At 57.3% G+C, this 110,179-nt stretch carries 105 protein-coding genes and 2 pseudogenes; 78 read left to right on the top strand and 29 right to left on the bottom strand.

The genetic code is table 11. From position 1 onward, the window contains the following. A pseudogene (locus JIN78_RS04620) lies at positions 1-246 on the top strand (WGR domain-containing protein); the annotation flags it as partial. A 135-nt stretch (positions 247-381) separates the two neighbouring features. Here the strand turns inward: JIN78_RS04620 and JIN78_RS04625 are convergent. After that, entirely contained in the window at positions 382-1,539 is a 1,158-nt protein-coding gene (locus JIN78_RS04625; RefSeq protein ID WP_200390773.1) for a tyrosine-type recombinase/integrase, read from the bottom strand. Positions 1,540-1,937: 398 nt separating this feature from the next. On the opposite strand from JIN78_RS04625, the gene JIN78_RS04630 reads away from it, so the two are divergent. Then, on the top strand, positions 1,938-3,197 hold the full coding sequence (locus JIN78_RS04630) for a Tm-1-like ATP-binding domain-containing protein (RefSeq protein ID WP_200390774.1): 1,260 nt from the start codon (positions 1,938-1,940) through the stop codon (positions 3,195-3,197). Between the two features lie 6 nt (positions 3,198-3,203). Here the strand turns inward: JIN78_RS04630 and JIN78_RS04635 are convergent, their stop codons facing one another. After that, complete coding sequence (locus tag JIN78_RS04635; protein WP_200390775.1) at positions 3,204-3,896, bottom strand: Bax inhibitor-1/YccA family protein; 693 nt, start codon at positions 3,894-3,896, stop codon at positions 3,204-3,206. Positions 3,897-4,082: 186 nt separating this feature from the next. Here JIN78_RS04635 and JIN78_RS04640 point away from each other — a divergent pair, with 186 nt between their 5' ends. Continuing rightward, positions 4,083-4,763, top strand: coding sequence for a zinc metallopeptidase (locus JIN78_RS04640; protein ID WP_345778142.1), 681 nt, complete (start codon positions 4,083-4,085; stop codon positions 4,761-4,763). Positions 4,764-5,092: 329 nt separating this feature from the next. Here JIN78_RS04640 and JIN78_RS04645 read toward each other — a convergent pair whose 3' ends face one another. The 11 genes from JIN78_RS04645 to JIN78_RS04695 all read right to left on the bottom strand — a co-directional run bounded on the left by JIN78_RS04645 (position 5,093) and on the right by JIN78_RS04695 (position 16,182). Then, a complete protein-coding gene (locus tag JIN78_RS04645; RefSeq protein WP_200390777.1) occupies positions 5,093-6,580 on the bottom strand; it encodes an NADH-quinone oxidoreductase subunit N in 1,488 nt (495 codons plus the stop codon). A gap of 23 nt (positions 6,581-6,603) precedes the next feature. Further along, positions 6,604-8,115 carry a complex I subunit 4 family protein gene (locus JIN78_RS04650; protein ID WP_200390778.1) on the bottom strand — a complete coding sequence of 504 codons (1,512 nt, stop codon included), beginning with the start codon at positions 8,113-8,115 and terminating at the stop codon, positions 6,604-6,606. A 34-nt stretch (positions 8,116-8,149) separates the two neighbouring features. After that, the gene (gene nuoL / locus JIN78_RS04655; RefSeq protein WP_200390779.1) at positions 8,150-9,964 is read right to left on the bottom strand and encodes an NADH-quinone oxidoreductase subunit L; all 1,815 of its coding nucleotides are present in this window, start codon (positions 9,962-9,964) and stop codon (positions 8,150-8,152) included. 21 nt (positions 9,965-9,985) lie between these two features. Next, positions 9,986-10,408 carry a GxxExxY protein gene (locus JIN78_RS04660; protein WP_200390780.1) on the bottom strand — a complete coding sequence of 141 codons (423 nt, stop codon included), beginning with the start codon at positions 10,406-10,408 and terminating at the stop codon, positions 9,986-9,988. Between the two features lie 43 nt (positions 10,409-10,451). Further along, a complete protein-coding gene (locus tag JIN78_RS04665; protein ID WP_200390781.1) occupies positions 10,452-10,679 on the bottom strand; it encodes a PLDc N-terminal domain-containing protein in 228 nt (75 codons plus the stop codon). Between the two features lie 66 nt (positions 10,680-10,745). After that, on the bottom strand, positions 10,746-11,075 hold the full coding sequence (gene nuoK / locus JIN78_RS04670) for an NADH-quinone oxidoreductase subunit NuoK (RefSeq protein WP_200390782.1): 330 nt from the start codon (positions 11,073-11,075) through the stop codon (positions 10,746-10,748). 25 nt (positions 11,076-11,100) lie between these two features. Then, a complete protein-coding gene (locus JIN78_RS04675) occupies positions 11,101-11,745 on the bottom strand; it encodes an NADH-quinone oxidoreductase subunit J (RefSeq protein WP_200390783.1) in 645 nt (214 codons plus the stop codon). A 144-nt stretch (positions 11,746-11,889) separates the two neighbouring features. Continuing rightward, on the bottom strand, positions 11,890-12,456 hold the full coding sequence (locus tag JIN78_RS04680; RefSeq protein WP_200390784.1) for a NuoI/complex I 23 kDa subunit family protein: 567 nt from the start codon (positions 12,454-12,456) through the stop codon (positions 11,890-11,892). A gap of 143 nt (positions 12,457-12,599) precedes the next feature. Then, positions 12,600-13,925, bottom strand: a complete 1,326-nt coding sequence (locus tag JIN78_RS04685; protein WP_200390785.1) for a complex I subunit 1/NuoH family protein — start codon at positions 13,923-13,925, stop codon at positions 12,600-12,602. Positions 13,926-14,054: 129 nt separating this feature from the next. Further along, positions 14,055-15,800, bottom strand: coding sequence for an NADH-quinone oxidoreductase subunit G (locus JIN78_RS04690; RefSeq protein WP_200390786.1), 1,746 nt, complete (start codon positions 15,798-15,800; stop codon positions 14,055-14,057). A 106-nt stretch (positions 15,801-15,906) separates the two neighbouring features. Continuing rightward, positions 15,907-16,182, bottom strand: a complete 276-nt coding sequence (locus JIN78_RS04695) for an acylphosphatase (RefSeq protein WP_200390787.1) — start codon at positions 16,180-16,182, stop codon at positions 15,907-15,909. Between the two features lie 159 nt (positions 16,183-16,341). On the opposite strand from JIN78_RS04695, the pseudogene JIN78_RS17940 reads away from it, so the two are divergent. The 4 genes and pseudogenes from JIN78_RS17940 to JIN78_RS04710 form a co-directional block, all read left to right on the top strand. After that, positions 16,342-16,680, top strand: a pseudogene (locus tag JIN78_RS17940) (PAS domain-containing protein); the annotation flags it as partial. A 21-nt stretch (positions 16,681-16,701) separates the two neighbouring features. Next, positions 16,702-18,765 (top strand): hybrid sensor histidine kinase/response regulator, encoded by a 2,064-nt coding sequence (locus JIN78_RS04700; RefSeq protein WP_234037804.1) that lies wholly within the window; start codon positions 16,702-16,704, stop codon positions 18,763-18,765. 226 nt (positions 18,766-18,991) lie between these two features. Continuing rightward, the gene (locus tag JIN78_RS04705) at positions 18,992-21,397 is read left to right on the top strand and encodes an ATP-binding protein (RefSeq protein WP_200390789.1); all 2,406 of its coding nucleotides are present in this window, start codon (positions 18,992-18,994) and stop codon (positions 21,395-21,397) included. A 251-nt stretch (positions 21,398-21,648) separates the two neighbouring features. Then, positions 21,649-23,316 carry a glutamine--tRNA ligase/YqeY domain fusion protein gene (locus JIN78_RS04710; protein ID WP_200390790.1) on the top strand — a complete coding sequence of 556 codons (1,668 nt, stop codon included), beginning with the start codon at positions 21,649-21,651 and terminating at the stop codon, positions 23,314-23,316. A 274-nt stretch (positions 23,317-23,590) separates the two neighbouring features. On the opposite strand, the gene JIN78_RS04715 is transcribed toward JIN78_RS04710, so the two are convergent. The 5 genes from JIN78_RS04715 to JIN78_RS04735 form a co-directional block, all read right to left on the bottom strand. Next, entirely contained in the window at positions 23,591-25,591 is a 2,001-nt protein-coding gene (locus JIN78_RS04715; protein ID WP_200390791.1) for an ATP-binding cassette domain-containing protein, read from the bottom strand. 206 nt (positions 25,592-25,797) lie between these two features. Then, on the bottom strand, positions 25,798-26,001 hold the full coding sequence (locus JIN78_RS04720) for a hypothetical protein (RefSeq protein ID WP_200390792.1): 204 nt from the start codon (positions 25,999-26,001) through the stop codon (positions 25,798-25,800). Between the two features lie 45 nt (positions 26,002-26,046). Then, the gene (tsf, locus tag JIN78_RS04725) at positions 26,047-26,916 is read right to left on the bottom strand and encodes a translation elongation factor Ts (protein ID WP_200390793.1); all 870 of its coding nucleotides are present in this window, start codon (positions 26,914-26,916) and stop codon (positions 26,047-26,049) included. Between the two features lie 41 nt (positions 26,917-26,957). Continuing rightward, on the bottom strand, positions 26,958-27,641 hold the full coding sequence (gene rpsB / locus JIN78_RS04730; protein ID WP_200390794.1) for a 30S ribosomal protein S2: 684 nt from the start codon (positions 27,639-27,641) through the stop codon (positions 26,958-26,960). A gap of 178 nt (positions 27,642-27,819) precedes the next feature. Next, positions 27,820-28,266 (bottom strand): arsenate reductase ArsC, encoded by a 447-nt coding sequence (locus JIN78_RS04735; RefSeq protein ID WP_200390795.1) that lies wholly within the window; start codon positions 28,264-28,266, stop codon positions 27,820-27,822. A 127-nt stretch (positions 28,267-28,393) separates the two neighbouring features. On the opposite strand from JIN78_RS04735, the gene xseA reads away from it, so the two are divergent. Beyond that, the gene (gene xseA, locus JIN78_RS04740) at positions 28,394-29,770 is read left to right on the top strand and encodes an exodeoxyribonuclease VII large subunit (RefSeq protein ID WP_200390796.1); all 1,377 of its coding nucleotides are present in this window, start codon (positions 28,394-28,396) and stop codon (positions 29,768-29,770) included. A gap of 58 nt (positions 29,771-29,828) precedes the next feature. After that, positions 29,829-31,982, top strand: coding sequence for a transglutaminase domain-containing protein (locus tag JIN78_RS04745; RefSeq protein WP_200390797.1), 2,154 nt, complete (start codon positions 29,829-29,831; stop codon positions 31,980-31,982). 1 nt (position 31,983) lies between these two features. Here JIN78_RS04745 and JIN78_RS04750 read toward each other — a convergent pair whose 3' ends face one another. Then, complete coding sequence (locus JIN78_RS04750) at positions 31,984-33,708, bottom strand: ArnT family glycosyltransferase (RefSeq protein WP_200390798.1); 1,725 nt, start codon at positions 33,706-33,708, stop codon at positions 31,984-31,986. Between the two features lie 65 nt (positions 33,709-33,773). Here JIN78_RS04750 and JIN78_RS04755 point away from each other — a divergent pair, with 65 nt between their 5' ends. From JIN78_RS04755 to JIN78_RS04775, 5 genes are all read left to right on the top strand, one after another. Beyond that, positions 33,774-34,319: a hypothetical protein gene (locus JIN78_RS04755; RefSeq protein WP_200390799.1), complete on the top strand. Its 546-nt coding sequence runs from the start codon at positions 33,774-33,776 to the stop codon at positions 34,317-34,319. A 113-nt stretch (positions 34,320-34,432) separates the two neighbouring features. Further along, positions 34,433-35,845: a DUF2868 domain-containing protein gene (locus JIN78_RS04760; RefSeq protein ID WP_200390800.1), complete on the top strand. Its 1,413-nt coding sequence runs from the start codon at positions 34,433-34,435 to the stop codon at positions 35,843-35,845. A 166-nt stretch (positions 35,846-36,011) separates the two neighbouring features. Beyond that, positions 36,012-37,181 carry a pyridoxal phosphate-dependent aminotransferase gene (locus tag JIN78_RS04765; RefSeq protein ID WP_200390801.1) on the top strand — a complete coding sequence of 390 codons (1,170 nt, stop codon included), beginning with the start codon at positions 36,012-36,014 and terminating at the stop codon, positions 37,179-37,181. A gap of 12 nt (positions 37,182-37,193) precedes the next feature. Further along, positions 37,194-37,976, top strand: coding sequence for a 3'(2'),5'-bisphosphate nucleotidase CysQ (gene cysQ / locus JIN78_RS04770; protein WP_200390802.1), 783 nt, complete (start codon positions 37,194-37,196; stop codon positions 37,974-37,976). Positions 37,977-37,995: 19 nt separating this feature from the next. After that, positions 37,996-39,090, top strand: a complete 1,095-nt coding sequence (locus JIN78_RS04775; protein WP_200390803.1) for a glycerate kinase — start codon at positions 37,996-37,998, stop codon at positions 39,088-39,090. Between the two features lie 6 nt (positions 39,091-39,096). Here JIN78_RS04775 and JIN78_RS04780 read toward each other — a convergent pair whose 3' ends face one another. The 3 genes from JIN78_RS04780 to JIN78_RS04790 all read right to left on the bottom strand — a co-directional run bounded on the left by JIN78_RS04780 (position 39,097) and on the right by JIN78_RS04790 (position 41,865). Continuing rightward, positions 39,097-39,939 carry a PEP-CTERM sorting domain-containing protein gene (locus JIN78_RS04780; protein WP_200390804.1) on the bottom strand — a complete coding sequence of 281 codons (843 nt, stop codon included), beginning with the start codon at positions 39,937-39,939 and terminating at the stop codon, positions 39,097-39,099. A gap of 343 nt (positions 39,940-40,282) precedes the next feature. Next, entirely contained in the window at positions 40,283-41,170 is an 888-nt protein-coding gene (locus JIN78_RS04785) for a PEP-CTERM sorting domain-containing protein (RefSeq protein ID WP_200390805.1), read from the bottom strand. 230 nt (positions 41,171-41,400) lie between these two features. Next, a complete protein-coding gene (locus JIN78_RS04790; protein ID WP_200390806.1) occupies positions 41,401-41,865 on the bottom strand; it encodes an EF-hand domain-containing protein in 465 nt (154 codons plus the stop codon). A gap of 261 nt (positions 41,866-42,126) precedes the next feature. On the opposite strand from JIN78_RS04790, the gene JIN78_RS04795 reads away from it, so the two are divergent. The 4 genes from JIN78_RS04795 (at position 42,127) to JIN78_RS04810 (ending at position 46,289) form a co-directional block, all read left to right on the top strand. Beyond that, a complete protein-coding gene (locus tag JIN78_RS04795) occupies positions 42,127-42,957 on the top strand; it encodes a phosphatidate cytidylyltransferase (RefSeq protein ID WP_200390807.1) in 831 nt (276 codons plus the stop codon). Next, complete coding sequence (gene dxr, locus JIN78_RS04800) at positions 42,958-44,121, top strand: 1-deoxy-D-xylulose-5-phosphate reductoisomerase (RefSeq protein ID WP_234037805.1); 1,164 nt, start codon at positions 42,958-42,960, stop codon at positions 44,119-44,121. 236 nt (positions 44,122-44,357) lie between these two features. After that, positions 44,358-44,573, top strand: coding sequence for a hypothetical protein (locus JIN78_RS04805; RefSeq protein ID WP_200390808.1), 216 nt, complete (start codon positions 44,358-44,360; stop codon positions 44,571-44,573). Positions 44,574-44,609: 36 nt separating this feature from the next. Continuing rightward, the gene (locus JIN78_RS04810; RefSeq protein WP_200390809.1) at positions 44,610-46,289 is read left to right on the top strand and encodes a vWA domain-containing protein; all 1,680 of its coding nucleotides are present in this window, start codon (positions 44,610-44,612) and stop codon (positions 46,287-46,289) included. A 64-nt stretch (positions 46,290-46,353) separates the two neighbouring features. On the opposite strand, the gene JIN78_RS04815 is transcribed toward JIN78_RS04810, so the two are convergent. Further along, positions 46,354-47,703: a replication-associated recombination protein A gene (locus JIN78_RS04815; RefSeq protein ID WP_200390810.1), complete on the bottom strand. Its 1,350-nt coding sequence runs from the start codon at positions 47,701-47,703 to the stop codon at positions 46,354-46,356. 88 nt (positions 47,704-47,791) lie between these two features. On the opposite strand from JIN78_RS04815, the gene JIN78_RS04820 reads away from it, so the two are divergent. Beyond that, positions 47,792-48,253 (top strand): acetolactate synthase, encoded by a 462-nt coding sequence (locus JIN78_RS04820; protein WP_200390811.1) that lies wholly within the window; start codon positions 47,792-47,794, stop codon positions 48,251-48,253. 24 nt (positions 48,254-48,277) lie between these two features. Here the strand turns inward: JIN78_RS04820 and JIN78_RS04825 are convergent, their stop codons facing one another. Beyond that, positions 48,278-49,954, bottom strand: coding sequence for an alpha/beta fold hydrolase (locus JIN78_RS04825; RefSeq protein WP_200390812.1), 1,677 nt, complete (start codon positions 49,952-49,954; stop codon positions 48,278-48,280). A gap of 105 nt (positions 49,955-50,059) precedes the next feature. Between JIN78_RS04825 and JIN78_RS04830 the strand changes: the two genes are divergently transcribed. The 8 genes from JIN78_RS04830 (at position 50,060) to JIN78_RS04865 (ending at position 57,332) form a co-directional block, all read left to right on the top strand. Next, positions 50,060-51,199 carry a prepilin peptidase gene (locus tag JIN78_RS04830; RefSeq protein ID WP_200390813.1) on the top strand — a complete coding sequence of 380 codons (1,140 nt, stop codon included), beginning with the start codon at positions 50,060-50,062 and terminating at the stop codon, positions 51,197-51,199. A 103-nt stretch (positions 51,200-51,302) separates the two neighbouring features. Continuing rightward, positions 51,303-52,223, top strand: coding sequence for a calcium/sodium antiporter (locus tag JIN78_RS04835; protein ID WP_200390814.1), 921 nt, complete (start codon positions 51,303-51,305; stop codon positions 52,221-52,223). 47 nt (positions 52,224-52,270) lie between these two features. Next, positions 52,271-53,194 carry a tetratricopeptide repeat protein gene (locus JIN78_RS04840; protein WP_200390815.1) on the top strand — a complete coding sequence of 308 codons (924 nt, stop codon included), beginning with the start codon at positions 52,271-52,273 and terminating at the stop codon, positions 53,192-53,194. A gap of 12 nt (positions 53,195-53,206) precedes the next feature. Beyond that, entirely contained in the window at positions 53,207-53,722 is a 516-nt protein-coding gene (locus JIN78_RS04845) for an LPS assembly lipoprotein LptE (protein ID WP_200390816.1), read from the top strand. A 16-nt stretch (positions 53,723-53,738) separates the two neighbouring features. Further along, positions 53,739-54,410 (top strand): 16S rRNA (cytidine(1402)-2'-O)-methyltransferase, encoded by a 672-nt coding sequence (gene rsmI, locus JIN78_RS04850; protein WP_200390817.1) that lies wholly within the window; start codon positions 53,739-53,741, stop codon positions 54,408-54,410. 6 nt (positions 54,411-54,416) lie between these two features. Then, positions 54,417-55,214 carry a TatD family hydrolase gene (locus tag JIN78_RS04855; RefSeq protein WP_200390818.1) on the top strand — a complete coding sequence of 266 codons (798 nt, stop codon included), beginning with the start codon at positions 54,417-54,419 and terminating at the stop codon, positions 55,212-55,214. 42 nt (positions 55,215-55,256) lie between these two features. Further along, positions 55,257-56,414 (top strand): metabolite traffic protein EboE, encoded by a 1,158-nt coding sequence (gene eboE, locus JIN78_RS04860; protein WP_200390819.1) that lies wholly within the window; start codon positions 55,257-55,259, stop codon positions 56,412-56,414. A gap of 3 nt (positions 56,415-56,417) precedes the next feature. Further along, positions 56,418-57,332, top strand: coding sequence for a UbiA family prenyltransferase (locus tag JIN78_RS04865; protein ID WP_200390820.1), 915 nt, complete (start codon positions 56,418-56,420; stop codon positions 57,330-57,332). Here JIN78_RS04865 and JIN78_RS04870 read toward each other — a convergent pair. Continuing rightward, positions 57,329-57,724, bottom strand: a complete 396-nt coding sequence (locus JIN78_RS04870; RefSeq protein WP_200390821.1) for a lipid-A-disaccharide synthase N-terminal domain-containing protein — start codon at positions 57,722-57,724, stop codon at positions 57,329-57,331. The two genes, JIN78_RS04865 and JIN78_RS04870, sit on opposite strands and share 4 nt — an antisense overlap. A 191-nt stretch (positions 57,725-57,915) precedes the next feature. Between JIN78_RS04870 and cdaA the strand changes: the two genes are divergently transcribed. From cdaA to JIN78_RS04890, 4 genes are all read left to right on the top strand, one after another. Beyond that, the gene (cdaA, locus tag JIN78_RS04875; RefSeq protein WP_200390822.1) at positions 57,916-58,719 is read left to right on the top strand and encodes a diadenylate cyclase CdaA; all 804 of its coding nucleotides are present in this window, start codon (positions 57,916-57,918) and stop codon (positions 58,717-58,719) included. A 1-nt stretch (position 58,720) separates the two neighbouring features. Continuing rightward, positions 58,721-58,909, top strand: a complete 189-nt coding sequence (locus tag JIN78_RS04880) for a hypothetical protein (protein ID WP_200390823.1) — start codon at positions 58,721-58,723, stop codon at positions 58,907-58,909. A gap of 8 nt (positions 58,910-58,917) precedes the next feature. Next, entirely contained in the window at positions 58,918-59,565 is a 648-nt protein-coding gene (gene bioD / locus JIN78_RS04885) for a dethiobiotin synthase (protein ID WP_200390824.1), read from the top strand. A gap of 119 nt (positions 59,566-59,684) precedes the next feature. After that, a complete protein-coding gene (locus JIN78_RS04890; protein WP_200390825.1) occupies positions 59,685-61,106 on the top strand; it encodes a tetratricopeptide repeat protein in 1,422 nt (473 codons plus the stop codon). Positions 61,107-61,240: 134 nt separating this feature from the next. On the opposite strand, the gene hemQ is transcribed toward JIN78_RS04890, so the two are convergent. Continuing rightward, complete coding sequence (gene hemQ / locus JIN78_RS04895) at positions 61,241-62,077, bottom strand: hydrogen peroxide-dependent heme synthase (protein WP_200390826.1); 837 nt, start codon at positions 62,075-62,077, stop codon at positions 61,241-61,243. Further along, entirely contained in the window at positions 62,074-63,210 is a 1,137-nt protein-coding gene (locus JIN78_RS04900) for a hypothetical protein (RefSeq protein ID WP_200390827.1), read from the bottom strand. The genes hemQ and JIN78_RS04900 overlap by 4 nt, the downstream gene beginning before the upstream one ends. 280 nt (positions 63,211-63,490) lie before the next feature. Between JIN78_RS04900 and JIN78_RS04905 the strand changes: the two genes are divergently transcribed. The 45 genes from JIN78_RS04905 to JIN78_RS05125 all read left to right on the top strand — a co-directional run bounded on the left by JIN78_RS04905 (position 63,491) and on the right by JIN78_RS05125 (position 107,175). Then, positions 63,491-63,724 carry a ferredoxin gene (locus JIN78_RS04905; protein ID WP_200390828.1) on the top strand — a complete coding sequence of 78 codons (234 nt, stop codon included), beginning with the start codon at positions 63,491-63,493 and terminating at the stop codon, positions 63,722-63,724. Next, positions 63,721-64,095 carry a DciA family protein gene (locus JIN78_RS04910; protein WP_200390829.1) on the top strand — a complete coding sequence of 125 codons (375 nt, stop codon included), beginning with the start codon at positions 63,721-63,723 and terminating at the stop codon, positions 64,093-64,095. Before JIN78_RS04905 ends, JIN78_RS04910 begins: the two co-directional genes overlap by 4 nt. Before the next feature lie 21 nt (positions 64,096-64,116). After that, the gene (locus JIN78_RS04915) at positions 64,117-65,109 is read left to right on the top strand and encodes a dihydroneopterin aldolase (RefSeq protein ID WP_200390830.1); all 993 of its coding nucleotides are present in this window, start codon (positions 64,117-64,119) and stop codon (positions 65,107-65,109) included. A 132-nt stretch (positions 65,110-65,241) separates the two neighbouring features. After that, a complete protein-coding gene (locus tag JIN78_RS04920) occupies positions 65,242-66,225 on the top strand; it encodes a S1C family serine protease (RefSeq protein WP_200390831.1) in 984 nt (327 codons plus the stop codon). Positions 66,226-66,410: 185 nt separating this feature from the next. Next, positions 66,411-66,620 carry a DNA-directed RNA polymerase subunit omega gene (locus JIN78_RS04925; protein WP_200390832.1) on the top strand — a complete coding sequence of 70 codons (210 nt, stop codon included), beginning with the start codon at positions 66,411-66,413 and terminating at the stop codon, positions 66,618-66,620. 147 nt (positions 66,621-66,767) lie between these two features. Further along, positions 66,768-67,229 carry an SsrA-binding protein SmpB gene (gene smpB / locus JIN78_RS04930; protein WP_200390833.1) on the top strand — a complete coding sequence of 154 codons (462 nt, stop codon included), beginning with the start codon at positions 66,768-66,770 and terminating at the stop codon, positions 67,227-67,229. 73 nt (positions 67,230-67,302) lie between these two features. Continuing rightward, positions 67,303-70,806 (top strand): DNA polymerase III subunit alpha, encoded by a 3,504-nt coding sequence (dnaE, locus tag JIN78_RS04935; protein WP_200390834.1) that lies wholly within the window; start codon positions 67,303-67,305, stop codon positions 70,804-70,806. Positions 70,807-70,852: 46 nt separating this feature from the next. After that, positions 70,853-71,356: a GbsR/MarR family transcriptional regulator gene (locus tag JIN78_RS04940; RefSeq protein WP_200390835.1), complete on the top strand. Its 504-nt coding sequence runs from the start codon at positions 70,853-70,855 to the stop codon at positions 71,354-71,356. Then, a complete protein-coding gene (gene nusG / locus JIN78_RS04945) occupies positions 71,353-71,916 on the top strand; it encodes a transcription termination/antitermination protein NusG (RefSeq protein ID WP_200390836.1) in 564 nt (187 codons plus the stop codon). Before JIN78_RS04940 ends, nusG begins: the two co-directional genes overlap by 4 nt. A gap of 177 nt (positions 71,917-72,093) precedes the next feature. Further along, complete coding sequence (locus JIN78_RS04950; RefSeq protein WP_200390837.1) at positions 72,094-73,086, top strand: NAD-dependent epimerase/dehydratase family protein; 993 nt, start codon at positions 72,094-72,096, stop codon at positions 73,084-73,086. A gap of 37 nt (positions 73,087-73,123) precedes the next feature. Further along, on the top strand, positions 73,124-74,071 hold the full coding sequence (locus JIN78_RS04955) for a GDP-L-fucose synthase family protein (protein WP_345778143.1): 948 nt from the start codon (positions 73,124-73,126) through the stop codon (positions 74,069-74,071). A gap of 9 nt (positions 74,072-74,080) precedes the next feature. Beyond that, positions 74,081-75,196, top strand: coding sequence for a GDP-mannose 4,6-dehydratase (gene gmd, locus JIN78_RS04960; protein WP_200390839.1), 1,116 nt, complete (start codon positions 74,081-74,083; stop codon positions 75,194-75,196). Between the two features lie 12 nt (positions 75,197-75,208). Continuing rightward, the gene (locus tag JIN78_RS04965; protein ID WP_200390840.1) at positions 75,209-75,979 is read left to right on the top strand and encodes a WecB/TagA/CpsF family glycosyltransferase; all 771 of its coding nucleotides are present in this window, start codon (positions 75,209-75,211) and stop codon (positions 75,977-75,979) included. Positions 75,980-75,984: 5 nt separating this feature from the next. Continuing rightward, positions 75,985-76,806 (top strand): WecB/TagA/CpsF family glycosyltransferase, encoded by an 822-nt coding sequence (locus tag JIN78_RS04970; RefSeq protein ID WP_200390841.1) that lies wholly within the window; start codon positions 75,985-75,987, stop codon positions 76,804-76,806. Between the two features lie 34 nt (positions 76,807-76,840). Continuing rightward, positions 76,841-77,836, top strand: a complete 996-nt coding sequence (galE, locus tag JIN78_RS04975) for a UDP-glucose 4-epimerase GalE (protein WP_200390842.1) — start codon at positions 76,841-76,843, stop codon at positions 77,834-77,836. Next, a complete protein-coding gene (gene cysC / locus JIN78_RS04980; RefSeq protein ID WP_200390843.1) occupies positions 77,833-78,426 on the top strand; it encodes an adenylyl-sulfate kinase in 594 nt (197 codons plus the stop codon). Before galE ends, cysC begins: the two co-directional genes overlap by 4 nt. A 24-nt stretch (positions 78,427-78,450) precedes the next feature. Further along, positions 78,451-79,356 (top strand): sulfate adenylyltransferase subunit CysD, encoded by a 906-nt coding sequence (gene cysD, locus JIN78_RS04985; protein ID WP_200390844.1) that lies wholly within the window; start codon positions 78,451-78,453, stop codon positions 79,354-79,356. 44 nt (positions 79,357-79,400) lie between these two features. Beyond that, a complete protein-coding gene (locus tag JIN78_RS04990) occupies positions 79,401-79,751 on the top strand; it encodes a four helix bundle protein (protein WP_200390845.1) in 351 nt (116 codons plus the stop codon). A 24-nt stretch (positions 79,752-79,775) separates the two neighbouring features. Next, positions 79,776-81,020, top strand: coding sequence for a sulfate adenylyltransferase subunit CysN (gene cysN / locus JIN78_RS04995; RefSeq protein WP_200390846.1), 1,245 nt, complete (start codon positions 79,776-79,778; stop codon positions 81,018-81,020). Between the two features lie 40 nt (positions 81,021-81,060). Further along, on the top strand, positions 81,061-82,491 hold the full coding sequence (locus tag JIN78_RS05000) for a polysaccharide biosynthesis protein (RefSeq protein WP_200390847.1): 1,431 nt from the start codon (positions 81,061-81,063) through the stop codon (positions 82,489-82,491). Between the two features lie 30 nt (positions 82,492-82,521). Further along, on the top strand, positions 82,522-83,307 hold the full coding sequence (locus JIN78_RS05005; protein ID WP_200390848.1) for a class I SAM-dependent methyltransferase: 786 nt from the start codon (positions 82,522-82,524) through the stop codon (positions 83,305-83,307). Positions 83,308-83,330: 23 nt separating this feature from the next. Beyond that, positions 83,331-84,449 (top strand): glycosyltransferase family 4 protein, encoded by a 1,119-nt coding sequence (locus tag JIN78_RS05010; protein WP_200390849.1) that lies wholly within the window; start codon positions 83,331-83,333, stop codon positions 84,447-84,449. 19 nt (positions 84,450-84,468) lie between these two features. Beyond that, entirely contained in the window at positions 84,469-85,377 is a 909-nt protein-coding gene (locus tag JIN78_RS05015) for a sulfotransferase family protein (RefSeq protein WP_200390850.1), read from the top strand. A 27-nt stretch (positions 85,378-85,404) separates the two neighbouring features. Continuing rightward, positions 85,405-86,412, top strand: a complete 1,008-nt coding sequence (locus JIN78_RS05020; RefSeq protein ID WP_200390851.1) for a glycosyltransferase family 2 protein — start codon at positions 85,405-85,407, stop codon at positions 86,410-86,412. 33 nt (positions 86,413-86,445) lie between these two features. Beyond that, positions 86,446-87,051 carry an acyltransferase gene (locus tag JIN78_RS05025; RefSeq protein WP_200390852.1) on the top strand — a complete coding sequence of 202 codons (606 nt, stop codon included), beginning with the start codon at positions 86,446-86,448 and terminating at the stop codon, positions 87,049-87,051. After that, complete coding sequence (locus tag JIN78_RS05030; protein WP_200390853.1) at positions 87,048-88,184, top strand: acyltransferase family protein; 1,137 nt, start codon at positions 87,048-87,050, stop codon at positions 88,182-88,184. The genes JIN78_RS05025 and JIN78_RS05030 overlap by 4 nt, the downstream gene beginning before the upstream one ends. 87 nt (positions 88,185-88,271) lie before the next feature. Next, positions 88,272-89,075 carry a glycosyltransferase gene (locus JIN78_RS05035; RefSeq protein WP_307832979.1) on the top strand — a complete coding sequence of 268 codons (804 nt, stop codon included), beginning with the start codon at positions 88,272-88,274 and terminating at the stop codon, positions 89,073-89,075. After that, positions 89,029-89,880, top strand: a complete 852-nt coding sequence (locus tag JIN78_RS05040) for a hypothetical protein (protein WP_200390855.1) — start codon at positions 89,029-89,031, stop codon at positions 89,878-89,880. Before JIN78_RS05035 ends, JIN78_RS05040 begins: the two co-directional genes overlap by 47 nt. A 4-nt stretch (positions 89,881-89,884) precedes the next feature. Beyond that, the gene (locus JIN78_RS05045) at positions 89,885-90,862 is read left to right on the top strand and encodes a glycosyltransferase family 2 protein (protein ID WP_267907015.1); all 978 of its coding nucleotides are present in this window, start codon (positions 89,885-89,887) and stop codon (positions 90,860-90,862) included. Continuing rightward, entirely contained in the window at positions 90,859-92,373 is a 1,515-nt protein-coding gene (locus JIN78_RS05050) for a hypothetical protein (protein WP_200390857.1), read from the top strand. Before JIN78_RS05045 ends, JIN78_RS05050 begins: the two co-directional genes overlap by 4 nt. Beyond that, complete coding sequence (locus tag JIN78_RS05055; RefSeq protein WP_200390858.1) at positions 92,363-93,241, top strand: sulfotransferase domain-containing protein; 879 nt, start codon at positions 92,363-92,365, stop codon at positions 93,239-93,241. Before JIN78_RS05050 ends, JIN78_RS05055 begins: the two co-directional genes overlap by 11 nt. A gap of 25 nt (positions 93,242-93,266) precedes the next feature. Beyond that, positions 93,267-94,439, top strand: coding sequence for an acyltransferase family protein (locus tag JIN78_RS05060; RefSeq protein ID WP_200390859.1), 1,173 nt, complete (start codon positions 93,267-93,269; stop codon positions 94,437-94,439). Positions 94,440-94,442: 3 nt separating this feature from the next. Beyond that, positions 94,443-95,543 carry a glycosyltransferase family 4 protein gene (locus JIN78_RS05065; RefSeq protein WP_200390860.1) on the top strand — a complete coding sequence of 367 codons (1,101 nt, stop codon included), beginning with the start codon at positions 94,443-94,445 and terminating at the stop codon, positions 95,541-95,543. Positions 95,544-95,582: 39 nt separating this feature from the next. Further along, positions 95,583-96,554 carry an NAD-dependent epimerase/dehydratase family protein gene (locus JIN78_RS05070; RefSeq protein ID WP_234037806.1) on the top strand — a complete coding sequence of 324 codons (972 nt, stop codon included), beginning with the start codon at positions 95,583-95,585 and terminating at the stop codon, positions 96,552-96,554. A gap of 32 nt (positions 96,555-96,586) precedes the next feature. After that, positions 96,587-97,717 (top strand): glycosyltransferase family 4 protein, encoded by a 1,131-nt coding sequence (locus JIN78_RS05075; RefSeq protein ID WP_200390862.1) that lies wholly within the window; start codon positions 96,587-96,589, stop codon positions 97,715-97,717. 21 nt (positions 97,718-97,738) lie between these two features. Beyond that, positions 97,739-98,722 carry an exosortase/archaeosortase family protein gene (locus tag JIN78_RS05080; RefSeq protein ID WP_200390863.1) on the top strand — a complete coding sequence of 328 codons (984 nt, stop codon included), beginning with the start codon at positions 97,739-97,741 and terminating at the stop codon, positions 98,720-98,722. Positions 98,723-98,748: 26 nt separating this feature from the next. Continuing rightward, positions 98,749-99,501, top strand: coding sequence for an exosortase-associated EpsI family protein (locus JIN78_RS05085; RefSeq protein WP_200390864.1), 753 nt, complete (start codon positions 98,749-98,751; stop codon positions 99,499-99,501). An 88-nt stretch (positions 99,502-99,589) separates the two neighbouring features. Continuing rightward, on the top strand, positions 99,590-100,411 hold the full coding sequence (locus JIN78_RS05090) for a UbiA prenyltransferase family protein (RefSeq protein WP_200390865.1): 822 nt from the start codon (positions 99,590-99,592) through the stop codon (positions 100,409-100,411). A gap of 237 nt (positions 100,412-100,648) precedes the next feature. Further along, positions 100,649-102,457 carry an O-antigen ligase family protein gene (locus JIN78_RS05095; RefSeq protein WP_200390866.1) on the top strand — a complete coding sequence of 603 codons (1,809 nt, stop codon included), beginning with the start codon at positions 100,649-100,651 and terminating at the stop codon, positions 102,455-102,457. 44 nt (positions 102,458-102,501) lie between these two features. Further along, positions 102,502-103,914 (top strand): sugar transferase, encoded by a 1,413-nt coding sequence (locus JIN78_RS05100; RefSeq protein WP_267907016.1) that lies wholly within the window; start codon positions 102,502-102,504, stop codon positions 103,912-103,914. Positions 103,915-103,981: 67 nt separating this feature from the next. Next, on the top strand, positions 103,982-104,929 hold the full coding sequence (locus tag JIN78_RS05105) for a ribose-phosphate diphosphokinase (RefSeq protein WP_200390868.1): 948 nt from the start codon (positions 103,982-103,984) through the stop codon (positions 104,927-104,929). Between the two features lie 61 nt (positions 104,930-104,990). After that, complete coding sequence (locus JIN78_RS05110) at positions 104,991-105,629, top strand: 50S ribosomal protein L25 (protein WP_200390869.1); 639 nt, start codon at positions 104,991-104,993, stop codon at positions 105,627-105,629. A gap of 104 nt (positions 105,630-105,733) precedes the next feature. Continuing rightward, the gene (gene pth, locus JIN78_RS05115; protein ID WP_200390870.1) at positions 105,734-106,375 is read left to right on the top strand and encodes an aminoacyl-tRNA hydrolase; all 642 of its coding nucleotides are present in this window, start codon (positions 105,734-105,736) and stop codon (positions 106,373-106,375) included. After that, positions 106,341-106,601: a 30S ribosomal protein S6 gene (locus JIN78_RS05120; RefSeq protein WP_307832977.1), complete on the top strand. Its 261-nt coding sequence runs from the start codon at positions 106,341-106,343 to the stop codon at positions 106,599-106,601. The genes pth and JIN78_RS05120 overlap by 35 nt, the downstream gene beginning before the upstream one ends. Positions 106,602-106,674: 73 nt before the next feature. After that, positions 106,675-107,175: a single-stranded DNA-binding protein gene (locus JIN78_RS05125; protein ID WP_200390872.1), complete on the top strand. Its 501-nt coding sequence runs from the start codon at positions 106,675-106,677 to the stop codon at positions 107,173-107,175. Between the two features lie 129 nt (positions 107,176-107,304). On the opposite strand, the gene rlmN is transcribed toward JIN78_RS05125, so the two are convergent. Continuing rightward, positions 107,305-108,390, bottom strand: coding sequence for a dual-specificity RNA methyltransferase RlmN (rlmN, locus tag JIN78_RS05130; RefSeq protein WP_307832978.1), 1,086 nt, complete (start codon positions 108,388-108,390; stop codon positions 107,305-107,307). Positions 108,391-108,505: 115 nt separating this feature from the next. Between rlmN and JIN78_RS05135 the strand changes: the two genes are divergently transcribed. Further along, a complete protein-coding gene (locus tag JIN78_RS05135; RefSeq protein ID WP_200390873.1) occupies positions 108,506-108,799 on the top strand; it encodes a hypothetical protein in 294 nt (97 codons plus the stop codon). A gap of 85 nt (positions 108,800-108,884) precedes the next feature. Here JIN78_RS05135 and aroE read toward each other — a convergent pair whose 3' ends face one another. Then, positions 108,885-109,889, bottom strand: coding sequence for a shikimate dehydrogenase (gene aroE / locus JIN78_RS05140; RefSeq protein WP_200390874.1), 1,005 nt, complete (start codon positions 109,887-109,889; stop codon positions 108,885-108,887). On the opposite strand from aroE, the gene JIN78_RS05145 reads away from it, so the two are divergent. Further along, positions 109,888-110,179: RidA family protein (locus JIN78_RS05145; protein ID WP_200390875.1), on the top strand; the 292-nt coding region annotated here is incomplete at its 3' end. The genes aroE and JIN78_RS05145 overlap by 2 nt on opposite strands.

A 110,179-nucleotide genomic window follows, 5' to 3' on the forward strand; every position in this document is an offset into this window, starting at 1 on the left:
AGCGTGCGCTTGGGACTGCACAACGAGCAGGGAGACCTCCAGTCGACAGGCAATGTCACTGTTCCTACCAACCACGAGGTGCCGAGGGTCGGTTCTCTGGTCGAGGTGCGCTACCTCTACGCCTTCCCGGATAGCCAAGTGATCTATCAGCCGGTCTATCTAGGAGAACGGACGGATATTGCCGTCTCTGACTGCCGGACTAACCAACTGAAGTTCAGACCTCCGAACATTCAAACGCCTCGGTAAAGAAGGAACTATTCAGAAAAGCCCATAGTCTGCTTATCTCTGTGAGAAACAGGGGTAAGCGGACAAGGTTTTTTTTAGCTGTGAAGAGGAGGGAAGCATCGAGAGCTTCCCCTGAAACCCGGTTTCGTGTCGCTTTTAGTCGAGTAGTGAGGGCAGGGACGCAGAGGCTTTCTCCATAGCTTCGTCTCCAAGACGGACGTAGACCCGGTGAACGTCCACAGAGTCGTGTCCAACCCATTCCTGAACTATGGCCGCCGGGATACCCTGAGCATGGAGAAATGAGACTGCTGTAACGCGGAGACTGTGGAATGAGAGTTTGGAGGCCTGTCTGATGTGATCACGACCGCTCTTGGTGGCGCGGTGGCTGACCTTCTCTCGCAGTCCACAGTCAGCAAGAAGCGAGCTGAATTGGTTTGAGAGGGTTGAAGAACCGTGTTTCTCGTAGATGGCTCCTAGGGTGGGATGAACAAATTCAGGGTGTGATCCCTGCTGTTCACGGATATTCGCCATGAGGTCAGGCGAGATCTTAATTCTCACTGCCCGAGAAGTCTTCCGAGTGCGGATACTAAGAGTGGCGCTGGCGATGTCGATACAAGGCCAGCGTAGAGTGGCAAGATCGCCGAGACGCTGTCCCGTGTAGATGCCGAAGAGAACCATGCTCTTCCATTCTCCGTCGATGTTACGCAAGAGAAGCCTCAATTCGTCTTCGGTGAACGCACGCCTTTGATCTGCGTTCTTTGTGGATGCGGCTTTGCGCGAGAGTTTTAGGTTGGAGGTTGGCTCTTCCAAACACAGCCCATCTTTTTGAGCGGCCGTGAAGAAAGCCCTTAAAGCCTTGGTTTTGTTGGTTACTGTCGACTCTGCAACCCGTTCTCTCAGGTGGTTTCTGTAGCGCGCAATGTCGGAGCTGGTGACCTCAGAGAGGTCTTGGTCGGCTTGATCAGCAAGCCAGTCAATGAAGTCAGTGAGAGATTTCTTGTAGGCTCTGTAGGTGCCTTCACTGGTTTCACCGGATTTGCGCTCTAGAAACAAACTAAGATAGCGACGCACTGTCATCGTGGGAATCTCGTCGCCGGTGAGCCGTTGATGAAGGTCGGAAATAACCCTCTTCATTTGCTTTGCTGACCGTCGCATTTTCGAGGCGTCCTCAAATTCTTCGGCAATCCGTTGAGCTTGGCGACGATTCTTCTGTTTCGCTTCCAGTTTGGTTGACCGCTCGCAGCGGGTCCCTGTCTCATCATACCAAGCGGCAATGAAGTATTTGGAATTTGGTTTGGTTCGGAGGAAGGCCATCGGAGGGTGGAGGGGATGCAGGTGACACTAAAAGTGACACTAAAAGAACCCATTCGAGGATGTCCGCACAAGCCCAAATATTGCGGTAACAAGGATATGAACGCGAGTGAACTAGGGCGAACGCAACTTTCTTTTTCGAGGGTTCGAATCCCTCCCGGTCCGCCACCTTTCTTTTTAAGTGACTCAAGAGGGGGGGGGGGAGGTAATGGGATTGGCAGGATTTACCTTTGTCGCTCCGAGGTGGTTTTGCGATAGATTTTCGCCCTTTTTGGCCAAGGGAAGGAGATTGCAGGTTGCGAGCGGTGGGGTGAGAGTGTTTTGGCGAAACCGGTGTGCTAGGTCGGGTGGTGGCCTGTCACATGAGGGCCGCTTTCGCGCGAGGCACTCAGAAGAAGATCATGGCGACGATTGCAGTAGTAGGCACTTTGGATTCGAAGGGAAAAGAACACGCCTTCGTGGCGGAGGAGATCCGGCGCAGCGGGCAGACCCCCTTGCTCATCGATGTGGGGACTCTGGGAGAGCCCCAAGTGCGGCCGGACCGGACTCGCGAGGAGGTTCTCCAAGGGGCTGCTGCCGCTCTCCCCAAGGCTGAAGACCGGGGGGAAAGGGTGACCGCGATGGCGCAAGCCTTGCCCATCTATTTGCAGGCCTTGGTGGAAAAGGGCGAGATCGATGGCGTGATTTCTCTCGGAGGTGGTGGCGGCACTGCCATTGCCACGGCTGGGATGCGTGCTCTTCCTATCGGGTTTCCCAAATTGATGGTGAGCACTTTGGCCAGTGGAAACACCGCTCCCTATGTGGGAACGACCGATATCGTCATGTTTCCCAGTATCGTCGATGTTGCGGGGCTGAATCAAATTTCGCGCAGGCTTTTCTCGCGGGCGGCGGGGGCGATTTGTGGGATGGCGGAAAAAAGGGTGACCGAAGCGGATGGGGGGGAGAACGACAAGCCTCTCATTGTGGCCAGCATGTTTGGGAACTCAACGGATTGTGTCGATGCTGCGCGGGCCTTTTTGGAGGAGGAAGGCTACGAGGTGCTCGTTTTTCATTCCACGGGCACCGGGGGGCGCACCATGGAGTCGCTCATCGAGAGCGGGATGGTGGCCGGGGTTCTGGATGTCACCACCACCGAGTGGGCTGACGAGCTGGTGGGGGGCATTCTTTCTGCCGGTCCCCATCGCCTGGAGGCCGCAGGGAAGGCGGGACTCCCGGCCATCGTGGTGCCGGGTTGCCTCGATATGGTCAATTTCGGTGGCCGGGATTCGGTTCCCGCCCAGTTTGAGGGAAGGACTTTTTACCAGCACAATCCGCAGGTGACTCTGATGCGGACCTCACCTGCCGAGAGTCGCGAGCTGGGAAGGATTCTGGCCGAAAAGGTCAATGCTTACACCGGGCCAGTGTCGGTGCTGCTTCCTCTCGGTGGTCTCAGCCTCATTGGAGTGGCGGGCCAGCCGTTTCATGATCCTGAGGCGGATGCCGCTCTCTTTGCCTCTTTGCGTGAGCACTTGGGACCTCAGGTCGAGCTTTGCGAGGTCGAAGCTCCCCTCAATGATCCCGAGTTTGCTTCTGCCTGTGCGCGTGCCCTCTTGCGTCATCTCACCTCACGGCGCAAGGAGAGTCTGTCGGATGGTGCAGAAGAAGGGCCCGCGCTCGCCTGAGTGGGATTAGTCCCGGCTCATGAAAATCTGCAGAAGGTAGAAGAAGAGCAGGGCCACGCTGGCGAAGAGTCCCAGAGAAGCAGCCACATACTGGTCCGTGCGGTAGTGGTGAATTAGGTTGGAGGTGTTGTAGAGGATGGAACCTGCGGCCAGCCCTACCATCGCGACTGCGAAGACGAGGCCGAGATTGAAGCCGAAGATCATTCCGGCCACGATGAGGCCAATGGCGATGAAGAAGCCAATTTTGAGAATACCGCCGAGAAAGCTGAAGTCCTTGCGGGTGGTGAAGGCCACGAAGGTGAGGGCGAGGAAGAGAGCAAGGGTGGCCAGACCGGCCTGCGCGATGGCATCGGGCGCGTAGAGACTGGCGATGACCATGATGGGGAGGAAGATGAGGGCTTCCGCCACAATGAAGAGCCCCAGGCCGAGGTATTGCTTTTTGAGCGAGGTGGCCGAGTGGGCCCATTTCTCCGCCAGCCAGGAGACGCCGATAAAGGCTCCCATTACCAGGAGCCAGTTCATGCCTTGGGTCATGAGGCCCGCGAGCTGGACCATGGCGGGGAGTTGCAAGAAGGTTGCGAGGAGGATGGCAAAGACCCCCACCGCGCCCGCGACGTGGAAGTAGGTTTTGCGAATGAATTCAGCCCGCTGGTCGACGGGAAGAGAACTGACGGCGTAGGGATTGGCTTGATCAAACATAGCTTGGGTGAACGGGGAAAGGGTAGACCGAATGTGGCGGATGGCGAGGAGAAGAGAAAATTTTTCGAAATTTCGGTCCCGCTTGAGTTGGGGGAAAAAGAGGGTAATTTTCCGCCCATGAATCTATTGTCGTTTATCGATGTGTGGGCGCAAGCTCCCCAAAGTTCCGGGTTTTTTGGCATTCCCATGATGTATTGGATCATCCTCGGGGGCTCGATGCTGGCGAGCTGGCTGGTTGGGCAGCAGTTGCAGAGCAAATTCCGGCAATATTCGCAGGAGCCGACCCGCGAGTCGGGTCGAGAGATTGCCGAGCGCATGTTGCGGGAAAATGGCATCAGCGATGTGCGTGTGATCAGCACGCCGGGCCGTCTGACCGATCATTACAATCCGGCGGATAAAACGGTGAACCTGAGCGAGGCGGTCTATCATGAGCGCAATGTTGCGGCGGCGGCGGTTTCGGCTCACGAATGCGGTCACGCTATTCAGCACGCCAAGTCCTACGCCTTTTTGACCATGCGTTCCAAAATGGTCCCGGTGGTGGGATTGGCTTCGCAATTGATGGGCCCGTTGGCCATGATTTCCATCATGGGGGCGGCCGCGATGGGGATGCCGCAGTTGATGTGGATTTTTGTGGCGGCTCTGGGAGTGACCACGCTCTTTGCTTTTGTCACCTTGCCGGTGGAGTTTGATGCCAGCAAGCGGGCCTTGGCTTGGATTGATGCCAGTGGTTCGACGAATTCGATCGGTCATCAAAAGGCCAAGGACGCGCTCTTCTGGGCGGCCATGACCTATGTGGTGGCGGCTTTGGCTTCGCTGGCGCAGTTGGTTTACCACTTGTCCATGATTCTCGGTCGACGCGAAGAGTAGGTCGTGGCAGTAGGATGTAGGGAGGTCTCGCCGAGACCTCCGCGATTGAGAACGTGGGAGCAAGCCTCTGGCTTGGCTCAGGGTGGTCGCAAGCGTCCCGCTTGGCGATGGGTGAGAGACCTCTGCGAGAGGGGAAAGGCTGTGGAAGGGGGAAAGGGTGAATTCGGCGGATGCCTCGGCGAGGCATCCCTACCGGGAGGCATCCCTACCGGTAGGTTTTTCGACCAGAAGGCTCTGGGCCAAGCGAGACGCTTGGGCTCACGGAAACCCAAACTGGAAGTTTAGGCCACCTCTAGAGGTTCAGGCCACCTCTGAAGGCTTGATCGACCTTAGCTATTCCCCAAGAGAGCGAGAATGGGGGCGGGGTAGACGCCGAGGAAAATGATGAGCGCGGCCGCAGGGAAGACCACAGTTTTTGCCAGGAGGCTCAGGCGGATTTCGGCCCCATCGGTGGCGGGGTTCCAGAACATGGCGCGGATGGCCTTGAAGTAGTAGTAGAATCCGGCGGCGACGCCGATGAAGCCCATCGCGATGGCCCACCAGAGTTGGCCATTGGCCACGGCGGCTTGGAAGACGTAGAGCTTGCCGAAGAAGCCCACCGTGAGCGGAAGTCCGGCAAGGGCGGCGAAGATGATGGTCAGGGCCCAGGCGAGGCCCGGCTGGCTTTTGCCGAGGCCGTGCAGGGCCTTGAGTTGCTCGCTGCCGGTGCTCTGGCTGATCGATTGCAGGGCAAAGAGCGCGGCGACGGTCATGAGAAGGTAGGTGGCGAGGTAGAAGCCCACCACCTGATAGGTAGAGAGGGCGTTGGCGCTTTCCCCCCGCCAAGCGGCAACCGCGAGGAGGAGGAAGCCGGCATTGGCGATGGAGGAGTAAGCGAGGAGACGCTTGAGATTGTTCTGCGCGATGGCGGCCAGATTGCCCACCAGCAAGGTGGCGGCGGCCAGGATGCCGAGGATGAAGATGGTCTTGTCGCGGGTGATTTCGTTGCTCAGGAAGGGCTCCAGGATACGCACCGCGACGATGAAACCCGCCGCCTTGGAACCGACCGAGAGAAAGGTGGTGGTGGGTGTGGGGGCCCCCTGGTAGACGTCGGGAATCCAGATGTGCATGGGCACGGCACCGACCTTGAAGGCAAGGGCGATGAGGATGAGGGAGAGGCCGAAGAGCAGGGCGGTGGTGTTCTGGGCCAGCCCGTTTTCCAAGAGAGCGGTGGGGCTGAGGACGAGGTTGAGGGTCTCCAGATTCATGGTGCCGGTGATTCCGTAAATCCAGGCGATGCCGTAGACGAGGAAGCCGGTGGAGAGGGCACCGAGGATGAGGTATTTCACGCCCGCTTCGAGAGAGCCGACATTGCGGCGCATGAAGGCGACGAGGACGTAGAAGGTGATGGTGGTGAGCTCCAGCGCGACGAAGGCCATGACGAGGTCTTTGGCGGAGGCCATCCACATCAGGCCTGCGCAAGCGAAGAGGGGAAGGGAGTAGAACTCGCCGGTGCCGTCCTCGGACTGGGGATTCTCGGTGAAGCGGGTCAGAACCTTGCGGTAATCAATGCCCATCAGGATGACGAGAGCAGTGATGACGAGGGCGAAGCCCTTGAAGAAAACGGCGCTATTGTCCACCGCGTAGAAGCGCTCCAGTTCGGGGCCGCTCACTTCTTTTTTGGCAAAAATTAGGAGGATGAGGGTGACTACGAGTCCGCAGAAGGAGAGCCAGCCGAGCGGGGCTTTCTTTTTCAGCGGGAAAAAGGCCTCCGCCAGCAGGACGACGAGTCCGAGCGCGACGACGATGACTTCGAGATAGGGTAAAGGAAGGGACATGGCAGTGGTGGGCGGCGGAGAAATTACTGGTTAACAGAGGCGGTGACAGCGGGCTTGCTGGCTTCGACGGGCGTGTTGAAAAGATTGAAGAAGAGATTGGGGTAAAGGCCAATGACGAGGAGGGCAACAGCGAGAAGGAGGGCAGGAATCTGCTCCTCGCGGCTGAGGTCACTGCGGGAGGTGGTGAGCTTGCTCTCGGGACCGTGGAAGATGTTGCGAATGGCGCGCAGCATGTAGATGGCGGAAATGACGACGCCGAAGATGGCGATGATAGTGCCGATTTGAACTGCGCCTAAGGGCTCGCCGGGGGTCCAGTTGCGGAAGCCGGAGAGGAAAACGGCGGCTTCTCCCGCGAAGTTGGCCAGTCCGGGCAGGCCGATGGAAGCCATGCCAGCGAGGCCAAAAAGGAAGGCGAGGACGGGAGCGGACTTGGCGAGGCCGCCGAGCTCTTCCATGCGCAGACTGCCGGTCTTGCTCTCGATGCGGTCCGAGAGGGCAAAGAGGAGGGCGATGGAGACCCCGTGACCGAACATCAGAATGACGGCGGCAGGGAGGGCAATGGCGTTGGCTTCGGTGGAGCCTGCCGCGATGAGGGCTGCGATAGCGAGGAAAACGTAGCCCATGTGCATCACCGAGGAATTGGCCAGCATGTTGTCGAGGCGCTTCTGGTTGATGGTGATGAATCCGACCCAGAGGATGTTACCGAGCAAGAGGACGATGAGGGCAACCAGCCAGTGCTGCATTCCTTCCGAAACGAGGGGGTAGAGGCGGAGGAGGCCGTAGAGACCGAATTTCTTGAGCACTCCGGCATGGAGCATGGAGACCGGGGTGGGGGCGGAGGCGTAGGCGGGGGCGGCCCAGGAGTGGAAGGGAAAGAGGGAAACGAGCACGCCGAAGCCCACCAGCAGGAGGGCGGCGATGCCAATCTGGTCCTGGGGTTCGATGGAACCCGCGAGGATATCGCTGAAGAGGAAACTTTGCGCGTTGGTGGCGGCTACCAGCCAGAGGAGACCGGCGAGGAGGATGATGGAGCCAAAGGCGAGGTAAATGGTGATTTTCCAGGCCGCAGCCTTGCGATCGCCTTTGCCGAGAAGACCAATCATGAGGAAAGTCGGGATGAGGGCGAGCTCGTGGAAGGCGTAGAAAAAGAAGAGGTCGGTGGAAAGGAAGGCCCCGACGGCCCCGAGGGAGATGAGCAGGATGGAGGAGAACCAGAGGCGTTCGCGGCCTGCCGGGCACTTGCCGGCGAGAACGGCGGCGATGGTGACCAGGGTGGAGAGCAGGAGCATCACCACCGTCATGCCATCGGCGAGCCCGAGGGAGAGGGAGATGGCGGGTTTCTCCAGCACCGGCAGGGAGAAGGCGGCCAGCTGGGGGTCGCGGGTCTGGCCCCAGATGATGGAGGCCACCAGGGCGAGACCGAAGTTGCCGATAGCGGCGAGGAGGGCGATGCTACGGGCGGGACCTCCGGCGATGATGGCCACCAAGCCTGCGAGAGGGATGCCGAGGAGAAAGATAAGGGTCTGGTCGATCATGACGGGTGCGGAAAGGTTGGAAGAAGAAAAGGGCTTACTTCACAAAGACAGTGAGGAAAATGACGAGGACCACACCGACGCCCATGAGGAGGGAGTAGGTCTGGAGGGAGCCGGATTGGGCGCGGTTGAAGAGTTGGCCGAGGACGGCGGAGCAGCGCACGAGGCCACCGACGAGAAGTCCGTTGATGAGGAACTCGTCGAGAAACTCAATCACCGCCGCTTTGACATTGATGGCGTATTTGACCACGTAGCCGTAGCCTTCATCGACGTAGAAGCGGTTGGCGAAGAGCTTGGAGACGGGATTGTTGGCCAGGGGATCGCTCTTTTTGTTGAAATAGAAGACAAAGGCGGCAGCGGCACCAAGGAGGAAGGCCGCGACCGAGGCCCCCAGGGGCACGCCGAGCTCAATGAGATGCTTGGGTGCATAGTAAGCGGGCGAGAAGAGCTTGGCGATCTCGGGGTATCCGGCAAAGACGGATGGCACGGCCAGGATGACGAGAGGCACGAACATGAGGGGACCGACTTCCTTGGCCTCCTCGGAATGTTTGTCGCGGGCTTCGCCGAGGAAAACGACGATGAAGAGGCGGCCCATGTAGAAGGTGGTCATCGCCGCCACCGCAGCCACGAGTCCGAAGAGAACTTTGTTCTCGAGCCAGGTCTCGTGGAGAATCTGCTCCTTGGAGAAGAAGCCGGCGGTGAAGGGGAATCCGGCCAAGGCGAGCGTGCCCAGCGCGAAGGTGATGGCGGTGATGGGCATCTTTTTGAAGAGGCCGCCCATTTTCCAGATGTTCTGCTCGTGGTGGCAGGCGTAGATGACGGCGCCGGAGCCGAGGAAGAGGAGGGCCTTGAACCAGGCGTGGGTGTAGAGGTGGAACATCGCTCCCTCGGTGGAGTGACCGTGGGCGATGCCGAGCATGAGCACCATGTAGCCGAGCTGGGAGAGGGTCGAGTAGGCGAGGATTTTCTTAATGTCCGACTGCTGGGTCGCCATCAGGGCGGCGATGAGAGAGGTGAATCCGCCGAGGTAGGCGATGGTGTCGGTGGACCATTGCGGGAAGCCCTCGAAGCCGACCGAGATGAAAACGCGGGCCATCATGTAGACCCCGGCCGCGACCATGGTAGCGGCGTGGATAAGGGCGGAAACCGGGGTGGGGCCTTCCATCGCGTCGGGCAACCAGACGTGGAGAGGGGCTTGCGCGGACTTACCAATGGCCCCGCAGAAGACGCAGAGCAGCGCGGCCCCGAGGATGCCGGCCGAGAGTCCGGTGGGCAGTTCCATTTCCCCAAAGGTCAGGGTGCCGGTGATGCCCCAGAGCATGAGGATGCCGACCATGAAGCCCCAGTCGCCGATGCGGTTGACGCAAAAGGCTTTCTTGGCCGCGTCGGCGGCGGACTCCTTGGTGAACCAGTGGCCGATGAGAAGATAGGAGGAGAGACCCACGAGTTCCCAGAAGATGAACATCATCAGGAAGTTGTCTGCCAGCACGATGCCGGTCATGGAGAACATGAAGAGGGAAAGGCCACAGAAGTAGCGGGCCTTGGACTCATCCTTGGCCATGTAGGCTAGCGAGAAGACATGAACGAGGGTGCCCACTCCGGTGACCACCAGCATCATTTTGGTGGAGAGGGGGTCGAGGAGAAGGCCGATATTGACGTGGAAGTCACCAAAGCTGGCCCAGGCGAAATGGGGGTTGGCTTCTTTACCGAGGAAGAGAAGAGTCAGAATGAGAGTCGCAACAGCTGAACCCGTGGAAACCAGGGAAGAGATGAAGGCATTCTTTTTGAGACCGAGATGAATCGCGGCCGCGCTGAGGAGAGGAAGGAGGAGGAGAAACCAGGCGAGATGCATGTGAGTTGGTTTTGGACAGAATTAACGGAATGAAACAGAATTTTGCTCTGTGGAAGAGGGACGGTATTGGCGAAATTTTTTCTTAAACTGCAAACTTTGCGCTCCGAAATTGAGGAGGAGTCCTTCGTCGAGCTTGGTTGCCGTCAGGTAATTGACGAGTTGGACCTCATGGGCAGCAACGAGGTTCTGGACGGACTTCAATTCTACGATAAGTGTTTCTTCAACCACGATATCGGCTGTGAATTGTCCAGCAAGTTGGCGTTTATAGAAGACATCGAGATGCTTCTGCCGCTCGAACGAAATGCCGGCCATCTCGAGTTCAATGCAAAGAGAGTTTTCATACACGGACTCTAAAAATCCAGAGCCTAGTTCCGAATGAACAGACATGGCCAGACCGATAACCTTGCCTGCAAGGTCATATTGCTGCTCAGCTGGTCTGTTCATAAAAATTCTGTTCAATTCGGTTAATTCTGTCCAAAAAAACAAGCTACCTTCCAATCTCGGCCTTGCGTTGGGGGCGGCGGACGAAGAGATAAATCAGTGAGCCAACCCAGCCGGCGAGGGCGATGACCAGAATCCAGATGAGCTTGTCGTTTCCTTCCGAAGGCTCGTTTTGGGCACAATCGACGAGGCTCCAGACCCACAGTGCGAAGAGAGGGAGCGCAGTGAGTAAGATGAAGATGATGAAGAGTTCTTGGCCTCCGAAACTTAGCATGGCTAGTGGGCTGAATCGGTTTGGGATGGGTCGAGAGGGAGCACGGATAAAAAAAATCTAGGATTTTCAGCCTCGCATGGACTTGAGGTCTTCGACGTTCACTGTCTGGCGGGCGCGGTAGAGAGCCACGATGATGGCGAGCCCGACCGCGACTTCGGCAGCGGCGACGGTGATGATGAAGAAGACGAGCACCTGGCCATCGTAGTCGGGCAGACCGTCGAAGGTGCTCAGGTTGTAGCGGGAAAAGGCAACGAGGGTCAGGTTGGCGGCGGCCAGCATCATTTCCAGACACATGAAAATGACGATGATGTTGCGGCGCACAATCACGCCCGCCAGGCCGATGGCAAAGAGAATGCCGCTGACCATGAGGTATTCGTGGAGAGAAACAGGGTTCACGATGAGAATTGTCCGGTGAGAGTTGTCAGTTGTTGGGGCTGCCTTTCTTGGAAAGAACGACCACGCCAATGGTGGCCACCACGAGGAGCACACCCATGATTTGGAGGGGTAGGTTGTGGCTGGTGCCGTGGCCATGACCGGCGAAGACGGTGCGGCCGATGAGGTGGACATCGGGCAGTTGCTTGGCTTCGAGGTTGGCTTGGATTTTGTTCACCGGCACATCCTCGGGCTTAAGCTCTTCGCCTTCCTTGAGAGTGTCCGCATAGCGGGCGGTGGCGAGTTCCTGTTGCTTGGTCGCAGCGGTGGCGAGGTCGAGTTCCTGATGCTCGGGAAGTTGGGCGGTCTGCAAGACCCCCAAGATCTGAAGGAGAAGAATGGCGGGCACGATGGCTCCGGCTGCCAGGTTGGCGGGCTTCCACACGCGCTTTTCTTCCGATTTGAGGTCGAGAAGCATGATGATGAAGATGAAGAGCACCATGATCGCGCCGGCATAGACCAGGATTTGCATGATGCCGACGAAGTAGGCGTTGAGGCCGATGAAGAGCGCGGCAAGTCCCACGAAAGCACCCACCATGGAGAGGGCGCTGGAGACCGGATTCTTGAAAATCACCATCAGGCAGGCCGAGGCGACGGCGAGGAGGCTGAAGAGGTAGAAGAAAATCTGAGGCATGGGAAAGTTCTTTGAATTGGGACAGAATTTACAAAATGAAACAGAATTGACGGAGAGTGTGCGGACTAGCTGTTGTGGGTTTTATGAGTTCCTTTTCAGGTTTTTAAGTTCTGTGCAATTCTGTGAATTCTGTCGGGAAAGGTTTTATTTCAGCTCGTTCCACTTGTTGACGAGACCGACGCGTTTGCCGCCGATCTCGTAGAGCTTTTCCTTGTCGTGGACCATCTCGTCGCGGGAGAGGCCGGTGATGGCGTAGTCTTTGCGGAGGAAGATGGCTTGCTCGGGGCAGACTTCTTCGCACATGCCGCAGTAGATGCAGCGGATCATGTCGATATCGAACTCCTTGGGGCGTTTCTCGACCTTGGCCCACTCGTCGTCACTGGGGATTTCGCCCGGCACGATTTTGATGGCTTTGGGCGGACAAATAAACTCGCAGAGTTGGCAGGAGACACAGCGCTCGCGGTCCTGCTCGTCGGTGACGAGAGCGGGGGCCCCGCGGTAATACTCGGGCAACTGGTCGTCCCACTTGGTCTCGGGATATTGCATGGTGACCCCCAGTCCAGAGGACTTGAGGGTGTCGGCCCCGCGGGATTTGCCGGTGAGGGACTTCACGGCGTGGCCGAGGGTGACCATGAAGCCCTTGAAGATAGCGGGGAGGGTGAGCTTCTCGCTGGTGCTTAGTTTCGGGCGCTGGAGTTTGACGACGGACATAGGAAGATTATTTGGGAGAAGGACAGAATGGACAAAATTTAACAGAATTGACTAGAGGTGAGTTGCAAGGGATTGATTGGGCTTGGTCAATTGCTGAACGGGACCTTTGAATTCTGTTTCATTGGGTAAATTCTGTCTGAAAATTAAACTTTGGCAGGTTCGCCTTTGGCTGGGGCGAGGCGTTTGCCGGGACCGACCTGGTTGTCGATGGTTTTGGCCAGGTAGAAAACAAAGGCGGAGAACAGGCCGAGAGCCACCAGCGAGCCGAGGAATTGCGGACCGCTCAGGATGGGGCGGGCGAGGAGGAGGGCGGTGAGGACGATGTTGATGAGGGCCAATTCGAAGAAGACCACCCAGCCGAGCTTCATGAGCTGGTCGTAGCGGAAACGGGGGATGGACCAGCGCACGAGGATGAAGAAGAGGATGAAGGCCACCACCTTGGTGAGGAAACAACCCATGTGGATGAGGGAGGAGACCCAGAAGGGGAAGGCGCCATTTTCGCCCTCGGCGAGCAATTTGGCATCGAGGCCGAAGGGCAGGGACCAGCCGCCGAGGAAGAGGGTGACAATGAGGGCGGAGCCGATGACCATGGCCGCGTATTCGCCGAGGAAAAAGAGGGCGAACTTCATGGAAGAATACTCGGTGTGGTAACCGCCGACGAGTTCAGTTTCGCATTCCGCGAGGTCGAAGGGGGTGCGGTTGGTCTCCGCGAAAATGGAGATGGTGAAGATGATGAAGGCCAGCATCATGGGCACCCAGAGGACCCATTGCTGGAGGCCGCCGGCTTCCCAGTAAGCGCCACTCCAGATCATGCCGCCCTCGTTCCAGAGCGGGAGGAGGAGCCAGCCATTGACGGATTGCTCCATCACAATGCGGCCGAGGTTGAGTTCGCCAAAGACGAGGAGCACGGGGATGAGGGAAAGGCCGAGGGCGATTTCGTAGGAAATCATTTGCGCGGAAGCACGGATGCCGCCCATGAAGGGGAACTTGGAGTTGGAGGCCCAACCGGCGATGGTGATTCCGTAGACGGCGAGGGAGGAGATGGCGAAAATGAAGAGGGGGCCGACATTGACATCGGCGATGGCCATGGAGAGGGGCATGTCGCGTCCTTCCACCGCAATCGGGCTGGCAAAGGGGATGACCGCGATGGTGATCAGCGAGGGCACCATGGTCATGCAGGGAGCGAGCCAGAAGAAGCTCTTGCGCACATGACCGGGGGTGAAGTCTTCTTTGAGAATGAACTTGAGTCCATCGGCGATGGGCTGGGTGAGACCGCCGAGGGGGAGCTTGATGTCGTTCTTAAACCCAAGGATGGAAGTGGGAATCATGGTCCGGTTCGGTCCCACGCGGTCCTGAATGATGGCGGAAAAACGGCGTTCGGCGTAGACCGAGTAAGCCACAAAGGTCAGCACGAGGCCAAAGTAGAGCCCCATCTTGATGAGGGTGGTGAGAAGGAAGACGGTGTCCATTTTGTTTGGAAATAAATTGAGAACCGCTGATTAGCGCGGATGAACGCAGATTGCCGGTGCTTGAAGTGGAAAATTCAGAAGGGAAAATTGAAAATCGGCGTTCATCAGCGTTTATCTGCGGTCGGGGCGTCAGCCCACAATTTCGCGGTTTTTGATGCGTTGGCGTTCTTTTTCGAGGAGAGGGATGGTTTCTCCGGTTTCGGTGATGGGGACTCCGAGGTCGCCGATGCTCTGCAGACTGTGATCGGCGAATTCTTTCACTTCGCTGGCGAGCAGGGTGAAGACATCCTGAATCATCTGCGGCTTGGGTGCGCCTCCGTCGAGTTTCTCCAAAAGGCCGGCGAGCAGTTCCCAGTCGGGAGAGGCGTCGCCGGGAGGGAGGATGGCGCGGTTGAGGCGCTGGAGGCGGCCGGTGATGTTGACCATGGAGCCGCGCTTTTCGGCAAAGCTTGCTCCGGGTAGGACGACGTCGGCTTCTCCGGCGGTGGGATTGGAAAGGATGTCGAGGACGACGAGATGCTCGAGTTTGGCGAGATCGGCCGTGGTGAATCCGTGCTCGGTGAGGTCTTCCCCGATGACGAGAGCGGCTTTGATTTTGCCTGACGCGATGTCCTCTTTGACGGCATCGAAATTGGCGAAGAGTTTTTCGCCGAGAATGAGCTGGGCCCCGGTGGTATTGGGGTTGCGGTCCGCGCTGATGAGTTTGCCATCGGATTCGCCCTTGCGCTCGACGAGGGCGAGATTTTCGGTGCCGAGGGCTTCCTTGATTTTTTTGATGAGGAGAAGCTCTTCGTTGGTGGCGCGGGGAGAGGTGATGAGGGCCACTTCCTCGCCAGCGAGTCCCTGGAAGCCAGCGGCAGCTTGCGCGAGGGCGTCGGCCTGGGTGGTGGGCTGGTGTTGGCCGCCGTTCTTGACGAGGGCGGAGGTGAGGCGGCGGTCGGAGTGGATTTCGTGGAAAGCCAAGCGGTGGCTGTCGGGCATCCAAGCGGAATTGACCTCGTTGTTCTCGCGGGGGGTGATGCGGAAAATCTCGTTGCCCCGGGTCCAGATCGTGATGTTGCAGCCGGTGCCGCAGTTTACGTCGATGGAGGGGGTTTCTTTGAGGAACCAGACTCGCATTTGGAAGCGGAAGTCGTTGCTGGTGAGAGCTCCCACTGGGCAGATGTCTACGGTGTTGAGGCCGTAGTTGTTGTCCAGCTTGCGTCCGGGATGGACGGCAAGGGTGGTGTGGGTGCCACGATCGGTGAAGCCGAGAACGGGATCATCAGCGACTTCGTCCATGAAGCGGATGCAGCGGCTGCACATGATGCAACGCTCGTCGTCGAGGCGGATGCGGGGGCCGATGTCGACGTTCTTCGGCTTCTTGACCTTGTTTTCCTGAAAGCGGGAGAGGCCTTTGCCGTGTTCGACGGAGAATTCCTGCAAGGAGCATTCTCCGGCCTGGTCACAGATGGGGCAATCGAGAGGGTGGTTGATGAGGAGAAACTCCATCACGCCCTCGCGGCATTTTTCCACCAGTTCGCCGCCGGTGCGGATGCCCATGTTTTCGGCCACGGTATTGGCGCAGGCGATGACGGGGCGGGGCATCCAGCCGATTTCCTGATAGCCTTCCTCGTTGTATTCCGGGTCCTGGCCGGGGGCTAGGCGAGGGGGCATGCCCATCTGCACTAGGCACATGCGGCAGTTGCCGGGGGAGGAAAGTTTGGGGTGGTAGCAATAGTGCGGGACCTCTTTCTCAGCCTGCTTGCAGGCTTCGATCATGCGGGTTCCCTTCGGGACTTGAATCCAATGCCCGTCGATCTGGACGTTGACCAAGCCTTTCTCGGCGGCGAGGTCCTTGGGCAAAGTTGGGGTGGTCGTGGCAGAATCGCTCATCGAAATACAGCGCGACTATGAGCAACCAGCCTAGGGGGAGCAAGCGGACTTTGTGAAATTTTTCACAAGGGGGGCGAACGGGGGCCGGAGAGCGGGGTTAAAGGGTTTATTTTAGAATGAGAAACCCGATCCGGTTCTCATCGACTTCCACAGGGGTGGTGAGGGAGCCTTTGATGTGGTGGGCAAGCGCGGATTCTTCGCTGAGGTCTTGGAGATATTCGTCAATTTCATGGGCTTCTCCCTGAAGAATCAGCCTCACTGTGCCATCGGGCAGGTTTTCCACGCTGCCGGTGAGGTCGTAGCCTTTGGCCAGTTCCTTGCAAGAGTAGCGGAAGCCGACACCCTGCACCCGTCCTTCAAAAATGGTCTGTCGCGCGATCATGTTTCCCGGGTAGTGTGGGCTCTTGGGCGAGAGAGGGCAATCCCCGGTTGGGGGTCGACGGTAGTTATTTGCTAGTCAATTATCTATATGGTTTTTGTTGTTGCCTGTGCTCACGATGTTGGCTTTCTTAGTTGAGGGAACAAGCCAGCGGAGGTTTCAATGAAAGATGTTAGATTAGTCGAGGGGGGACGGGTGAGGGATTGGCCGGATCTGTTGGAAGACATCCGTTTCTGCCAGTGGGAGTATTCGGTCAAGGAGAGGGTTCTTCGCTGCGGAGAGTTGCAGGGAGAGGTGGCAGCGGCAGAGGAAGAAGGAGGTTGGTTCCAGGCCTTGGTGCATCCTTCGGACCGCAAGCGGGTTTTACGGGTCTTGAGAAAAAGGCGGAAGGGGGGACAGAAATTCGAGGTGATTCTGAGGGTGAAGAGTCGACAACACCGGTGGGTATGGGTGCGGGTGATGGGGCGGACTACAGAGAGGGAGCCGTCCGGGAGGGTGAGCCGGTTTGAAGGTTGTCTTTGCTTGGTTGAGACCCGGCGACGGTCTCCTCGGAGCGAAGAGTCCCTGCGGCAACTCTACCGTGCTGCCTGCGGGATAGGCAAAGCGATTCGGGAGGCGGAGGACTTGCAGGAGGCCTTCCAATTGGCCTGTCGACTGGTGGTGGAAACGGCGGGCATGCGGATGGCCTGGATTAGCGAAATCGACTGGAAATCGGCCTATATTTGCCCGGATGCGTGGGCGGGATACAGTGATGGCTATGCCGAAAATCTGAAGATTTCCATCGGATTCGTCGAGCTGGGGAAAGGCCCGGCGGGCAAGGCTTTTCGCAGCAAGGATATTTCCCTTTGCCGGGATGTCTCCGCCGAGCCGGATTTCACTCCTTGGAGGGAGGCCGCGCTGGAGCGTGGCTACCTCTCGTTGGTGGGAGTGCCCCTGCTCGACAGCCGGAATCAATGCTTGGGCTTGTTTCTGGTTTACTCCGGTCAAATCGATGGCTTTGGAGAAGATGAACTGAGTTTGCTTCGGGCGGTGGCCAATCACCTGATGCTGGCGATGGAAAGCGTTCATCGGGAGCGGTCTTTACAAGAAAGCCGCGATCAATTCGGGGAATTGGTCAATAACATCGGAGAGGGATTTTTTGCCTATTGTCGGCTCACCGACCGCCTCATTTACTCAAGTCCGGAATATTGGGAAGTCCTTGGCTTGGACGAGCAGGAGGTGACTCTCAAGGACTTTCACAATCTCGTTCATCCGGAGGATTCGGGCGGTTTTCTTGAGGTCGTGGAGAAGGCCATGTCGGGTCGGGAAACCGATCTGGAGTTTCGCATCATCCGGCCCAGTGGGGAAGTAGTTTGGATTCATGAGCACACCGCCTCTATCAAAGGAGACGACGGGGAGGTGGTGCGGGTGATTGGGGTCTTGCGTGACATTACTCGACACAAGGAGATGGAGGCCCAGCTCTACCGGACCCAGCGCTTGGAGAGTTTGGGCACGCTGGCGGGTGGCATCGCCCATGATCTCAATAATGTGCTGGCCCCCATCTCTCTCTCCATCGACTTGCTCAATGAGGAAAAAGATGACGAAAGAAGGCGGCAGATCATCGCCATGATTAAATCCAGTGCGTCTCGGGGATCAAATTTGGTGAAGCAGGTTCTCCTCTTTGCTCGGGGCGCGCAAGGTCCGCGGGAGACGCTTTGTCTGATGCCTCTGCTGGAAGAGGTGACTAGGATTGGCGCGGAGACTTTTCCAAAAAGCATCAGGATCGTCAGGGAGTTTGCCCCCGATTTGGGGCCGGTAAATGGAGATTCCACCCATTTGCAGCAGGTCTTCATCAATCTCTGTGTCAATGCCCGGGATTCCATGCCCCGGGGCGGGCGCCTGCTTTTCCGGGCCCGCAATCGGGCTTTCTCTCCAGCGGAAGCAAATGAACTCGGCCTGGGCGCGGCGGGCGAATATGTTGAATTGGAGGTGACTGATGAGGGGGAAGGGATGACAGCGGAGGTGCGGGACCGGATTTTCGAGCCCTTCTTCACCACCAAGGAGCTGGGGCAGGGCACGGGACTGGGCTTGTCCACTTGCCTCGCGATTGTCCGAAGTCATGGGGGACTTCTGCAAGTTGACTCGACTCCGGGCCAAGGGAGCACCTTTCGTGTTCTTCTTCCTCAGACCGAAGGGGTTTGTCCAGTGACCCGGCCGGGACTTCTCCGGGCCAAAACGAAAGGGGAGGGGCGCAGTATTCTTGTCGTGGATGATGAGGAAATGGTGCGGGATATTCTTTGCCGCACTTTGGAAAGTCTCGGCTATCGGGTCTCTGCGCGGAGTGGTGCCCAAGAGGCCATCGAACGGCTCAGAACTGGTTCCCAAGTGGACTTGCTAGTGACCGATATGATGATGCCGGGTATGAACGGACCGGAACTGGTTGCTTGGATCCGGCGCGAAATGCCACAAATCAAGGTGGTCGGAACCAGTGGATTGAGTCGGGAGGAGTTCAAATGGGATGGCGAAGAATTGCAAGTGGATGGCTTCATTGATAAGCCTTTTGGTCGGGAGCAGCTTTCCAAGGTGGTTGCTTCAGTGTTGCCGTAGGCGATAGTTGGGTAGGTGAACTTTGAGATGGCTTTCGGTTTATAAAAATTTCGCAATTTAATAGAAAATATCCGCCAACGTGTTAGTCTACGTGACCGTAATTCCTGGTGAACCCTTCAATGCTCTGGCACTGAGTTGTTGAGGGAATGTCGGGAGAGAGTTGTGTTCCTTGATGAAAGAGAGTCTGAATAGCACCAAAGCACCACAAACCCGTGGATTGGGTAGATTGGCTGCATCGAACCAATTTGGTTCTTGGACGTATTCGCTTCAGTATGATGAGCTGTTTTTGTCTTCCTTCTGGCGGGAAATGGCAGGCTATGAGGAGGGTGAGGGGCCTGTCGGTGAGGGAGGGTTGCTTTTCCAGCAGATTGTTCACCCGGAAGACCAACAGCGTGTGCTGACAGGGGTCAGGACCCGGCTTGAAAGTAGCGAGGCAGGTTTCGAACTGTTTCTTCGTCTCCGGCACAGCAGTGGCGAGTGGGTCTGGTTTTCGATCAAGGGAGAGACTCTGGATTGCGATAGTGAAGGGAGGCCGTTGGCCTTGCGAGGCAGTTATGGCCCGATTCGCACCCGGCAGCGGATGAATGCGGCTGGGGAAGTTCCTCCCGCGCTTTTTGAAGCTGCTTGCGAGGTGGGCCGTGCCATCTGTCGGGCCCGGGGACTGCGCGAGGCTTTTCAAGTCGTTTGCGAGCTATTGGTTGAAAAGGCTGGCTTCCGGATGGCTTGGGGGACGGAACTCAAGCCTGGCGATCGCTTTCTACAGCCTCAGGTCTGGGCCGGGAGCAATGAGGGTTTTGCCGAACGGCTCCAGCTTTCCATTGATGATGTCGCCCTGGGCAAGGGGCCCATCGGGATGAGCTACCGTTCCAAGCAAATCTATGTTTGCCGCGATGTCTGGTCTGAACCTATTTTTCGGCCTTGGCGGGAAATTGCCATGCGGCAGGGCTATGTTTCATGTGCGGCCGTGCCCTTGGTGGCTCGTAGCGACGAGGTGATGGGGGTGCTGGGACTTTACTATCCCGAGCGGGACGGCATCGGGGAGGAGGAGGTGCAACTGTTGCAAGCTGTTTCGGCCAATTTGGCTCTCGCCATCGAGTCTTCCCGCCGGGAGGAAAGCTTGCGGGAGAGCAAGAATCAGTTCACTGAACTGGCTGGCAACATTGGTGAAGGAGTTTTCAGTTATTGCTGTGTCACTCGTAAATTGCTCTATGTCAATCCTGTATACTGGACTCTGCTGGGTCTCCCGGAGTGCGACGTTACCTACGAGGTCTTACTTCAGCGCATTTATCCTCAGGATGTGGGCCTTTACCTGAGGCTCATTGAAAAGCGGTTGGCGGGGGAAGAGACCAACGAAGAATACCGTGTGGTGCACGATGGCGGCGAAGTCGTCTGGATCAATGAGCACACCATTTCGATCACGGATGATGCGGGGCGGGTCATCAAGATCAATGGGGTGTTGCGGGACATTACCAATCACAAGAAAATGGAAGCCCAGCTCTTGCGCACCCAGCGTATGGAAAGTCTGGGAACGATGGCCGGAGGGATTGCACACGATCTGAACAATGTTCTTGCTCCGATTTCGCTCTCCATTGATCTCCTCCGTTACACTGGGGACGAGCAGCGTCGCACGGAGATTTTGGATATGATTAAATCCAGCGCCGAGCGAGGGGCCAATTTGGTCAAGCAGGTTCTCCTTTTTGCCCGGGGGGCGGAAGGGAAACGCGAGCAAGTGTCTTTACTTCCTCTGCTTAAAGAAATCCTCAAGTTTGTGGATGAGACTTTTCCAAAAGACATCAGTGTTTTTTCCCATCTGGAGGAGGGGCTCTGGGAAGTCAATGGGGACCCGACCCACCTGCATCAGGTCCTCATGAATCTTTGCGTCAATGCTCGTGATGCCATGCCGAAGGGAGGCAAGCTCTCGCTCAGAGCTCGCAATGTTTCGCTGGCTCAGGACCAGGCCGACCGGCTGGGGGCTTTGGCGGCGGGAAAATACGTGGAACTCACGGTGAGCGACAACGGCACCGGTATGTCCCGCGAGCTCATTGAGCGCATTTTCGAGCCCTTTTACTCCACCAAGGAAGTGGGCCGAGGCACCGGGCTGGGCCTGTCCACCAGCCTCGCCATCGTGCGCGGTCATGGGGGCGCGATTGAGGTGGAGTCGGAGTTGGGCCGGGGAAGCTCCTTCCGTGTTTTTCTCCCGAGAGTCAAGCTCGCCGAACACCCGGCTCCCGAGCGCGCCCAGCCTGCCCTCCCTGCCGGCCGAGGCGAAACTGTGATGATCGTCGATGACGAGGATATGGTGCGCGATCTTCTGCACAAGACCTTGGAAAGCCGGGGATACCAGGTGGTGGCAGCAGTGGATGGAGTTGATGCCATCGAAAAGCTCAAGTCCCGGACCAAGGTTGATGTTCTCATCACCGATATGATGATGCCCCGCATGGGAGGGCGAGAGCTCATCAATTGGCTCAAACGAGAAAGGCCGGAGCTCAAGGTAATTGCCACCAGCGGGCTCGGGGGGGAAGAGTTGGGAAGGGGCGGAGAGGAGCGGGGGGTAGTTCGCTTTATTTCCAAACCCTACAATCGCACTCAGCTCTTCGAAGTGCTCGATGAGGTGCTTCACCCGGGTGATTGATGGCGAGGAGCCTTTCGCCCTTCTCCTGACACCCAAGAGAATCGGTCTCGCCCGCATTTCCGACCTCGTGGCAGCACTGCCGTAATCTCGTCCGGCTTTGGAGCAGATTCAGGATGCCGACTTCCAGCAAGAGGCGGAGGATTGGCGGTGTGATCGGGAGCGCCGACTGTAAATCAGGAGTGCCGCGATTTTTCCCTCTCCGGTGTTGCAGAAAGCCGCTGCAGGGGCGATGACTGCCGCGCGCAGTTTTCATGAGCAAGAAACGGGATTTTATCAGAGACATTGTCGCGGCCGATTTGGCCTCGGGGAAGCACGAAACCGCGATCACGCGCTTTCCGCCCGAGCCCAATGGCTACCTGCACCTGGGGCACGCCCGGGCCATTTGCCTGAACTTCGGTCTCGCCCAGGAACATCAAGGGGCCCGCTGCCATCTGCGCTTCGACGACACCAATCCCGCCAAGGAGGAAGCCGAATACGTGGAGTCCATCAAGCGCGATGTCGCTTGGCTGGGCTTCGACTGGGGGGATCATCTCTACTTCGCCAGCGACTACTTCGACTTTTTCTACGACTGTGCCGTCCACTTGATTCGGGAAGGCAAGGCCTATGTCGATGAGCAGAGCTTGGAAGAAATGCGCAAAAACCGGGGATCGGTGACCGAGCCTGGCACGCCTTCTCCCTTCCGCGACCGTTCGGTAGAGGACAATCTCGCGCGCTTCGAGGACATGCGGGCGGGCAAATACGCCGATGGGGCGGCTGTTCTGCGGGCGAAGATCGACATGGCCGCGCCGAATATGAACATGCGCGACCCCGTGCTCTACCGCGTGCTCAAAGCTCCCCACCACAACACCGGCGATACGTGGAAAATTTACCCCATGTATGACTTTGCCCACCCCCTGGAGGATGCCAAGGAGCACATCACGCACTCTCTTTGCACGCTGGAGTTTGAAGACCATCGTCCGCTCTACAACTGGGTGGTGGAGAATTGTCCCGTGCCGGCTCAACCCCGTCAGATCGAGTTTTCCCGCCTCAACTTCACCTACACCGTGATGAGCAAGCGCAAGTTGCTGGAGCTGGTCAATGAAGGGGTGGTCGAGGGTTGGGACGACCCCCGCATGCCCACTCTCAGCGGCGCGCGTCGTCGGGGCATTCCTCCGGAAGCCATTCGCGCTGTTTGTGAAGAAACGGGGATCACCAAACAAGTGGGCGTCACCGATGTGGCCTTGTTGGAGTTCGAAACCCGGAAAATTCTCAACAAGGAGGTCAATCGCCGCATGGCGGTGATGAATCCGCTCAAGGTCGTGCTCGTCAATTACGAGGAAGGGGCCAGCGAAACGGTCAAGGTGCCGAACAATCCCGAGGACGCTGGGGCCGGGGAGCGTGAGGTGGCCTTGGGTCGCGAAGTGTGGATCGAGCGCGAGGACTTCGAGCTCGACCCTCCGAAGAAGTATCACCGTCTCAAGCCCGGCGGCGCGGTCCGTTTGCGCGGAGGCTACATCATTCAATATGTGGGCCACGAAGTGGACGAGAACGGCGAAGTCACAGAGGTGCGCTGTGAATACCTCCCTGGCACCATTGGTCAGAATGCGCCCGAGGGCGTGGTTTGCAAGGCGGCGGTCCATTGGGTCAGTGTTGCCCATGCCCACGAAGCCGAGGTCCGGCTCTATGACCGGCTCTTCACGGCGGAAAATCCCGATGCCGCAGAGGGAGGATTCAAGTCGGTGCTCAATCCCGATTCTTTGCAAGTCGTTAGCGGGGTCAAAGTTGAAGCGGCGGCTGCGGAAATGGCTCCCGGCGAGCGTTGCCAGTTCGAGCGCGTGGGTTATTTCGTGGCCGACAGCGAAGAGCATCGTCCCGGTGAGAGGCTTGTCTTCAACCGCACCGTGGCCCTGCGCGATTCCTGGGGCGGCGGCAAGAAATAGGCCCGTCACGGTAGGGATGTGATTCGGTAGGGATGTAATTCGGTAGGGATGTAATTCGGTAGGGATGTAATTCGGTAGGGATGCCTCAGCGAGGCATCCCTACCGAGGCATCCGCAGGAGGGGGGCGGTGCCCGAAAAAGGGAATCGTGGTGTCCAGCAGGAAGACCGTCGTTGTTGGATGCGGTTGCGAGGGGGTGATTCGGCGGATGCCTCAGCGGGGCATCCCTACCGATCAAAGAGAGAAGGAACTCTGTGAAAGGGTCCTGCTGGCGGCTTACTCGGAGGCCAGTTTGGCTTCGAGAGACTCAATCTCGGCGGTGAGGCCGTCCCAGCGAGAATAGGCTTTGTCGAGCTTATCGGTCAAGTTGGCGAGGGCGTGGGAGATTTCCTGGAATTTGTCGCCATCGGCGGCCACTTCCGGTTTGGACAACTCGGCGGAAAGGGTGGCTTGGGCTCCTTCGATTTCCGCGATTTCTCCCTCCAGTTTTTCGAGATCGTTTTTGAGCGGTTTGAGCGCCTGGCGGGCGGCGGCCTCGGCCTTGCGCTGTTCCTTGCGATTGACGCCGGGCTGGGTTTTGGCGGGTTTGGGCTCCTCTTTTTTGGCTGCAGGCTTGGGAGGGAGAGCGGTTTTCTTGGCAGGGGCGGGTTGTGCGCTGGCTTGTTGTTCTTCCGCTGCCACTTTATCGAGATAGTAGCTCAGGTTGCCGTGGAAGAGGCGCGGGTCGTGATTGGGGCGGAATTCAATAGTCTTGGAAATGATGGGATCGAGGAAAGCCCGGTTGTGGGAGACGATGAGGAGGGTGCCTTCGTAGTCGATGAGCGCCTGCTGCAAAATGTCCTGCGAGCGCATGTCGAGGTGGTTGGTGGGCTCATCGAGAATGAGAAAGTTGGCGGGCCGCACCAACATGCGCACGAGAGCCACGCGGGAGCGTTCTCCTCCGGAAAGGACGCCGATTTTTTTGAAAACGTCGTCGCCACGGAATAGGAAACAGCCGAGGATGTCGCGGGCGGAGAGGGCGTTGCCCCGGGCCGCGACTTTTTCCACCGTTTCCAGGATGGTCAGGTTGGGATCGAGCTCGTCGGCGTGGTTTTGGTTGAAAAAGCTGGGCAAAGTTTTCGCCCCCAGCTCGTGTTGACCATTCGAGGGTTCTTCTTCTCCGGTGATGAGGCGGCAGAAAGTGGATTTTCCCGCGCCATTGGGGCCTACGATGGCGATCTTCTCCTTGCGCTCGATTTCGAAGTCGAAGTCTTTGAAAATGATTTGATCGCCGTAAGTTTTGCCCGCGCGCTCCAGCTTGGCCACCGATTGGGTGGTGGGCGGGGGATCGGGGAAGCGGAAGGAAACCTGCGATTCCTCGGCGTCGATCTCGATGCGTTCGATTTTTTCCAGCTGCTTGATGCGGGATTGCACGAGGGAGGCCTTGTTGGCTGAGGCCCGGAAGCGATTGATGAAGCGCTCCATTTGCTCAATCTCGCGATCCTGCGCTTTCTTCTGCTTGAGGCGGATTTCTTGCCGTTCGGCTAGCTGGACCTCGTAATCGGAGTAGTTGCCCTTGAACTCCTCGGCCCGGCCGTGGTGGAAGGCGATGGTGCGGGTAACGAGGGCATCCATCAGGGAGCGGTCGTGGGAAATGAGGGCGATGGCGCCGCGATAGTTGTGCAAGTAGCCCTCCATGAAGTTCTGTGCGGTGATGTCGAGGTGGTTGGTGGGCTCGTCGAGAAGGAGGATTTCGGGCTCGGCGAGGAAGAGCTTGGCCATCGCAATGCGCATCTGCCAGCCGCCGGAGAATTCCCCGCAATCGCGATCGAGGTCTTCGGGCTGGAAGCCGAGCCCGGCGAGAACGGACTGGATCTTCGGCCGGATGCGGGAGGGATCGAAGTGTTCGAGGGCGAGGTCGAGCTCGCCCATGCGCTCGAGAATCTTCGAGTAGGGGTCCGAGCGGGGGTCGTGTTTGTCCAGTTCGCCCTCCAGCTCATTGAGTTCGCGCTGCAATTCCTGCGCTTCGCCAAAGGCGGACTCGGTCTCTTCGTAGACGGTCTTGCCTTTGACGTGAATGCCTTCCTGCGGGAGGTAGCCGATGCGGTGGTGCTTGGGCTTGGTGATTTCGCCCCCGTTGGGAGGGAGAACCCCCGCAATGCACTTCATCAGGGTGGACTTGCCCGCGCCGTTGTGTCCCGCAAAGGCGATGCGCTCGCCGTCATTAATGGAAAAGGAGAGGTCAGCGAAGACCACGCGGGGGCCGAACTCGACGCGAAGGTTTTTGATGGAAAGCACGGGCCGTGCTTAGAGGGGCGCGAGGAGTTTTTCAACGCCGACTTGCGCAATTAGTCACTGATCAACTCACGCAATCGCCGTGTGGGCTCCTCGCGGTCGAGTCGAGAGGCGGCGGAAGAGTTCGTTATTGGCGGCGATGAAGTTTTCGGCGGAAGAGGCTGCCTCGCTGGCTGAAATAGTGCCCTGATTGGTTAAGGTGGGCGCAGCTAAACAATCTGATCGCCCACCTCCAAACCGAGGGCGGCCAAGGTGGCTTCATCAAGAATGACGCCCTTGTGATCTCCGATTTGACGGATTTCTGTGATTATGAGGGGACTATGAGCTTGCTGCGGGATCTTGTCAATTTCACTTGCGTTGCGGTGGAGTGGGAGCAGGACGATGAGGCGAGGGAGGGGCACGAAAAAAGGCATCCCGCATAGGATGCCTTTAGGGGAAAACCTTAAATTAAGGAGTCTTCAGCTACCGACCGCGAAGCGGGTGAAGCGGTTGATGGTGAGGGTGTCGCCGAGTTCCTTGCCCTTCTGCTCGAGGAGAGCGGAAATACTGATGTCGGGATCCTTCACGAAGCCTTGGTCCACGAGGCACTGCTCGCTGTAGAACTTGCCAAGCTTGCCTTCGATGATCTTTTCGAGGATTTCGGCGGGCTTGCCGCTGTTTTCCATCTGCTTGCGGAAGACTTCCTTCTCGGCTTCCACGAGTTCAGCAGGGATGTCGCTGCGGTTGAGACCGGCGGGAGCGGCGGCGGCGATGTGCAGGGTGATGTCCTTGACGAGGTCCTTGAAGGCTTCCTGGGAAGGAGTTTCCTCTTTCTCACAGCTCACTTCGAGAAGGACGCCGACCTTGCCACCCATGTGGATGTAGGAGGCGATGGCACCAGCGCCAGCCACGTCGAAACGCTCGAAGCGGGAGAACTGGAGGTTCTCGCCGAGTTCGATGACCTTGGCCTTCACGGCTCCACCCACGGTGTCTTCACCCATGGGCACATTGAGTGCGGACTCCAGATCCTGGGCGTCGGTGGCGGCCACGGTTTCGGCAATCTCGGTGACGAAAGCGCCGAAGTTGTCGTTCTTGGCCACGAAGTCGGTTTCGCAGTTGATCTCCACCAGCACGCCGGACTTGCCGTCGGCGGAAAGCTGGGCGGAGACGAGGCCTTCCTTGGCTTCGCGGTCCGCTTTTTTGGCAGCCTTCAAGCCGCTGCGCTCGCGCAGGATCTTGATGGCTGCTTCCATGTCGCCATTGGTTTCGGTGAGGGCTTTCTTGCACTCCATCATCGCTACGTTGGTGCGTTCGCGGAGTTCTTTGACTTGGGATGCGGTGATTGCCATGTCGTTAAATCGGTTGTTTGCTTAGGTTTCGGGTGAGTCGTTTACTGCTTGCCAGCCGCGAGGTAGGAGTCGACGAGGTTCTGCAGGATCAGGCGGATGGAGCGCATGGAGTCGTCGTTGGCCGGGATGGGGTAGTCGACCACGGAGGGGTCGGCATTGGTGTCCACGATGCCGATGATGGGCACCTTGAGGCGGCGGGCTTCGGCGACCGCGATGGACTCACGGGCGGTGTCGACCACCACGATGGCGTCGGGCTTTTTCTCCATGTTGCGGATCCCGTGCAGGTTGCGCTGGAGTTTTTCCTTCTCCCGGTTCAAAGCCGCCAATTCCTTCTTGGACATGTTCTTATACTCCGGCTGCTTCTCGATGTTCTCGAGGTAGCGCAGGCGTTCCACGGACTGGCGGATGGTGGTGAGGTTGGTCATCATGCCACCGAGCCAGCGGTGGTTGACGTAGAACTGCTCGGTGGCTTCGGCGGCCTCTTGCACCGCCTTCTGGGCCTGGTGCTTGCAGCCGACGAAGAGCACTTTCTTATTCTTGCCTGCCAGTTCGGCGAGGAAGTCGGAAGCTTTGTCGAGCTGACGGACGGTTTCCTCGAGGTTGATGATGAAGATGCCGCCTTTGTCCTTCATGAGGTAGGGCTTCATCTTGGGGTTCCACTTACGGGTCTGGTGTCCGTAGTGAACGCCAGCCTCTACCATCTCTTTCAATAGGTCATTTACCATAATTTCGGGTCCCGTGTTAAAGCACAGCGGGCGCTTGTGGATGTCCGGCCGCCTTTGCCCTTCGGGGAGTCATCCATTGTTGATAAAGCGGCACCAAATAGCCGAAGGGGCGGCGGTGTTACGGGGGAAAGGATGATTTGTCAATGAGAGGGTGAAAAATCTTCCCCCGCAGTGGGGATTAGAGCGATTCCTTGAGGCCCTCGGCGTAGGCGGAGAAGACCAGTTCCACTTGGTCGCGCACGTTGCGGAAGACGGCGAGCACTTCCTCCTCGGTGCCTTTAGCGTGGGCGGGATCGAGGAAGCCCCAGTGGTGGCGATGGACTTGACCGGGAAAGAGGGGGCAGGCCTCGGCGGCATCTCCGCAGACCGTGATCACGGTGTCGACGCCATTCTCGAGGAATTCATCCCATTTTTTGGATTGGTGTTGGGAGATGTCGACCCCGGCTTCTTTCATCACTTGGATGGCCAGGGGGTGGACGTAGCCGGAGGGGTGGGAGCCCGCGCTGGAGACTTTGGCCAGATCACCCAGTTCGCGCCGGAGAAAGCCTTCGGCCATATGGCTGCGGCAGGAGTTGCCGGTGCAGAGGATGAGGATGTGGCGGCGGTGTTTTTCGGGAAGGTTCATGGATGTGGTCAGCCCGACGGGCTCGGGGAGCTTAGGGGGAAGCGGCGGAAATTGACCAGTGACGAAATTGTCACCGCAGGACGAAAAAACAGTTTTGCCTCGCGGGTGGCCATGCCAGCGTTGGGGCGTGAACCTTTTCACCGACTTTCCCTCCGATCGCGAAGAGAAGCGTGAGGCCTTGCCCGTCTCCCGTCTCTTGCGCCGCATGCGTAATTTGTTGGAGATCGAGATTGGTGAGGTCTGGGTGGAGGGTGAGGTCTCCAATCTCCGGAAGCAAAAGAGTGGGCACTGGTATTTCACGCTCAAGGACGATCAGGGGCAGATTGCCTGCGCCATGTTCGGGGCCCGCCGTCGCAATGGGAATGAGGTTTTGGAAGACGGGGCCAAGGTGCGCGTCTTTGGTGAAGTGACCATTTACGAAGCCCGTGGCACCGCACAATTGGTGGTGAAAGAGGCGGAGGCCGTGGGGGAAGGCGGGCTGCAAGCGCGCTTTGAGGCATTGAAGCGCAAACTCGACGCGGAAGGACTCTTTGCCGCCGGGAGGAAAAAGCCTTTGCCCAAGCATCCCACCCGTCTGGCGTTGGTGACTTCCGGCTCGGGGGCGGCCCTGCAGGACATGCTCAATGTCCTCTCGCGGCGGGCTCCTTGGGTGACGGTTTACCTTGCCGATGTGCAGGTGCAGGGGAAGGGGGCGGAACAGGGAATTGCCCGGGCCATCGAGCGATTGGGCAACTGGCAGGCGGAGGGGTGGCCGGAGTGCGAGGTGATCATTGTGGCCCGGGGGGGAGGTTCGCTGGAGGATTTGTGGAATTTCAATGAAGAGGTGGTGGCGCGGGCGATTGCGGCTTGCCCCCTCCCGGTGGTCAGTGCGGTGGGCCACGAGATCGACTTCACTATCGCGGACTTTGTGGCTGATCTGCGGGCTCCCACTCCCAGTGCGGCAGCTGAGCTGGTGGTGCCGGATCAGAAGGAGCTGGCTACCCAGTTGGAGGCCTTGCAGGGGCGCTTGCGGCGGCGCTTGCGGGAGGAGCTGCAGCGGCGGCAGGAAACCCTGCGTCACCTTCGTCGCACGGGCGTGGCCGTGTCGCCTGAAAAAATACTACGCGAGCCCGTCCGGCGCCTGGATGAGGCGGCGGCGGGCTTGGAGCGAGCGGCGGAGGGAAGCTTGCGTCGTCGTCGGGATCTGTTGCATCATCTGCGGCGTCGCTGGCAGGTGCACCACCCGCGACTCGTCATGGCTCGTCGCCGCGAGCGTCTGGAGCGCTTGCAACGTCGCCTGGACTTGCTCGGGCCGGGGGAGATTCAGCGCCGTCGGGATTTTCTTACCCGTTTGGAGTCGGTTCTTCGTGCTCTTGGACCGGATTCTGCATTCGAGCGCGGTTTTTCCATCACCCGCACGCAGGAAGGAAAGATTCTCCATCATCCCGGTGAGGCGGCCCCCGGAGAGCTCATTGAGACGGTTTTCAAGGACGGAAGTTTGCTGAGCCGGGTGGAGAAAGAGTGAGGGACACATTTGCTGAAAACCCCTCGTCAAGGCCTCTTCGCTGTGGCAGAGATGGGGAATGCGACGTTTTCTTCTCTCTTTTGTCTTCAGTGCCGGTCTCCTCTGCTGGTTGGGGGCGGCCGAGCCCTTCGCCGCGCTGGCAGAAGAAATCCGGGTGGAATATGGCGAGCCGGGGGCGGAGGATTTCGCCTTTTTGGTCAGCTACATGCCCCCGGCCGATTTGGAGTCGGTTTCTGCCGAACTCCTGCAGCGCAATGTGGAGCTGGCCTTCCGGGCGCGGGAGGAATTCCCGTGGTCGGCGAAGGTGCCACGAGACCTCTTTCGCAATGAAGTTCTTCCCTACGCCTTACTCGACGAGAAGCGGGAGGATTGGCGGCCGCGGTTTTATGAGATCTGCCGGGAGCTGGTGCGGGGGTGTGCGACTGCCAGCGAGGCGGCGCAAGTGCTCAATCGCGATTTGTTCAACAAGCTGAACGTTCACTATCACACCGGGCGGAAGAAGCCGAACCAGAGCCCGTCTGAATCGATGGCCAGCGGGAAGGCGACCTGCACGGGCTTGAGCATTATCCTCGCCTATGGCTGCCGCTCGGTGGGGATTCCGGCACGGGTGGCGGGGACGGCAATGTGGTCCGACAAGAGCGGGAACCATACTTGGGTCGAGATCTGGGATGGGGAGTGGAAGTTCCTGGGGGCGGACGAATACGATGAGCAGGGGCTCAATCGTGCTTGGTTCACCGATCGGGCCGCCAAGGCGGTGGCTGGCGATCCTCTGCATGCGATCTGGGCCTCCTCCTGGCAGACGGCCGACGGCATTTTTCCACTGGTCTGGGATCGGGAGAACGAGACCGTGTTTGCGAAGAACGTCACCTCCCGCTATGCCCGCGACGTGGCCGAGGCTCGCCAGGATGTGGCGGTGCGGGTTTTTTCTCCGGGAGGAAAGGAGCGGGTGGTGGCCGAGGTCTCGCAATTGGATGCTGCAGGGCAAATCGTGAACTCTGTTTTCACCAAAGCGGGCCGAGCGGACCTCAATGATGTGGCTTCTCTTCCTCTGACTGGCGAGGGGCCTTGGTCCTTGCAAGTCTTGGCGAGAGAGGGACGGCGGGAGTTGACTTTGCAGGAGCTTCCGGAGGGGACTCTCGATCTTGTCCTGGAGGAAAAGAAAGAGCGCCCGCGCTGGGATTTCTCACCCCTCGTGGAAGGGTGGCGGGCCGAGGGCCGGGCCGACCGTGAGCAAGAGCTGACGGCGAAAGTGGTGCGGGCGGCCGGAAAGGAGATGAAGTTTCTTGAGAAGCGGTTTGGCGAAGCGCCCGCCGCCGGGCATTCGCTCTGGATTTCGCTGCACGGGGGAGGGAATGCTCCGGCGAGAGTGAACGACCGCCAGTGGCAGAATCAAATCCAGCTCTATCAGCCGGAGGAGGGCTACTACGTGGCTCCCCGGGCCCCCACCGATACCTGGAATTTGTGGCATGAGGCTCACATTGACGAGTTGCTGGACCGGCTCATCTCCAACTACGTGGTGTGCCGGGGAGTGGACCCCAATCGGGTCTATTTGCTGGGCTACTCGGCGGGGGGAGACGGGGTTTACCAGTTGGCTCCCCGGATGGCGGATCGCTTTGCCGCCGCTGCCATGATGGCGGGTCATCCCAATGAGGCCCGGCCCGATGGTCTGCGGAATCTGCCCTTCGAGATTTTCATGGGCGAAAGGGACGGCGCTTATGACCGGAACAAGATTGCCGCCCAATGGAAAGAGCTCCTCGGGACCGCGCGGGAGGAAGAACAAGGTGAGGGCTATCCCCATCGGGTCACCATTTACCCCGGACTGGGGCATTGGATGGAGGGCAAGGATGCGGAAGTGATTTCCCGGATGGCCACTGAGTCCCGTGTGGAATGGCCCCGCAAGGTCGTTTGGCTTCAGGACGACGTCACCCACGAGCGGCTCTACTGGCTGGGGGTGGATGCCGAGGGGGCGCGCAAGGGACGCAAGTTGATCGCGGAAGTGAACGGGCAGACCATCACCGTGGAGGGCGAGGATGTCAGCGGCTTGCGGTTCTGGCTCAGTGACGAGTTGCTCGACCTCGAGGAGGAAATCGTTGTGATCGCCAATGGGGAGGAGGTCTTTCGCGGTCAAGTCCGCCGTCAGCCGAGTGTGGCCGCGCGGTCCTTGCGCCAGCGCTGTGGCATAATGGCGACGGCTTTGCTTGAGCTGGAGTGAGCTATTGGGGGCGCAGCACGATGGCCTCGACCCAGGAAGAAGTCGCGGGCGACCAGCCGGACACTCGTTCGGCGGCGGCGATGCGCTCGGCGCCATAGAGTGCGGCTAATTCCGCACGATTGTCGTCCGCCAGGGGAACGTCTTTTTGCAAGGTCAGTAGCGGCCACCAGCTTTCGTCGTCGATGCGCCAGCGGCGGGTGACGGCGATGGTAAGGGCGTCCTCGTCGGGAGTGAGGGACTCCGACGGACGAAAGTCCCAGATGCCGCGTTTGTCGGGATCGGTGAAGTCGTCGAAATACCAGACCAGCGAGGGCTCTTTGTAACCGCTGGCTACCAGGGTGCCGGAGGGGATTCCGGTGGCATTGCGCAAGCGCAGCGTCAGATGGCTGTGACGGGCCACGGCGGTGGCGAGGAGGAGGAAGACGCTGAAGGAAAGGAAAGCGGAAACCGTGGCCACGCGGGCCATTTTCTCCCGGCGCAGAAGGGCTGCACCCACGATGGCGAGGGAAAGCATCACTCCGCCCAGTAGCGTGACCAAGAGGGCCAGGTCGAGAGCCTCTCTGCCCCGTTGGGTTTGGGTCAGACCGATGATGAGGAGTAGGAGGCCGAGGACGGCGGGCAGAAGGAGGGCCAGGGTGCGCACAATGCGGCCTAGGCGGCCCAGCTCCACACGCTGGCGGAAGGTGAAGGCGAGGAGAAGGAAGAAGGCGGGATAGCCGGGTAGGATGTAGTGAGGCAGCTGGGTGGCGTAGAAGGAAAAGACGAGAAAGGGAGCCACGAACCAGGCCAGCAAAAAGCGGGTGTCCAAGTCTCCCTGACGCCAACTCTTCTTTAGCGTGCCGGGGAGATGTGCCGTCCATGGGAGGAGAAAGGGAATGATGATGAGGAGGTAATAAATACCGGGAATGAAGAAGCGCTCGTTCATCGCTCCGGTGCCGCGTTCCACCACGTGCTTGCCGATGCCGATGCCAAAGTAGGCTCCCTGAGTATCAATCAAGGCCGGGATGCCCCAAAGGGCAACGAGGGCGAGGGAAGGGAGGAGAGTGATGAGAACGGCCTTTTGAGCCTGCCAAACTTGTGTTCTTTGTTGGCGGAGTTCCTGGGTTTCCTCCGCGCCTGCCTTTCGCCCTTTCCACCAGAAAAAGCCGAAAAGGACGAGGAGGGCGGTCTGGGGAATGGCGTAGGCGAGGGGCCCCTTGGCCAGAAAACCGAGAGCGAACCACAAGGTGAGAAGCAGCAAGTTGAGCCCCCGCTGTCCTTGCCCGTGCATCACGCGGTGGAGCTGGCTCATGGCGAGCACGATGAAGAGAATGAGCGGCATATCGGCCACCGCCAGGCGGGAGTGGATGAGCACTTGGAGGGCCGTCAACCAGCCTGCGCCGGCCAGAAAGGCCATTTTCCGATCCAGGCCTAGCCGCCGGGCGAAGAAGAAGAGGAGGATGGCCACCAGCCAGGAGGAGAGGGCCGAATGGAGGCGGGCCCCGAACTCGTTGATGCCGAGAACTTCGAAATTGGCCCGCATCCACCAATAGGTCAGCGGGGGCTTGTCGAAACGATACTCGTCGTTGAAATAAGGCACCGCCCATTCCCCGCGGTCCATCATTTCCACCGTGGCGTGGGAGAAGCGGGGCTCATCGCGATCGACCAAAGGCAGCACCCAGATTCCGGGCAGGAGCGCCACGACAGCGAGGAGAGTGAGGCCAAGGGGCGAAAGCAGTTTGTTCACGACCGGAAGCAGGCACCAGAGACTTCGGGAGTTTCAAGGATATTTTCGTTTTTCAGCGACTCCGCTTGGCGATGGGGGAGGAAGTGGGAGTTCTTTTTCTTGAGAAAAGTGCTTTCGCACTCGGATTGAACGAGCCTGTCAGCGACTGGTGGTGTAGAGAGAGTTTTGCCATGTGCGTTTTAAGAATAGTGAGTCCGTCATGTTCTTTTCGTGACCGGCCTGAGCTGGAAATGCTGCCAGTGGTGGATATCTGTGAAAAAGGGGACGCTCGTTTTGGAAAGTCCAGGCGGCCTGCTTCGCAGTTTTCTGTGACGGTAGAAGTTTCGAATGCAGAGTGGGATGAGCTGCCAAGCCAATTTGATGACGCGTGTGAGTTTCTCCAAAACTATTGGGAAGAGCTTCGTTCTTTGCTGGACTTGGTGGCTGATGGAAAAGGATGCCTTGATTTTCCGTGTTGGTCTCGATTGTCAGAGGGTGTTCTCATGCAGAGCGATGTGTTGCCTGCAAACCTGATCTCCTTGGCGGGTCGGCTTGGCTTGGAGATTGAGTTGTCTTGTTATCAAAAATCGTTTTTTGATGAAGTGGATGAGCCAGACAAAAATTTTGATTGAGCAGAGGCAGTTGCTTTGACCGTGACTGTGGACTGATCCTCGTCTTCAAAAATTCTGGGAAGGTCACCCTTTCCTGTTTTCACCCGGGTTGATTTGCAACAGGCTCGTTGCAAATGGCGCGGACATCGAAAGCGGAAAACTGGACTCTGGCGGATTTGGCTGACTTCGAGACTCTTCTCGCGGAGGAAGAGGCCTTGCAAGGGGCGCGGCGTATTTACCGGGATTCCGTAGCCCCGCATCTCTCGCGTGATTTGGACGAGGGCGAGCGCCGGAGACAGGGCTTGCGATTGTGGTTGGAAGCCAAACGGGAGGAGGTGCACACCGGGGAGCGGATTGAGTCCGGGCTTCGTCTGGCCGGGATGGTGGTGGTGGCGGGCGCGCTCTTGGCGGGGATGGGGCTCTCGCGGGGGGTGTTGCAGGAGATGCCTCTGGGCGAAGGGCGGGGCTACAATGTGTGGCTCTTCCTCGGGCTGGGCTTGGGATTGCAATGGCTCTTCCTGCTTGGCGGCGGTCTCACCTGGCTTCTTCTCCGGAAGAAGAATCGTCTCAGTTGGAGCCAGGAGCTCTTGGCTCTGCTGGGCCGGAAGTTCGCGGGCAGCCGGGTAGGGCCGGTCTGGGCACGTTTGCAGAATATGCGCAGCGAGGGCTATGGCTCGGTGCTGGGGTGGCGTCTTGCCCGTCTGAGCCAGGTTGGGGCGGTGTGGTTCAACTTCGGCATTATCGTCAGTTTCCTCGCCTGCTTGCTTTTTCTCAAAGTGAATTTCTATTGGGAATCAACGTTGGCGAGCCTGAGCGAGAGCCAGTTGGTGGGCTTGACCCAAGGTCTGTCCCTTCCGTGGTCCTGGTTGGGGGAGCAGTGGCGGCCGGGTCCTTACGGGGTGGCGCAGACTCAATTGGAGGCGCTGGGTGAGAGTGGGGCGGGCGAGGCCGTCAATCGCGTCTGGATGCGTTTCTTCGTGCTTTCCCTGCTGGTCTGGGGTGTGCTTCCCCGTCTGATTTTGTCGTTTTATGCCCGTAGCCAGGAGAAGCAGGTGTTGGCAGCCCTGGATTTTCAGGAAAGCCGTCATCGCAATCTTTGGCGGGAGATGGCCAAGGTCGAGCGCGCGGTGGTGAAGACCAGCCAGGCCGATGGGGTGGTGCTGCTCGATGTCGGGGGAGCCGGTCTCCCGGTGGAGGCGGTGCGGCCCTTTTTACTCCAGCAAATGCGAGTCAATCCCGCCTCGGTGCACCAGACCGGGGTGCTGGATGCCACCAAGGAGAAAGCGGCCGAGGAGGCGATGCGCGAGGCTGAGCTGGGCGTGGTGCTGGCAGTGGAGGGATGGAGCCTCTCCGGGCCGCAGATGACGCGGAACTACGAAAAAGTGCGCGCCGTCATCGGGGACAAGAAGCCCATCCGCTTTTTGGTCATTGGCACGGTGAAAGGGGAGCAGGTGACGGAGGCTGATGACACTGAGATGGCGGAGTGGATCAAGTTCGTCGACGGGCTGCGTGATCCGGCGGTGGAGGTCGTCAAGTTCGAGGTTTGAGAGCGCCGGGGCGAGAATTCCCGCTCTTGGAATGGCCATTTGGCTTGCATGATGAACCCGTGGGGTTCAGAACGGCGCTGCTCCATACGGACGCGTTCTGACAAGCAGGCGACTCCCCGGCTGGAGTTGAACCCTTAGTGGCCTTTTATCGGGCAAACGGCAGAACATGGATAGTCTTTCAAATCGAGTGCAGGCGGTCACCCCATCGGTGACTTTGGCGGTGACCAATCAGGCGAAGGCCTTGCGGGCCCAGGGAGAAGAGGTTTACGGACTCGCTGGTGGCGAGCCCGATATGGATACTCCGGACCACATCAAAGAAGCGGCCATCAAGGCCCTGCAAGACGGCAAGACCAAATACACTCCTGCCGCCGGCCTCCCCGAGCTGCGCGAAGGCATTGCCAAGAAGTTGCTCGACGACAATCAAATCGAGGTGGAGAGCAAAGGCGTCTGCGTGACCAGTGGGGGCAAGCAAGCGTGCTACAATGCCATTCTGGCCGTGGTGGAAGAAGGGGACGAGGTCATCATCCCTTCCCCCTACTGGGTGAGCTACCCCGAGATGGTGCGCCTCGCGGGTGGCGTGCCGGTGATGATCGAGACCACGGCTGAGAACGGCTGGAAGATCACTCCCGAGCAATTCGAGGCGGCCATGACTCCGGCCACCAAGATGATCATTCTCAATTCGCCCGGCAACCCCACTGGCACCATGTATACTCCTGAGGAGCTGGCAGCTTTGGGCGAAGTAGCGAGCTACGAGGACATCATCATCATGTCCGACGAGATTTACGAAAAGCTCATCTACGGCGACAAGAAGCACGTTTCCATCGCTTCCATCAGCGAGGAGCTGGCCCAATTGACCGTAGTGGTGGGAGGCTTTTCCAAGGCCTATTCCATGACCGGCTGGCGTCTCGGCTACACGGCCACTGCCAATGCCGCTATCGCCCAGGCTCTTTCCAAGATTCAGGGCCACACCTCGTCCAATGCCACCACTTTCGCCCAATACGGCGCCCTCGCCGCTCTCGAAGGTCCCCAGGATTTCATCGAGGACATGAAGCAGGAATACGATGTCCGTCGCCAGTTCGTGGCCGGACGCCTGAAATCGATCCCGAATGTTTCCTTCGTGGAGCCGGAGGGCGCTTTCTACTACTTCGTGGACTGCACCGACATGGGGCTCAAGTCCCAGAATCTCTGCGACAAATTGCTCAATCGCTACAAGGTCGCCATGGTGCCGGGCATCGCCTTCGGTCACGATGCCTCCGTGCGTCTGAGCTACTGCACCACCCTCGACGTCATTGCCGAGGGCTTGAGCCGCTTCGAGGAGTTTTGCGATAGCCACTAAATTTCAAGAGCGATGATTAAGACAGCCTACGGTATCGATGTGCCGGCTCTGCTCGCGGCGACCAAACGCGCGGGAGAAGTGATCCTCGAGGTGTATGCCCGCGACTTTGAAGTGGAATACAAGGGAGACGACTCCCCGCTCACTGAGGCCGACCAGAAAGGCAATGCGGTCCTGATGGAATTTCTCCGTGGGGCCCACCCGGAGATTCCCATCATTTCCGAGGAAAACAAAACCGTTGACTACGAGGAACGTCGTCACTGGGAGCGGTTCTGGCTGGTCGATCCGCTGGACGGCACCAAGGAGTTCATCAAAAAGAATGGTGAGTTCACGGTCAATGTCGCCCTCATCGAAAAAGGCGTGCCCGTGTTGGGGGTGGTTTACCGGCCCACCACCGGCACCTTCCACCTTGGGGTGGTGGGAGAAGGAGCTTGGCGCATCACCGGAGAAGAGGAAGTTCAGCTCCAGTCCCAGCCGCATTACCAGACTTTGGAAAAAGTGCGGGTGGTGGCCAGCCGTTCTCATCTCACTCCCGAAGTCGAGCAGTTCGTGGCTGACCTCAAGGCTGCGGGCAAAGAGGTGGAATTCCTGTCTGCCGGGAGCTCGCTGAAGCTCTGCCTCGTCGCCGAGGGAGAGGCCGATGTCTATCCGCGCTTCGGCCCCACCATGGAATGGGACACCGGAGCAGCCCACGCCGTCGCTCTGGCTGCGGGCCGTCAGGTCAATAGCCGCGAGACGGGAGAGGCCTTGGCTTACAATAAGGAAAATTTGCTCAATCCTTATTTCCTCGTGGAGTAATTTCTGCAATGAGTGGGCCATGAACGTGCTCATCGCTTGCGACAAATTCAAAGGGTCACTCTCCGCGCGGGAAGTGGCCCTTGCTATTGAAAAAGGCCTTGGCTCCGGCTTTCACGTCGAGCTCTGCCCCATTGCCGATGGCGGGGAGGGCTTTGTCGAAGCCATGCTCTCGGCCCTTGGGGGAGAGTTCCGCCAGTGTGAGGCCTCCGACGCCCTCGGGCGTGCGGTGTCGGCGCGTTATGGTTTGTGCGGGAAAACGGCTTTTATCGAAATGGCGGAAGCCTCCGGCCTCTGGCGGATCGGGGAGGAAGAACGGGACGTCCTGGCCGCCTCCACTTATGGCACGGGAGAGATGATGCGCGATGCCATGGCCCAGGGCGCGGAAAAGATTTTGCTCGGAGTGGGGGGGAGTGCCACGAATGACGGTGGGGCCGGCATGGCTGCCGCCCTCGGTTGGCGCTTCCTCGATGAAGAGGGTGAGGAACTGGCGGTCAATCCCCGCGCTCTCGCGGACCTGGCGTTCCTGGATGGCTCCGCTGTGCCACCCTTGCCCCGCATTGAGGTCGCCTGTGATGTGGAAAATCCCCTCCTCGGCACCCGGGGTGCGACCGCTATTTTCGGTCCCCAGAAGGGAGCAGGACCGGCGGAACGCGAGTATTTGGAAGAGTATCTCGCCCATCTCTCCGCAGTCAGTGACGGGGAGCATCTGGCGGCCGTTCCGGGAGCGGGTGCGGCCGGGGGCTTGGCCTGGGGTCTGATGAAATTTGCGCAGGCGACCCTGCGGCCGGGCTTCGATATCGTGGCCGACGCGGTGGATCTCTCCGCCCGAATCGCCCGCGCCGATTTGGTCATCACCGGTGAAGGGTCGCTGGACGCGCAATCTTTGGAGGGCAAGGGACCCATCGGAGTCATTCGCCTCGCCCGTGAGCAAGGAAAGAAAACCGCCGCCATCGCGGGGCAGATTGCCCCCGAAGTGCGGGCCAGCGGGCTCCTCGATTATGGTTATGCCCTAGCTGATACCGGCTTGCCGCTTGCAGAATTGATCCAAAACGCCGCCTCGCTTGTGGAAGCGGAGGCGGCGCGTATGGGGGTCGCTGTCGTTGGGAAATCTTAGGCCCTCTTAGCGGCGGCGGCGTAGAAGTGTCGCAGTGGCGAGGAAGGTCAGGACTGCCGTCCCGGGTTCGGGCACCGTATTGGCGTCGATGATGCTCTGAATCGCCGCTTGTTCTTGGCTGAGCACAGTGAATCCGCTGACGTCGGTGCCTCCGACTGTTCCGACGAACCAGTTGGTTCCATTGAGGATCAGCTCACCTGTGAGGCCGTCTTCCACGAAAAGCGGCCCTCCTGAGTCTCCAGTTTGCACAAGGGATTCGTGCTCCACGTAGGGAGGGAGCGGTCCGTTGTCATAATTGGCAATGAGGGCGTCGCCGCTTGCTCCGGATACCGCCTGGCCAGAGAGGACGCTGGTGAGGATATTGCGACCGACTTTCATATTGTCGGAAGAACGATCGCTGGAGGGATTGAGTCCGAAGAGGTAGGCATTGGAGCCAAGGTTGGGGCTACTAGCGATGGAGTAGGAGGTGTAGCCAGCCGGAACGGGGCTCTCCAATATTCCGGCCCATATGTCGGTGTCGCCGATGCGTTGACCACTGGCGACATCGATCGTGATCGAGCTTCCCAGCGGATCGTTGCTGGCAAAAAAGGTCACGGAGGCGTTGATGCCGGGATGAAAGTGGTTGGCGCTGAGAAAAACATTCTCGCTTACCAAGGTAGCCCACCGGCCATCCGAGGAACGACCCACTCCGCTGAGATCGAAGCCGCCCATGATGAAACCGGCATCGTTGGCGAAGCGGTCATTGCTCGCTGCCGTATAATCGTCTATCTGGATAGCGGCTAGGGGGAGGCTGGAAAGGGTGAGGCTGGAAAGGGTGAGGGTCAGGATGAGGCGAGGTGTGGATTTCATGGGTATCAAGTGATATGGGGCAATCTTGCGGGCGGAAATGATTTGTTTGAAAGTCAGTTTGGTCTTTTGGGGTGGTCGGATCTGCTTGGAGAAGAGTTGGGTAGAATCTTTTCGCCCTTAGTTGCATGGCTTCGTGATCCGCTACCTACTGTGCCGTGATTCAGCAGGAACTTGCGGAGCTTTACCCGGAGTAGCCCACCGAATCTCCATTTTCCTTGGGTCACTGATGATTGGGGTTCCGTCGATTTCATCGGGAGAGGTAGGGAAATGGTGCTCATTGGGTTTTTCTACTATATTCAAAGTAATTCTTACAAGGTATTTCTTATTTTTGCTTATAAAAATTTCATTTACGGACCCGAAAAGAGAGAGCCATCCCCACAGCGCTGCAAAGAAGAAAGGCTGAGCTGGGCTCGGGGACATTGAGTCCGGTGCTGGAACTTCCCAAGAGTCCGTTGGTGAGCGGAGGGGAGGAAGCTCGGTTGTCTTCAACGATACGCAGAATCTCTCTTTCGTAATCACTGAGCTTGGTGGCGGCGGAGAACTCGCCCACGGCGAAGAAGCTCCCTTTCAGCCAGTTGGTTCCCGCTAGGGTCAATTCTCCGCTGATGGGGTCTTGTAGGAAAAGAGGTGCGCCAGAATCGCCGTTTTGTACGAGAGCTTCATGGGCAAGAGCATTGGCTCCCTTGTCGTAAATGGAATAGAGGGCGTTTCCTTCGGAACCAGCGCCATTCATTTTCAGGCTGCCAGAGAGTGAGTTTTCTCCGACCGCAACGTCGGTGAGAGAAGGAAGTTTGGAAGGCGAGCGCCCAAGGAGATAGGTAGTTTCTCCAGCAAAGGGCTCACTTGCGATGGTGTAGGTCGCATAGTCTGAAGGAGCCGAACTCTCAAGAATACCGACCCAGACGTCGGAATTCCCGATGCGCTGGCCATCCGTTACCGGGATGGTGACCGTTTGGCCGTTCGCGTTGTTGGAGGCATGAAAGGTGACCGTTTGGCCGATGGCGGGATGGTAGTGGTTGGAGCTTACAAAAACGTTGCTGCTCACAAGGGTGGCCCAAGTGTTGTTGGTGGCGCGTCCCACTCCGGAGAGATCGCTTTCTGCCAGAACAAAAGGGTCTCTGTTGGCAAAGCGGTTGTTCGTGCTGTGGGAAAAGTTCTGCACCGTTAAAGCCGAGAGGGGAGTTGCGGCTAACAGGAAAAGGATTGCGGGGTTTTTGAAGAAGGTAGACATAATTTTTATAGTTCTCTGGGGGTTTTGGTGAGGCGGACTATATTGAGAGGATGGATTATTGTCTACATGTTTTTTGGTCTTTTTTATTAAAAAGAATCCTGAAAATTGTTTATCGTTTGTTTTGAATTGCTTTCGCGGAAAGAAAAATGGAGGGAGAGCACAAAAAAAGAGCCCCGGGAAGGGGCTCTGCGGAATGGGGGGCTTGTGGGGAACTTTCTTAGCGGAGAGTGTTAGTCTTGCTCCTTGCGGGGGCCGCGACCTTCACCGCCTTTGCCTTCGCCGCGAGGAGCCCGGCCTTCCCGGCCTTCTCCACGACCCCGGGGGGGCGCTGCTTTGCGAGCCTCTTCTTTTTCGGCGTCGCTCAGTTCACCGTCTCCGTCTTTGTCGAAGCGGGCCAGCATGGCCGCTTTCCGCTCTTCCTGACTCAGCTTGCCGTCTTTGTCGGTATCGAATTTCTCGAGCATTTCGGCGCGACGTTTTTCGAATTCCGCGCGGCGGGCTTCGCGGGCAGCCTTGCGCTCCTCTTCGTTGAGTTTTCCGTCGCCATCGGTGTCGAATTTGGCGATCACTTCGGCAGGGAGTTCCCGGGGGGCACGGTCGCCACGGGGGCCGCGGCGTTCTTTTTCAGTTTCCTCTTGAGCTTGCAGGGCGAAGGGAATGAGAGCCAGGGAGGCGATCAGGATAGTTTTTTTCATAGATAATTCGGGTTGAGAGTTTTTCACTCGGAACGTTTGCCGTTCGAGACATCAAACCGGACCCTCGGGGGAAAGTTGCAAAGGTGGTGATTTTTTTCCCTGAGGGCTGGGAGGGGAGGGAAAAATGGAGAGCGAAAAGCAGAGAAGTGGATTCCGTCACGCTTTGGCGTTGCGGGGTGGCCTTGGGTAAGGTGGACTGGGGTTGAGGTGTCTGACGATAAGAAAAAAGAAACCAAGGGTCGCGTTTTCGGCGCACGCTTAATGAGCACGCTGGTCATTTGGGCGGCGGTGATTGCCGTTTTCGTGAGTGCCAATGCCATGGCTGTAGGCGTGGCTATTGCCTTGTTGGCAGTGCTCGGTCTCTTGGAATGGCGCAAACTTTGGAAAGGGCACGCCGATGACTGGTGCCTGTGGTGGATGATTCTCGTCGGAGCGGGCTACTTGGGCTGGTGGGTTTACTCGCTGGGCAGCAATGAGCATGTCGCCGAGGATGCGGAGTGGATAGCGATTCTGCTCGTGGTGATGGGGAGCTTCGGGGTGCGGTTTCGTCGACCTATTGAGGGAAGCGAGGCTATTGTCTCGGTTTCGGTGGCGGTGCTGGGCCTGATTTTTCTGGGTCTCATGTTTGGGGGCGGGTTGATGCGTTTGGCAAATTCGGGACCGGAGACCGCGCGGCAGGGTCAGTGGTTCATGCTGATGGTGATCGCGGCCACCAAGTTCACCGATATGGGCGCCTATGCGGTGGGCAGTCTGGTCGGCAAGACCAAGATGATAGCCCACATCAGTCCCGGTAAAACTTGGGAAGGATTTCTCGGTGCCCTCGTCGTCTCGCAGGCCGGCATTTGGCTGGTGCGCTGGGCCGGGGCGGAGCACTTGACCTGGCTGCCGGGCGGGTGGGTGCTGGCTCTCCTCGGCCTTGTCATTGCGCTGGGTGCGGTGGCGGGAGATTTGGCAGAGTCTCTCCTCAAGCGTAGCCTCGCGGCCAAGGATTCCGGGCACGTGCTCCCCGGAATCGGCGGCGTGCTCGATTTGATCGACAGCATTGCTTTCACCGGTCCGCTGGCGTGGTTTTTCCTCAAACTGGTTTCCTGAATGAAAGTTTTGGCAGGTAAGAAAGTGGTCATCCTGGGGTCGACTGGCTCCATCGGGGAGAGCGCGCTCAAGGTGGCTCGTGAACTGGGTGGCGATAAAATGCAAGTGGTCGGCCTCGCCGCCGGGACCCGGCATGAGCAGCTGGCGGCCCAAGCTCGCGAGTTTGGCGTTCAGGATCTCTGCATCTACGATGAGTCCCGCGCGCCGGAGCTGAAGGTGCTGGTGCCCGGGGCCCGGGTGCGGGCGGGAGCCGAAGGCTTGCGCGAGCTGGCTACCCTCACCGAGGCCGATATGATTCTTGTCTCCATCGTCGGCACGGCCGGCCTCCAGCCCACCCTCGCTGCCATTGAGGCAGGTAAGGATTTGGCGATTGCGAGTAAGGAGATTCTCGTCATGGCCGGGGACATCGTGATGACTGCCGCTCGCGAGAAAGGGGTCGCGGTGCTGCCGGTCGATAGCGAACACAATGCGATTTTCCAATGTCTGGCCGGGCAAAGGGCGGATGCGGTGAGTCGACTTATCCTCACCGCTTCGGGCGGGCCTTTCCGCCAATGGGAGAAAGAGAAGCTCTCCAGCGTCACTCTGGCGCAAGCCCTCAAGCATCCCACTTGGACCATGGGGCAGAAGATCACCATCGATTCGGCCACCATGTTCAACAAGGGCTTGGAAATGATCGAGGCCCGCTGGCTTTTTGGAGTGGGCATGGAGCGGGTGGACGTGATTGTCCATCCCCAGAGTATTGTGCACTCCATGGTGGAATTCCTCGATGGCAGCGTCCTGGCCCAGCTCAGCACGACCGACATGTGCTTTCCCATTCAGTATGCCGTCACTTGGCCAGAGCGTTGTCCCACCGGGCTCAAGCCTCTTGATTTTGCCGAATTGGCGAAGCTCGAATTTGAAGCCGTGCGCGAGGATGCCTTTCCCGCAGTGAGGTTGGCGCGGGAAGCGGGGCTCGCGGGTGGTTGTCTGCCCGCGGTGTTGAATGCAGCCAATGAAGTGGCGGTAGCGGCCTTTGTGGAGGGTCGACTGGGCTTCACCGCCATCGCCGGAGTGGTGGAAGCCACCATGGACCAGCTCGCTGACCACGCGGGGGAGACCTTGCCGGAAATCCTCGCTGCTGATGCGCGGGCTCGCGAAGAGGCTCAGGCGCGCTTGCCGCACTGACGGTTCTCCGGCCGTTAGCCAGTGCCCTTGCAAAGTGCAGGGCGCTGCCGTTTTTGCCCAGCCGCTTTGCACGGTGCGGGGATTTTGGCGAGGAGAAGGTGCTCCAAGGGAAGAGGAGGGGGCTCCTTTTTGTTGGCTCACGGTCAGATGGTTGTGTTTTTCTCGGGCTGTTTTCGGTAGGAGATGGCATAGCGGAAGCAATAGGGATTTCACCAATCATGAATGTCCCTTTTGCTATGAAACAGCATCCTCTTCTTTCCCTCCCCGCAGTCGCTATCCTGAGCACTCTTGTCTTCGCCTCATGCTCTACTATGAGCGACCCGGAGGCTGACGAAGCCTCACCCGCGACGGTCATGGTTTCCCCCGAGCCTGCGGTTGCTCCCGAAACCTTGCCGGCCCCGAGCACCCCGGCGGGCACGACCAAAAGCACCACCACCACTTACGAACGTTAATTTCTTTCGCGAAAAAAACCTAAAACCCGAAACAACATGAAAGCAAAATTCTTCCTCAACCCATCGCTTCCTCTTGGTTTGGTCACCTTCGCGGCTGGCTGCCTGAGCGCCTTCGCGGCCACTCTGAAAGCCCCCGCTACGGCTGTGATCGGAGAAGAGGTCCTCGTCGAATACTCTGGAGAAGGGCCCGACAATGGACGCCTGACCTTGGGCGATCCCAACGGGCAACCCTTGCGGGGGGCCAATCCGGCGGAACTCTCGGGCGAAGAAACAGGCTCGGTCGATCTCCTCATGCCGGACAGCCCCGGCACTTACACCATTCTCTACTATGCGGGGGACGAGCTGCTGACTAGTCGCGAAATTGTCGTCACCCCGGTCACCGTCACCTTGCAAGCTGCGCGTAAAGCGGCCCCTGCGCAACCTCTGCCTGTGAAGTGGGTGGGTCCCAACGACGAGGGGGACGAGCTTGCCTTGCGCGATGGCGATGGCGCCATCGTGACCCGGAAGCCGTTGGAAGGAGAGGGCAAGCGCGGATCTCTTTCGCTGCCCATGCCCGCCGAGCCTGGTATCTACGAACTGGTTTACCTCTCCCAAGATGATTTCCTTGGCCACCTGCCCATCGAAATCACCCCGGAGGTGGCCGTGACTCCCGACACCGCCCCTCCCAAAGCGACCTTGCAGACCCCTGCCACGGTTGCGGGAGGCTACGACTTTGAAGTGGTTTGGAAAGGCCCGGCAGCGTGGGATGACCGCCTTGTTCTCGTCACCTCAGAGGACCCGGAAGAAGTTTTGGAATACACTTTCCTCAACCCCGCCACCTCCCGCGCCGTGCTCTCCGCCCCCGTGCAACCGGGAAGCTATCAGGTGCAATACCGCGATGCGGCCGGCCTTGTCTTGGTGGAGCAGACCCTGCAAGTGACCGATCCCCCCGGGGACCTGACCGAGGTCATGGTGCGGGCGCAGGACACTCTGACCTTTGCCGAAGAATCCTCGGTGCATGTTATTCTTGACGCCTCGGGGAGCATGCTAAAAGGCGAGGGAGACGAAGAGCGCATTGATTTGGCAAAAGAGACCCTCATTTCCTTCATGGAGGAGAATGTCCCGGCCGGCACTCTCTTTTCGCTCCGGGTCTTTGGCCACTTGGAAAAAGGCAGTTGCGAAAGTGAACTGATCATCCCTCCCGCTCCCTTGGACGTGACTGGAATGAAGCCACTGGTGGAGGAAATCGAAGCCATCAATCTGGCCAAAACCCCTCTCGCGGCGTCCTTGACCAAAGTGCCTCAGGATTTGGCCGGAGTGAGCGGAGCCCGCACCGTGATTCTACTCACTGACGGGGAAGAAACCTGCGAGGGAGACCCGGCGGCCGTTATCCGCGAATTGCGTTCGGAGGGCACGGATGTGCGCGTCAACATCGTGGGCTACGGCATTGAGGAACGCGAAGTGCGGGAGAATTTCGAAAGCTGGGCCGCCATTGGGGATGGTCGCTACTTTGATGCTCCCGAGCCGGTGGAACTCTCCGGCGCTCTTCAGGGAGCGGTGGCCGTGCCCTATGCCATTTATTCCGGAGAAAACCTTGTCGCCAGCGGAGTCTCCGGCCGCACCCGGCTCGAGCTGGCTCCTGGCGAATACGAAGTGGTCTGGACCGGTCCCACCGGCGAAGTGCGCAAAGGCTTTGCCGTGGTCGCCGGGGAAGCCACCGAGATTCTCATTCCCTAATTTCTTTCCAAGCGTGTGTTGTATGGGCCCGGACTTGCGTGAGCAGGTCCGGGCTTGCTTGCTTTCAGGCCTCGGGGCGCTGCTGGGATCGCCAGTAGTCGAGGCGCTCCGCGATGCGCTTTTCCATGCCGTTTTTACTGGGTTCGTAGTATGTCCGGCCTTCCGGGAGATAGGCTTGGGGGGTGAAGTTCCCTTCGTAGTCGTGGGAGTAGAGATAGTTCATCGCGGCGGTGTCGGCCCCCGACAAGGTGGCGATTTTTTTGCGGAAGCGGGTTTGCAAGTGAGCGGGGACGGCCAGGGTCTTGTTGGCGGCGACATCGGCCAGGGCGGCACCCAAAGCGGCGTAAGCCGAGTTCGACTTGGGGGCGGTGGCCAGATGCACGGTGGCGTGGGCGAGGGGAATGCGCCCCTCCGGCATGCCGACGAATTCCAGCGCTTGCTGGGCGGCGATGGCGACTTGCAGGGCGCTGGAGTCCGCCAGTCCGATATCTTCCGAGGCGGCGATGACCAGACGGCGCGCAATGAAGCGCGGGTCCTCTCCGGCAGTCAGCATCTTGGCCAGCCAATAAAGGGCCGCGTCGGGGTCGGAACCACGGATGGATTTGATGAAGGCTGAAATGGTGTCGTAGTGTTGATCGCCATCGGCGTCGTAGAGGACCGCTTTTTGTTGGATGGATTCTTCCGCCACTGCGAGATCGAGGAGAATTTTTTCCTCTTGCGGGGAAGAGAGGACCGCCAGTTCCAGGGCCGTGAGAGCCTTGCGGGCATCGCCATCGGCTTTTTCGGCCAAGTGGCGGAGGGCGTCCTCCTGGGCTTCGATTTCATAGTGCCCGAGCCCGCGTTCCGCATCGGCAATCGCAGTGCGCAGGAGATCGACGATGTCTGCCGTGCTGAGGTGTTCGAGCTGGAAAACTTGCGAGCGGGAGACCAGCGGTGAGTTAATGTAAAAGTAAGGATTGTGGGTGGTGGCTCCGATGAAGCGCACCGTGCCCCGCTCAAGATGGGGGAGGAGCACGTCCTGCTGGGCTTTGTTGAAACGATGGATCTCGTCGATGAAGAGAATCGTCGTTTCATTGCGCAGCTTCTGCCAAGAGGCCGCTTGCTCGATTTTGGCTCGAATCTCCGCCACATTGGATTCCACCCCGTTCAGCGCCTCGAAGCGGGAGCCCGTGCTGCGGGCGATGACGGTGGCCAGAGTGGTCTTGCCCGTGCCGGGAGGGCCGTAGAAAATCAGGGAGGAAAAGCGGTCGGACTCAATGGCGCGGCGAAGCAATTTTCCTTCCGCGAGGATGTGGTCCTGCCCACGCACCTCGGCCAGGCTGCGTGGTCTCATGCGGGCTGCCAGAGGCTGATGAGGGTCAACCGCATGGGAGGGCGGTGGAGAGTGGCTATCGCTGCCAAAGAGGTCGGACATGGGGCCAGTCTGCACCGAACTGAGGCCGGGGCCAATCGCGAAGGGGGCTGGTATTTGTCGTCCCTCTGTTCTAGAACGTCCCCCGACAATGGTGGTGAAACAAGAGACGCTGCGTCCGGGCGAGCCCGTGCGACAATTTTCCGTTTTATTGGCGAACCGTGCGGGAGCTCTGGTTTCCCTAACCCATCTCCTCAAGCGCGAGCACATTGAGTTGCTGGGAATCAGTGTGCAAGACTCGCGCGATGCCACCGTGGCCCGCCTGGTATTGAGCGATCCCGATGGCGCGGAGGCTCTTTTCATGGAAAAAGGCATCCCCCACACCGTCAGCGAGCTGGTGGTGGTGGGCTTCCGGGAAGTGGGGGAGGACTTGCTCAAGTGCCTCGACACCCTGCGCCTTGCCGAGGTCAATATCGACTTTGCCTACGGTCTTCTTCCCCATCCCAAGGGGTTGACCCTGATGGCTTTTCATCTCGATGACGGCGACTTCGCGGCGAATGTGCTGCACTCCGCCGGCTTCAAGGTCCTGAATCAACAAGAGCTCAGCCGATAGCGGAGGCAGGGTGATTCGGGTGGCCTAGAGGCGCACCCAACTGGCGATGAATTGGGCCGCTTGCCGTGCTTCTTCGGCGTCGGTGAGGAGGTGATCGGCTCGGTCGAGGGAGAGAAAGGATTTGGGGTGCTTGGCCGCCGAGTAGATTTCGCCCGCGTTTTCCAAGCCCACAATCTCATCCATGGGCGAGTGCATCACCAGGAGGCGGCGCCCCAGCCGGGCAATGCGCTGCTCTTGGTCATGACCTTCCAGATCGGTGAGAAAACGGCTGCCGATGCGGAAGTTGCGCCCGGCTAGAGTCACCTCTGCTTCTCCTTTGCTCTCGATTTCACTCAAATCCATCTCGAAGAGGTGGGTCACGTGACCCGGATCGAAAGGAGCTCCAATGGTCGCGACGTGGGTGCACTCGGGCACCTCGCCAGCGGCAGCCAGCACGGCCGCTCCCCCCAGGGAGTGGCCGATGAGCAGGGCCGGGGCCATGAAGTGCTCGCGAAGGTGGTTGGCCGCCGCGACCAGATCTTCGACATTGGAAAGGAAGGAGGTGTTGGCAAAGTCGCCCTCCGATTGACCGAGACCGGTGAAGTCAAAGCGTAAGGTGGCGATGCCCCGGGCCGCCAAGGCGCGGGAAATGGCGGTGGCCGCGCGGGAGGATTTGCCGCAGGTGAAACAGTGCGCGAAGAGGGCGTAGCCTCGGGGTTGTTCTCCGGGCAGCTCCAGCCGGGCATCCAGGGAGTCGCCATTGGCTCCGGTGAAGGTCACTTTGCGGGCGCTGGTTTTGGGGGCCAGAATGAGTTGCTCCAGAGCAGAGAGGGTTTCGTGGGCCTCCAGCCGGTTCCAGAGATCGAGGGGAATCTCGCACCCGGCGGCAGTCAGCAAGAGCGCTTGGGGAATGGCCCGCGCGGAGTTGTCGCCTCCGGCCAGAATGTTCTCCGACAGGCTGGCGAGAAAGCCCTCTGCACTGGGGTCGGCCCCTTGCTGGTGCCAGCGCAAGGCAAAGTAGAGGGTGGCCGGGAAGGCTTCTGGGATGTGGCAGGTGAGCCCGAAGTCCGCCGCCACTTGGGAGGGGTCTTCACTGCTGAGAGCTCCCCGGGCTTTTTGCAGCCACTCGCGGGCCGGGAGATCGGCGTAGTCGCTGGCGGCTGCTTTCTCCAGGGCTGCGGGCAGATCCGCGCCCTCTTGCAGCGCGGTGACCGCGCGCACAAAAAATTCGGCGGAATCCACCACCGAGCCATCGCCGTGGGTGAGAGCGGTTTGCTCGCGGGCGGCCTGGATGCGGTCTTCCAAGGAGCCCTTGCCGGCGAAAAGCGCAGGCACAAAGCGGGAAGCTCCCGCTAGATCATTGGAGTCAGAGGCTGGCTTTTCCGCCCCGGCGGCCATGTTTTCGAGAGTGCCTTTGGTCGCTCCATCCACATAGCCATCGTAGTCGCTCATCCCGGCCTGCCACAGGGCGTGAAAGACCGGGAGCGACCATTGGGGCGTGGCCACCACGGCCTGTGCCACCATCACCATCTGGTCCCCGTAGTGGGTGAACTGGCCTTTCTTACGATTGGGGTGGTAATTGGAGCGGGGGTCGTCGAAGTCGCGCACCCCCTCGGGATAGAGCCGGGCTACTTTGCCCTGATTGTAGATCCAGTGGGAGCCGAGGGAGAGCGCGTCGGCCAGAAAAGCGGAACGGAAAATGTTAGAAGAGAACGGAATCATAGCGGAACGTATCATTCCCAACTTTGCGGCGAGCGCAACCTGATTTCGTGTGAACGAAGATCGCGCTGGGGTTGACCGGGGCTTTTGCCCTAGGCTGCCCGCGCAATGATGGCTTGGGACGGCGTTTTCTGGTGGTCGGTGGTGATTCTGGTCGGAGCCTGTGTGGGCTCGTTCCTCAATGTGGTGATTTATCGCGTTCCGCGCGGCCTCTCGGTCAATCAACCCAAGCGGTCCTATTGCCCGGGTTGTGAGAAGCCCATCCCCTGGTTCCGCAATTTGCCCCTCGTGACTTGGCTTTGGCAGCGGGGGAAATGCGCGGAGTGCGGGATGCGCATTCCCTTCCGCTACTTTCTAGTTGAGCTGCTCACCGTTGCTCTGTGGGCGCTCGCCTGGAAGTTGGTGGGGGCGGCCGGTTACCCCGGGGAAGCCTTCCTTCTAATTGTTTTTCTCACCCTGCTCATCGCCATTTCCTTCATTGATGCCGAGCACTACATCATCCCGGTCCTCATGACCTGGGTGGGCTCCGCGATAGCCATTGCAGGGGCGGTCTTTTTTCCCGAGTTGGTGACCCTGGCCAAGGGAATCCGGGTGTGGCCGCAGGGTTGGCAGGAGGCCCTGCTCGGCTTTGCCGCTGGCTATGCCATCCTGCAGCTGGTCGTCTGGGGCGGCAAGCTGGCCTTCGGGCGCCAGCGTTTCACCTACGACAAACCCGTGGCGTGGCATCTGCGCGAACCTCTAGACGAGGAGGCTCTCGAAACTCCCGAGGGACAGCTGTGCTTTGTGGTCGAGGGGGAGCCCTACACTTGGGGAGAGATGTTTTATCGTCCCACCGATAAGCTGCTGGTGACGGGTGGGGACTTCCTCGTCGATGGCAAAGAGGTCGCTGGTGAAAGTCTCGTCATTCGCGAGGATCGGGTCGAGATTGGGAGCGAGACTTATCTCATCGAAGACCTGTTCTCTTTGTCTGGGATGACCACCGAGGTGGTGCGTCCCCGGGAAGCGATGGGTGGGGGAGATCCGCCCTTGTTGGCGATGATTGGGGCCTTCCTCGGCTGGCCTGCGGTGCTCTTCACTCTCTTTTGTTCTTCTCTCTACGCCCTTGTGGCCGCTCTCCTGCTGCGGGTGGGTTTGGGCAAACCTCTTCCCTTCGGTCCCTTTCTTGCCCTCGCCGGTCTGACCTGGGCCTTTGGGGGCTGGCAACTTTGGGAATGGTATCTGGGCTTGATGTCCTTCGGTCGCTCTTGACCAACCGGATGGGTGGAGTTTTTGGGCTGGAAAGCGAGTTGGAAGAGAATTTTTCTCGCCAGGGGAGCCCGGGGGTTTTAGGAGGCGGGTAATCAGATAGAGAATGCTTGCGATTATCTTTGGAATGGTGCTCCTTTATTTTGGGGCCGAGGGACTTGTCAGAGGAAGTGCCCGCCTTGCGGCTCGCTTTGGGATCCCGCCTCTCATCATCGGTTTGACCATTGTGGCTTTTGGCACCAGTGCACCCGAATTAACCGTTAGTCTCTCCGCCGCCTTGCGCGGAGCAGGGGATGTGGCGGTGGGAAATGCCTTGGGTTCGAATATCTTTAATATTGCGGTCATTCTCGGTCTGACGGCGCTCATTCAGCCCCCTCGCGTTCATCAGGACCTGATCCGGCGGGAAATCCCTTTTCTCATCGTGGTGACCCTGTTGGCTTGTGGTTTGGTGGCAGGAGGGGGGATTTCCCGCCTTGCCGGGGGGCTTCTTTTCCTTCTTCTCTGCGCCTACACCGCTTTTTCCATCCGCCAAGGCAGACGCTCGGGCGAGGAGGAGGAAGGGAGTGGTCCTGCCGAGCGCACGCCCTTGTGGCAATGCGCACTCTTCATCGTGCTGGGCCTGGCCGTGCTGGTCGCAGGCTCCCATCTCTTCGTGCTGGGGGCGGTGGAGGTGGCCCGCGGCTTCGGGGTCTCGGAGGCGGTCATCGGCTTGACCATTGTCGCCGCCGGAACCAGTTTGCCCGAGCTGGCCACCAGCGTGGTGGCCGCCGTCAAAAAGGAGGCCGATGTCGCCATTGGCAATATCGTGGGCTCCAATATCTTCAATATCCTCTGCATTCTCGGCCTCACCGCAGTGGTGAGCCCGCTGGAGGTGGTCGGCATCGGTCTGCGCGATGCCCTCGTGATGCTGGCCTTCAGCGTGGTGTTGCTTCCCTTTGCCTGGAGCCAAAAGTCAATTTCCCGCTGGGAAGGTGGCTTTTTCCTTCTCGCCTACGGGGGCTACCTCGCGCTTTTGTGGCCGCGATGATGGTTTTCCCGCTTGGAAGGGAGGCCGATTGCCTCCATGTTCGGGGCATGAAATTCTGCGCCCTTCTTCTCGGTCTGGCCTTCCTGACGGCTTGTTCGTCCTTCCGTGGCGATGCTCCGCCCTTGCAGGGGACGGTGCGCGGGGACAATCCGAGAGCGGCGACCCTCTATCAAAATGGGGCTGGCTGGGAGGCGGCGGGCGATTATAAGAAGGCCCTCAAAAGCTACCGCACCCTGTTGAAGGATTTTCCCGCCGACAAGCGCGCGGCCGAGGCTCGTTTTCGTGAGGCCACCATTTTGACTGCTCTCGGCGAAGAGCGTGATGCCTTCGATGCCTACCAGCTTTTCATTGAGCGTCACCCCGGCAATGCCCTTTATCCCCAGGCGGTCAGCCAACAGGAGGCCGTCGCCCATGCCGCTGCTTCCGGCGACATCCGCACCAGCTTTCTCGGCCTGAAGTCCCGTCTTGATCGCAAGACCATTGTTTCCATGCTGGAGAAGGTGCGCGACAATGCTCCCCATGCAGCCTCCGCTCCCCGGGCCCAGTATATGATCGGGCAGGTGAACGAATCGCGAAAAAAGGCTGATGAGGCTATCGCTGCCTATGGCAAGCTGGTGGACGACTACCCGAACTCCAGCAATGCGCCCGATGCCCAGTTCCGCATTGGCGAAATTCTCTTGAAGCAGGCCCGTGATGGCAATCAGGATCAAGCCAACCTCGAGCGTGCCCGCAGTGCCTACAACGACCTCTTGCTCGCTTATCCCGGCTCCTCCTTCGCCCCCCAGGCCAAGCAGCGTATCGCCACCATTGGTTCGCGCGATTTGCAGGCCTCTTATGATGTGGCGGAATTCTATCGCAAAAAAGGGGAACTCGACTCCGCCGCCTATTATTATCAGGAAGTCATTGATGGCGCCGCTCCCGGAGAATTGCGCAATCGCGCCGCAGCCCGGCTGGCCGCCCTCAAGCAGTAAGCTTCGCTTCGGATGAAATTTCTCTCTGCTTTCTCTTCTCTGCTGCTCATTTTGAGCCTGTTCGCTTGTGCGGGTTACCAGCTGGGGGGCACCAAGCCCACCGCCCTGGCTCACGTCGACCGCTTGCAGGTGCCTTTGGCTAAAAATTCCACCCAGATTCCCCGGGCCGCCGCCTTCGTCACCAATGGAGTGGTCGATGCCCTTGTGCGCGATGGCACTTACCGTCTTGGCACGGCCGACAGTGCCCAAGCCCGCTTGGAAGTGGAATTCCATGAAGTCAACTTCCGAGCCTTGCGCACCGATCGGGAGAACCGCCTGCGCCCGGAGGAACTCTCCATGACCATCAGGCTGCGCTGGAAAGTGGTCGATTCCGCCGACCCGCTCAAGGTGCTCGATTCCGGAGTTTCCACTGGGCGGACCACTTATTTCGCGGACGCCAATTTGCAAACCGCTCAACAAGCGGCGTTGAACGATGCCATCCAGCGGGCGGCGGTCTCGCTGGTCGCGCGTCTGGCTGATGGCTTTTAGAGCGGAGAAGAAGAGCATGCTGACCATCGTTCCCACTCCCATAGGCAATCTGGCCGACATCACCTTGCGCGCCCTGGAGGTGCTGCGCAGTGCCGATTGGATTGCTTGCGAAGACACCCGCCACACCCGCCGTTTGCTCGATCACTACGAGATTTCCGGTCGTCTCATGGCCCTGCACGACCACAATGAGGACCGCCAGATACCGGAAGTGCTCGCCAAGCTGGCAGCGGGAGAATCACTCGCCCTGGTTTCCGATGCCGGCATGCCCCTGGTCTCCGACCCCGGCTTTCGCGTGCTGCGGGCCGTGCGCGAAGCTGGTCACCCGGTGACCGTTTTGCCCGGAGCATCCGCCCCCGTCACGGCCCTCGTGGCCTCCGGTCTGCCGCCCTATCCTCATCGCTTTGGGGGCTTCCTGCCGGTGAAAAAAGGCAAGCGCCGCAAGGAGCTCGCCGCCGCACTAGACAAGGCGGAAACCGCTCTCTACTTCGAGTCTCCCCATCGCCTGATGTCTACCCTCGAGATTCTTGCCGAACTCGCCCCCCAACAAGGGGTGGTGGTCGCCCGCGAGCTCACCAAGAAGTTCGAGACCATCCATGCGGCATCGGCGAAAGAGCTTTTTGAACACTTCCGTAGCCATCAGGCCAAGGGCGAAATCGTCCTCTTGTTTCATCCCGAATCAGCGCAATAGTTTTTCATGAATTACATCGAACCTCACGCCCACATGGTCAGCCGCACGACCGCCGATTACCAAGCGATTGTGCAAGCCGGTTGTCTCGCCCTTTGCGAACCCGCCTTCTGGGCCGGCTATGATCGGGCTTCGGTGGAGGGCTTCTACGACTACTATCGCCAGTTGACCGAGTATGAACCCGCCCGCGCGGCCAAGTTCGGTCTTCCGCACTACACTTGGCTGTGCATCAATCCCAAGGAGGCGGAGGACGCCGGCTTTGCCCGTGAGGTGATGGCTCTCATCCCCGATTTCCTCGACAAGCCTAATGTCCTCGGCATTGGCGAGATCGGGCTCAATAAAAACACTCGTAACGAGTTGGCCATCTTTGAAGAGCATGTCGAAATCGCCAAGAAATACGATCTGCCCATTCTCATCCATACTCCTCATCTGGAAGACAAGCTCAAGGGCACCAAGCTCATTCTCGATGCCTTGAAAAATGCCCGGGTGGATCCCGATCGAGTCATCATCGACCACGTCGAGGAGCACACTGCCGGTTTAGTCCTCGATGCAGGCTTCTGGGCCGGGATGACTCTTTACCCCGAGTCCAAGTGCACCGCCGCGCGGGCGATTGATATTTTGGAAACCTTTGGCATGGAGCGCATTTGGATGAACTCGGCCTGCGACTGGGGCATTTCCGATCCCCTGGCCGTCATCAAGTGCGCGGTGGAGATGCGCAAGCGCCAGCATGCCCAGCAGATTATCGACAAGGTCATTTACGACAATCCCCGCGCCTTCCTCAGCCAGAGCCCGAACTTCAAACTCTAAGCCCCGGCAGGTTTTTCCCTCACCCCCTGCCTTCTCTTTGCCATGAAATGGACTGATCAGAATCATCTCGCTTATTGCACCAATATCCACCCGGCGGAAGATTGGGAAGACACCTTCCGAGTGCTGCGCACCGACGTTCTGGCAGTGCGGGATCGGCTGGCCGCAGAAGGGACCCACGAGGGGGCCTTCGCCATCGGGCTCCGTCTTTCCGCCCGTGCGGCCGGGGAACTGTTGGTGGGCGAACGACTGGCTGAGTTCGCTGCCTGGCTGGAGGAGGAGAATTGCTATGTTTTCACCATCAACGGGTTTCCCTACGGCGACTTCCATGGCACCCGGGTCAAGGAGAAGGTCTTCCAACCCGATTGGACCACTCCCGAACGCCTGCGTTACACTCAGGATCTCTTTCGCATCGTGGCGGCTTTGGCTCCGGCCGAGATCGGGGGCTCGGTCTCCACTTTGCCTGGTTCGCACAAGGAGTTTGCTGCTGATGAGGAGTTGATTTTCAAACATTTGGAGGAGTGTGCTCTCTTCGTGGAAGCCCTGGCGGAGGAGTGCGGGAAGGACCTTCATCTGGGCTTGGAGCCCGAGCCGCTGGGGCATTTTGAGAACACCGAGGAGACGATTGCCTTTTTCGACCGCCTACTCGCCCGCGTGGAGGACCCGGCGGTCATCCGACGCCGCATTGGCTTGAACTACGATTGCTGCCACTTTGCCCTCGAGTTCGATGAGTGCCGCCCCTCTCTGGAAGCTCTCGCTGCTGCCGGAGTGCGCATTTCCAAAGTTCACCTTTCGTCCGCGCTCAAGTTTTTCCCTTGTGATGCCAGCTCCCTGGCCGCGCTGAAGCAGTTCGACGAGCCCACCTACTTTCACCAGGTTCTCCTGCGGGGGAAGGAGGGCATCCAACGAGTGCGGGATTTGCCCGAATTCTTCCGGGCCCTCGATTCCGGCCGCTGGCATCCCGACACTTGCGACGAGGCCCGCTGCCACTTTCACGTCCCCTTGTTTGCGGAGGCCGCCACTCCTCTGGGCACCACGCAGGACTTCGTGCTCGAGATGCTGGCCTACCGCCGTGAGAACCCCTCCTTCTGCCACCACTTTGAGATTGAGACCTACACTTGGGCGGTGTTGCCGGACAGTTTGCAAAGTGACCTGACCGGGCAGATCGTGCGCGAGTTCCAATGGGTATTGGCTCAGGACTGAACCATGAAGCGCCAGCTCCTCATCGACCTCCTCGCCGCCGGGCGGGTGGCCAATCTTCCTTCCGTCGTCAGCAATGTCCTGCTGGGCTGCGGCCTCGGCTGGCTTCTGGTAGCGCCAGGTTCTCTCGCCATTCTTTTTCCGGTGCTCGCCGGGTGTTGTCTCTACGTGGGCGGGTGTTTTCTCAATGATTGGGCGGACCGCTTCTGGGATGCCGCCCACCGTCCCGAGCGTCCCTTGCCCGCCCGCCGGATTTCTCCCGAGTTTTTAAGGAATGCCGCTTTTGCCCTGATGGCTGTGGGATGCCTCCTTGCCGCCTTCTCCGGGTGGCCCGCGCTTCTCGTCGCGGTGATGATTGCGGGGGCCATTGCCCTCTACACCTGGATTCACAAGAAAACCGCTTGGGGGGTCGTGCCCATGGGCCTTTGCCGGGGCTTGCTTTATCTTTTGGGATTCGTTGCCCAGGGGGGGGCCGGGTTCTCATCCGGAGGCCTTGTGTTGCTCATGGCAGGCGGGCTCCTTTTTTACGTGGGTGGTTTGTCGCTTTTTGCCCGGTCCGAAGCCCAGGCTGTGGTGCCCAGGGTCAACCGTATGCTGGGGCTCCTCATGATGACCCTGGTTGCCTTCACTCATGCCGCCTATTGGTTCACCTTGTCCTTCGGAGCCGCTCTTGTCGCGCTGCTGGCCTTGGCTCCCTATTCCTGGCTGCTTCGCCGGGGGATTGGGGCCATCAAAAGCTCCATCGGGAAAGGGGTCTCCCATCTCCTGGCCAATATCTGCCTCGTCGATCTGGTCGCGATGCTCCCTCTCGCCGTGGTCTTGGCGGGGGGAGGGCACTGGCTGGCCCTCCTCCTGCCCCTGGTCTCGGGGGGAGCCTATTTCCTCGCTGTTCTGCTGCAAAAAGTGGCTCCGGCGACCTAGTCGATAGCATCCTCCTTGGCTGCCGGTCCGTTCTTGAGATCCAAAACCAGATTGTAAAGGCCTACGAAAGAAGGAAACAGGTTGGAGAGCACTCCCACCGAGTCGATTTTTCCAAAGGTGAAGTAGCTCAGCAGTGAGATGGAGCCGAGCACAGACATGATCCAGAAGATGCGGGGCATCCTGACTTGCTTCGCCTTTTTGGAAGCAAGCAGCTGGGGAATCCAGCGTCCCGCAAACATGGTCACCCCGAAGTAGCCGATGATTTTCCAAGGGTAGAGCACGATGGGGCGCCCGAAGAGAGAGCCCTCGAAGAAAACCTGGTGCATCCAGCCCGTGGCCTCGGGAATTTTGGGAGCGGTTTCGTGAGCGAGGATGAGAAGAGAGTCGATCATGGATAGAGGCGGTTCGCGCGCAGCACCAGAAGCGGGCTGGTTGCGCTTTGTTCCCAAAGCCTGCGACGAAAAGCGAGCGCTTTTTACCGCCATTCCAGGCCGCGCCCTCGGTCAGAGTTCATTGGGAAAAAATCGAGTCACAAGCGATCATTGCACTTTCGGGCTTAGCGGGTGGGTGTTAGCTTCGCCTCTTGTCTTGGGACGCATTCCAGAATCTTTGGCAGAATCACTGGCGTGACGGGGTGGAAATCCTCGTCCTTTGGCTGGTGATCTATCAGCTCTATCGGGCTTTCCGCGCCACTCGGGGCGCGCGCATTTTGGTGGGCTTGGCGACCGTCCTGATCGGTTTTATCCTGATCTCCAGTTTGCTGGAGCTTCCGGTGCTGGGCTGGATTTTGCGCCAGGCAGTCTTTGTGCTCGCCTTTGCCCTGCTCATCATCTTCCAACCCGAGATCCGGAGTGCGCTCGCCAAGATTGGCAGTTCCCGCTTCTTGTCCTTCAATTCCGGCCAACGGAAATTTCTGAATCTTCTGGAGGATGCGGTGGTGCAGCTTTCCAAGAAGCGTTATGGCGCTCTCTTTGCCCTCGAACGCAGTATTTCTCTCAAGGAAATCGAGCAAACGGGAGTGGAGATGGGGAGCGAGCTTTCCGTGGAACTGGCCCTGACTCTCTTCTTTCCCAAGACGGCTCTTCACGATGGGGGAGTGGTATTGGATGAAGAAAGAATCGCCGCCGCCGCCTGTGTCTTTCCCGTCACCCAGCGCGATATGAAGGATCGCTCTTTGGGCCTGCGCCACCGGGCTGCCATTGGCTTGACCGAAGAGACCGATGCCGTGGCGGTGGTGGTGAGCGAAGAGACTGGCACGATCTCCATCGCGGTGGACGGCAAGCTGGAGCGGTTTAAGGACGAGAACGAGTTTCGCGAGCGGCTGGAGGCAATTTTCTTACACAATGAGCAGCAGAAGAACAGTTCGAGCGAGGAATCTGATCGCTAAAGTGGCTTCCCTCTTTCTGGCGGTGATTGTGTGGTTTCTCATCAAGGACCTCCTCACCAATCAGGGGCCGTTGAGCGATTCTCCCGAGGATTCGCTCCTCGGAACTTCGGACTTGAGTGATGTCGTGCCCGGGCCGCCGCAACCTCGCCAGGAGGAAAAGGCTCCCAAAGAGGAGACGACGCTGCATTGAAGGAAGCTATGGCAGAAAGCGTGATTGTGACCGGTACGGATACCGGATGTGGAAAGACTTGGTTCAGTTGGCTCCTCGTGCGCGCCCTGCGCGCCCGCGGCATCGATGCGGTGGGATGGAAGCCTTTCTGTTGCGGCGATCGGGAAGATGCCTATGCGCTGGCCGACGCCAATGAGGGGATTCTCACTCTCGATGAAGTGAATCCGGTTTGGTTCCGCACCCCCATCGCGCCTTACCCCGCCGCCGAGCTGGAGGGAGGGGAGGTGGATCTGGAAAAAGTGCGGGCTCTCGGCTGGGAGCTGGCGGCGCGGCATGAGATGGTGATCTGCGAGGGAGTCGGGGGCTGGGAAGTCCCCCTCACCGCGCAAGCGAATTTTTCCACCTGGGCGAAGACCTTGGGCTGGCCCGTGCTGCTGGTCATCGGCAATCGCCTGGGAGCTCTCAATCACACCTTTCTCACCGCTCGCGCCATCCAGGAGCAGGGATGCGCTTTGCAGGCCGCCGTTCTCAATCAGGTCATTGAGGAGCAGGATGTCGCCGGAGTGACCAATCGCGGCGTGATCGAACAGCGATTGCCCGGTCAGTTGCTGGGCGAGGTCATGCACGGGGCGGAGGTCCTGGAGGACGACCTTCTGGAGGCTTTTCTCCAGCGCTAAAGCGGGGTTCGCAGGGTGCAGAGGGAGGGTTCTCTGCGGGGGCGAACGTATTTTGAGAAGCGTTTTCTTGCCATGCCCCTTTGAATTGTCATCATGGCGGGAGCACACTTAAAACATTCATGGAAGAAGCTACCGGAGAGAACGCATTCCGCGAGATCAGCGTTGCGGATTTGGAACCCTCGATTCAGGGGTATTGGAAAAAGGCGCAAGAGTCTTTGCAGATCGATAATCACAAGTATGCCGTCACCTTGCTGCAGGCGATTCTGAAGGAAGCCCCTGGCTTTCTGGAAGGTCGTAAAGCCCTGCGCATGGCCGAGGACAAACTGACGGGGGGACCCAAGAAAAAGCGCGGCCTTTTCGGCACCAGCGTGGGTGCCAACAGCCCTTCGGTCTCCAAGAAATATTTGGCGCAAGCCGACAAAGACGGCAATGCCGCTTTGCAGGCGGTTGAGAAGGAGCTGGAAAAGGACCCCTTCAATGCCTCCTTCAACGATGCTCTGCACGATGTCGCGGCCAAGTTGGGGATGACTGATACTGCCGCTTTCGCCCTCGAGACCGTGCGCAAGGCCTTTCCGGAGGAAGGCAAGCTGATGCACAAGCTGGCCGAATTCTACCTCTCGGTGGAGCGCCCCCTCGATGCCGCTGCCGTCTACGAGGACATCGTGAAGGCCAACCCTGGCGATATCGATGCCGTTAAAAAGGCCAAGGATTGCACCGCCCGGGCCTCCATGCTGTCCAACCGCAGTGAAAGCGGGGAGCTGGTTCTGCAGAAAAAAGATGCCGAGGAAACCCTCGCGCTTGAGAAGGCCTCCCGCTCCGCTCTCACCAAAGAGCAGATGGAAGAAAAACGCGACAACCTCGCGGCCCAGTATGCGGCGGACCAGAACAACCTGAACGTGGTGCGCGATCTGGCGGCAGTCTACGAAAACCTCGAGGACTGGGACAATGCCTACGCTTTCTACGATTGGGGCTTCCAAATCAGCAACAACGACGTAGCCCTGAAGAACAAAGCCGGCAAAATGAAGGACAAGGCCGCCGAGGTGAAACTTTCCAACCTCAAGAAGGCGGTGGAAGCCAATCCCGACGATGCCGAAGCGGCCCGGGAGCTGGAGGAATTCCGCAGTGCCCTCAGTGCCGAGCAAGTGGAAGAGCGCAAGAAGCGGGTGGAAGAAAACCCTACCGATCCTTCCCTGCGCTTTTCTCTGGGCGAAGCCCTTTTCCACGCCGGACAATACAAGGAAGCCATCCAGCACTTGCAGCAAGCTACCCGCAACCCGCATATTCGCACCAAGGTGCTTATCCTGCTGGGCCGCACCTTTGACAAGATGGGCATGGTCGATATGGCTGTGAACCGCTTCGAGGAGGCCAATGCTGAACTGAAGCAGATGGATGCCACCAAGAAGGAAGTGCTCTACGAATTGGGCCTCATCTTTGAGAAGCAGTCCGAGAAGGAAAAGGCCATCGACTCCTTCAAGCAGATCTACGAGGTCGATTACGGCTACCGCGACGTGGCCGAGCGCGTGGAGTCCGCTTACCAATAAAGATCAACCGGCCCTCCCCGGGAGGGATTCAAATTCACGAAAAAAGGGCTTCGCAGTTGCGAGGCCCTTTTTTTATGAGGATTCTTAGGGGAAATTGGGGAGCGGGGAAAGTTCTGCTCCCGGGATGCTGCGGCCTAGAGACAGATGCGGCGGAACAGTTCGTCGAGGGGAAGCTGCAGGCCGATGTAGAAATCGCCAAATTCGCCATAGCGGGCAGAGACGTCGTCGAAACGCATCTCGTAGACGATGGATTTGACCTGATAGGTGTCATGTGCCAGCAGGGTGACCCCCCATTCATGCTCGTCGAGACCGGTGGAGCCGGTGATGAGCTGGAGAATCTTGCCGGAGTATTTGCGACCTGTGCGGGCGTGGCCCATCATGAGCTCGCGGCGACTCTCGAAGCCGGTCTCATACCAGTTGTAGTCAGGGTGCGCATTGCGGCGCTTGGACATGGGGTAGAAGCAAACCACTGGCCAATCGGGCAAGACCGGGTAGAGGCGGTGCTGGCTGTATTTTGCCATGCGTTCGTCGAATTCCTGCAAGGCTTCGTTGTAGTCCTTGCTGCCCTCCGCCATTCCTTTTTCCACCACCAGGGTTTCGCGAGCGTATTGGTCGCGGGTGGTGGTGTATTCCGAGCGCTCCGTTTGGGAGAGGTAGGAATAGGTGGGGGCGAGGATGTCAGGCCCCAAGGAGAGAGTGAGACGCTTTTCGAACTGGGTGGCGGTGACCAGGTCCGGGGTGAGGAGCATGAAGCCGAGGTCGGCCTTGGGGGTCGCGATGGCAAAGGTGAGGAGTTGGGTGTCCGGGGTGGAGCGGATTTCCTGCACCAGCTCGGTCAGGCGGGTCTTGGCCTCCCGTTTTTCATCCCGGCTCAGGGTGGACCACTGGCCGTGGTCGATGTGGTAATAGAGGTGGAGAACATGCCAGCCTTCTTCCGGGCTGACTTTGATGGTGGATGCTTCGTCGGTCATTGTGCGTTTTTGCGTTTTGCGGAAATGGGAATGGCCATGAATTCCTCAAAGTTCTGACCGTCGGCCGATTCCATGAGAACGAATTCCCAAGTGAAATTGTCGTCCGCGAGGTAGGAGATGAGGTCGCCTTCTTGCTTGAAGCCCGTGGTGGCCCGGATGGTGGCGGTCGAGCCGGCCGTGACTGCAGTGGGGGACGTGGAGAGGGCAAAAGTGGAGCCCGTCAGTGTCAAAGTGGTGGGGTCCCCGGCGAAGCGGCCTTCTTCGTCGCGGAAGAGAAGTCGCAGAGCCTTGGCCTGGGAATTATCTCCCAAGGTGAGCTTCACTTCCGGGATCAGTTCGATGGTTCGGGAGACGCCCTCATCGCGATTGGCTCCCTCTCGCACGGGGTTGCGCCAGTAGGTCTCCGCATTGGCGACGACGAGGCTTTTGCCCTCTAGGGGAAACTTCAGCCGGGATGCTTCCACGGGGGGAGTGAAGTGCTGCGAGAGGGTGATGCGGGTGGCGATGATCCCTCCCAGCAGGGCAATCAGGAAGAGGCCGCAGAGAATCTTTTCCAAGGGGGAAAAGGCCGCGAGCCATTTGCCGCCAGGCTGGGCCGGAGGAGGAGTCTGGCTGTCGCTCTTGGACGAGGCGGTCTTTTCTTCCGCTGCGGCAGCAGGGGTCTGGTCCTCTGGGGTCTCGGGTTCGGGGCTCATGGACTCGGGTGAAGGCGGGGCTGTTTCCTCCGGGGCAGAGGCGGCAGGAGCAGGTGTTTCGCGCTTTGCGCTGGGTTTGGCTGTGACGCGCACCTGCGGGGAGAGGGGCTTTTTGGCATCGCGGGGAACAGGGTTGATGGCGGGTTTGCCCTTGTTTTCTTGTTCGTCCAGGTCTCCCAGCTCGTCCTTGCGGGCCGCTGGTTGCACCCCGCGCTTGGTGAGGTTGGGGCGGGCGATGGGCTCCATTTCCAGCGGTTTGCCGGGCTCGATATCTCCCTCGGATACGAGGGGGGGCTGCGGGCGATCCTCCGGGGGGGGGAGCCGTTGCCGGGGCTGGGAGATCACCTCGCGCGCCGGACGTTGCGTCCGTGGCGCGGCTTTCTTTTCGCCCGCCGCAGGAGGGGCTTCCTCAAAATCGTCATCTAAATCGTGCGCCAACTCGTCCTTCAGCGGGGAAGGTTGGGGGAGTGGGGCCTCCGATGGGTTCGGGGCGTCGGGGGAGGACTCGTCTTCCTGCATAGCTGATGATAAGGTTTGGAATTGGGGCCGCTTTCAGGACGACCGGAAGGAGGGTAGAAAGGCTCGCTTGGCTTGGCCAGTCCGGAAATCTGGAAAGGTGCTCCCAGGCTGTCAATGGCGGGAATCGCTAAAAAAAACTGTTGCAAGGCTCCCTCGCTTGGCTGACACCTTCCGCAACAATCAGCCCCACCCGAACGCAATGGCAGACAAAGACGACAAACACGAAGAAAACATTCCCGGAGCTTATTACGTGGACATGCAGTGCATCGACTGCGATCTCTGTCGTGAAACCGCCCCTGCAAACTTCACCCGCCAGGAAGACGAAGGCTATTCCTACGTCTACAAGCAGCCGGAGAGTGAGGAAGAGCGCGAGCAGTGCGAAGAGGCCATGGAAGGTTGCCCCGTGGAGGCAATCGGCAACGATGGCGAATGAGAAAGCGGAGCCAGTCCCGCCGGGTGCATGTGACCCGGGCGGTGGTTCGTGATTGGCAAGGGGGGGAGACTCCCATGCCAACCCGGAAAAACTGTTCCCAGGCCAAGGATTGGCTGGAGGCGATCCTTTCCCAAATGCCGGTCGATGGCTTGGAAGAGGAGCGCATCCGCGAGAGTTGGCGCAGTGTGGTCGGCGATTTCGTCGCTTCTCAAACGGAGGTCGTTTCCCTGCGCCATCGTGTCCTTCTCCTCCGCGTGCTGCAGCCGGCCATGCGCTTCCACCTCGAGCAATCCCGCAGCGAGTTGCTCGCCAAGGTGCGAGCCCGCTTGGGGGAAAAGGCGGTGCGGGAAGTGCGCCTGATTTCCGGCTGATTTCCTTCCTTCCCCAACGCTATGATTCGCAATCTCATCCTCGATTGGTCGGGCACTTTGGTCGACGACTTCAGCGCCACTCTCGTCGCGACTAATGAGGTCTTTGCTCACTATGGCTTGCCTGCCATGAGCGCCAGTGAGTTTCGGCGGGACTTCCGCTTGCCGTATCCGGAGTTTTATGCCGAGTTTCTTCCCGGGGTTCCTCTGGCCGAGTTGGAAGTTCTTTTCAAAGAGGCTTTTCTCAAAGCTGAAAATCTGGTCCAGCCCCTGCCTGCGACCCGGGGTTTTTTGGAAGCCGCCAGCGAAAAAAGTCTCCGCCTTTTTGTTCTCTCCAGCATGAACGAGGAGGCCCTGCGGCGGCAGGCCCGGGATTTCGCTATCCAGTCTTACTTCGAGGAAATCTACGCCGGAGTGCTCAATAAATGCGATCGTATCGGCTCCGTGGTTGCGGAGCACGGGCTCTTGCCGGAGGAGACCGCTTATGTGGGCGACATGGTCCATGATGTCCATGCGGCCCAGGCTGGTGGCTTGCACTCGGTCGCCCTTCTTTCGGGCTACGATCCGGTGGAGCGCCTGGCGGCAGCGGGACCCCAGATGATTTTGCCCGATATCGGCCAGTTGCCCAAGCTCTGTGCCACGGGGGCTCCGGCGCGGGTGCGGCCAGACATCGTAGTGCGCAAGCTGAGAGTGGCGGTCCACATCGGGGTGCCGGAGGAAGAACGGGCCCAGGCACAGGAACTCAAGATTTCCCTCACTCTGGAAACCCGCTCGGGACTGAACGGTCTCGGCGATGACCTGGCCCGCACGGTCGACTACTTTGCTCTCACGGAAGCGGTGAAAGCCCTTGCGCAAGATCGCCCCCGTAAACTGATTGAAACCCTCGCGGAGGAAGTGGCCCTATTTCTTCTCGCAAAGTTTCCGTTGCGGGCCGTCAGAGTGGAGATTGAAAAGGCCATCCTGCTCAATTGCGAGGGCGTAGTCGTTTCCTGCCAGCGCCGCTCAGCGCAAAAATGAGATCATCTTGCGGGAAAATGGGAAATTTTCCCGAGCTTGGCATTGCAAGGTGGCTTTTTTCTGTTTTTCTGTTATCCCTTTTACAAAACGCTCTTTCCGTGGCGTTTAACGGGTGAGAAGCGTTTGGCGAGCATGGGACGAAAAGAAATGGAGAGTAAGCTGGAGAGTAAGCGGGTGCAAAACGGATTGCGGGGGGTGGTTCTTGCCTTGGCGTGGTGCCTGGGCACGATGGTCGCACTGGGGGAGCAAGAGGCTTTGCAGGAGGGGGTTGTCTTTAAGAAAAAGGGCTCCTCGGGAGACACTTTGCAGTCGGAGGTCGTTTTTCTTGATGAGGCGGGCTTGGCCGTGGTGGCGACCGAGGCGACTACTGATTTTCGCAGTGGCACTTACCGGGGTGAGCCGGTGTCCCTGGTGGCTCACGATTCGGTCAGCCGCTTGACCTTGGTGCGAGTCCCTCTGGCCTCGGGCGAGGCGACTGCCCCGGTGGAGCTGGGGAGTTCGCTCAAGGTCGAGGAAGGGAGCGCCTTCTATCTCGGCGTGGAGGGGGAGTCCTCGATTTCCCGCTTTGTCAGTCGCGAGAGCGAATACAAGGGCCAGCCGCTCCCTCTCGAGTTGTTCCGGGTCCATCACGCCCCGGAGGTCAAGCCGGGGCTGGGGCACCCGTTTTTTGATTCGGCGGGGCGTCTGGTCGCCATCAATTACCGGAAGGCCAGTGAATTTGGGAACGGCTCCTTCGCTTTCCCAGTGGAGGTGCTCAAACGCATTCAAGGAGCCTCTGTGGAAAACGGGGTGGTGCAACGCAGCTGGTTCGGGGTCGAGTTGCTGCCCAGTAATCCTCTCGCGGTGGTCGAAGGGGTGCGACCGTCCTCTCCCGCAGCCAAGGCCGGGTTGATCGAGGGCGATATCCTCATCCGCATTGGCCCCCGCTTCGTGCAGGATTATTTCGATGCTCTCAATGCCTTTTTCTATCTGCGCGAGGGCGAGGAAGCGACGGTGACCTATGTCCGGGGCACCGAGGTGGGGCAGACGACCGTGCTTCCCGAGCTGGCTCCGGTTGCCTTGCCCGCTGGTGAGGGTAGCCAGGCTGCCAAGGTCTTGCCCGGTGCTGCCGAGTGAGCCGAAGAGGAGGGATTTCTGCCGGTGGTAAACGGAAATGTCTTGTCAAGGCCGGGTATCCGTGTAAAGCCCTTCAGCCCCTCGTTGGTGAGGGACTGAACCTTTTTGATACCGTGACGATGGGAGAGGATAAGATTATCCAGTTTAACCAACCGGAACCCACGTCGCGATTCTCTGGAACACCTATGAAAAGCGAGCTTGTCGAGAAAGCATCCGAGGTCATGCCCGACCCCCAAATCCTAATCAACATGGTGTCCCGCCGGGTCAAGCAGCTGAACGATGGGCGCGCTCCCCTGATCGACACTGTTCCCAGCATGGGCGCCGCCGATATTGCCTTGATCGAAATTATCGAGGGCAAAATCAAATTGAGCGAACCCATCGACTCTCCCGAATAAGGAGTTTCCTCCCCCGCGCTGGTTGACTAACCTTCCCGCGGCCGCAGATTCCCCGAGCTGCTGACGAAAGCTCACCCGCCTGCAGAACACTGCGGGCTTTCTGCTATCTGGCTGTTGCTCTTGCCCCTACCGACTCTTCTTCCGCCGATGAACACCGATATCGCCAAAAACAAAAAAGCGCTCCACGATTTCCATATCCTCAGCAAAATCGAGGCGGGTATCGAGTTGCGGGGCACCGAGGTGAAGTCCATCCGCGAGGGGAAGGTCAACCTGCGCGATTCCTACGCCCGCGTGGACAAGGGACAAATTTTTCTCTACGGGCTCGATATTCAGCCCTGGCAGACGGCCGGAGAGTGGTTTCAGCACGAGAGCAAGCGGCCCCGCCGGCTCTTGTTGCACAAGGCGGAGATTCTCAAGCTGGCGGAGGCCACCCAAGTCAAGGGCGAGACCGTGGTGGCCCTGCGCCTTTATTTCAAGAATCGTCGCGTCAAGGTCGAGCTCGGCCTGGCCAAGGGCAAAAGCCATCGCGACCAGCGCCATGATCTGAAAAAGCAGGTCGAATTGCGCGAAGCCCAGCGCGAGATGGCGCGCTTCAATCAGGGACGCTGATCGGGGCCCCTGCTGGCGTGGAAAATCCGCCCCGCGCTTGCCTCCCGGCAGCCCTCCCGATAGGAATCGGGAAATGGCCGATTCCTCCTTCGTTCACCTTCATCTCCACACTGAGTATTCCACCCTCGACGGCGCGGTGCGCATGGGGGATTTGGCGAAGAAGGCGGCCGAGCTGGGCATGCCGGCGGTGGCCATGACCGACCATGGCAATCTCTACGGAGCGATCAACTTTTTCCTGAAATGCCAGGAAGCGGGGGTCAAGCCCATCTTCGGCTGCGAAATCTACCTCGCTCCTTTCTCGATGAGTGAGAAAAAAGAGATCCCGGGCCGCAAGCGCGCCACCCACCTGACCCTGCTGGCCGAGAATGAGACCGGCTGGCAGAACCTCATCAAGCTGGTCACCAAGGGCCACCTCGAAGGGCTCTACTACGGGAAGCCCCGGGTGGACCGCGAGGTTTTGCGCGAATACTCGGAGGGCATCATCTGCCTGAGCGGCTGCATCAGCGGCCCGGTCAACGAGTGGATTCTGCAAGGGCAAGAGGAGAAAGCCCGCGAGGCCCTCATCGAGCTGGAGGAGATTTTTGGCAAAGAGAATTTCTATGTCGAAATCCACGACCACGGCTTGGAGGAGCAGGCCAAGGTGCGTCCGGTGCTCGTCAAGCTGGCGGCCGAACGAGGGCTCAAGCTGGTCGCGGCCAATGATGTCCACTTTCTCAATCGCGCGGACCATGAAGCCCATGACGTGATGATTTGCATTGGGACGGGCAAGCTTCTCTTCGACTCCGACCGCATGCGCTACTCGCCGGAGGTTTATTTCAAGTCGGCGGAGGAAATGCGCGAGCTTTTTGCGGATTATCCCGAGGCCTGCGACGCTACCCTCGAGATTGCGGAACGCTGCAATGTGACGCTGCATCTCGATGCCACCAGCTCGGAAAAATATCCCCAGTTCGATGCCCCCGATGGCTCTCCCCGCGAGGAGTATTTCCGCAAAGTCTGCGAGGAGGGCTTGGCCGAACGCTATGCCGAGGGGCGTCTCGAGGAATTGGCCCGGCATTTGGAAAAATCGCCCGAGGAGATGCAAAAAGTCCTCGATGAGCGCCTCGACTACGAAATCGGCATCATCAACCAGCTTGGCTTTGCCAGTTACTTCTTGATCACCGCCGACTTCATCCAGTGGGGACGCGATCAGCAGATTCCAGTCGGTCCGGGACGGGGGTCGGCGGCGGGCTCCCTCGTCGCTTATACCCTGGGAATCACCGATATCTGCCCCATGCGCTTCGGGCTCCTTTTCGAACGATTCCTCAACCCCGAGCGGGTGAGCCCGCCCGATGTCGATATCGACTTTTGCCAGAGTCGCCGGGCGGAAGTGATTGAATACGTGCGGCAGAAGTATGGCGAGCGCTGTGTCTCCCACATCATCACCTACGGCACCCTGGGGGCGAAAAGCGTCTTGCGCGATGTCTCCCGCGTGATGGGCTTGAGCTATGGCGATGCCGACAAGCTGGCCAAAATGATCGAAGCCAAGCCGGGGGTGAAGCTGCAGGGCGAATACGACGCCAAGCCCGAGCTCCGCGAAGCCATCGAGAGCAGCAGCACCTACCGCGAGCTCTGGTCCCACGCCACCAAGCTGGAGGGGCTCACCCGCAACGTGGGGGTGCATGCCGCCGGGGTGGTGATCGGCGACCGCGACCTCGATGAACACGTCCCGCTGACCCGTGGAAACGAGGGCGAGGTGGTCACCCAATATGATATGGGGGCCATTACCGAGGTGGGTCTCCTGAAGATGGACTTCCTCGGTCTGAAAAACCTCACTGTCATTCAGGACGCGGTGAATCATATCCACCGCCACACTCCCGATTTTGACATTCGTACCATCTCCCTCGAGGATCAACCCACCTTCGATCTTCTGGCCCGGGGGGAAACGATGGGGGTCTTCCAGCTGGAATCCGGTGGCATGACCGAGACCTGCAAGCGCTACGGAGTGAGCAAGATCGAGGACATCATCGACCTGCTCGCTCTCTATCGTCCCGGTGCCATGCAGTTCATCGACGAGATGATTGAGGTTAAGGAAGGTCGCCAAGACGCGGTCTTCGAGCATCCCTTGCTGGAGACCGTCTGTGGCGACACCTACGGCATCATGATCTATCAGGAACAGGTGCAGAATGCCGCCAAACTCCTCGCCGGTTACAGTCTCGGTGGTGCGGATATTCTCCGCCGCGCGATGGGTAAGAAAAAGCCTTCCGAGATGGCCAAACAGCGCGAATTGTTTGTGAAAGGAGCCAAGGAGGTCAATGACATCGATGCCAAGCTGGCCAACAAAATTTTCGACAAAATCGCGAATTTCGCGGGTTACGGTTTCAACAAGTCCCACTCCGCTTGCTACGGGCACATTTCTTATTGGACGGCCTATTTGAAGGCCAATTTCCCGGTGGAATTCCTCGCCGCCCTTCTCTCCAACGAGATCAACAACACCGACAAGATCGGTGTCTTTGTCGCCGAGTGCCACCGCATGGGAATCGAGATTCTCCCGCCTGACCTGAACCGATCGCAGCTGCGCTTCGCCCCCGAGGAGGCGGGCGGGCGGCAGGCCATCCGCTACGGTTTGGCCGCGATCAAAAATGTAGGGGAAGCCGCCATGGCCAAAGCCATCGCTTGTCGCGAGGCCGATGGCGAGTTCGCTTCTTTGGAGGATTTCACCAACCGGCTCGATTCCAAAATCGTCAACAAGCGTATCCTCGAGAACCTCGTGCGGGCCGGAGCGCTCGACTGGACGGGAGAAACCCGGGCGGGCATGTTCGGTCGCCTCGAGCAGGTGATCGCTTCCGCCAGCTCCGCCCAGCGGGACAAAGCAGCGGGGCAGGGGGCTCTCTTCGACACCCTCGATTTCACCAGTTCCCCGGAACCGGCCCACAAGGAGACCGCCGCGGTGGAGGAGTGGACCAAGGAGGAAAGGCTGGAGCAGGAGAAAGAGCTTCTCGGCTTCTACGTCACCGGTCATCCCCTGGACAAATACCGGGGCCTGATCGATTCCGACCGCTTTTGCCAGTTGGGACTCGTTGACGAACTGGACCTCTCCGATCGGCGCAAGCGATTTTCCTTCGCCGGGATGCTGCGCAGCGTTGAGCATCGCACCACCAAGGCCGGAAAACCCTTTGGCATCCTCGTGGTGGAGGATTTCACCGGCAGCCGTGAGCTCATGGTCTGGGCCGAGAGCTACACTCCCGCGAAGGAAGGGGGCTTGCTGGAAGCAGGAAAAATCGTTCGCTTTCGGGCCGCCATCTCGATCGACGATCGCACCGAGCAGCGGCGGCTGACCGGCAGTGACTTTAAGGAGCTCAAGCCGGCCAAAGGAGCCAAGAAAAGCAAGGCTCTCGAGCTCCAAGTCCGCGTGGCCCGAAATAATCGCGAGGATTTGAAACAAATCCGTGACATCTTGGCGCTTCACCCCGGGAAGACGCCTGTCTATCTCCACGTCCTCAATGGCGCGGGCAAGCGGGCCACCGTGGAAGTAGGAGAAGAGTTGTGGGTGAAAAAGTGTCCCGAGTTGGAAACGGCCATCGGGAGATGGGCGAGTTGAGTTCAAAAATAATTGAACTTTATTGTGACTCTGGCATTCTCCCTTTGTGCCAGACGTAGTCGCCAGTTCGGAATCGAGTCTCAGCGAGCTCGAGCAAGCGGCCATCGCGTATTTCTGCGATGGTGTGCGGGTTTTGGGACTCCCCCCGTCGGTGGGAGAGATTTATGGTCTTCTTTTCATTTCCCGCGAGCCCCTTTGTCAGGCTGATCTGGTGGCTCGGCTGGGAATCAGCAAGGGCTCTGCCAGCCAAGGACTGAACCTTCTGAAAGCACTGGGGGCGCTCAACGAGGTCAAGGGCGCGGATTCCCGACGCACCTATTTCGAGGCCAATTTGAATCTCAAGCGCCTGGTGGGAGGCTTCATTCGCAACCAAATCCGGCCTCATCTCCGGAGTGGTGAAGCCAAGTTGGACGGGCTGCACAATCTGGCTGAGCGCGAAACCGATCCGGAGCAGCGGGAGTTCGTGCAGGAACGACTCAGCAAGCTGGACCGTTGGTCCCAACGGGGGCAAATGATGCTTCCCGTTCTGCAACGTTTTCTAGGAGAATGATTTTGAGCGAAGAACCGACACCTGAATTTGATCCGCGCTGGTATTGCCTGCGGTCGCAAACCAAGCGCGAACACGTGGCTGCAGCCGCCATCCGGCAGAATTTTTCTCCCCAAGTGGAAGTGTTCTGTCCGCGCATCCGCTTCAAAAAGCCCACCCGGCGCGGGGTGGTTTGGTGGGTCGACCCCCTTTTTCCAGGCTACTTCCTCGCCAAGTTCGATCTGCACACTCACCTGCGCGACCTGCTCCACACCAACGGAGTCAGCGGTGCGGTTCAGTTCGGGCGCAAGCTGCCCGAGATTCCCGCTTCCTTTGTCGAAGAGCTCAAAAGCGAGTTCGCCGCCAGCGAACAAGAGGAAGCCATCGTGACCATTGAGCAAAAGCTCGGGGTGGGGGACGAGGTCGAGCTGGTCGACGGGGCCTTCCAAGGCCTGGGCGGAGTGGTCCTCGAGGTTCTGCCCTCGCAGGAACGGGTCAATGTCCTCCTCGAAATCATGGGCGAGAGCCGTCCCGTGCAGATCGATATTTATTCCCTTCTCGTGCGCGAGAGGGCTGGTGACTGAGTTTGGTTCATTTTTTATTGAACCATTCCGCTATTTCCTCTTTAAGACAGTCGTGCCGCGCGACAGCAACGCATTTTCTGGACCGTTTTATCGCGCCGTCCAATGGCGGACGCATGTTTGTCGGTCTTCTCCTAGCGGAGAAATTAACCCGTGATCCGGGTTGGAATCGAAATTTTCATGGCTAAAAAAGTACTCATTGCGGGCGCTGGAGGCTTCATCGGAGGTCATCTTGCGAAGCTCCATCTCGATCGGGGTCACCAGGTTGTCGCAGTGGATATCAAACCTGCGCAACAGTGGTATCAGCTTCATGAAAAGGCCGAGAATATCACTGCCAATCTGGAGGAAAAAGAAGCTTGTTTTTCCGCCGTCGAGGGATGCGATGAGGTTTACAATCTGGCCTGCAACATGGGCGGGATGGGCTTCATCGAAAACAATCGCTCCTTGTGCATGCTGAGCGTGCTCATCAATACCCATTTGCTCATGGCCGCTCGTGAGGCGGGGCTTTCCGGCTATTTTTATAGCTCGAGTGCCTGTGTCTATCCGGACTTCAAGCAAAGCGATGCCGCTGTCATTGCCTTGCAAGAGGGAGATGCCTACCCGGCAATGCCAGAGAATGGTTATGGTTGGGAGAAGTTGTTTTCCGAACGGCTCTGTAAGAACTTTGAAGAGGATTTCGGTTTTGCTTCCAAGGTTTTCCGTTTCCACAACGTCTACGGTCCTTATGGAACGTGGGACGGGGGACGTGAGAAGGCTCCTGCCGCCATGTGCCGCAAGGTCATCGAATGCATGGATAGCGGAAATCTGGAAATGGAAATTTGGGGGGACGGCGAGCAAACCCGTTCCTTCATGTATATCGACGATTGTCTCACTGGCATTGATAAACTTATGGCCTCTGATATCACCGATCCGCTAAACTTGGGTCGCAGTGAGCTGGTCACTATCAATGGCCTCCTCGATATCGTGGAAGAGATCGCCGGAGTGAAGGTGAAGAGAACTTACAATCTGAATGCTCCCCAGGGCGTGCGCGGCCGCAACTCTGATAACACTCTCATTCGGCAAAAACTGGGCTGGGAGCCCGAGGTCTCTCTCGTGACTGGAATGGAGAAGACATTTCACTGGATTCACGAGCAATACCAACGGCGGAAGTCGGGAGATCTGGTCGTCCAATAAGAACGACCGGAAGCTGAGAGCCTCTTTCCACAAGGGAATTCAACGCATGAAAAAAATATTTGTCAGCGGCCATCGGGGGATGGTTGGTTCTGCCCTTTGCCGGCAGGCCGAAGCGAGGGGAGATCGGGAGGTGGTCGTAGCCACCCGCCAGGAATTGGATCTCACTAATCAAGGGGAGGTCTTTGCCTACCTGCGAAACTTGAAACCCGATGAGGTCGTCGTCGCCGCCGCCAAGGTGGGAGGGATCCACGCCAATAACACTTATCCTGCGGAGTTCATTTATGAGAACCTCGCCATTGCCTCGAACCTCATCGAGGGAGCGCGGCAAGCGGGGGTGCCTCGCCTGCTTTTCTTGGGAAGCTCCTGCATCTACCCGAAGATGGCTCCGCAACCCATGCCGGAAGACTGCCTCTTGACCAGTTCCCTGGAACCAACCAATGAAGCCTATGCCATCGCCAAGATTGCCGGTCTGAAGCTCTGCCAGTATTACCGCAAGCAATATGGCCTGTGTTATCACTCCGCCATGCCGACGAATCTCTATGGCCCGGGAGATAACTATCACGCGGAAAATTCTCATGTCATTCCCGCCCTCATTCGCCGCTTTCACGAGGCCAAAGTCGCAGGGGATTCGGCAGTGACGATGTGGGGAACGGGCACTCCCCGGCGCGAATTCCTTCATGTCGATGATTTGGCAAAGGCTTGCTTCCATCTCCTGGAGCTCGCCGAGCCGCCTGATTGGGTCAACATGGGCACAGGAGAAGACTTGCCCATCCGCGAATTGGCCGAGCTCATTGCAGAGGTCGTCGGTTTCAAGGGCGAGATTCAACAGGATTTGAGCAAGCCGGACGGCACCCCCCGCAAGCTGATGGATGTTTCCCTGCTCAAGGATTCAGGCTGGAAGCCGGAGATTGGGCTGCAGGCTGGCCTCCAGGCTGCTTATCGCGATTTCCTGGCCAGTTTGGAGGCCGGACAAGCACGACTCTAGAGAACAACGATGAAAAAGGCATTAATTACGGGTATCACGGGGCAAGATGGTTCTTATCTAGCTGAATTTCTACTTGATAAGGGCTACGAGGTTCATGGTATCAAGCGACGAGCCTCCTCTTTCAATACCGAGCGGGTGGATCACATCTACGAAGGGCCGCAAACCCAACAGCGCAACTTTCATTTGCACTATGGGGACTTGACCGATACCTCCAACCTGACCCGCATCCTTGCCGCCGTGCAACCGGATGAGGTTTACAATCTCGGAGCCCAGTCCCATGTGGCCGTCTCTTTCGAAGCTCCGGAATACACCGCCGATGTTGACGCCATCGGGACCTTGCGCTTGCTGGAAGCCATCCGCTTCCTGGGTTTGGGAGAAAAGACCCGCTTTTATCAGGCTTCCACCTCCGAACTCTATGGTTTGGTGCAAGAGGTTCCTCAAAAAGAAACTACCCCGTTTCACCCTCGTTCGCCTTACGCGGTGGCTAAAATGTATGCCTACTGGATTGCCGTGAATTACCGGGAAGCTTATGGCATGTATGCCTGTAACGGAATTCTGTTCAACCATGAGTCTCCCCGCCGCGGCGAGACTTTCGTCACCCGCAAGATCACCCGGGGCATTGCGAATATCGCCCTTGGTTTGGAAAAGTGTCTCTATCTGGGCAATATGGATGCCTTGCGGGATTGGGGTCATGCCAAAGACTACGTCCGCATGCAGTGGATGATGCTGCAACAGGAATATCCTGAGGACTTTGTGATTGCGACCGGCAAACAAATCTCGGTCCGTGAGTTCGTGACTCTTTCCGCTAAGGAAGCGGGCATCGAGCTGGAATTCAGTGGCGAAGGGGTGGAAGAAATTGCCACCGTTAAAGCGGTTGATTCTGCCCTCGCTCCTGCCCTTTCGGTGGGAGATGTCATTGTCCGGGTGGATGAGCGCTACTTCCGTCCTGCTGAAGTGGAAACTCTGCTGGGTGACCCCACTAAGGCGAAAGAAAAGCTGGGCTGGACTCCTGAAATCACGGTCGAAGAGATGTGCGCCGAAATGGTGCGCAAGGACTTGGACAAGGCCCGCCAGCATGCTCTGTTGAGCGAGCATGGCCATACCGTGGCTGTGAGCCGCGAATAAACTACTCCCGTTTTGGAATCGATCGCTACTAGAACCGTCCTTGGTCAGGAAGTCGCAGTCGCGGACTATCAAAAAGTCAGCGACTGGGTCTTTCAGCGTTCCGCCAGGCGCGACCGTGCTTACGCGGTGGAGGCCGCCAATACCCACGTCCTGGCCTTGGCCCGTCACGAGAAGGATTCCTTTGGCCGCCAATTGGCCCGCTTCGATTTGATCTGCCCCGACGGCATGCCGCTCGTTTGGACCTTGAACGCTCAGTTGGGTAAGGACGAACGGCTTTCGGATCGCGTCTATGGCCCGACCCTGATGTTGAAGGTGATGGCCGATAGCGAAGGGAGTGGCCAATCCCATTTCCTTTTGGGTGGTCGCGAAGAAACCCTTAACGCACTGGAAGAAAAGTTTGCGAGAGATTATCCCCGGGCCGAGATTGCCGGGAGCTATTCTCCTCCCTTCGGAGAATGGCCGGAAGATGAGTTCGAGCGGATTTGCGAGCGGATTCGTGACTCTGGGGCCGGTCTGATTTGGGTTGGCTTGGGGTGTCCCAAGCAAGAGAAATGGATTGCTGATCACTTGGAAAAACTGCCTCCGGGAGTCTATTTCGGGATCGGTGCGGCCTTTGCTTTTCATGCCGGCGAAGTGTCGCAAGCGCCCTCCCTTTTACAGAAAAATGGTCTGGAGTGGCTTTACCGTTTGGCTATGGAGCCCAAGCGCTTGTGGAAGCGATACTTTGTCTATAACAGCCTTTTCCTGTTTTACTCTTTGCGGAATCGTATGTCAGCCGAGTGACAGTTGTGAACTCATCTTTACCAGTCAACCCCTCCTCCGAGCGCGTCAATATCCTTGGAGTCGGGATCAGCCCTCTGAATCTCGAGAGCGCCGACGAGAAATTACAACAGGCTGTCCAGCAGGCTGGCTGGCAGGGGTTTGTCACCATCACGGGCGTGCACGGGGTTGTTGAGTCCCAGTTTGATGAAGAGCTGAAGAAAGTTCACAATCGCTCCTATCTCTCTACCCCGGATGGCATGCCCATGGTCTGGTTTGGCAAATGGGCCGGGCACAGCGCGATGAATCGGGTCTACGGTCCCGACCTGATGCTTCAAACCATGGAACGTTCGGTGCCTCGGCAAGAAACACATTATTTCTACGGTGGCGCGGAGGGGGTGGCCCAAGAGCTGCATCACTCCCTGGCCAGCCGTTTTCCTGGACTTGAGGTCGCCGGGGTTTTTACTCCACCCTTCCGTCCATTCACTAACGAAGAAGAGCTGGCCCTTCTCAAACAAATTCAAGAAGCCCGGCCTCACTATTTCTGGGTCGGGTTGAGCACTCCCAAGCAAGAACGTTTCATGCATGATTTCTTAGCAAAGTATCCTGACCTCAGTGCAGACTGGGACCACGGATTCGTCATGCTTGGCGTGGGAGCCGCCTTCGATTTCCATTCCGGAAAAGTTCGGCAAGCTCCCCGCTGGGTGCAGCGGTCGGGATTTGAATGGCTTTTCCGTGTTCTCATGGACCCCCGCCGTTTGTGGAAGCGCTATCTGTTTGCAATCTCAGTCTTTCTCTCCCGAATCATTCCTCAGATGAGAGGAGATATCACTTACCGGATGATCCGATAAATAAATGAATCAGCATTTGGAGGTTATCGTATCAATGAATTTACCAACAAACACTAAAGTCCTCGTCACCGGGGGGGCCGGCTACATTGGGTCCCATGCCGTGAGGGCTCTTGTGGCTGCGGGACATCAGGTGACTGTTATTGATAATCTTGTCTACGGTCATCGAAAAGCCCTTGTTGATGATTCAGTTACTTTTGTAGAAGGGGACTTGGGCGATTCGGCTCTGCTGACCCGGCTTTTCGCCACCAATCGCTTCGCTGCAGTGATGCATTTCGCGGCTTTTGCCTATGTCGGAGAGTCCGTCGAAGACCCTCTCAAATACTACCAGAATAATCTATCCGCTCCCCTTAATCTTCTTGCCGTAATGCAAGAATATGGCTGCCAGCAGTTTATTTTTTCGTCCACCTGTGCCACTTACGGCCAGCCGGAGCAGATCCCTATCGATGAAGCGGAGAAACAAAATCCCATCAATCCCTACGGACGCTCCAAGCTCATGCTCGAGCAAATTCTCCGTGATTGCGAAAACGCGTGGGGATTGAAATCCGTTTTTCTTCGCTATTTCAATGCCTGTGGCGCTTCCTTGGATGGGGTCATTGGTGAAGATCATGATCCCGAGACCCACCTCATTCCTCTCGTTCTTATGGCGATTCGTGGGGAGAGGGGAGAACTCTCCGTCTTTGGAGATGATTACGAGACTCCTGACGGCACTTGTGTGCGTGACTATATTCATGTCGAGGACCTCGCCGAGGCCCACGTTCTGGCCTTGGATTATCTGCAAAAAGAAAAATCCTCGAACGTTTTCAATCTCGGCACCGGCAGTGGGATTTCCGTCAAGGAGATCCTCGATATGGCGGAGAAGGTCACTGGTCAGCCTGTTCCTTATCAGATAGCCCCCCGCCGGGAAGGCGATCCTGCGATTCTGATTGCCAAAGCGGAAAAAGCACGCCGCGAACTCGGCTGGACTCCTTCCCGCAGTGATATCGAAACCATTTTGCGCACCGCCTGGGCGTGGAAAGGAAGTTATTCATGAGCAAAGCGACCAACATTCACACCGAGCATCACCGTTTTCTGCGTCGCGAGGACAAGGAGCGCCTTTTGGGACAAAAGGGCACCGTGGTTTGGCTCTATGGTTTGTCCGGGTCTGGAAAATCCACCATCGCCAATGCCGCCGAACGCATTCTTCACGAGGAAGGGCGCATGACCACCATTCTGGACGGCGACAACCTCCGAGCCGGACTCAATGCCAACCTTGGTTTCTCCGACGAGGACCGCAGCGAGAATGTTCGTCGCGTTTCGGAGGTGGCCAAAATCTTCGCCAGCCAGGGCATCATTACCTTCGTTTCCGTGATCACCCCACGCCGTGACCTCCGGGCCTCCGCTCGCGAGGTGGTGGGGGAGGACTTTGCCGAAGTCTACATCAAAGCAGACTTCGAGACCTGTGCCCAGCGGGACCCCAAAGGGCTCTACGCCAAGGTCAAAGCGGGCGAAATCAAGCAATTCACCGGTAAAGACAGCGGCTTCGAAGAACCGGAAAATGCCGAACTCATTCTCGACAGCACCACCAATTCCATCGCAGAAAGCGCCGACCAACTGGTCTCTTTTATTAAAACACGTATCTAACCATTTTCTAACCAGTAATCCTAAATGCCCGATTATTCCCTGAGTCACCTCGACCAACTCGAAGCCGAGGCCATTCACATTCTTCGTGAGACGGCCGCCCAATTCGAAAATCCGGCCTTGCTCTTTTCCGGGGGCAAGGACTCCATTGTGATGGCCCATCTGGCGGCGAAGGCCTTCTGGCCCTCCCGTCTGCCTTTCCCGCTCGTTCACGTCGATACCGGGCACAACTTCCCCGAGACCATGACCTATCGTGATGAGTTCGTGGAAAAGCTCAACGCCCGCCTCGTGGTTGGCTCGGTGCAAGAGTCCATCGACAAGGGTCGTGTGGTGGAGGAAAAAGGAGCCAATGCCTCCCGCAACCGCCTTCAAATTGTGACTTTGCTGGACACCATTGAGGAGCACCAGTTCGATGCCGCGCTCGGCGGAGGCCGTCGTGATGAGGAAAAGGCCCGTGCCAAGGAGCGCTTTTTCTCGCACCGCGATGACTTCGGCCAGTGGGACCCCAAAAATCAACGTCCCGAACTCTGGAACCTCTTCAATGGCCGCAAGCACCAGGGCGAGCACTTCCGCGTTTTCCCGCTCTCCAATTTCACTGAGATGGATGTCTGGATGTATATGAAACGCGAAGGCATCGTGCTCCCCAGCCTTTACTATGCTCACGAGCGCGAGTGCGTCATTCGTAATGGCACCATCCTCGCCGTTTCCGAATTTGTGCAGCCCCGTGATGGCGAGGAAGTGAAGAAGATGATGATTCGCTTCCGCACCATGGGCGATGCCACCATCACCGGAGCCGTCGAATCCGAAGCCGACACCATGGATAAAATCATCGAAGAGGTCGCCGCCGCCCGTCAGACCGAACGCGGCAACCGAGCCGACGACAAGCGCTCCGAAACCGCCATGGAAGACCGTAAGAAGGAAGGATATTTCTAAAACAGTTTTAAGAGTGGCAGTTTGAAGTGTTAAGTGAAACAGCGGTGAGTTATCAATCCTTCGAAGACCTCGCGGTCTGGCAACGCGCTTGTCGGCTTGCTATTCAGGTCTACGAGCTGATGAAAGACTCTCGAGACTTTGCTTATCGCGATCAGATGATCCGCTCCTCACTATCTATTCCTTCAAATATAGCCGAAGGCGCTGAACGAAATTCAAAGAAAGAATTTTGTCGCTTCCTCCATATTGCCAAAGGATCTGCCGCCGAACTCAGAACGCAAATCTATCTGTGTCAAAAGCTTTCTCTTCTTGAAGGAGGGGATGCCCAAAAAGCAATTCAGGAAACCAAAGAGCTCAGCGCGATGCTTCAAGGGCTAATTAAATCCCTTAAAACTTAAAACCAAAAACTTTTAACTCATTTCATGGACCTTCTCCGATTCACTACCGCTGGTTCCGTCGACGACGGAAAATCCACTCTCATTGGCCGCTTGCTCTATGATTCCAAGAGCATTTTCGAGGACCAACTCGAGTCCATTGAGGAAAGCTCGCGTAAAAAAGGCGACGAACACGTCAATCTGGCCCTCCTCACCGATGGTCTCAAGTCCGAGCGCGAGCAGGGCATCACCATTGATGTTGCCTACCGCTACTTTGCCACACCCAAGCGCAAGTTCATCATCGCGGACACTCCCGGCCACGTGCAATACACCCGCAACATGGTTACCGGCGCTTCCACCGCCAACCTCGCCATCATTTTGGTAGATGCCCGCAAAGGAGTCATCGAGCAGACCAAGCGCCACTCTTTCATCGCGGATTTGCTCCGCATTCAACACGTTGTACTCGCCGTCAACAAGATGGACCTCGTCGACTATTCCGAGGAGCGCTTCAATGAAATCGTGGAAGAATACACCGCCTTCGCTTCTCGCCTCGGCAATATCGTCGACATCGAGCCCATTCCCATCTCGGCCCTGAACGGCGACAACGTGGTCGACAAGTCCCAGAACATGGACTGGTATCAGGGCCCGACCTTCCTCTACCACCTCGAGAATGTCTACATCGGCGGTGAGGAGAACCATGTCGACGCCCGCTTCCCGGTGCAGTGGGTTATCCGTCCCCAGAGCGATCAGTATCACGACTTCCGCGGCTACGCCGGTCGTGTTGCGGGCGGCGTTTTCCGCCCCGGTGACGAAGTCTCGGTTCTTCCCTCTGGCTTCAAGACCACCGTCAAAGCCATCTATCACGATGAAAAGGAGCAGGATGAAGCCTTCGCCCCCCAATCGGTCTGTATCACCCTCAATGACGAAATTGACATTTCACGCGGGGACATGATCGTCAAGCCCAACAACCAGCCCAAGGTCGAGCAAGACATTGAAGCTATGGTTTGCTGGTTCTCCAACACCCCTATGCAGGTGCGCGGCAAATACCTCATCAAGCACACCAGCCGTGAAACCCAGGCCATGGTCCGCGAGCTGCGCTACCAGGTGGATGTCAACACCTTGCACAAAGTAGAAGAAGCGGAATCTCTCACTCTCAACGAAATCGGCCGCATCAAGCTGCGCACCGCCGTGCCTCTCCTGCACGATACCTACCGCCGCAACCGCAACACCGGTTCCTTCATCCTCATCGACCCCGGCACGAATGAGACCGTGGCGGCAGGGATGATTGTGTGAGCGAACTCTGTGGCGCAAAGCTTGAATCCATATTAGAGTTGTGATCAGAAATCTCGTTACCAAATTATGGAATTCGGGTACCGCCACGCAGTGGTTAAGTCTTTTAATCAAACCACTGCGTCTATTTCTTTTGACGCCGCTCATTCTTACTCAGTGGAATTCGAGCGAAGTGGCAGCCTTTTACATTGTAGCATCAGTCGCTGGATTTACAGCAATTGTGACTGAATTCCTACCTGGGATATTGTCTCCAGTATTTTCCTACTATTATGCCGGCGTCCGAAACCTACAGGAAATAGGTAAAGAAAAACTTGAAAATAAGAGACCAAACTGGGAAGGGTTTGCCAATGCCTTTGCAACTCTACGCAGAATTCAGGTATCAATTAGTTTTTTGCTTGTAACTATTGTCGTTGTCGGAGTGTTGGTTGGTCTGAGTCGGCAAATCGGTTGGGAGCAGTTTCAAAGCCACTACATTTGGGTGCCTCTTCTTCTTTCCCTTCAGGTTCTTTTCCAAGTTGTCATGGGTGGTGTTGGAGGAGCCCTAAAAGCTTCCGGAAATGTCGCTCTTGTCAACAAAAATGGCTCTTTTTTCGCCTTTGCTCAAGTCGTCTTAGGCTCTTTGATTGTTTCGTTGGGAGGTGATTTAACGTTCTTGCTTATCGGGCAACTAATTGTTGATGCTCTCAACCGTCTAACGTTACGGCAGCTAATGAAAAGTAAGATACCTAAGGTTCTAAATGGTCGCTATGATCCGGCTGTCGCTACCTATTTGAAAAAGCCAGCTTTTCGAGGTATTATAGGTGTAATGAGTTCCGTGGGCTTGCAAAAGATTAGTCCGGCAATGGTAGCTGGCTTGTTGTCGAATAAGTCGCTCGTCGTCTTTTCTCTTTCCTTAACGTTTGTAACTACCTTATCAACTGCCGCGAAAGCTGTAATTGTGAGCCAAATTCCACGTTTGAGTCGTTTATATTGCCAAAAAGACCTTGAGAAATTGAAAGTAGTTTCGATTGATCGTATTTCGATAACTTTGATAATTTATCTATTAGGAGTTGCTCCTGGTGTTTTTGCTGTCTACTATGTGCTGTCTTTTTCGAATAAGTGGCCTGAACACGGCGGCTTTTCTTTGCTCATTTTATTTGCTCTCTTCGAGTTTTGCCGTCTGCTCGTCTCGAGCTTGGTGATGGTCTATAACGTGACGAATGAGAGACCGTTTTACCTCCGGACGTTAGTGGGTGCCCTAATTACGTTGCTTGGATTCTCTCTCTTACAGATTTCCAATACCGGGTCTCTGCTAGCCGTTGCCTGTGTGAGCGCGATGCCTCAAGTTGCAACGACATTGGGATTGAGTGTTCGAAAGTTTTGCTCACTAGTCCGCTATTCACCAAGCGAACTGTTTTTCGCGTTTTCTGAGAGATTGTCAGTTCCTGTTATTAATAGTTTTTGTCGCAAGTTGATCAGTGCTTTGTATAGATAATGTTGAAGATTTAGTTTGTATTTTGAAAATGTGAAAAGTGAAACAGTAAAAAAATACTACGATAAATTTTCCGAAAAATTCGAGAAAGATGTCGTTTACGGAAACTTGCGGGTAGAGTATCAAAAGCATTTTCTGAAAGGAGTTACTCATCCGGGAATTCAATCTGTTTTGATTATTGGAGCTGGTTATGGTGACCTTGCTCCGGTCATCCGGAAGAAGGTGGGCCCGGAAGCTAGGATTCTGGGTTTGGACATTAGTTCGGACGCCATCGATCGGGCGAATAAGCTTTTTTCTAATGAAAAAACGCGTTTTAGAGTCTGTGATATCTGTGCGGATGAAGACGAACTCGAGGGGACATATGATTTAATCATTTTTCCAGACTGTTATGAGCACCTGCCGAGGGAATCCCGTCCAACTGTTCATCGAAAACTCGCTATGCACTCGCATCGCGGGACACGGATTGTTTTGACCGTTCCATCTTTGAGTAAACAGGCCGCATTGCGGGCGAATGGGGAGGGGCTTCAAATCGTAGACGAAGACGTATCCGTTGAAGATTGCCTTCAGTTGGCCAAGGATGTTGATGGCTATCTCGCTTCCTTTCAGCAAAAGTCGATTTGGAAATCGTGTGATTATTATCATATTCTTATCTGTGTTGGAGAGGAAAGTCTCCAAGATAGAAACCCGACAACCGATGGGTTTTTTATGACTAAACTTGGAGCCTTCTCCCCTCAGGGAACACTCGAAAGACGCCTGAGGCCGTATCGCCGATTAGCTCAAATGTTAAGGGAGCGTGAACTTAGAAAAATTGGATCGTGAGGGTAGCACTGGTTTGTCCAAAAGTGGGAATCCTCACTGAGACTTTTATCAAACGCTATGCACAAGAGTTGCAGCCTGAGGGATTAGTTACGCTTGGCCGCTTGCAAGAGATCAATGGTTGGGAGGGACCTGACGGTAAAACAACAATATTGGAAAAAAGTGTTAGTCCTCGTGAAAGAATCGAACATGTGATTTTACGTAAGCTCAATCGCTTACGCTTCCGTCCTTATCTCTGGAGTGATGAGCGGCGTTTTCGTCAATCATGCCGCTCTTTGTTTAAGGAACATGAGATCACGACCGTTTTCTCTCAGTATCTGCACACGGGTATCCATATGGACCCCATATGCAAAGAGTTAGGATTGCGGCATGTGGTGAGGGGCCACGGCTATGATATCACGCAAATTCCCAAATCAAAATGGGGTCAGCGTAACTACCATTTGTTGAGCGAGATTGACTGCCTTGTTGTTCCGACCCCCTACCAATCCGAGCGATTGGGCGAGCTTGGAATCTCGCAAGAGCGCATTCATGCCATTCCCTACGGTGTCGAATTACCCGATTCTGCGAGTCTCAAAAGAGCCGAGGCTGGGGATGAGGTTGTCCGCTGCCTTTCGGTAGGTCGTTTCACGCCCAAGAAAGCCCCTGAGAAAACACTTAGAGCCTTCATTGCGGCTGCGGCGGAGAACGCTCGCCTTTCTCTCACCATGATCGGTGACGGTCCATTATTTGGCGAGTGCAAAGAACTGGCCGAACGATCCGCCGTACGCGACCGTATCTCGCTTCTCGGTGCGCGACCGAATGCTGATGTCAAGAAATTGATGGCATCTGCGGACCTCTTCCTTCAGCATAGCATCACCCCCGATAACGGGGATCAAGAAGGGGCCCCCGTTGCGATTATGGAGGCGATGGCGTTTGGCTTACCTGTTGTCTCAACCCGTCATTCCGGAATTCCCTATCAAGTTGACGAAGAGGTGACCGGCCTTCTCGTTGATGAGGGAGATATTTCTGGAATGAGCCGTGCAATCAGCGAACTCGCTGCTGATAAGAAACGAAGAAAAGAATTCGGTGTCGCAGGTCGGGCTAAGGCGGAAGCGCAATTCACTTGGAAGGCAGAGAAAGAGAGTATTCTCAAGCTCTGTCGATAGATCTGGTGCTCACACAACTATGACTCCTGACTTCATTATACTTGGAGCGATGAAAGCGGCGACCACTTCGTTGCACGCGATGCTGGTGCGCCATCCAAAGATTTTCATACCGAAAGGTGAGCTGTTTTACTTTGACTGTGAGGATTGCCTTGAGCATCCCGATTTTTTCCCTTGGAGGTGTTTGTCAAGGGGAGCGGATGTAGCGGGGCATAAGGAGCGTTATCGAAATTGGTATAATATGCAATTCGAGTTCGCAGCGCAGGATCAGCTCATTGGTGAGGACTCGACAACCTATCTCAGTAGCGAGCTGGCCCCAGCGAACATTCAGGCAGAAGCCCCGCAAGCAAAACTGATTGTGATGTTGCGAGAGCCCGTCTCGCGAGCTTACTCACATTATTGGCATCTCTTTAAGACCAACAGAGCCACTTGCTCCTTTGAGGAAATGCTCGCCCGTCAACCCGCTTCTCTTTTAACGAGAGGTCTCTATGCCCGCCAATTGGAAAATTACTATCGGCTCTTTCCGCGTGAACAGATACTCGTCATCTTTTTCGAAGATTTCGTGCAAAAGGCTGCGGAGGAAACTGCTCAAGTCCTCGCTTTTCTTGGCATAGAAGCCCTCAAAGAGGTTTGTGAGCCATTGCATACGAATTCAGCGGAAATGCGTCGTTTTGTGAGCGCACACTTGGTCTGGAATCGCTTGCGGGCCGGAAACAAGCCCGACTACCAAACACGCTTTGAGCTGCGCCCTAAAGGGAAGAGCCCCCTCTTGGACAGAGTTTACAACCGCTGGCTGAATCCTATTATCGAGGCCAAGCCTCCCCGAATAAGCCCAGATACCAAGGCTTATCTCAGGAATTATTACAAAGCTCCCAACGAGCATCTTGCTGGCTTGCTCAACCGGGGGCTTCCCGGCAATTGGACCTTTTAAGCTCGAGTTAAGTTTCACTTCCTCTCAATGAACTCTCAGGTCTCCATCATAATCCCTCTTTTCAATCGAGAAGATCTGATCGGCGAGACTTTGGAGTCGATTCAGGCCCAAAGCTATCAGAATTGGGAGGCGCTGGTGGTGGATGATGGCTCGACAGACGGGAGTCGCGCGGTGGTCGAAGGTTTCGGCGAGAGAGATAAGAGGGTGCGATTGCTGGAGTGGGGGGAGGCTCCCAAAGGAGCCTGTTCCTGTCGCAATAAAGGATTGCAGGAAGCCCAGGGTGAGTTCGTGATCTTTCTCGATTCCGACGATCTGCTGACTCCCGATGCTCTCGCCCGCCGAGTGGAGGCCCTCGCTGCCGCCCCCGCATTGGACTTTACGGTTTCGGGGACGGTGATTTTCGACAGTAAGATAGGGGATGTTTCCCGCTATCTGTGTTTTCCTCACGAGACGGATTGCAGCGATACGGAACGCTTTTTTCTCTTTGACCATCCTTGGTTAACCACCGGTCCGACATGGAGACGGTCTTTCCTCCAAGAAAATCACCTGCAATGGAGGGAAAATTTGGATCGCTGGCAGGACCTCTTCTTCCATTTGGATTGTCTCGCCTATTCACCTGTTTACCAGAGGCTTGCCGGCTATGATAACGGATGGCGCAGAGACGCCCCTGACAAGATCACTAGGCTGAAGAATGTGGAGAAAGAATCGTTGCTCGTCTTGCTCTCAGCTCTCAAGGATATCGAACTTCGGAAGGAGCAAGGTCCGCTTTATGAGAAAAATATTGCGGTGGTTTATTCCGCTTTCAGTCAGGCTTTTCGCGCACGCGGAGTTGCAAAGTGGCTCGATGAGCTTTCCCCTCAAGAAGGGGGGCTTCTCGTTGAATGTTACTCGAAAAGCCCCAGGCATCGCTGGAGCCTTTCTCTCCGGTCTCGGAGGTTCGCTAATTGTCTGACCCGAGTGATTCCACCGTCTGCGGAGCAGAGGGTTGAGGAGAAGTTTCTTCGCCGAGTCGTGAGGAAGCGGCGTGTCATGTAGTCCAACTTCGCAATTTTATTAGCGGTATTCCTTATGACTCTTTCCCAAAAGACCAAAAACCTCATCAGATTGTTAAAAATGCTGAGAAGGCATTTCGCCAATCTTGTAACTTTCGACTCGAGGGGAGCGGTGATTGGACCTTTTGTGCGCATCCAGGGGGGAGAGCGCATTCTTCTGAGTGATGGGGTGTTTGTGGCGAATTTTACAACCCTGATGACCTGTCCCGCTGGGGCGAAAACAGAGCGTGATGCCTTCCTCCGCGTCGGCTCTGGGAGTTATATCGGAGAATGCGTCAACATCCGGGCCGCTGGAGCTGATATCAACATTGGCCGCGATGTGATGATTGCAAACAATACTGTGATCGTATCGTCCAACCATGGCTTCGCCTCCGACCGACCTATCAGCGAACAAAGATATACTGATTGCGAGGTGTCGGTCGACATTGGGAACGGAGCTTGGATTGGAGCGGGTGTCAGTATTCTTGCCGGGGTCAAGGTTGGTGCAGGGGCGGTCATCGCCAGTGGGGCGGTTTTGACGAAGTCAGTTGGAGAAAACGAAATCTGGGGAGGTGTTCCGGCAAAGCGTTTGGGATTTCGGGAAGCGACGAAGAACCAGAAGGTCGGATCTGAGGGCCAATGAATAAGCCACAACATATCCTTTCGCAAACTGGCATTCGGGGTTTGGCTGCCTTACTTGTTATCCCGAGTCATTTGGGCTTGGGGACGACCTTGCCAGAATGGGAAGGAGCTGTGGTCCCTTTCTGTAGTGCGGCGACAGCAGTGAATGTTTTCTTCGTTCTTTCCGGGTTTGTCTTGTGCTATGTTTACCAAGCAGACGAGGAAAGGAACGAGGGTCGGTTGATTGGGTGCTCGTGGAAGAAGTTTTACCTCGCGCGATTTGCGCGGATCTATCCTCTTTATTTTATTTTGACGCTTCTCGCGTATGGAGTCTCACTTTTGACTCATACCGATGGAGCAGGGCAGTCCTTCGTTAAAGATGGTGCCAAGACGGTGCTCCAGCTTCTCTTTCTCCACCCATTTCCCGGTCTTGCTTTCAATGGCTGGATTGTGCCTTCTTGGTCCCTTGCGATGGAAGCGCTCGCTTATGTTCTCATTTTTCCTGGTCTTCTAGCTCTTGGAATGCAGCGAGCGAAACTAGGAAAGGTGCTGATCATGATTTTCCTAGCTCCAGTAGTTTACGAGCTACTCGCGATTCCGCTACGGCAAACGGATGAGCCGTTCTACAGAGGCTGGGGTGCGCTTCTGAGAGTCACAGTTTATTTTCCTTTGGGAATGCTCCTTTACCAGTTGTTAAGATTGAGGCCCGGTTGGGTTCAGATTGCTTCTAGCCATGCGACATGGGCTACCTTCCTCGTTCTCATTTGGCATTGTTTCGACAACTTGGTCTTTCCCGGATTATCTCTCCTAAGCCAATGGGGTGTGGTGTTTCTCATTTTTTGTTTTCTGCAAGATTCAAAGTCTTTGGCTTCGCGTTTCTTTAGCTCACGATGCATGCAGTGGCTGGGTGCTGTCTCCTATTCTGTTTATCTTTTTCACGTTCTTCCGGGTGCAAAACTCGTGTCTGGTTTGGGAGAAGGTTTTTTTGAAAACATGGCATTTGGCTGGCGTCTTGGCTTTGTGGTTGCACAAATCGGATTCATTCTCCTCATCTCTCACCTGCTCTTCCACTTTGTCGAAATGAGAGGGAAGAGGTGGGTTCTTTCTCATTTTCAGGCCAAAAAGACTCCCACCCTAAAGAGTGCCCCCTTCTGAGGGAAAGGCTTTCCGGCTCCAGCAGGGGAGAAAGCACCCGGAGGCGAGAGGCTCAAATTTATCCCAACCTTGAAGACGTCATATGCAGTGTTGATCCGGACGCGCGATTCCGAGGCGACCATTAGGGAGGTGCTCACTGGACTGTTGAATCAGAGGTTACCACCTCGCCGGGTAGTGATCGTCGACAATCAATCCCGGGACGCGACTTTGGCGATTGTTCACGAGCTGGTTCCCGAGGCCGTCGTTGTTGAGTACCCTGCCGGGGAACCCTTTAACTATTCCAAGGCACTGAACTTGGGAATGGCGGAAGTCGATTGTGAGTTTTGTCTCATTGTCAGCTCTCATGTCATCTTAAAGCGATTTGATGTGACGCAAAAATCCCTTAGCTTTCTGAGAGAGAGCCCGAAGTATGGCGCAGTGGTCTATGGTTCGGTGAAGGATCGCGACCTCTCGTTCAATGCCCCTTCTCCTTCCATCACGGATGCGGCGTCGGAAGCGAACAATAGGGGGCAGATGATTCGAACGAGCTGTTGGGTTGAAGAGCCGTTCTGCGAGACCATTCCAACGTGTGAAGATCAATTGTGGTCGCGCGCGATTAAGGCCCGTGCTTGGGCAGTCGCAGTATTGCCGGAAGTGATTTCCTACGAGAACCCGTATAAGAATACGGCCAAACGGGTGCAGGAGGCTTACGTGATGGGCAGATGGATCGACACCTGGGGGGACACCGGCCGTGCCTCTCTCTGTTCGGTCCGGGTTCTGCTCATCAAGGGAGCAAGGTTTCGCTTGCGGGAGGGCCTGGCCGAAATACAGGTCCTGTTCTCTAGGCTGCTGGGTAAGGCCGGAGTTGAGCGAAACTACGGGTCAAGTTCATATCGAAAAAGATTGGGTTAAGATGTCGGTAGAAGATGCGAAAAGTTTGTTTTGGTTTGTCCATATGCACAAAGCGGGAGGGACGACTATTGTTAAGTGTGCGGAGAAGAATCATGAGATTTTGACGGACTCGGGAAATGGAAACATTTTAGAAGAGGATGGCACAGAAATTGACTATCGTGCTCTCGATGGGGACGGGTTGCGGTCTCTGGTTTCGAGACTACTGAACGGAGGAGTAACCTTTGTGGCTTCCGAGTTCAGTGTGCCGAATCTGGAGGTCCTTTTGGCCCACCCGCAGGTGAAAGTCTTTACCTTTCTGAGGGAGCCGGGCGCCCGGTTTCTCTCGAATTTTCGTTATGATTATCAGCATCAATTTTTTCGGGGTGACTGCGATTGGACGACGTTCTTCCGGCATAAAGAGCAGTCTTTTTACTATGAAAACTATTACACCCGGATCTTATCCCGTGTTTTGACGGGGAATTTGAGGCAAAAAGATTGTGAACGTGCTTACGAAATGATCAAAAGCTTTGATTTCGTGGGTGTTCTGGAGGACGAGCGTTCGTGGAGCTGTTTTTTCGAATGGGCGGGATGGGAGCCGGTGAGGCTCAACGCGAATTCTTCGAGTGATAGAAGGGCATTCTTCCGTTATTTGAAGCGACCGAAGAAGTGGGGGGCCGCTTATCGGATGGCTCGGTTTTCGCCTCCTCCTCCCGAGGATTTCAATAAGGTGTGGAACCTTCTCAATGAGAGTGATATGAGGATCTACCGATGGGCTCAAGAAGAGCTTCGTTCAGCGGAGTCGAGGCAAGCGCCAATTGAAGGATAAGAAGATGGAAGTGGTCGTCTCCATAATTATCCCCACTTTCATGAGAGAGCGTGTTCTCGTGGAAACGCTTGAATACCTTTGGAAGCAGGATTTTTCTTGTTTTGAAGTGATTGTGGTGGACCAGACGCCCCGGCACGAGCCCGAGGTGGAAGCCGCTTTGACAGGGATGCGGGAACGGGACAATTTTCATTGGCTGCGCGCCGAAGGATGGGCGAATTTGCCGGCAGCGCGCAACCGGGGTTTGGAACGCGCGCAGGGGGAGCTGGTTCTTTTCCTCGACGATGATGTCATCTTGGATGGGGACTACTTGAGCCAGCTAACGAAAGCCTTTGCGGAGAGTGGGGCGGATAGTGTGGTGGGACCGGTTTTACAGCGAGGAGAGGATGAACCGCGCTCGCTGGCCGATGGCATCCCCAATCCGGAGGACCCTCTGGGTGAGCTTCGCTCGGCTTGGGTGGAAGGGGGCCGGGGCTGCAATATGGCATTTCGGTGTGAGGTCCTTGGTCGAGAAGGGGGGCTTTGGTTCGATCCCCGCTATCTGGGCAATGCCATCTTGGAAGAAACGGATCTCTTTGTGCGCCTCCGGGGCCGAGGGGGGAAAGTTTGGCTGGATGAGCGCTTGCCGGTGATCCATCTCGCCGATCGGGTCGGGGGCTGCCGGGCGGCCACCTTCCGGGAAGGCAAGCGCTTGCCCAAGCATTTTGTCCTCTTTTTCCACAATCACCTGCTCTTGGGCTGGAAACGAAACGGGTTCGCCGGGGCTCTCTCTGGAGGCTGGAAGCAGTACCGCAGATTGAGTGAAGAGGTTTCTTTCCAACGGAAATTGTTTCTGTTTCTCGCTTTGGGAGGGGGCGGGCTTCGTTTGTTGCCCACTGTTTTCGTTGACCGGGGGCCGCAATCTTCCGAAGAAGGGGGCCGCTTTCCCGTGGGACATGGAGATGCCGAGAACCTTTCTTCCCCTGAACCTGCTGCTACCCAATGAATAAGAAAATCGCTACCCCCCTCATCGTTGGTCTGGGCCTCATCATGGTCCTTTTCGTGGTCATTCAGATGCTTACCTCGGGACGGAATGCTTTGGGGGAGTTCTACAAGTATCTTCTCCCTATGGCCTTCTTTCTCGGCTTTGCTGCTCCCAAGCTGAGTCTCTACGTTTTGGCCATCTTGGCCATCTACGTTGACTTGGGCAAAAAGTTGCTGGTGGTGGGAGAGAATCTCTTCTTCACGGATTTGTTCTTCGTGCTCGGCACTCCTTCGGTTCTCCTACTTGGAGCCTGTCTCTCCCGTTCCTTGCGGCTCTTTTTCAACTGGAACTCACCAGAGGTCATGTTGGAACGGAAAAGTTTTTTGTTGTCGATAGGCGTTATGTTTGCGCTCTCCATACTTGTCCTTGCGCGTGCCGGCTTAAGCGTAGAATCGGGTAAGGATCTGGCGGTGTCTGTGGCCTATTTCGGATTACTTTTCCTTGTTCCGTCTGTGCTTCGTAGTCGAAGCGAGGTTTTTAGCTACTTGCGGTTTCTTTTTATAATTATGGTTCCCGCTGCGGGTTACGCAATTTACCACTTCTTGCACGGAATGAATGATTTCGAACTCACTTATTACGCCTCGGGATTTTCGCGAAATGACATCTATGTTTTCAACGGGGAAGGCGTTTTTGGGCCATTTGCCTCCCAAGGGGCTCTATCCTCCGCCATGATGGCAGCAGCCGTGCTAACAGTTTCTGCGATGGTTCTTTCAAAAAGCGAACGCAGAAAATTGGTAGGCACGCCTCTCGCGTTGATTCTCATTTTGCTCTTTGTTACCGCCGCAGTGATGTCTCTCAAACGGGGGCCTCTTCTCATTCTTCCCATGAGTCTCGCTCTTTACTTCATTCTTCGCAATCGAGCAGGATACGTGGTTATGGTCTTTGGTGGAGTAGCCTCTCTCGCTGGGCTAGTGTTTTACGGAGATTGGGTTGCTCAACAACTTCCCGAGTGGCAGCGTTGGCTCAATAGTGCCCTCAGTCTTACCGGAGATGCTGAAAAAAATCTGTTCCGTATACGAACGCTAAATGTGCGAATGGTCGAATTTTCGAGTCTAGCGGATTCTCGAAACTGGGTCCCGTTCGGTCTTCTCTTCGGACAAGGAAATGAAGCCTATGGCTATACTCTCCATGCGGGAGTGGTGTCTCTCGTTTACCGGTTGGGTTACATTCCCTTGCTCGTTCTTGCTGCTGTGGCTGTTCCTCTTTCTTGGTATCTTCATGGGATGTATCTAGAAGTTTATCGCGACGGGAAACGATTAGCGGCCTATTGCTTCTGCTTGGGTCTCGCCCTCATTATTGTACCGATGCTGGGATTTGGCGTGTGGCGAACTTTTCCGGTTCCGTATTTTCTGGGTCTCTCATTTTCGATCTTTTGGCTATTACGCTACCTCCCTTTGAATTCGCCTGAAGCTCTTTCCGTCAGCGAACAGGAAGCGAATGAGGCTATTTTGAGTAAATCTTATGCGCAATAAAATTAAGCAGGCCTTGATCAAAGGTTCGCCCCGCCTATATACTCAGGTTTCGCGCGCCGTTGCTTATTGTGATTACCGGGCTGAGACACGATTGATAAAAGGTAGATCTGCAAATGACTCCGGCCCGAATTCAATCCTCTACTTTACTTATTATCGCTGTGGCTCACAGGTGTTCAAGAAGGTCCTGCAGCGACTTTTTAGGCAGCAGGAAAAAAGTTTGAGCTGGATTGATTTCGAGGCGTATCTGATGCATCGCGAGCCTGAGAAGGGTAACATTGAAGATCGCATCGGTGAATTTTTGCCCGCTTTTCGAAAGACCGGCTATTTTTACGGTCCCCATTATCACCCTGTGCGTGAGCTCATTGGTGGTTCGGAAATCAGAAGCTTTTGTTTGCTAAGAGACCCAAGGGATGTCCTCGTTTCTCATTATTATTCTCTAGGGTTTGCTCACACGGTAACAAATATGAAGGCGGTTGAGCGGAGGAAAGAGGTTGCGAGTATGTCTGTGGATGAATTCGTCTTGCATCCACATTTTTTGGGAGAAATTAAGGACCGCTATCGTGTCTATTTGGATGAATTTTATCAGTATGGCGAGTCCGAGCGATTCTTTCGTTACGAAGATATGACTAGAAACATGGGCGGCTTTCTTGCCGCGTTCGCCTCATCTTGCCAGTTAGATGTTTCTCTGGAAGATATCGAGAAAGTCTGTCAAGGCGTGATCACTGAATCAGTGAAGGAGAATAAGATCTCGCATAGGCGTAGTGGGAAGTGGGGCCAGTTTCGTTCGAAGCTTGAACCGGAGACTCTCGAGCGACTTGAGGAAGAGCTGGGAGACCTTCTGGAACCATGGCGTGATCTCTCCTCTTAAGACAATCCGGAGAGCCCTTCTTGTTATGAAAATTGCTTCCTTGTTTTCATTAAGCTCTTTACGGCGAGAGACGTCTTCTGGAAGGGTCTATTATGCTGAAATCGATGGACTTCGATTCGTGGCTATCTTCATGGTTCTCCTTCTCCACGTTTTGGGTCGCTGTCTCGCTACCGGCTATTTCGGGGAAGTCGGTGAGATCAAGCACAACATTCCCTTTATCGGTTCGGGAGGGAAAGGGGTTAAGCTCTTCTTTGCTATTAGCGGTTTTATTATTTCTCTTAAATTCGTAAAGGAACGGCTGGAGGGAAGCCGGGCTGACTTGAGGAAGTATTTTGGTCGGCGGTTGACCCGGCTCGAGCCTCCCTATGTAATTAGTTTGTTGGGGGTGTATCTTCTTGCTATTGCTTTGAATGAGGAGGGTTTGTCTCTTTTACAGTATGGGAAAGATTTCTTCGTTCGTCTCTTCTACTTGAGTGGGCTCGTGTATGGGGAGGTGCCTCCACTCAACGCGGTCACTTGGTCATTAGAAGTTGAAATTCTCTTCTACATTCTGGCGCCCTTGTTTGCTTTGGTCTTTTGTTCACGGTTCCCTGTGGTTGTTTACGCGATGCTTCTGGGGCTTATTCTTGCTTCAGCGTTATTTGGGTCCGATCTTCTAGACTTGGACCGTCGCTTTTACACCACACCTTTTCCTTATTTGCATTATTTTTTAACTGGATTTCTCCTATCGTATTACCATGTTTGTGTAGGAAAGGTGCCTGTTAACGAAAAGATTCTTGATGTTCTCGGGTTCCTGGCGCTCATGTTTTTCTTTTATGATTCGGGTAATGGGGTGCTAGACGTGGCTAGTTTGATTGTCATCTTTTGCGCGGCCCTTTATGGTCATTGGTTTAAGAGAGCGCTTAGTGTGTCTTGGGTTTCAGTGGTTGGTGGGATGTGCTACTCGATTTACCTGATTCATATGCCTCTCTTAACGGCTGTTTCGCGAGTTGTAGTCGATAAACAGGACTCTTTGGTTGTTTCTTATGTGAAGTTAGCATTGATCGGGTTGCCGGTAGTTGGAGTGGCATCCCTTGTTTTTTATGTTCTTATCGAACGCCCTTGCATGAACCCCAAGTGGCCGGAGGCTCTGAGGATATGGCTGAGGTCCTCATGGAAGAAGGTGAAGGGGGAGCAGGGAACGCAAACGGAGAGTTGAGATTTGGCAACGTTGAGGCAGGTCCATTGGTATGGCGCTCACTATGAAGAGGTTAGTATTTCGATGGATGTTTACCGGCAGCGCCTGCAGGAGCAGGTGCGGGTGGACGATCCTTATTCGTTGAAGGTCTGGCCCCCGGGGCCCTTGCCGGTGGATCGGGCCAAGCGACGACTCCCTCGGGCGCTGGGCAAATATGTCGGCTATCCGTGGCGAATTTGGCGGGAGAGTGGGAAAGCTTCTCTGGTTCATTTTCTCGACCATTCCAGTGGCCACCTCTTGCCCCGGGTGCGGGAAGGAGCGCGCACGGTGGTGACGCTACATGATTTGATTCCCCTGCAGGAATCAGGGGGACTGAGCCCGCGCCAATTGGAGCGTTTCCGTTCGGTGGTGGACAATCTGCGCCGGGCGGATCGGGTAGTGGCGGTTTCGGAGTATTCGCGTCAGGAGGCGATTGCTCTTTTGAACTTGAGAGAAGAAAAGGTGGTGGTGGTTCCCAATGGCGTGACCGTTCCGGAGCTTTTGCCGGAGCATTGTGAACTCTGTGACCGTTTGCGGAAAGCGGGTGCGACTCGGATAGCCCTGTCGGTGGGAAGCTCTCTGGAGCGTAAGAATTTGGCTCTGCTCCCGGGTTTGATGGCGGAAGCCCGCCGCGTGAGTGGGAAGGAGTGGGCTTTGCTGCGGGTGGGATCTCCAATGCCGGAGGAATTGCGGCGCACTTTGTTTGCAGAGTTGGGAGAAGACCGTCTATTAGAGGCGGGGCGGGTTGAAGACGAGACTTTGTCGGCGGCCTACACGGCGGCGGATGTCGTTGTGATTCCTTCGCTGCGGGAGGGCTTCGGCCTGCCTGTGCTGGAGGGTTTCGCGCACGGGACTCCCGTTGCTTGTAGTGATGCCACGAGCCTGCCCGAGGTGGCCGGGGGCTTGGGCTCTCTCTTTGATCCTGGCGACGAGAAGGAGGCAGGACGGCGGCTGGTAGAGGCTGCCCACCGCGGAGGAGAAGAGGGTTTTCGGCGAGAACTACGTGAGCGGGCGAAAGAATTCTCCTGGCGCCGAACCCTGGAAGGCTTTTATGCGGTGTATGGGGAGTTGTTGGGAGAAGATTGATATTATGGGAATCGGGGAGAGGTAAGGATGGAGACGAAGATGAGAAAGGTGTTTTTGACGGGTGCATCCGGGTTTATTGGCACGCATTTGATTGAGCATTTTGAGGCTCAGGGTTGCGAGATTATGAATTTTGATTGTGCTCCGCCGCAAAAAAGCGAGCAGAAAAAGTATTGGCGGGAGGGGAGCATCATGGAGGGGTCGGCTTTGGCGGGAGCTTTGGCCGATTTCGGTCCCGAGGTGATGATTCACCTGGCGGCGCGCACCGACTGTGTGGAGGACACCACGGTGGAGGAGGGTTATGAGGTCAACACCGTAGGCGTGCGCAAGGTGTGTGAGGCCATCAAAAAGACTCCTTCCCTGCAACGAGTCATTATGACTTCGACCCAGTATGTTAGTGGGCCTGGCCGCTTGCCCGAGCATGATGAGGATTATTTTCCGCACACGGTTTATGGGCAGAGTAAGGTGGAAGGGGAGAAGATTGTGCGGGCGGCCGAATTGCCCATGAGCTGGTGTTTTATCCGGCCGGTGAACATTTGGGGTCCTTATCATGCCCGTTATGGCAGGGAGTTCTGGCGAATCGCTGCCAAGGGTCTTTATTTGCATCCCGGGGTTCCGAGCCCGACCCGTGCTTATGGTTACATCGGCAATGTGGTGTGGCAGATTGATCAGATTCTTCAGGCGAAGGAGGAGACGATCCAGGGACAGGCGATTTACGTGGGAGATCCCGCCATCCCCATCGACCGGTGGTCGAAGGGATTCGTGCGGGAGTTCCGGGGCAAGGATCCGCTGGAGTTGCCTTATCCGGTCTTGCAGCTGATTGCGCGAGTGGGCGATTTGATTTCTAGTGTGCAAGGCAAGCCCTTTTATTTGACCAGTTCCCGTCTCAATAGCATGACGGAGGATTATTTGGCTCCGGTCGAGAAGACTTACGAACTCTTCGGTCCGCCTCCCTACACCTTGGAAGAGGGGATTGGAGAAACGGCGGAATGGTACCGGAGGGAACACGCCTAGGGAGGCTTCTCAAATCGAGGAAATAAGAGCTTATGGCGAGACGCAAACGAGGAGCTGTGGTAGTAGCGGGGCAGATGCCGCCGCCGGTAGGTGGGCAGAACCTGAACGTGCAGCGTGTCTATCAGCTTCTTCGCAAGGAGGAGGAAGGTCCCGTCAGGCATTGGCGGTTCAATTTCACCAAGGATAGCGCAAACTTTAGTAGCGTGGGTCTGGACAAGGTTCTGGAACTTGTGCGGGTGGTAGGACGTTTGCTCCGGCTCCGTCTCGAGGGAGCCATCGATGTCATCATCTATCCGGTGGGGGGCCCTCATCTGGCGCCTGTTCTGCGAGATGCCCTTTTGCTGCCTTGGGCCTATCTGTTTTCTCGCCGGGTTTTTCTTCATTTCCGAGCAGCGGGACTGAAGGAGTATTTGGAGAGTTGTCCCCGGTGGTTGGCGCAGGTGGCCCGTTCTATCTATCAGCGCGCAGACCGGGCGATCGTGCTTTCCCAATTTGGCTCCCGGGACGCGGAGGCCGCGGGTCTTAAAGATTGTTTCGTCATGCCCAATGGTTTGGAGGACACCTTGGGAGAGGGGAGCGGGCAAAGCTTGCGAAGTTCGAGCGAGACGCGCACCATCGCGCTGAGTGTGGGACACCTTTGTCACGAAAAAGGAACCCCGGAGCTCCTGCGGGCTTTCGGACAGATACAAGGCGACTATCCCGATCTCGAGTTGCATCTGGTGGGCGAGCCTGCGCGCGACTTGACTCATACTGATTTGGAGAATTTACGGGCGGAATGTTCAGATCCCGATAGGGTGAAGTTCCGGGGCTTGCTGAAAGGTGAGGCTTTGGCGGAGGCCTATCGTAATGCCCACCTCTTTGTCTTCTCAACCGTTGCTCCCTACGAGTCGTTTGGGATGGTGGCTATAGAGGCCATGCATTGGTCGCTGCCCATCGTCGCTACGGACTGGCGAGCGAATCGGGAGGTTTGTGGCGAGGGTGAGGGGGTGGTCTTCGCTGAAGGAGTGGAAGAAGATTTGACCGGGGGGCTCACCACTGCTCTGTTGAAAGCCTTGGCTGCCAAAGAACAATGGCCCCAGTGGGGGCGAGCGAATCGAAAACGTTATGAAGACCTCTATTCGATCGAGAAGTTGCGGGTGCGTTTGCGTGAACTCTTGGCGTAATAAGTTTCGGCAATAATGATGATGATTTCACCCAAAATCGGCATGGGATTGGTGGTAGCGGTGCTTTTTGCGCTGCTTTTTGTGATGCTGAGCTATTCCTCGGGATATGGCCAGGTCATTGATGGCGAGGTGCGGTTCATCCGTAAGCCTCTGGTGACGCATATTGTGAAGGATTACCGGCTCGACGGGGGGGAGTGGAGTTTTGGCTATTTTGTGCCCGTTGCGGTGGCTGGTCTGTTTTGGCTGCGGCGAAAAGAGTTGCTGAATACGGCAGTGGAGCCGGCTCTCGTGGGAGGGGGGGCTTTTCTCGTTTTTGGCTTTTTATTCTATTGGGCGGGCTATCGGGGAGAGCAGAAGTATTTTGGCTATGCTGCGGGGCAGATCCTCGTGCTGGGAACCATTCTCTGGTTTCTCGGCTGGAGGTGGTTTGGTAAGCTGTTTTGGCTCTGGATGTTGTTGGGGATGATGTGGCCTTGGCGGTTTCTCATCGAACGGGTCTCGGCTCCTCTGCAACTGATCATGATCAAGCTGACTTCGTGGTTTCTCAATGTGGTGGGAGCCGGCGCGGTGGCCAGTGGCAGTTCCTTGAGCACCTCCGCCTTGGATCCGGTCACAGGCGATCCGATTGCTCTGGATGTGCATGCGGCTTGTTCCGGGATGCGCTCTCTTTTTGCGTTGGTGATGATTGGGCTCGTTTTCTCTTTCTTGCGAGTGAAGGAGGAGTGGAAGCGTTGGGTGCTGATGGCTTGTGTGCCTTTGGTCGCGGTGGCGGGAAACTTTGTGCGCATTTTGATGCTCTTCGGGGGCTCGGCGGTGTGGGGCACGGACTTTGCGGTGGGAGAGGGGCATGAGATGTCCACTTTTCACCTCGTGGCGGGTTTGATGGTTTTTGTTGTCGCGCTGGTGCTCCTTTCGCTGATGGTGGCGGTGATGGAGGGAGGTTGGCAGAAGGTCTTCAAGCGCTCCAAAGTGGTGCGACGGGAGGTGTCGCGGGAGGTGGGTTGAGTCTTGTTGGGGTGGAAAGGACGAACATGAATCTGACAATACGAACGCTCATTTTTGCTCTGCTGGGCCTCACGACCTTGGTTTGCTGCCGCTTTTTCAGCGATGCGGAGACCAATCCCGAGGCCGGCATAGTAGTCTGGTTGCCTGATGATTTGGTGGGCTACGAAATCCGGGGGGGAGTGATGAGTAAGGAGGAGAAGGAGTGGTTGCCCAAGGACACTACTTTTTTGAAGCGGGAATACACACCGGATTGGATGGGACCGGAACGGGCGTTGGAGAATCGGGTGAGTGCTACGCTCATTGTGGCGGGTTCGGATTCGCGCAGCCTGCATCGACCTCAGGTCTGCTTGCGGGCGCAGAATTGGACCATTGCCAAGCGTGAGGTAGTGGAAATTGCTACGGCAGGCGGGCCGTTGCAGGTGATGGATTTTCATCTGGTGCAGGCCTTGCGCAACGAGGATGGCAGTACGCGTTTCGGGCCCGACGGGGAGCCTTTGCAGATGAAGGCGCATTATGTCTATTGGTGGATTGGACCGGATGCCTCGACGCCGTCGGATGAAGAGCGGGTGTGGCTGGAAGTTTGGAATTCCATTTTGAAAGGGCGGCGGGAGCGCTGGGCTTATCCCAGTGTGATGTCTTGGGTGGGCAGCGATGGGAAGCGGGCTCCAGCGCAAGAGCGGGCCTACGAGTTTATTGCCAGGTATGCGCCTCATTTTCAGAAATCGCTGGGAGCGGTGGACCGTGAGGATGCGGTGCCATTGAAGGCAATCGCGGAGTGAGGAGAGAGGTGAGATGAGGAAAGGAGGACGAGGATGGGCTTGGCTGGAGGTCCTACGACCCCATCATTGGATCAAGAGCGGTTTTTGTTTGGCCGCTCTTTTTTTTGCGGGCAAAGCTGGAGACCTCGCCAGTTGGTGGCAGGTGTTGCCGGTTTTGGTGGCTTTCAGTGCTTTGGCGAGCGCGGGTTATTTGTGGAATGATGTTCTCAATCGCGAGGAGGATGGCCGTCATCCCCGCAAGCGACATCGCCCGGTGGCCTCGGGGCTTTTGCCGGGGCGTCAGGTTTTGCTGCTTTCGGGATTGCTCGCACTCGGTGGCCTTGGCTGCCTTTGGACAGCCTATGGCGACGAGCTTGCCTCCCGGCCCGCTTGTTGGTCGGGGGCTGCCTACTTGGGGCTGACCGCTTCCTATTCCGCCTTTTTCCGTGGATGGCCTTTCGTGGATGTGCTGACTCTGGCGGTGGGCTTTGTATTGCGGGTGGCGGCCGGTGCTTACGCTTTGGGTCTGGAGCCCACTGGCTGGTTGATGGGATGCACCTACGCGATGGCCCTCTTGCTTGGATTTGGCAAGCGCTTGGGAGAGTGGCGTCTCTTGGAGCACCGGGGTCGCCCGGTAGGGGAAACCCGGCCGGCCTTGCGAGGTTATAGCGAAGGCCTTCTCAAGACTCTGGTGGGGTCCTGCTGCCTGGCGGTCGGGGGACTCTATCTGGCTTACTGTCTCTCTCAACCCAATCGGGAGATTCTCATGGTAAGCGTGCTCCCGGCTTCGGTGGGCCTGCTTTCTTATTTGCGACTCGCCTGGCGGTCCGAAAGCGTAGAGGCTCCTGAGAAGCTGCTTTTTCAAAGTTCACTGCTGGCGGGCTCGGTCATCGCCTTTGGGCTTCTGATTCTGTTTATTGGCATTTGGTAGTGGTTGCTTGTTTCTGCCTGCAACATCATTCTTGGAACGAGAAACGTGATGGAAAGTGAACTTCAAAAATGTCCCCCGGTGGTTCAGGTTGGATGGACCCTCACCTTGCTTGGATTCGTCTTGGCGGTGGTTGTCGCCAACGGTGCTGAATTGCCCCGTCTGGCGCTTCTTGGGCCATTTTTCGCGGGTGGGGCAATTCTTTGCTGGGGTGGGGCAATTCTTTGCTGGGGTGGGGGCGTGAGGGGGCAAAAGATGGGCTTTCCAGTGGTGGTCTTTCTGGCTGCGAGCTACTTTCTGGGCCGGGCTTATTTCTCGCCGGTGTGGGACTTGGCCCGGCGGGATGTATTTCTAGTTGGCAATGGCTTTCTCGCTTTTATGGCCGCTTTGGTTGGTCTGCGCTTCCGCTGGGGTCGGGGGGCTCTTCTATTAAGTCTTGTTTTGCTGCTTCTGGCGAACAGCCTGGTGTCATGCTATCAGGCGGTGGTGGACTCGGAGTTCGCCTTTTTGAGAAGAGATCGGGTGGATATCAAAGGAGTGAGCGGTTTTTACTATCACCGTAATTACCTGGCTGGCTTTCTCGCCTTTGCATTTCCGGTTTTTGCGGCCCGGGCTGCTGAGCGCCATCACCTGATGGTCCGGTTCGGGCTTCTCGTTCTGCTCGTGATTGGTGCCCTTGTTGGATTGCTCACCAACTCGCGGAGTGGATTCGCCGTGATGATGGGGGGAGGGATTCTGAGTTTTGTTCTGGCTCGTCATTGGGCCCTGCGGGAGGAGGGGGCGCGAAGGGCTCTCTCTTGGAAGCGGACCAGTGCAGTGGGCGCGGCTTTGCTTCTCGTCTCTCTCTTTGGATTCTGGGGATTTGAACGGATCATGGAGAACCGGGGAGGGGATGGCATCCTGAGTGGTCAGTTGGAGGAACGCCTGCGCATGGCTGGGCTAGCCTTGGATCTGTGGTTTCAACGGCCTTTTCTGGGGATGGGGGCGGAAAGTTACTCCTACGGCTTTCCTCGGAATTTCGCCGGACTAGGAGGGTGGGTTGGCGATGCGGTGATGGCGCACTCCGATTATGCGCAAGTGCTTTGTGATTATGGCTTAGTGGGCCTTCTTCTTGTGCTGACTCTCATCGTCTACGCGGCTTGGGCGGCTCTGGCGCAGCCCGCTGCCGAGGAAGAAGTCCCTCCGGGAGGGAAGGTGATTTGGCTGAAGGCCGGCGCCTTGGGCGTCTTGGCGGCAGAGGTCACTCGGTCTCTCTTCGATTTCAATCTGCACATCGCCCCCAACTTGATCCTATTTGCTTTTCTGGTGGCGGGAGGGAGCATCGCCTGGCTTTCCATGGGGAATAACCGTTCCAGCGAAGCCCGGCAGGGCGTGAGGAAGATTCCTGTCGTTGGTCTCTCGCTTATCGGCTTGGTGGGGGCTTTCACCATTTGGAGCGGAAAAGCGGAGATTTTTGCCGCTCCCACCTGGGCGGCGATCGAAGGCAAAAAGCTGAAGAACGAATCAGTGATTGCGCTGCAGCGGGATTATGCCAAACAGGCACCTTCCTTCGAGGTGTGGCAAGAAATTGCCCGGCAGTCTCTGTCACGAAGGGTGAACACTGAGGAGCCCCAACCCTCGGTCTTGCGGCAGGTGGCTGAGGACTGGGAAAGAACGGTTGAACGACATCCTTTGGACGGAGAAAGCCTGGCCAGCTATGCCCGCGCGCTTGATGAATTGGGTCAATATGAGAAAGCGGGCCGCTATCATTTGCGGGCTTTGCAGGCCGTGGGGAGGCGGGAGAACAAATATGGTGTCATCCACGGGATTGGCTGGCATTTCCTGCGGCAGGGGCACGAAGCGTTTCACAATCGACGTTCGGGAGAGGCTTTGTCTTACTTTCAGGAGGCTCAGGAAGCTTTCGCGGAGAGCTACCGCCGAAATTATTCCCGGAGTGAGCACAACAAGGCCGCGCGGGAGGCAACCGGGAAATGGGTGAGCTTCCTCCAGCAAGCCCGCATCGAGCCCGAGCCCGTCCCTCTGCTGGATTGGCAATCGAAGCTTCCCTAGTCGCGCAAAATCACTAAGGGTCTTTCCCACATATTGGCAATCGTATGGTAAACGGCAAACGAGAAAATTTTTCGATTCAAATCCTCCAATTGGTGGACGCGATTTTGACTTGGGTGGCATTCATGATCGCGGCTTTTCTGCGCGACCCTTTCCGTGATCTTATTGGCATGGGTGAGCTCAACCAAGTCCAGGGGGGGATTCGCGATTTGACCTGGGTTCTTTTCATCATCGTGCCCTTTCTTCCCTTCGTGCTCGATTTGTTTGGCTTTTACCGCAATCCCTTACGGAAAAAGGTGGGCACTTCCCTGGTCCAGCTGCTCCAATCTTTCATCGTGGTCAGCCTGATCGTGGGTTTGGTGGTGATTTTTGCGAAAATATCGGTGGAGAGCCGCTGGATTCTGGGAGCGGGTATTCCCTTGGCTGGGATCGTGCTTCTGCTTCGTGAGGCCGCGACCAAGAGCATTATTCTCCATTCCATTCGAGCCGAGGATGCCAAAGAGGCGGTGATTATTTCCGGAGGAGAGGCTGAAATCGCGGAGTTCTTGGATTCCACTTCGGAGGAAGTGAAAGCGGGATGGAAGATTGTCGAGAAGCTCGATTTGCGGGAGGTTTCCATTGCTGAATTCGAGAGCAAGATCAAGGATGCGTCGGTGGGGCGGGTTCTCTTTTTAGCCCGGCATACGGAATTCGGTCAGCTCGCCAAGGCCATCGAGATCTGTGAGCTTCAAGGGGTGGAAGCCTGGGTTTCCGCGAGCTTCATTCGCACTCAGGTTGCGCGACCGGACTTCGATTTGGTGGGCGGCAAGCCCATGCTGGTGTTGCGTTCCACCCCCGAGCTCTCGTGGGCACTTTTCGCGAAAGCGGTCTTTGACCGTGTGGCGGCCTTTTGCTTGATTCTAGTTAGCTTGCCATTGTGGTTGGTGGCGGCTGCGGGGGTGAAGCATGGCAGCCCCACTGGTCCCGTCCTCTTTCGGCAAAAACGGGCCGGCCGTTATGGGAAACCATTTACGATGTATAAATTCCGCACCATGGTGCCGGATGCCGAAGCCAAGCTGGCGGAGGTCAAGAAGGAGGTGGGTAATCAGATGAGCGGTCCGGTCTTCAAGCTCGACAAGGATCCCCGGGTCTTTGCCTTCGGCACCTGGCTGCGCAAGACCAGTATCGACGAATTGCCCCAGCTTCTCAATGTCTTGAAAGGGGATATGAGTATGGTAGGGCCACGGCCTCTCCCGCTCTACGAGGTGGATGAGTTCGAGCGCATCGAGCACCGGCGTCGTCTTAGCGTCAAACCGGGCATCACTTGCACTTGGCAGGCCGGGGGACGCAATCAAATCACGGAATTTGAGGACTGGGTCAAAATGGATTTGGCCTATATCGACAATTGGTCTCTTTGGCTTGATTTTAAGTTGATTATGAAAACCATTCCGGCGGTTTTGTTCAGCCGGGGGGCCAAGTGATTGCAAAGTTGTTCCGGTCCATGGTTGTCAATTGCAACAGTTTCGGCACACTCCGCGCCTCAGGCACATGAAGTTGATTTCAGGGAGCGCTCACGAAGAGCTATCACAAGGGATTGCCCGTTATCTCGGGCAGGAGTTGGTGGATGTGAAGGTGACTTGCTTCCCCGACGGCGAGACATTTGTCAAAATCAATGAAAACATCCGCGGTGAAGACTTGTTCATCGTGCAGCCGACCTGTCCGCCCACCAACCACAACCTGATGGAATTGCTCATCACGGTCGATGCGGCCCGGCGGGCCAGTGCGGGCAACATCACCGCCGTGATACCCTTCTTCGGCTACGCGCGGCAGGATCGGAAGGATCAGCCCCGCGTTCCCATCACGGCCAAGCTGGTGGCCAATCTTCTCACCGCTGCGGGAGTGCAGCGAGTGGTGACCATGGACCTCCACGCGGCTCAGATTCAGGGCTTTTTCGATATTCCGGTCGACCATCTTTATGCCAAACGCACTCTCATCGGAGCGGTGCGGGATTTGCGACAGGGGGAAGACCCGGCCAAGCTCACTGTGGTTTCCCCGGATGTCGGGGGGGTGAAAATCGCGCGGTCCTACGCGGATCTCCTGGGGGCTGGTCTCGCAATCGTGGCCAAGCACCGCGTCAGCTCCACCGAAGTGGAAGCGATGAATCTCATTGGCTCGGTGGAGGGACAGGATGTGCTCATCGTCGATGATATGACGGAAACCGCGGGCACTCTCTGTGCCGCGGCGAAGATTCTTGCTCAAAACGGAGCGCGGCGTATTTTTGCCGGGGTTTCTCACGCCGTGCTGGGTGATTTGGGACGTGAGCGCATTGAAAATTCGGCGATTGAGAAGCTACTGACCACCAATTCCACTCCCGTGGTTCGCGAGGGCAAAGTGGAGGTGGTGGACGTTTCCTCCCTCTTTGGCGAAGCCATCATGTGTATTCATGAGGGAAAATCAGTGAGTTCTCTCTTTGACATCAGCGGTCCGGAGGTGTAATCACCGCCGCCCCAGCGCGACGTAACGCCGAAGCGCAATCACTTTTTAACATTAAGAAGCCATGGCAAAGACCGCAACACTGAAAGCAGAAGAACGCAAACGGACTGGTTCCGGACTCCTCAAGCAAATGCGTAAGGAGGGATGGGTTCCTTCCGTCGTTTACGGCGGAGGACAGGAAAACCTCAACCTCAAGATCGACGCCAAGTCTTTCCGCGAACTCCTCGCTTCCACCGTTTCCGACAGCTTTTTGGTCAACCTCGAGATCGAAGGCGGAAAGAAGCAGCTCGCATTCGTGCAGGACATCCAGCATGACCGCCTGACCAATTCCATTTTGCATGCGGACTTCCTCGCGGTCAGCTCGACGACCGAGATCACCGCCCACTTGCCTGTGATTCTTTCCGGCGAGGCCAAAGGCCTGAAGGCTGGCGGGGTGTTGGAGCAGCAGTTGCACAGCATCGACGTCACTTGTTTGCCCAAGGACCTGCCCGAGACCCTCGGTGCTGATATTTCCGAGCTGGAAATTGGCGATTCTCTCCATGTGTCGGATCTGAACCTCCCCGAAGGAGTTTCGGTCGATGTCGATGCCGAGCTCGTCGTGGCTCTCATCGCTGCTCCCCGGGTGGCTGCGGACGATGAGGAAGGCGAAGAGGGCGAAGCTGGGGAGGCCGAAGCTCCCGCCAGCGAGTCCTCTGAAGGCTAAGCTCTGCTTGGCTCGATCCCTTTGGAAAAAACCCGTCTCGCAGGAGGCGGGTTTTTTATTGGTCTCCGCCGGGAAAGGGCAGAGGATGAAGCGCAGTGAGTGAGTTGAAATTAATCATCGGGTTGGGAAATCCCGGGAAGGAATACGAGGGCACCCGCCACAACATTGGTTTCGAGGTCCTGGATCAATGGGTGCGGGAGGCGGGGGCCGAGTTTGAGAAGGAGCGCAAGTGGGAAGGGGAGGTGGCCAAAATCGGCGCTCTTACTCTACTCAAGCCGACCACTTTCATGAACCACAGCGGGCGCTCGGCGGCCAGTCTGGCCCGTTTTTACCGCTGGACGCCCCAGGAAATCCTCGTGGTCTACGATGATGTCGCCCTCCCGGTGGGAACTTTGCGCTTTCGTGCCAGCGGGGGCGACGGTGGGCACAATGGCATCAAGTCTCTGATCCAGCATTTTGGCAGCAAAGACTTTCCCCGCCTCAAGGTGGGGGTCGGTTCGGCCGCTCCCGGCAAGCTCGTGGGGCACGTCTTGGGGACATTTGCCCCAAATGAACGCGATGAAGTGCAAAACACGCTTGCAAGAGCGGTGCAGGCCGTGCAGCTTGCCGCTTCGGTCGGCGTGACGAGCGCGGCCAATAAATTTAACGTAAAGAATAAACCGAAGGAAGAGCACCCGAGCGACGATGAGCAGGAAATACGAAGGTCTAATTGTGTTGAACACGAAGGGGAGCGACAAGGGCATTGATGACCTTGTCAGCAGCGTGGGCAAAGAAATGGAAGCAGTGGGAGCCAAGCTGGACGAGATCCAGCAGCTGGGCCGCCGGAAGTTCGCATACAATGCGCGCGACTTGGACGGCGGTCACTACGTGAATTTTATCTTTTTGGCGGAACCCGAGGTCATTGGCAAAATCCAGGAGCGCCTGCGATTGAATGATCTTGTTTACCTCCAGCATTATCAGCGTCTTTCCTAATCTCCTTTTTGGGAGAAGTTGATCCGAATTTGCTCTTGGCCTTGCCCCGTGCGGGCCGATAGCATCCCTCACCATGGCAAATCTGAACAAAGTTTACTTGATGGGACGCCTGACCCGCGACCCGGAACTTCGCTACACCCCCAAGGGGACCGCAGTGGCCGATATTGGCATGGCCATCAACCGCTATCGCGGAGGTGGTGATGGGGGCGAGCGGACCGAGGAAACGACCTTTGTCGATGTCACCCTCTGGGGTCGGCAGGCGGAGATCGTGAATCAATACCTCGCCAAAGGCCGGGAGGTCTTTATCGAGGGCCGTTTGCAGTTGGATTCTTGGGAAGACAAAGCGAGCGGGCAGAAGCGGAGCAAACTCAAAGTTGTGGGGGAATCGATGCAGTTCATCGGTGGTCCCGGTGGCAGCGGAGGGTCTTCAGGAGGAGAGGGCGGAAATTACTCGTCTTCCAACAGCGGCTATCAATCCGGCGGGCAGGAGTCTTCCTCCCCCGATCAGGGCGCTTCTTCTTCACAAGGCTCCGGCAGCTACGATGATGAGGAAGAGGACGATATCCCGTTCTGATTTCCTCCGCTTTTCTATCTACTCCCGAATTGAACCAAAGCCCGCCTTTCTGCGGGCTTTTTTGATGGCCGCATCGCCTTTTTGCTGCGGTCTTGGACTTGAGGTTGCGAATTCCGGTTTCTGGATCCGCTAGCCCTTCTCGATGGTAGAGCCCATTTTCGCGTTTTCCTCGCGCAGGCGCAATTGCCCGCAGGCGGCATCGATGTCGTGCCCTTTTTCCAGTCGGAGGGTGGCCTGCACGCCACTGTTCTTGAGAATGTCCCGAAAGGCCCGGCAATGGTCCTCACTGGGGCGGACCCAAGGCAGCCCCTCGACGGTGTTGTAAGGGATCAGGTTGACCTTGGCCCGGATGCCCCGCGCGCGTTTGGCTAAAATGCGGGCTTGCTCCAAGTCGTCGTTCACTCCCGCGATGAGAATGTATTCCAGCGTGAGGTGCTGCTTTTTCTGGGAATTCCAGTAGCGCAGGGCTTCGAAGAGGGCTTCCACCCCCCACCGTTCGTTGACCGGCATGATCTGGGAGCGCACTTCGTCGGTCGCTCCGTGGAGGGAAATGGCGAGTCGAATCTGGCGGGGATTGTCGGCCAGCTTTTTGATCTGGGGCACCACCCCGGAGGTGGAGATGGTCAGGTGTCGGGCCCCGATATGCAGCCCCTGAGGCGAGGTGATGAGTTCGATGGCTTTGAGGAGGTTGGGTAAATTGGCGAGCGGTTCTCCCATGCCCATGAACACGAGGTTGTTCACCCGGGTGCCGGCCAGTTCCTCAGCCAATAAAATTTGCGAAGTGATCTCGCCGGCAGTGAGGTTGCGGGTGAAGCCCATCAAGCCCGAGGCGCAGAATTTGCAGCCAAAGGCACAACCGACTTGGGAAGAGACGCAGAGGGTTAGGCGGTCTGATTGTTCCCCGTAGAGGGCGGGGGAGGCGGGGATGAGGACGCATTCCACATAGCGGCCGTCCTTGAGCTTGAGCAGCAACTTCCGGGTGGTGTCCTTCGAGCCCTGGGCCCGGGCGACCTCCGGCACGGTCAGCTCATAGCGCTCCTTGAGGGTCTGCCGCAGTTCGGCCGGCAGGTTGCTCATCTCGTCGATGGAGCGCACGCGCTTTTTCCACAGCCAGTCGAGGATTTGATCCCGACGATAGGCGGGCTGGCCCAAGTCTTGGAAAGACTCGGCAAATTCGTCGGCAGTGAGTGATCGGAGGTCGGGTTTGGCTACCACGCGAGGGAGAATCCGCCCTTTGGGCGAGAAAATCAAGGCTGCGGGGAGAGGAGGACAACGATTTCTCTTGCGTGACCCGGAGAAGGGCTTTAGACCGCCCCTCACGATAAACGATATGGGCCAGCAGCATAGAAAAGTCATCAAGCGTCGCCGTCGCAAGCAATACCTCAAGCGCAAGAAGGAACTCGCCAAAACCAATCAGGTGCTTTCCCAGAAAGCCGAAAAACCTGCCGCCAAGAAGGCTGCTAAGAAAGCAGCCAAAAAGGTCGCGAAGAAAGCCGCGACCAAGGTGGCTCAACCGGCTCCCGAGGAAATCAAGGCGGAAACTCCTGCTGAAGAAACTGCTCCCGCTGCTGCTGAAGAAGCAAAGAGCGAGGAGAAAAGCGATTCTTCCGAGTCCGCTGAGTAATCCTCTCCCGCGTCATTCACAACCCGGCACCCCTCATCAACAGGCGACCTTTGCGGTCGCCTTTTTTATGGGGGGCCGTCACCCGCTAGCGTCGTCCTTTCCGCATGGCGGGAAGGGGGTGGCTCCCGGGGAACCAGTATTCGAAGCTGAGCGCTCCCTGGTGCAGAAGGAGCGATAGCCCGTTGGCAATGCGTGCTCCGTTGGCTTCCGCTTCCCGGAGAAACTTGGTTTTGGCGGGCTGGTAGATGGTGTCGTAGACGAGGTGGTGCGGTTGCAGGCAGCGGTGGGGAATCGGAGTCGGATCGGAGGCCTTCAAGCCCAGGGAAGTGGTCTGCACGATGAGAGCGCAGTGGTCGGCAGCTTCTGCCAGTCGGGGTGAGTCGATCGCCATCGTCATGAGCCGTTCTCCGGGGCCGTTCAATTTTTGAGAGGAGAAAAGGGGCTGCAGCCGTCCCGCCAGCTCCTCAATCTTGTCCAGGGAGCGGTTGACCAAGACCAGTTGCTCGCAACCCTCGCGCGCGCACTGGGTGGCGAGAGCTTGGCCAGCTCCTCCACCGGCTCCGACCAGCATGATACGCAGGTCGCTGACATCGACCGAGAATTCCTCCCGAATGGCCTGCACAAAGCCCGGGCCATCGGTATTGAAGCCCTGCTTCTCCTCTCCCTCGCCAAAAAGGACGGTATTGACTGCGCCCAGCGCTTGCGCCGCAGGGTCCAGGGACGTGCAGACGGAGAGGGCTTCGAATTTATGGGGAACGGTCACATTGCAGCCCACGAAGCCCAGCTGCTTCATGCGGGCAAAGGCCTCGGCCAGCTCGCCGGGCTCCAGGTCGAGACGAATGTAGCGGGCCTCAAGCTGATGGGCGTCCAGCGCGGGTTGGTGCAGCTGGGGGGATTGCGAATGAGCCACCGGGTGGCCGATCACTGCCAGTTTGGCGGGCTTTTCTCCCGCAGGGTTCAGGGCCGCCTCGTCGGCCAAGTCGCTCAGGGTGTAAACTTCTTTCATCTGTGCGGGACCATAGCCAAGGGAGGATAAAAGAGAAGGCAAAGACTCGACCACGCGGAAGGATGCTCCTAGGCTCGCGCCCATGTCAGCAGAAGCCAAACTTACCGAACTTGCTATCGAACTCCCCGCCGTTGCCACTCCGGTGGCGAGCTACGTCAATGCCGTCCGCACTGGCAATCTTCTCTTCCTTTCAGGTGGTCTTCCTTCCCTGGCCGAGGAGGCTTACAAAGGGCAGGTTCCCACCCAGGTTTCGGCAGAAACCGCCCGCGAGGCTGCCCGGGATGCCATCTTGGGGCGCTTGGCGGTCATCCGGGATGAGCTGGGCAGCCTTGATAAAGTGACCCGCGTTGTTTCCGTGCAGGGCTTTGTGAATG

The sequence above is a fragment of the Roseibacillus ishigakijimensis genome, assembly GCF_016595415.1.
Taxonomy (GTDB): Bacteria; Verrucomicrobiota; Verrucomicrobiia; order Verrucomicrobiales; family Akkermansiaceae; genus Roseibacillus; species Roseibacillus ishigakijimensis.

Excerpts from the sequence above, each read along its gene's own strand:
- JIN78_RS04625 (WP_200390773.1), bottom strand. The coding sequence starts at position 1,539 with ATGGCCTTCCTCCGAACCAAACCAAATTCCAAATACTTCATTGCCGCT.
- JIN78_RS04630 (WP_200390774.1), top strand. The coding sequence starts at position 1,938 with ATGGCGACGATTGCAGTAGTAGGCACTTTGGATTCGAAGGGAAAAGAA.
- JIN78_RS04635 (WP_200390775.1), bottom strand. The coding sequence starts at position 3,896 with ATGTTTGATCAAGCCAATCCCTACGCCGTCAGTTCTCTTCCCGTCGAC.
- JIN78_RS04640 (WP_345778142.1), top strand. The coding sequence starts at position 4,083 with ATGATGTATTGGATCATCCTCGGGGGCTCGATGCTGGCGAGCTGGCTG.
- JIN78_RS04645 (WP_200390777.1), bottom strand. The coding sequence starts at position 6,580 with ATGTCCCTTCCTTTACCCTATCTCGAAGTCATCGTCGTCGCGCTCGGA.
- JIN78_RS04650 (WP_200390778.1), bottom strand. The coding sequence starts at position 8,115 with ATGATCGACCAGACCCTTATCTTTCTCCTCGGCATCCCTCTCGCAGGC.
- nuoL (WP_200390779.1), bottom strand. The coding sequence starts at position 9,964 with ATGCATCTCGCCTGGTTTCTCCTCCTCCTTCCTCTCCTCAGCGCGGCC.
- JIN78_RS04660 (WP_200390780.1), bottom strand. The coding sequence starts at position 10,408 with ATGAACAGACCAGCTGAGCAGCAATATGACCTTGCAGGCAAGGTTATC.
- JIN78_RS04665 (WP_200390781.1), bottom strand. The coding sequence starts at position 10,679 with ATGCTAAGTTTCGGAGGCCAAGAACTCTTCATCATCTTCATCTTACTC.
- JIN78_RS04675 (WP_200390783.1), bottom strand. The coding sequence starts at position 11,745 with ATGCCTCAGATTTTCTTCTACCTCTTCAGCCTCCTCGCCGTCGCCTCG.
- JIN78_RS04680 (WP_200390784.1), bottom strand. The coding sequence starts at position 12,456 with ATGTCCGTCGTCAAACTCCAGCGCCCGAAACTAAGCACCAGCGAGAAG.
- JIN78_RS04685 (WP_200390785.1), bottom strand. The coding sequence starts at position 13,925 with ATGGACACCGTCTTCCTTCTCACCACCCTCATCAAGATGGGGCTCTAC.
- JIN78_RS04690 (WP_200390786.1), bottom strand. The coding sequence starts at position 15,800 with ATGAGCGATTCTGCCACGACCACCCCAACTTTGCCCAAGGACCTCGCC.
- JIN78_RS04695 (WP_200390787.1), bottom strand. The coding sequence starts at position 16,182 with ATGATCGCGCGACAGACCATTTTTGAAGGACGGGTGCAGGGTGTCGGC.
- JIN78_RS04710 (WP_200390790.1), top strand. The coding sequence starts at position 21,649 with ATGAGCAAGAAACGGGATTTTATCAGAGACATTGTCGCGGCCGATTTG.
- JIN78_RS04720 (WP_200390792.1), bottom strand. The coding sequence starts at position 26,001 with ATGCCTTTTTTCGTGCCCCTCCCTCGCCTCATCGTCCTGCTCCCACTC.
- tsf (WP_200390793.1), bottom strand. The coding sequence starts at position 26,916 with ATGGCAATCACCGCATCCCAAGTCAAAGAACTCCGCGAACGCACCAAC.
- rpsB (WP_200390794.1), bottom strand. The coding sequence starts at position 27,641 with ATGGTAAATGACCTATTGAAAGAGATGGTAGAGGCTGGCGTTCACTAC.
- JIN78_RS04735 (WP_200390795.1), bottom strand. The coding sequence starts at position 28,266 with ATGAACCTTCCCGAAAAACACCGCCGCCACATCCTCATCCTCTGCACC.
- JIN78_RS04745 (WP_200390797.1), top strand. The coding sequence starts at position 29,829 with ATGCGACGTTTTCTTCTCTCTTTTGTCTTCAGTGCCGGTCTCCTCTGC.
- JIN78_RS04760 (WP_200390800.1), top strand. The coding sequence starts at position 34,433 with ATGGCGCGGACATCGAAAGCGGAAAACTGGACTCTGGCGGATTTGGCT.
- JIN78_RS04765 (WP_200390801.1), top strand. The coding sequence starts at position 36,012 with ATGGATAGTCTTTCAAATCGAGTGCAGGCGGTCACCCCATCGGTGACT.
- cysQ (WP_200390802.1), top strand. The coding sequence starts at position 37,194 with ATGATTAAGACAGCCTACGGTATCGATGTGCCGGCTCTGCTCGCGGCG.
- JIN78_RS04775 (WP_200390803.1), top strand. The coding sequence starts at position 37,996 with ATGAACGTGCTCATCGCTTGCGACAAATTCAAAGGGTCACTCTCCGCG.
- JIN78_RS04780 (WP_200390804.1), bottom strand. The coding sequence starts at position 39,939 with ATGAAATCCACACCTCGCCTCATCCTGACCCTCACCCTTTCCAGCCTC.
- JIN78_RS04785 (WP_200390805.1), bottom strand. The coding sequence starts at position 41,170 with ATGTCTACCTTCTTCAAAAACCCCGCAATCCTTTTCCTGTTAGCCGCA.
- JIN78_RS04790 (WP_200390806.1), bottom strand. The coding sequence starts at position 41,865 with ATGAAAAAAACTATCCTGATCGCCTCCCTGGCTCTCATTCCCTTCGCC.
- JIN78_RS04795 (WP_200390807.1), top strand. The coding sequence starts at position 42,127 with ATGAGCACGCTGGTCATTTGGGCGGCGGTGATTGCCGTTTTCGTGAGT.
- dxr (WP_234037805.1), top strand. The coding sequence starts at position 42,958 with ATGAAAGTTTTGGCAGGTAAGAAAGTGGTCATCCTGGGGTCGACTGGC.
- JIN78_RS04805 (WP_200390808.1), top strand. The coding sequence starts at position 44,358 with ATGAAACAGCATCCTCTTCTTTCCCTCCCCGCAGTCGCTATCCTGAGC.
- JIN78_RS04810 (WP_200390809.1), top strand. The coding sequence starts at position 44,610 with ATGAAAGCAAAATTCTTCCTCAACCCATCGCTTCCTCTTGGTTTGGTC.
- JIN78_RS04815 (WP_200390810.1), bottom strand. The coding sequence starts at position 47,703 with ATGTCCGACCTCTTTGGCAGCGATAGCCACTCTCCACCGCCCTCCCAT.
- JIN78_RS04820 (WP_200390811.1), top strand. The coding sequence starts at position 47,792 with ATGGTGGTGAAACAAGAGACGCTGCGTCCGGGCGAGCCCGTGCGACAA.
- JIN78_RS04825 (WP_200390812.1), bottom strand. The coding sequence starts at position 49,954 with ATGATTCCGTTCTCTTCTAACATTTTCCGTTCCGCTTTTCTGGCCGAC.
- JIN78_RS04830 (WP_200390813.1), top strand. The coding sequence starts at position 50,060 with ATGATGGCTTGGGACGGCGTTTTCTGGTGGTCGGTGGTGATTCTGGTC.
- JIN78_RS04835 (WP_200390814.1), top strand. The coding sequence starts at position 51,303 with ATGCTTGCGATTATCTTTGGAATGGTGCTCCTTTATTTTGGGGCCGAG.
- JIN78_RS04840 (WP_200390815.1), top strand. The coding sequence starts at position 52,271 with ATGAAATTCTGCGCCCTTCTTCTCGGTCTGGCCTTCCTGACGGCTTGT.
- JIN78_RS04845 (WP_200390816.1), top strand. The coding sequence starts at position 53,207 with ATGAAATTTCTCTCTGCTTTCTCTTCTCTGCTGCTCATTTTGAGCCTG.
- rsmI (WP_200390817.1), top strand. The coding sequence starts at position 53,739 with ATGCTGACCATCGTTCCCACTCCCATAGGCAATCTGGCCGACATCACC.
- JIN78_RS04855 (WP_200390818.1), top strand. The coding sequence starts at position 54,417 with ATGAATTACATCGAACCTCACGCCCACATGGTCAGCCGCACGACCGCC.
- eboE (WP_200390819.1), top strand. The coding sequence starts at position 55,257 with ATGAAATGGACTGATCAGAATCATCTCGCTTATTGCACCAATATCCAC.
- JIN78_RS04865 (WP_200390820.1), top strand. The coding sequence starts at position 56,418 with ATGAAGCGCCAGCTCCTCATCGACCTCCTCGCCGCCGGGCGGGTGGCC.
- JIN78_RS04870 (WP_200390821.1), bottom strand. The coding sequence starts at position 57,724 with ATGATCGACTCTCTTCTCATCCTCGCTCACGAAACCGCTCCCAAAATT.
- bioD (WP_200390824.1), top strand. The coding sequence starts at position 58,918 with ATGGCAGAAAGCGTGATTGTGACCGGTACGGATACCGGATGTGGAAAG.
- JIN78_RS04890 (WP_200390825.1), top strand. The coding sequence starts at position 59,685 with ATGGAAGAAGCTACCGGAGAGAACGCATTCCGCGAGATCAGCGTTGCG.
- hemQ (WP_200390826.1), bottom strand. The coding sequence starts at position 62,077 with ATGACCGACGAAGCATCCACCATCAAAGTCAGCCCGGAAGAAGGCTGG.
- JIN78_RS04905 (WP_200390828.1), top strand. The coding sequence starts at position 63,491 with ATGGCAGACAAAGACGACAAACACGAAGAAAACATTCCCGGAGCTTAT.
- JIN78_RS04910 (WP_200390829.1), top strand. The coding sequence starts at position 63,721 with ATGAGAAAGCGGAGCCAGTCCCGCCGGGTGCATGTGACCCGGGCGGTG.
- JIN78_RS04915 (WP_200390830.1), top strand. The coding sequence starts at position 64,117 with ATGATTCGCAATCTCATCCTCGATTGGTCGGGCACTTTGGTCGACGAC.
- JIN78_RS04920 (WP_200390831.1), top strand. The coding sequence starts at position 65,242 with ATGGGACGAAAAGAAATGGAGAGTAAGCTGGAGAGTAAGCGGGTGCAA.
- JIN78_RS04925 (WP_200390832.1), top strand. The coding sequence starts at position 66,411 with ATGAAAAGCGAGCTTGTCGAGAAAGCATCCGAGGTCATGCCCGACCCC.
- smpB (WP_200390833.1), top strand. The coding sequence starts at position 66,768 with ATGAACACCGATATCGCCAAAAACAAAAAAGCGCTCCACGATTTCCAT.
- dnaE (WP_200390834.1), top strand. The coding sequence starts at position 67,303 with ATGGCCGATTCCTCCTTCGTTCACCTTCATCTCCACACTGAGTATTCC.
- nusG (WP_200390836.1), top strand. The coding sequence starts at position 71,353 with ATGATTTTGAGCGAAGAACCGACACCTGAATTTGATCCGCGCTGGTAT.
- JIN78_RS04950 (WP_200390837.1), top strand. The coding sequence starts at position 72,094 with ATGGCTAAAAAAGTACTCATTGCGGGCGCTGGAGGCTTCATCGGAGGT.
- gmd (WP_200390839.1), top strand. The coding sequence starts at position 74,081 with ATGAAAAAGGCATTAATTACGGGTATCACGGGGCAAGATGGTTCTTAT.
- galE (WP_200390842.1), top strand. The coding sequence starts at position 76,841 with ATGAATTTACCAACAAACACTAAAGTCCTCGTCACCGGGGGGGCCGGC.
- cysC (WP_200390843.1), top strand. The coding sequence starts at position 77,833 with ATGAGCAAAGCGACCAACATTCACACCGAGCATCACCGTTTTCTGCGT.
- cysD (WP_200390844.1), top strand. The coding sequence starts at position 78,451 with ATGCCCGATTATTCCCTGAGTCACCTCGACCAACTCGAAGCCGAGGCC.
- cysN (WP_200390846.1), top strand. The coding sequence starts at position 79,776 with ATGGACCTTCTCCGATTCACTACCGCTGGTTCCGTCGACGACGGAAAA.
- JIN78_RS05015 (WP_200390850.1), top strand. The coding sequence starts at position 84,469 with ATGACTCCTGACTTCATTATACTTGGAGCGATGAAAGCGGCGACCACT.
- JIN78_RS05020 (WP_200390851.1), top strand. The coding sequence starts at position 85,405 with ATGAACTCTCAGGTCTCCATCATAATCCCTCTTTTCAATCGAGAAGAT.
- JIN78_RS05025 (WP_200390852.1), top strand. The coding sequence starts at position 86,446 with ATGACTCTTTCCCAAAAGACCAAAAACCTCATCAGATTGTTAAAAATG.
- JIN78_RS05030 (WP_200390853.1), top strand. The coding sequence starts at position 87,048 with ATGAATAAGCCACAACATATCCTTTCGCAAACTGGCATTCGGGGTTTG.
- JIN78_RS05045 (WP_267907015.1), top strand. The coding sequence starts at position 89,885 with ATGGAAGTGGTCGTCTCCATAATTATCCCCACTTTCATGAGAGAGCGT.
- JIN78_RS05050 (WP_200390857.1), top strand. The coding sequence starts at position 90,859 with ATGAATAAGAAAATCGCTACCCCCCTCATCGTTGGTCTGGGCCTCATC.
- JIN78_RS05055 (WP_200390858.1), top strand. The coding sequence starts at position 92,363 with ATGCGCAATAAAATTAAGCAGGCCTTGATCAAAGGTTCGCCCCGCCTA.
- JIN78_RS05060 (WP_200390859.1), top strand. The coding sequence starts at position 93,267 with ATGAAAATTGCTTCCTTGTTTTCATTAAGCTCTTTACGGCGAGAGACG.
- JIN78_RS05070 (WP_234037806.1), top strand. The coding sequence starts at position 95,583 with ATGAGAAAGGTGTTTTTGACGGGTGCATCCGGGTTTATTGGCACGCAT.
- JIN78_RS05075 (WP_200390862.1), top strand. The coding sequence starts at position 96,587 with ATGGCGAGACGCAAACGAGGAGCTGTGGTAGTAGCGGGGCAGATGCCG.
- JIN78_RS05080 (WP_200390863.1), top strand. The coding sequence starts at position 97,739 with ATGATTTCACCCAAAATCGGCATGGGATTGGTGGTAGCGGTGCTTTTT.
- JIN78_RS05085 (WP_200390864.1), top strand. The coding sequence starts at position 98,749 with ATGAATCTGACAATACGAACGCTCATTTTTGCTCTGCTGGGCCTCACG.
- JIN78_RS05100 (WP_267907016.1), top strand. The coding sequence starts at position 102,502 with ATGGTAAACGGCAAACGAGAAAATTTTTCGATTCAAATCCTCCAATTG.
- JIN78_RS05105 (WP_200390868.1), top strand. The coding sequence starts at position 103,982 with ATGAAGTTGATTTCAGGGAGCGCTCACGAAGAGCTATCACAAGGGATT.
- JIN78_RS05110 (WP_200390869.1), top strand. The coding sequence starts at position 104,991 with ATGGCAAAGACCGCAACACTGAAAGCAGAAGAACGCAAACGGACTGGT.
- JIN78_RS05125 (WP_200390872.1), top strand. The coding sequence starts at position 106,675 with ATGGCAAATCTGAACAAAGTTTACTTGATGGGACGCCTGACCCGCGAC.
- JIN78_RS05135 (WP_200390873.1), top strand. The coding sequence starts at position 108,506 with ATGGGCCAGCAGCATAGAAAAGTCATCAAGCGTCGCCGTCGCAAGCAA.
- aroE (WP_200390874.1), bottom strand. The coding sequence starts at position 109,889 with ATGGGCGCGAGCCTAGGAGCATCCTTCCGCGTGGTCGAGTCTTTGCCT.